This window comes from Sphingobacterium sp. SRCM116780, from assembly GCF_021442025.1.
Classification (GTDB): domain Bacteria; phylum Bacteroidota; class Bacteroidia; order Sphingobacteriales; family Sphingobacteriaceae; genus Sphingobacterium.
The window spans coordinates 1,268,770-1,384,112 of sequence record NZ_CP090446.1 but is presented as its reverse complement, the minus strand read 5'-3'; the positions used below and the strand labels follow the sequence as shown (position 1 = coordinate 1,384,112).

Here is a 115,343-nt window from a genome sequence, read left to right as displayed (position 1 = left end):
ACCGTACATAGATCCCATAAAGAGAGAGCCGTACGGTGCCTATCATCAGGTTGGTAAAAGGAAAATTTAAAACATAGAGCTGAAAAGGGAAATGCTGAACACTCGATAACAAAGTAAGCATATTTAGAAGTTATGATTTTTAAGGTATTGAAGCGATGAGAGTTTGGTATTTATTTACACCACCATTAGGTTCGAAACAGGATCCATTAGATCCTAACCAATATACCCTGTATGTGGTGGGGAGTAAACGTCCAGTCAATACCGATACGACGAGTCAGATTTATGCCATCAATACTTTCGTAGGTGAGTATGGCTTACCGATCCTGGATCAGGAAATATGTAAAGAGATGCATAAGGCCATACAATATAGATGCGATAGTGAACATATTATCCTACGACCAGAATATTTTCGGTTGGAGGGGATCGATAAAATTTGGTATCATCTATAAAAAATAAGGAACATGCCGAAAATCCAGAAAAGAGTAGGCTCTAAAGAAATTAAAGTTTATGCTTTTTGATCTATAAAAGCGTTACAATTATGCCTTGGTATCCATATCTTCCAACAGGAACTCCTCCTTACAGTGTTATAAACACAAATTATTTTGGTCCCCCTCAAGCATATCCACCAGCTTGTGCACCACCCCATGATTTCTTATGTGCTATCCAAGCAACTGATTCTTCAGGTCAACCTGTGATAACATTTGCTTTATTGGAGGAAATGGAATTCGCAATTAATAACCGAATAGAAACTACAAATGTGAAATTGAGACCGTCTGTCGTATAAATATCGATATGTTCAATTTTTTATTTAGCACAAAAAAGTAGTTTACTATAACTACAAAAACGGAGTAGGCCGAAAATCCGTAATCGAGTAGGCAAAGGGCGAAGCTGAAAACCCTATAACAGAGTAAGCACCAATTAAAGTTTACGCTTTTTGATTTATAAAAGCACTAATATTATGCCTTGGTATCCATATAATCCAACAGGAACTCCTCCTTACAGTGTTACAAATCCCGCTTTTTACGGTAATCCTCAAGCAAATCAACCAACTTGTCCATCACCCGATAATTTCTTATGTACCATCCAAGCAAATGATTCTTCAGGCCAACCCGTGATAACATTTGCTTTATTGGAAGAAATAACATTCGCACTTAATAATCGAACAGAAACTACAAATGTGAAATTGAGACCGTCTGTCGTATAAATATCGATATGTTTCAATTTTTTATTTAGCACAAAAAAGTAGTTTACTATAACTACAAAAACGGAGTAGGCCGAAAATCCGTAATCGAGTAGGCAAAGGGCGAAGCTGAAAACCCTATAACAGAGTAAGCACCAATTAAAGTTTACGCTTTTTGATTTATAAAAGCATTAATATTATGCCTTGGTATCCATATAATCCAACAGGAATTCCTCCTTACAGTGTTACAAACCCAGCTTTTTACGGTAATCCTCAAGCAAATCCGCCAACTTGTACATCGCCTCGTGATTTCTTATGTAGCATCCAAGCAACTGATTCTTCAGGTCAACCTGTGATAACATTTGCTTTATTGGAGGAAATGGCATTCGCAATTAATAATCGAACAGAAACTACAAATGTAAAATTGAGATCGTCTGTCGTATAAATATCGGTATGTTTAAATTTTTTCTTTAACACAAAAATAGTTTATTATAACTAAAATCGACGGTCTCATCCGTACTGCCCACGAGCAGCTAAAAAGAAACCTGCAAAGTGAGCTTTGCAGGTTTTCTTATGTTCCATATCTTCTATTGATAAAGAAAAGATTCAATCCGATAATTATCGGTATAAGGATTTGTAGGTACACTGGGATATATCCCCATCATCACTACAGCTACAGATTTAAAACGAAAATTATCTACACTGAAATAATAAGTGTCCACTAATTGTTGATCGGAAGAACGACGAATCTCAAAGACTATATTATATATATCTTTAGTAGCCGGATATGCTTTAAAATTTGTAAAAGTTTGATATTCCAAACCATTCACTTCTTTTGTACTCATTCCTTGGATGTTTATATCCACTTTTGGTCCAGATGGAGACAGGTTGACAAAACGGATGTTGACAATGCTGTCAGTAGTAGGCGTAAGTTTGCCCGCGTCCCGCAAAATATAGTCCGGAAAATCAGTTTCCTCCTTAAAAAGTGTATCTATAGCATTGGGGGTACCGGATAGATAAAGGGAATACATCTTCCCTTTCTTCAAATTAGCTTGATGGTTATACCACAATTTGGTGGTATCAGTAAGAGAAGCTATTTGTAATATAGTGGCCTTGTCTGTCGGCACAATATACAGACGCCCTAAATTCCACTCGCCCAACACTTGATCATCAGGAATATCAATCCAATTTAGTTTTTTCGCAGATACGTTGGCCTTTATTTTACCACCAGAGACTATAGCATTGATTACGTTAACCTTAGCAATACCAGTTTCTACTTGAAAAGTCTCCTCCTCCTGACAGGAATACAAGAACAGAATTAAGAAGATTAATAAACTTAAACTTACTAATTTTGATATAACTTTTATATTCTTCATGTTTATAGTATTAAAATAAGATATTACCTTGGATTCTGTTCAATATCGGTTAATTCGATGACTTCTTTAGTCGGAATCAAAAATGTATAACGTGGATCATTGGGTAGCAAAGGACTATGAGTTATCGTATTCATATCCCGACGTAAGGTCACTGCAAATTGTGGATCTTTATTCAATCGTCTCAAATCAGTCCAACGTAAAGTTCTAAAAACTAACTCCTTTCTCCTTTCGGTTAAAATCTGCACCAAAGCATCATTTGGATTCGCAGCTGTTCGATTAATATACGGTGGCATCATGCGTTTTGCCAATAAAGTGTTTAAATCAGTCATCGCTAACGTTGTATTACCAGCATGAGCATAACATTCCGCTCGAATCAGATACATCTCATCTGTAGCTAGCCCCATAAATAAGACTGGATTTAGAGTCCCATCGTAATTACCTCTGAATCCAATAACTCCGTTAGGATTGCCCATCCAATCGCTTCCTTCACCAAAGAACACGCTTTTTCTTCTATCATCTGTAGAATAGGAATTATACAACAGTGGATGAATTCGTGCTATATTGGGATCCAAAGTCCCAGAAATTGTTACGGATTGAAAAATCACCTCTGCATTAAAACGTGTAAAAGAAGGTCCAGAAGAATTACTCTTTACTGTAGTAGCTGTAGGTATCTCATTTGTCTCATTATAATCAATCAACGTATTTTGCAGTTTCAGGCATTCATCTGCCATTTTCCCAGCTTTAGGATAATCCTCCATAGCTAGATAAGTTCTTGCCAGTGCGGCATAGGCAGCTGCTTTACTTGGTCTGGATTTAATTTTGACCTCAACTGGCAATAAAACTATAGCTTCTATCAAATCCTGTGTAATGCGGTCATAAACTTGTTGTACTGTACCTCTAGCTGATTTTTCATTAGGTTCTGGGGTTAAACGTAAAGGAATTCCGAGATCAGTAGTCGCTGTAGTAGTCACATAAGGTTTACAAAATAATTGAGCCAAATGATAAAAAGCAAAAGCCCGATAAAATAATGCGGATCCTTTTATGATCTTATAGTTAGGATCATCAATAGGGAGTTTTTCTAAAACACTCAACACTAAATTCGCACTATACACTACCGCATAAGGTGCACCCCATTGCACTACATGTTCTCCTTTTGGATCCCATATATAATTAGCTTTACTTTCCTGTATTTTAACATTGTAATCGTAAAGAGCATCATAACTAGCATCCGTAAAATAATAATTATCTGCTGCGGCCTCCCCATGATCAGGATAACTCCCATTCATGCGATCATAATTATCCAATATCACTTGACAGTCTGCCAATGTGCTTGGCGTAGTTATACTCAGATCTGGTTTCTGATCCAAAAAATCCTTTTGACATCCTGTTTGTGTATACAATAACAGAATGACGATTATATACTTACTTATCTGATAATGTTTCATAATCTTCTCTATTTCGTCAAATTAAAAACCTGCATTAAATCCTATTGTAATACTTCTTGGTGTAGAAGGCATACCTATCGTTTCAGGATCGAGGCTAGATTTATTGGCTCGCCAAATAACCCCCAGATCCGTGATCATGCAGTATACCTGCAAACTACGCAGTACGCGTCCTTGTTTTGGGATATGGTAATCCAAACGAATATCCTGCAATCGAATATGATCTCCACTGATTACGCGGGCAGAAGAAGCACTATAAAATGTAGCGCGTTGATAATCAAAGCCATTTGGTCTTATTGAAGGTACAACGTCTATTTTCTGCTCGTCACCTGGCTTTTGCCAACGCCTTGAATACTCAGGCATCGTTGCAGGAAAATAAGAAAACACATTGTCATGACTATATCCCGGTCTATATAATTTATATTTAAATTTATAGAGCATATTAGCAGATAAGGAGAAAGATTTCCATTGAAACGTATTTCGAAAAGCACCATAATAAAGCGGAATAATCGATCCATGATTTTCTAAATCCTTAACTTCTAAATTTAAAATATCATTGTAATTTTTGGTGATATTACCATTTTTATCATAACCTAAAGGATCTCCTGTTTGTGGATCTAGACCTGCAAATCTATAGGTATAGAGACTAAAAGGATCTTTACCTTCACGATAGATATTCTGATATTGGGCTCCTGAAGAAAAAGGAACATAAAAACTAGAATTTTCAGGAAAATCAGGTAATAAGTACTTAGTCACCACATTATGCGTGTAGCTTAAGATTAGATTGGTACTCCATTTGAAGTGTTGATGCTGCAAATTAATCGATTCCAAGGTTACGTCAAATCCATTCGTTTTCATATTAGCGGAGTTCATCATCATACTTGAAAATCCTGAACTTATATCCAAAGGAGTAGGAGCGATCAGATTAATAGAACGTTTTTCATACCACTCTAAGGTTCCTAAAATTCTGTTGTTACGTAAAGTAAAATCCAATCCTAAATTGAGCATTCCAGAGCGCTCAGGTGACAAATTTGGATTTGGTCCATTACCGATAGCTGCATAAGGAAGCCCAGTAATGAAGTGTCCGCTAGTAACATAATTAATAGTAGGGTAAGCCGATATATTATTATTCACATTGCCCATATAGCCATAAGTAGCTCGTAACTTCATCGTTTGCAGGAGACCGGGTTTAAAGAAAGTTTCCTCATGAATATTCCAGGCCCCACCAATAGACCAATTGGGTTTGATCCGATCACTGGCAGTGATTCCATAAATATTGGAGGCATCATTTCGCCCACTGACTGTCAGTATGTATCTTTTATTGTAACTATAGGAGGCATTCAGAAACAAGGAAGTTGATCGATTGATATAAGAAGGTTGCAAGAAATATGGGTTTGGAATAATGTCCTCCCCAGCAACACCATTAAGAAATGGTATAGGTACATTATACGGAACAGCTCCGAATGACATGGGATCGGAATTATAACCTAATAATAGACCAACATAAGGTCCGCCATTCACTTTGGCTTCACTTCGTTCCCCTCCTATTAAAGCATTAATTTCATGAACCTTACTAAATATTTGGCTAAAATTAAGTTGGCCACGTATAATATTGGATTTACGAGGAAGAGTAACTTGACTAACGGCATCACCAATGGGAACCTGAAAAGTGGCTGGAGCAGTTAAATCTGTTTTGCTATAAGTTGCATAGGAATTAATATAGTCTCGCATGATATAGGATTCTCGACTTAAAAGCTCGTTGAAGTTATCCGTATTATTGCTGTACTGATAATTGATACTTGCTCGAAGTGACGGAATAATCCTATAAATTATCCCAAAGTTTGTCATAATCTCATGTGCATTGCTCTCGCTATAATTACTATTGATATCATTAAGCGGAAAATTACGCCAATCTAACAACCTACCATTTCCTGCTGTCTTTCGGTACGAAGGACGCCTAACTAATAGACCATTAGACATCACCAACTCTACCGGATTACCGTTATCATCACTCAATCGCTGATAAGGTATGTCTGGTAAACCATCCACAATTCGTCCATCATTTAGAATATGGGCTGGTGTATGATTTAAACCATTGTTAAAGCGTATATCAGCAGTAAGCTCTAGATTTTCTATCGGTTTAAAAGTCATACTACTCCTTAAATTTTTTCGCTGATAATATGTATTAACCTCATTGGAGATATTATTATCATATCCCCCAGAAAAAAAATAACTGAATTGCCGACCACCACCAGATAAACTTGCTGCATACTGCTGTAACACCGCATCGCGATACAGATATTTGGAAATATCTTTCCGTATATCATTATTTCGATATGCATCGATTTGTGCATCAATAGCCGCTCGGCCAGCTAAATCGTTCAAAGGTAATGCTCTCTGTTTTGCTAATAAAGTAACAACTGGCGATACATCCATTCTATAGGCCGATTCATTATCAACAAACCAATCATAAGTACCTTGCTTAAAATTAAACTTTTCGAGATCAATAAAGTCCGAACTGCTCATTGCAGGAAGTTCAAATAAATTTGGTCGCCTCGTTACAGTTATATTACTATTGACAGAGATTTGCAGAGGTTGCTCCAATTTTCCTTTTTTTGTCGTAATGACAATGACGCCATTGCTGGATCGACTTCCCCAAATGGATGCTGCAGCGGCATCTTTTAATATCGTTACATTTTCTACATCATTTGGATTGATATTATTAATGTCACCTTCATATACGAAATTATCTAAAATTACCAAAGGAAATCTTCCTGGTGTACCAGCATCAAATGGTGTACTCATGGACAAGGTACTAATTCCTCGTATTTGTAGCCTGTCCAATACGCTTACCTTTCTAATACCTTGACCAGTGCTAGTATTTCGAATAGGCATAGGTGGGCCACCTACAGGTCCGAAAATAGTAGAAGCAGTAACCCCTTTCAATCGCGTAATGACATCAGAGCCAACATTACGGTTAAATAACTCTTTGTCCACATATTCAAATGAACCTGTCGCTCTTTCTTTAGGTAAAGAGTAGTATCCAGTACTCAGTACATTGACCTCCTTTAGGGTATTCTCAGACATTCGCATGATAACCTCTATAAAACCTTTAATGCTAGATACTTTAATGGTACGCGTATCATACCCTATATAGGTAATCCGAATAGCAGCATCAGCAGGTACATCAGTCAAAGTAAACATACCTTCTGGGTCTGTAATAATATCAGTAGAACGCCCCTCAACTCGAACAGAAGCACTTTGTAAGGGTTTTCGGTTTTCATCCAACACCTTGCCTTGGATCGTACGCTGTTGTTCATTCTCCCCAGATGCCAACTTAATCACTACCGTCTTATCACTGATTACATACGAAAAGGTTTGGTTATTAAATAAACGATTTAAGACTAGAGACAGTTCCTGGTTCTTGACCTCTATATTTACCTTTCTTTCATCGGCATGCAAATCTGATCCATAAAGAAAATCGTATCCTGTCTGTTGCTTTAATAAGCTGATGATCCGCTCCAAGGGAACATTCTGTTCCGATAAGGTTACTTTTTGTCCATAAGTATTTGCACTTGCATGCAAGTATCCTATAAGGAGTAAAAATGTCGTTATTTTCATAACAAGCATAATATGAGGTGAAAGCCAGCGAGACCACACCCCTTGTTTAAAATAAAAATAATCCATACTTTTGGGTTAGTTGGGTTTAATAGGTAAATTTCATTTGAATGCTTAAGTTAGCCCCGCTATTTGAGCCATGTGTATGCGCGAACATACCATGGCTTTTTTGCCTATAAGCTGTTAGTCTGATCTGAATATAGATAGTTTCTTCATATTTAGTATGTTTTTTAAAGGTTAATATAAATAGGTTCCGTTAGCGCTAACTATCCCTAGCCTAAAAAGAATAAAATTATTCTTTTCCGCCAAAGCGTGACAGATTATATTTCACTATGAGCAACACATAACGACCAATCCGATTAAAGGTTTGTTGTGTAATATTATTATTGCTAATCATTAAGTTGACCGACTGTTGTTGATCTAAAAGATCATAGCCTTGTAGCTGGATACTCAGTTCTTTTTTAGCTGTCAAGAAAAGCTCTACAGAAGCATTGATTAAAATGGGATTCTTGATCGGGATACGATAGCCACCATTCATCCGATAATTGACGCCTGCTCCTACAATCAGCGAGGGAAAAATTGTCCAGCGGGCATCACTATTGATTTCCAAGGTAGAAGTGTAACTACGTAAACTATGATTCAATTTGTAAGTACTATTCGTTATATAGTAGTTCAAATTCAATGTGCCTCGAAATTTTGTTTTATTCAGAACCACACTGAGATTTTGACTCAGGTAAATGGTACTGTTTGCTTCTTTTATCTCATCCAGATAGATTATTGAACGGTTTTTACTCAGCTGTGTGCCCGATCGGAATTGATAAATCTTCGCAAAGGGTAAAGTCATATCGTAGCTTGCACCCAAACTATAGGATCCATCCACATTTAAGTAATGGATTTCTTGTCGCAGTGTCCCAAGGGTATCGGGTAATAGCAACACATTACTTGCTATTTGATTTTGCAGGACAGATCCACTAAAGGAAAGGTTATAGGTTTGTCCCTTAACAGGCTCTATCCGATTAAGGTTTAGACTCAAACCATGATTTTTAGTGGGTTTGAGCTCAGGATTTCCTATCGTCACCTGTTGCAAACTCCTTAGATCCCGCAAAGGAATCAGTTGATTGACCGTAGGAGCAGTGCTACTACCCATGTAATTGAATTGTATACTATTTTTTAACGAAGCCAAATAACGAATACTGGCGATAGGTAGAAAATTGATTATTCGATAAGATATACGCCCCAGCTTACTATCATCTACATGCATAATTGCAGGAAAGAGACTTAGGCCTAGACTATACTGCATTTTGGGTGACTCCACTCTGTAGCTCAAGTCCAGCTGTTGTATACTGAATAGGGTTCCATAATCATTACTTAATGAATCGATCCGTTGTAATATTCCTTCTTTCAGTACCTGGGTTTCCCGTAGCTGCTTTTCACTCCGTAATGAAAAATTGTATCCGATATCCAAGCTCCGCTTTGTCTTTTCTAATGTATAATCGTTCAAAGGTTCAACATATTTAGCACTAAACCCTAAATTCCTTAGATCTTTCTTTTCATGCAGCAAACGCATATTGACCGAATCTTTCAAAAAACCGCCCGTACGCTGATCATAAAAACGTAACTGATCCTGAATATGACTCTCCTCTTTTCCTCTTTGTACGGAACCAGATAAATTGGCACTCAGGCTTCGTCCCTGCTTATACATATTCCGGCTCCAAGAAAGTGCAAGATTTCCCGTGTTATTTTTAGAGTTGCTCTGGATGACATTATCCAGATCCTGTACAATCACACCGCTCTGTTTCGAAATATTTCGGTTTTCTGATGAACCTGTATTCTTCTGCCCGGATACTTGTATATTCCAAAAATCCTTTTTTTTGCGAGACTGTAGGTTAAGCTGTACCTGCTGACCTTGATTGCCATTTGTGCTGCTTTGCTGTATGCGATTATAAAGCGTACCCTTACTGGTTACACTTTCGCTATAACTTTCTGAATCTCCTGTTCGTTTTACGGTACTGTAGCCATAATTGCTATAAAAGTTTACCTGATCGCCCGATCGCCTATAATTCACCCCAGCATTTGTGGTGCGCTGCCTACCCTCTTCAGTGCGCGTATTCGTATGATTGGCATTAGCACTCAATTGATGAACATCCAACCATAGATTTCCCTGAAGTCCTGCACTAAATAGCTTTTGCGTACTGGCAGAGGTCTCTGTACTTCCAAAAGCACCTTTACTTTGTCCATCCTTGATGACCAGATTGAGCATTTTTTGAGGCTTTCCCACTTTGATTCCTGTAAAATTAGCTTGATCACCATAATCATCGATGACCTGAAGCTTAGCGATGATCCCTGCGGGGAGTTGATTCAAAAACTCTTTCAGGTTATTCGTAAAAAAATCCTTGCCATTGACCCGCAACTTAGTCATGGGCTCTCCCATAGCCATCACATTACCAAAGGCATCAATTCGGACACCGGGTAATTGCCGCAACAAATCTTCTAATCGATCATGCTCTCCCACAGCATAAGTTGATGCATTATATTCGACCGTATCTTTTGCGATTCGTATGAGATCTGGTGCCTTGGCTACTACTTCCTGTAAGCGTTGGAACTTTGTTTGTAGGATAATTGAAGGCAATTCATAGACAGCATTTTCTCCTGTATAATTCAAATTTTGTTTGTAGATCTCATAACCCATGCTCCACACGACAAGCGTCATATTCCCCTTGGTAAGTGAACGAAACCTAAAGTTTCCATTTTTATCGGTTCCTGTACTTAAGCTATCCTTTATTGTATAAATTCGAACTCCCACTCCTGGTATACTTACTTGAAGTGAATCCGTCACGCGCCCCCGTAGTTCAAAATCTTGTGCAGTTAACGAAGTAACGAAGTAAAATTGCAGAAAAAAAAAGCAGAAAAACAATAATTTAGTCATTTGATATAATTATGAGATATCCCTACTTCAATTTCTTATCGACAAGCGATCTTTTTTTAAGAGCCGAGAAAAAAGCCGTAAAGTATCAAATGCTTCACGGCTTTATAATATTAAAAGAATTTACTCCTATTGATTACTATTTGGCATCAGAGATAACCATAACCTCAATTTCGCGTTCGGCTTCAATAAGATCCAAACCATGCCTTTGCATTTCCTTACGTAAACCTGCAATAGTACCATCATCGGGTTCCATGCGAAGTCTTCCTGTAAAACCTGTTTCGTCGATGGCAGGAGGGTATTTCTGTGCCATATCCAAACGCATCAATACAATTTCTGGAACCAACATCCCGTCACTCTCTACTGTATCTGTAATCGGCTTATCCGTGCGTACAAAAACCAAACATTTCACTTTTCGCATCTCGTATCGCACATTGAGACCTAATTTATTATTAAGATCTTGTATCGCCATTTTCGCCATTTTCATTTTGTCTACTACGCCATATTTCACCAGTTCATAACATATTAAATTTTTCCGATTCCATTCCGTCAGACTTCCAGATTCCGAACGATATAAATAACGTGATGGATCCTTGATTTCTAACACCTTACGACCGGGATGAGAAGCTAAATAAGAAATTATACCTGGCGATCTGGATTTAGTTCCAGACAACAATACCTGATAAGCCCCATTAATATCTTGATTAAAAAATGTTAAACGACTGATATTAAGAACCGTATCTTGTTTAAAAAATATTCCTCCAAGTCCAATATTCATCGAATTGGACATTCCTGTCAAGACCGAATAACCATAGAAAGGCGAATCCATAACTTCAGTTGATAAGCCATTTAACAGCATAATAGGGTTCATGGGGTCAAAACTATCGTTTTTCAATGGCCAAGCAACAGATTTTCCATCCAATAGCGTCTGTATATTTTCACTAGTGATGTATTCACCACCTGTAATAGCTACAACTTTGCCCTTATAAATCCAGACCACATGTGGATTGGTCTCATAATGAAAATAAGACCGCAGAGCGCGGTCATCCACGACAGAAGCTCGATGCACAGGTGGATTTCGTTCATTTAAAAAACGGTTCGTTTTAAAAAATTTACTGATCATTTCCTCGGGTTGATAAGTAACAGACAACAATTTGATGCGATCTCCAAATACGCGTTGCAACGAGTCCACCTTCGGCATGCTTTCAATACAGGTTGCACAAGTCGTGTCCCAAAAATCAAGGACGAGTAATTTATCCTTATAATCGGAAGTTCGAATCGAGCGTTTATCGTTATTGATAATCTTATCGATCAGGATATCAGGTACCTGATCACCTATATGCAATTCTGCAATACCAGGTACAAGCGGTGGCCGACCATATTTATCCTGAGCTTCCGTACTCGTTATAAAAAATAAAAAAAAGCAAAGTAGTGTTGTTAATCTCATAGTAGACATCATAAAAATATAATATTAGTTTATACTAGTAAGTTCCTCTCTATGTTGCTATCCCTAGCCTTCTGCTAAAAAAATCATAAAAAAACCGCAAGGTATCTACTCCTCACGGTTATTAAAAAAGCGATATACAAACAGTATTTAAACAGGGCTGTTTGATCCCTTGTAAATTCTTTGCTAAGGTTTCATTACAGTCAATTGATCTCCTTGTTGTTGAAAGCGAACCAATCCCGTTTGTTCCAGTTTCTCCAACAGCTTCGATAGTTTTTCGAATCGGGAAACAGAACCTGTAATCCTGACATCTTGCATAGGATCTTGATAGATTACCTTGATGTTATACCAACGAGCGACCTGTCGCATAATGGATACCATACTTTCATTATCAAATAAAAACTTGCCATCTTTCCATAACTGGATTGTCGGATCATCCATGGTCTTAACCTGTATACCTGCAGCATCGATGAGAGACTGTTGTCCAGGTCGTAACACTACTGTTTCTTTTGACAACAGATTGGTTAATTTGATCTTTCCTGATAACAAAGTGGTCTTAATCACTGCATCTTCGGAATAGGCATTGATATTAAAATGTGTCCCCAAGACCTCGACTTGTTGCTGATCAGACTGCACAATAAAAGGATGCTTCTGATCTTCTGCAACTTCAAAATAAGCTTCACCATAGTTCAATTGCACTTCTCTACGAGCTACTGCAGAAAAAGATGTTGGATATTTCAAGGAGGAAGCCGCATTAAGCCAAACACGTGTCCCATCCGGTAAATACACCTGATACTGTCCTCCTAAGGGGGTTTCAATCGTATTGTAAACCGTTTTACCTACTGGAGCTGCATCCGTTCCTGCTGATAAGCGATAAACCAATTGACCATCTGTGGTCTTGGATACTTCTACTCCGCCCTGCTTGGCAAGCTGACCATTTTTCGCGTCCGAAAGTAAAACCCGACTACCATCAGCTAAAATCAACGTGGCTTCGTTCGTTCCTGGGGCTATATCTTGTTTCCCGCTTGTCGTAGGTTTTACTACTACTGCTTGCTCACTGGATTGGTAGCGATATACGCCTATTCCGATGCTCAAAAGCACAAAAACAGCGGCAACTGTTCGTATCCACAGTCCATTATTTCGTCTTCTTTGACGAATGGCATCTTCAATCACTTTTAACATTCGTTTACGCAGCTCCTCATCAGATTGCGCATAATCCGCAGCAATATAAACGGGATAATCCAATCCTTTGCCATACCAGCGATTGAACTCATCTTTCTCCTCTTGAGAAATTGTATGATCCAACCACTTATGAGCAAGCATTTCCATGCGTTTATTTTTCATATCATTCATCGTCAAGATTTTAATAATAGGTTCCAGATTCAGGAGTTATCCCTAACCGATCGGTTGAAAAACTATAAGGTGATAAAAAAAAGTCGTAAACCTGACTTGATCGATTTAATCGCCTTTGTGATATACCATTCAATGGTTTTTTCCGAGAGATCAAGCGCAGCTGCAATTTCCTTATGGCTCCGCCCCTCGTTGCGACTCATCTCGTACACCAGTCGGCATTTTTCGGGTAATGCTTCTACCAAGACCTGCAGACGTTCGCTCACTTCATGAAATTCCAACCATTGCTGTGTGGAATCATCGGCTAATTCTGCCAACACATCTTCGGAAACCTCATCACTAAAATGTTTATGTTTATAACGAGCATTCAGATGTTTTAGCACGCGGTATTTGACTGCAACAGACAAATAAGATCTGACAGAAGCATGAATCTCCAGCTCCTCTCTCCGATTCCAAATGCTGATGAAAATCTGCTGTACAATATCTTCGGCTTCTTCTAAATCGCGAAGTTTATTGGCGGCAGCGGTAAACAGCTTCTTCCAATACCGATTGTAGAGTTCCGTAAATGCTGATCGATTACTGGTCTTCAGCATCTGAATGAGATCTTCATCCAACAGATGGCTCATCTTTGTGTTCATAGCAGATTAATAACTAATTCATTGCTAGCGCAATAGTTTCATAAATATACCTATAATCTATCATGAATAAAACAAATTAATCGCTCCTACTGAACATGTTTGTTATTGTTAACACATACCCCTTAGTAGATCGTCTCGCTTAACAGTTGAACGTTTGAGAAATCAGGATGTCAACAATTTGCTTTCTCCTAGAAACTGATTTACAGACAGGATGACTGGTTACAGAAGCTGAACGTTTTATCGCCTAGCGATCGGAAACGTGTACAGGAATATCTAACCCAGAAATCAAATCTCTTTTGTCAGTTTATCTCTTCGCATTTTTGATTTAATCATAGATAGCTATAAGGAGGTTCCTTTTAGAACCTCTATCCCTGGTATATGTTGAAAAATAAATTAAAAAGGAGGTTTACAGATCGAAATAGAGCATTATAGGTACGTTAATTGTAATTTCATTGCTTCTGCTTTATTTCCAGACAAAGTCTTGGTGCTATATTAGATTTAAGTGACCGCTGAAGGGCGAACACTTAAACCAGAGACCTATATAACAACGAACCATTTAATAAAAACTCAACTGGTCTATTGTTCCGAAGAATCAATAAATGGTCTTTAACATCTTACCGCTATTTGGTTAGTTTTAAATTCATTGGTTCTGCTCCATTACCAGACAGAGTCTTGATTTTTATACTAGATTTATTGACCGCTGAAATAGCGAACACTTAAACCAGAGGCCTATATAACAACGAACCATTTAATAAAAACTCAACTGGTTTAAGTGTTCCGAAGAGTCAATAAATGGTCTTTAACATCTTACCGCTATTTGGTTAGTTTTAAATTCATTGGTTCTGCTCCATTACCAGACAGAGTCTTGGTTTTTTATATTAGATTTATTGACCGCTGAAAAAGCGAACACTTAAACCAGAGGCCTATATAACAACGAACCATTTAATAAAAACTCAACTGGTTTAAGTGTTCCGAAGAGTCAATAAATGGTCTTTAACATCTTACCGCTATTTGGTTAGTTTTAAATTCATTGGTTCTGCTCCATTACCAGACAGAGTCTTGATTTTTATACTAGATTTAAGTGACCGCTGAAAAAGCGAACACTTAAACCAGAGACCTATATAACAACGAACCATTTAATAAAAACTCAACTGGTTTAAGTGTTCCGAAGGGCCACTTAAATCCCTATTTTAAAACCAAGGTCTCCAGACCGAAATACTGCAATATATGTTATCTTACTTTATAATTTTATTGGTTCTGCTTTATTTCCAGACAGCGTCTTGATTTCTATATGGGATTTATTGACCGCTGAAGAGCGAACAATAAACCAGATAGTAAGCACACATTGGATTGTAAGAAAAAAAGGAAAGAAAAACTGGATTAAAAATAAAAAAGCAATCCCTACTGAATTTCACAGAAAAATATTATCTTGCTTACGTTTTTAATTCTTCTGGGGCATTAGCTCATTTGGCTAGAGCGCTTCGCTGGCAGTGAAGAGGTAATCGGTTCGACCCCGATATGCTCCACCTCAAAATTCTTCATGGGTAAAGACTAAGGGATCAAATTGATTGGTTGTGCTCTATTTCCAGACCCCTACTGGTTTATTGTTCCGGAGGGTCAATAAATCCCCCTTTTGAAAACCAAGGTCTCCAAACCAAAATACAGCATTACATGTTATCTTAATTTTAGTTTCATCAGTTCTACTCCATTACCAGACAGAGTCTTACTTTTTATTTTGGATTTAAGTGACCGCTGAAGAGCGAACAATAAACCAGAGTAAGGTTTAAAATAATGGTTTCCAGACCAAAATACAGCATTACAAATACATTATTGGTACAAACCCTCTTCTTTCCTCATAATAATCTACAGCACTGCTATATTTATAATGTTGTGCTTCGCTAACCAAACCTGCTGCAACGGGATTTTCATGTAAATAATTCAACCTTTGCGTTAGCATTTCATTTGTACTTAATTCAATTGGATGGTTATCCTGTTGCCAGAATTGATAAAGCTTATTGTTGCTATTCTTTACTCCAGCACGTTTAAACATCCATATCATCCATTCTTTTCTGCTTTCTTGTGTATTCGTTTCTATGCTTGCAATTATCATTTTACTGGTATATTTTTTTAAATCCCTAATAATATTTACCAGTTCATAACCCTCCTTTGCTGTAGCAATCAGGTGGATATGGTTACTCATAATTACCCATGCATACAAGTTCAGTCCCTTTTCTGCTATACAAAATTTTAAGCTCTCCACTACGATCTCTTTATAACACACTCTACTAAAAACATCGATCCAGTTTACAACTGCAAACGTTATAAAATGCGGTACACGATTATCTCCAAATCTATATCTTGTTGCCATAGTTTAATTTTATTGGTTCTGCTCTATTTCCAGACAGAGTTTTGGTTTTTTTATACTGGATTTAAGTGACCGCTGAAATAGCGAACACTTAAACCAGACTAAGAGATTTTCTATTACTCTACTGGTTTAAGTGTTTCGGAGGGTCAATAAATCCTATTTATATCTTAATGCTTAATTTAATTCGTCCTACTCCATTTCCAGACAGAGTCTTGATTTTTCATATTAGATTTAAGTGACCGCTGAAGGGCGAACACTTAAACCAGCTAGGCACATGTTACCTTACTTTTAATTTTATTGGTTCTGCTCTATATCCAGACAGAGTCTTGGTTTTTATGTTAGATTTATTGACCGCTGAAATAGCGAACACATAAACCAAGTTGAGAGACCTTACTATTACTCCCTCCACTGGTTTAAGTGTTCCGGAGGGTCACTTAAATCCCTATTTTAAAACCAAGGTCTCCAGACCGAAATACTGCAATACATGTTACCTTACTTTTAATTTTATTGGTTCTGCTCTATATCCAGACAGAGTCTTGGTTTTATGTTAGATTTAAGTGACCGCTGAAAAGGCGAACACTTAAACCAGAGTAGGCTGAAGAGCGAACAATAAAACAGATCGGTAGAAAGACTAACCGTTTAATGAAAATCCATAAGAACAGTGCACATCCTGACAGGTATGAATCTGTACAAACCGACTATTCAAAAAAGTGGTCATACATTCTGTATTCGCTCCACATAATGGGCAGTTTGCTGGTTGATCAGCGATAAAATAAAGCGTTGAAGTTTCCATAACAAATATTTTAGTATAAATATACCTTTATTTTTTAATAATACTAATTATTTTAGCTAAATACTTTATACATCATACGCTATATAAGCAAGTTGTGTTATTAAACCCTATATTTTTTCATTAAAAAGAATTCAAGAGTATGGATAAAAAACTCTGATCTTACAGGAATACCCATTTCGATCAACAACTGAAAAGTTTGCTTAAAATAACATATAGGGACTTTTATAAGTAGAAACTGGTCATAAAAAGGGCCGAGTTAGAAAAACTCGGCCAGATATCTACCTATGAAAATATGCCTTTGGGTAAGGCAATATTAAGTTAGTCATATTTTTTGTAAAATATTTTACAAAAACAATATTTTATAAAAAAATTTGCAGAAGTTAGCAACTGCTCATGAATAAAACAGATAAATGCGCATAATAGACAGATTATGAATCACACAAATATAAGAGAAGCCCAGCAAGAGGATATAGATCAACTGGTTAACATTTGGTACGAAGCATCTATTGTAGCCCACGATTTTATCCCTGAAAGTTACTGGAAAGAAAATAAGCAATTGATGAGTGATCATTATCTACCTGCTTCTGAAGTCTATGTTGCGACCGATGGACAAATCCGTGTCGGATTTATTGCTTTAGTGGAAGATGACATCGCCGCAATTTTTGTTTTGCCAGCGTATCAGGGACAAGGAAAAGGAAGTCTGTTGTTAAATCATGCAAAAAAACTACGCGATAGATTACTATTAAAGGTCTATAAAAAGAATCTGTCAAGCGTTGGCTTTTATCAAGCACAAGGATTTACGATTATTGACGAATCTATTGATGAACAAACTGGGGAAAACGAATATGTAATGGAGTGGAAAACTAAAAAATAACCTATCCCAATACGCAAAGTACACGCGATCAGTTTATAAGCTCTGTTTCATTGCCGACGAAAGAAAACAACAGCATATCGTTTGATTCATTCTCGATAATTCGATAAATTCGTTCGGACTTCATAGGCAACAAGATAATAGGCTGTGCGATAAGTAAATCAAATGAAGTAAAAATTTTAAAGCAACCAAGTACAAATGAAAATAAAAAAGATCGTTCTCCCCTTACTCCTTTCGTTTTTAAGCTTACATGCGTTCTCCCAAACGGGTAAGGAAGTAGCACTGCGAAAAACAATTGAAAATATCATTTCCACTAAAAATGCTACTGTCGGAGTTTCCATCAAAGGGATTGAAGATCAAGATACATTAAGCATCAATGGAAAACTAGCCATGCCCTTGATGAGTGTTTTCAAGTTTCATATTGCGTTGACAGTCTTACAACGGGTGGATAAAGGAAAATTGAAGCTCGATCAAAAATTCTTCATCAAAAAGGAGGATTTAGTACCACAAACCTGGAGTCCGATGCGAGATGAATTTCCAGATGGAAATATGTACCTCACCTTAGATCAGCTGTTGCGCTACACCGTTTCACATAGTGATAACAACGGTTGTGATATCCTATTGCGTATCCTTGGGGGAACACATACTGTTCAGAAGTTTATCCGTAAACAAGGCATCCGTGATTTTACCATTCAATTCAATGAACAACAGATGGCCGTTTGGAAGAATTTATACCGCAATACCTCTACCCCTTTGGCAATGACAGATATCTTAGAAAAATTCTATACGGGAAAAGTACTGAAAAAAGAAACTACGGCCTATTTATACCAGATCATGGTAGAAACATCAAGAGGAATTACCTGGATGAAAGCAGGACTTCCTGCAGGTACAGAATTGGCACATCGAACAGGGATTTCCTCCACCAATGATCAAAATCTACGTGTGGCATTGAATGATGTCGGCATTGTGACACTTCCCAATGGGAAACATGTTATTCTATCTGTTTTTCTGAAAGACATCACAGAAACAAGAGAAGACACGGAAAAAATAGTCGCTGACATTACAAGAGCGACTTGGGATTACTATTTGCATAAAACACCATAATATGAAGCTTACGTTTACACTGTTCGCCTGTATCTGCCTATTTGGGTTATCGACAACAACGGCACAAAAGAAAAATGATTATGCTGCTAAAATAGATAGCATCATGATGGCGTCGGATCCAATTCCATTTAATGGTGTTGTTTTGATTCGTAAAAAAGGGAAAACGGTATACGCCAAAGCGAAGGGTTTCAAGAATTTTGAAGCTAAAATTCCACTGAAAATGGATGACCAATTTGAAGTCATGTCCAATTCAAAACAAGTGACAGCAGTTTTGATTTTAAAAGAAGTGGAAAAAGGAAACGTAGATCTGCAATCACCTATCAAAAAATACTTGCCCCATTTAACACAGTCTTGGGCAGACTCTGTAACTGTTCATCAATTGCTCAACCATACTCACGGTATTGTAGATACGGAGCAACCATTGGCTTTTAAGCCTGGCTCCACGTTTAAATATGGGAATCTATCTTACATCTTATTGGGTGAAATCATCGAACGTTGTACCAAGAAAACCTATGCAACTGTCGCAAATGATTTATTTAAGACCTTAAAAATGAACAATACCTTTTGCTATCAACCAGATAATAAACAACGATTGGTGAATGGCTATATGAATACCGAAAATACATTCAAAAAAGTGGAAAAATCATTTTTAAATGCAGCTCTTGTTCCCGCTGCAGGAATCATTTCCACTGCTTTCGATTTATCCATCTGGAATGCCGCGCTCCATAAAGGCAAATTATTACAATCGGAGACTTATAAACAGATGACAACAGCTTCCACGCAATCGCAACATGATGTATTCGGAAAAGAAAACAGGGGTTTTGGGTATAACATCCGCATCATTAAAGAAGCAGGTTTCAACTATTATGGCGTAACTGGACTTGGAGATGGTTTTACCTGTTTAAATGTGTATTTCCCAAACAGCGATGTCAGCTTAATTATTTTAGAAAACCAAATGCCCGAAAACAGTGCCTATTGGAGTTACAAAGAAGCCGCTATTAAAAATATACTTTTAAAAAGCAGCATACTTCAGTAAAATGATCCAGTTTACGTAACATCCCTATTACCAGTCATTCTTGAGTAAGAACAGGCTAAAATTTTGTTTACGAATACGTATATTTACTTGAAATCAAACTATTCTAACATGAACAAAATTTATAGTATCAGTAGCATTATTTCGTTGAGTCTAATCAGCAGCCTGACCTATGCGCAGACGAAATTTAAACCCGAGGACACCGAATTTTACACACCTAAGATCAGAACGGTTACTACTGCGCCAAATCAAGCGCCATCGGATGCCCTTGTACTTTTTGATGGATCAAACCTCGATCAATGGGTAAGTTCGAAAAATGCACAGGAAAAAGCGCCATGGACGGTTAAAAATGGTGTTTTAACAAGCAGTCCAAAAACAGGAGATATCCAAACCAAGGAAAATTTTGAAGACTTTCAGCTCCATATCGAATGGAAAAGTCCAGAAGTAATTAAAGGAGAAGGGCAAGGACGAGGCAACAGCGGTATATTTCTACAAGGACATTATGAAATCCAAGTATTGGACAATAATCAGAATCCAACCTATGTCAATGGACAAGCGGGTTCGGTATATAAGCAACAACCTCCTCTTGTAACGGCTGTAAAACCTGCAGGTGAATGGCATACTTACGATATCCTGTATACAGCACCTCGCTTCAATCAGGATGGTATCTTAATCAAAAAAGGAATTGTCACCCTTTTACATAATGGAGTTGTCGTACAATATAATACACAGATTGAAGGGACGACTGAATACATCGGGCTACCTAAAACCCTTGTTCATGGCCCTGGACCCATCGTATTACAAGATCATGGCGATCTGGTTAACTTCCGCAATATCTGGATCAGACGTCTCTAAATAAAGACAAGAGGATGAAATAAAAAACGGCCAAGCTTATACAAGCTTGGCCGAAAATTATAATGTATAAAATTAAAACTACGATTTCAAATTATATATACAATTTACACTTTATTTTTTCAATTCTTGTCATTTTAAAGAAAAATTTCTTTTCTTTTTTTCTCTTCCCCACGCTTATCCTTCGCAGGTTGTTGTTATGATTTCAACCTGATCTTCAAAACGATCAACAGCTCCATATGAAGCCTCTTTTTTAGGAAAACAAATGCTTGCGATAGTAACCAGCATGAGATTGAATTGTCTAAAAAATTTATGTTCGCGATTGCCCATAACAAAAAGTTCTCCGAACTAAGAAAATTTTTACAATCGCTTATCGGGTTATCCTGCAATAATGATATAAAGAGGTAATCGATATTACCTCTTTATATAACTAAGACAATCTAATACGCTAATTTGTACCTGAGTACGGGTTTTGATCTGCTTCTGAAAGCGCTGTATTATTGGCAATTTCCAACTGAGGAATTTGACAAATAAAACGATAATCATTGGAAGGAAACGTACCCATTGGCGCTGCACTATTAGCCACATAGCCATTCAAGTTGGTCACACCCCAAGTATAATGTCCTTCGGGATAAGTCGCTGTTTCCTGAATACGCACTAACGGTTTTTGGAGACGTAATAAATCGTAAATACCCGTCACTCCTTCACATAATAATTCTTTACGACGCTCGACATAAATAGCCTCCAACAATGGCGTTCCCGATGCAACAGCTGTCAATGCTTTCACACCTCGAGCGGTTTGCAATTTATTTAAATAGCCCAGTCCTTCCCCATTATTCAAATGAGCAGAAGCTTCTGCCATGATCAACAACATTTCAGAACCGCGCATCAAAGAGATTTCAGGTCTTGTATTCCCTTGTTTTGCACCATCGGCATCACCATAATGTTTGTATTTATTGTACGCCCATTTCGTTGACCACTCTTTAGAAGCATTTTTTGTACGCTTCCAGAACTGGTAACGGTCTTCTGTTTTTTCAAACAGTTTCTCATATTGACCATCAGCAAAGAAATCCAGGAAAGAATAGATCGGTCCATCGGTATACCCTTCACCATAGCTTTCATCCTGGTTATACCAGAAGTTAAACTGTGTTCCTCCTCCCAAATTATTGGTATTGGTGAACTGTACGGCCCACATAACTTCTGGGTAGTTATTCGTGATCACATCATCAAAACCAGAACGGTATTGCTCTTTTGTCATCAATTGATTATAACTTGCGTAAGCAGTTTTAGCTTCAGTATAAGCCCCTTGCCAATTGTTCATGACCAAGTACACACGTGCCAGTTGACCCGATACCACATTTTTATCGATCGTCCATTTATTTGGTCGTTGGAAATTCGCCAATAACGTTTTTGATTCTGTTAGATCTTTGACAATTTGTGCGTAGGTTTCCTCCACAGTAGCACGTGGTAAATTTTCACTTTCCTTTGGATTCAACCGTAAGATCACCCCTGGCTTTTGCTTCGCCAACATATACGTTTGTTGATAGTTTTGAATCAGATGAAAATAACAAAGACCACGAATAGCCTTTGCTTGACCCATGATCTCATTTTTCAGAGCCTCATCCCCTTGTGCTGCAGGTAAAGCATCAATGATAATATTGGTTTGATTGATGATTTTATACATCATCGACCAGATCGCAGCATCGGGCAAACCTGTTGTTTGCGTCTTTTGCGGTTCATAGGTATACGCCGTCACTTGATTGCCACCCATATTGGTATGACTTATGATATCAGCCCCTCCAAGATCGACATACATTTGAAGTCCTGGTAATCCGGCATAAACTCGATCTTGACCTTGATCATTGAAATACAATTGTCTATAAGCTGAAGTCAACACTTTATCCAATTGAGCTGCACTTGATAAGACCACATTATCAGAAGTAGCGGTGGAAGAATTTGTTTCCAGGAAATCCTTACAGCCTGTTTGCACGAGAACTGCTGCACCTAGTGCGATATATTGTAAACTTTTAACGATTTTTTTCATTTTCTTAATGCTTAGAATGACACTTGTAAACCAGCCATATAGACTCTTCTTGAACCCTGAATACCATTATCCTTATCTGCAGAACCATTGTAGTTATTACCGGATAATGCTGTTTCCGGATCTGAATAACGATTTTTAGCGGCTCCGAAAGTCAATAAATTATCCCCAGACACATATAGACGTACTTTGGATAAACCAACTTTGGTCAGCATATTTTGCGGTAAGGAATATCCGAAGGACAGATTTCGCAAACGTAGGTAGTCATTATTGAACACATAGAAGTCCGAATTCTTTCTTGTGCTGGCATAGTCGTCATTGGAATATTTCGGCAATAACGCTTGATCACCTGGTTTACGCCAGTGGTCTCCAACAAGATCTTGGATCACGCCAACTCCACCACGCACTGCTGTGCGCTCAACATAAGCATAATCAAACATTTTAGATCCTAAGGAGTAGTAGAACATGAACGAAAGATCCAATCCCTTATAATTGAACGTATTCGTCAAGGAACCATACACTTTAGGCAACGCCGAACCAATATGTTGGTAATCTTTGGATGATACCTCTGCATCATATTTTTCAGTCGTTTTCCAATTATCACCATCTCGTATCCAATACCGCATGTTTCCTGTTTCGGGATCAACACCTGCATTTTTCACCATATAAAATTCATAAAGCGAATAACCTTCTGCCAGTTTATAACCCGCAGAACGGTTGTTATAAGTGAATTCACCCCCTGGTAGATATGTAATCTCATTTTTCAACGTCGATACATTGGCATCTATTTTCCATTTAAAATTTTCACGACGAATCGCATCCGCACCTAAGGAGAATTCAAAACCTGAATTCTTTAAATCCCCTAAATTGGTATTCAAACCTGTAGCACTTCCCACTTGGGCTGATAACGGAAATTCTTTATAATACAATAAATCCGATGCTGTACGGGAATAGTATTCAATAGTACCGTAAATATTCTTTAGGATACTGAAATCGAATGCCGCATTAAACTGTTTGTTCTTTTCCCAAATCAAAGACGGAGTAGGAAATGCTGAAGGTTTTAAACCCGCCGAACCATACAGATCATTCGCTTCATACACTCCTTGATAGGCATAGTAAATATCGCCCCCTGCAATACCTGTTTCACCTCGTCTTGTTAGCTTATCGTTACCTGTCGTTCCGTAACTGGAGCGAAAGGATAAATTATCCAACCAGCTGACATCCTTTAGGAAGTTTTCTTTCGATATCCGCCAAGAAAGCCCAGCAGAAAAGAAATTTCCCCAACGGTTATCAGGATGAAAACGAGAAGAGCCATCCCGACGGAAAGAGCCAGATAAATAATATTTACTATTGTAGTTATAGTCCAATTTTCCAAAATACGACAATAAAGCAAATCGATCTTTGTTTGAAGTTGCAGACCAGTTTGTTGTCGTTGAAGCTAATTCATATTGCCCCAACTGCATGATGCCTTCGCCGTAGCCATAGTCATATAAACTATTGTTCGTGTACGACTCTTGACCTGCCATAGCTGCAAAATTATGCTTTCCAAAGTCTTGGTTCCAGCTTAGAATATTGTTGAAAGTAACCGATTTGGTATTTGAATTGGATCGGGAGGCATTTCCTCCACTTGTCATCACGGTCACACCATAAGGTGCAAGTTGCCCTGCTCCATGTACAGACGATCCGTATGTAAAGGTTTTTGTACTGTTATCATCGATACTTAAGCTTGTCTTGAAGCTCAAATGATAAGGTAGCGTGATCTGCGCGAAAAAGCGAGAGGCCATCATACTGCGTAAAGCGTTGTTGAAATCCTCATCATTCTCGTTATTCCAATAATCTCCGTTGTTTTGCAATACATGCGCACCAAAGAAATTGTTCACATAGGTACCATAATCATACATACGTTTACCCGTTTTCTCGGAGTACACCCAATCTGTATTATCGGCATTCCGCAACCAAGGCGAATACATCGTCGTTGTGAATACCAAAGCACGTGCTGCACCTGAAATGTTTTGTTTAGAACTACTGTAAGACACATTTCCTCCTACCTGTAACCAATTATTGACTTGCGTCGTTACATTCGCACGAAAACCATAGCGCTTAAAGTATTGACTGGCAGCATAACCTTTATCATCCAGATAGGATGAAGAAAGGAAGTAATTGGTCTTACCATCTCCTGCTGTACCCGAAACATCCATGCCATAATCTTGTCTTAGTTTTCGAGAAAAAACGGCTCCATAAGCATCGTAATCTTCTTTATTCCAAACCATTTCCAGATTCGGATTGATATACGGATTGCCCTTACCATCGTGCAATACATAATCTTCATGGATATCTTTGAAAGGCGAAACGTAGGTAGACTGTCCTTGAGAATTAGTCACCGGTTTCAGGATCTTACCCAATACATTATCCGACGCCCAGTCTCCAGCCTTTTCTGACGTCAATCCATATTTATAGAATTGATCATTGTACATCGCCTCCCAGGTATTCAATAATTGTTCTTGTGGAGAAGCCTTGGTTGGATTTTTAACCGCATTGTCCGAAGTACCCCATGCCGATCGGAAGTTCAATTGGGGTTTCGCGGTTTTTCCTTTCTTCGTTGTGACTACAACAACACCATTGGCGGCACGAGAACCGTATAAAGATGAAGCAGCAGCATCTTTTAATACCGTAATCGACTCAATATCCGATGGTGAAATCGAGTTTAACTGCCCATCATAAGGCATCCCATCGACCACATAAAGCGGATTGGATGCACCTGACATCGAACTAATTCCTCGAATTTGGATACGGGTATCCCCTCCTGGATTTCCTTCATTATTGACTACATTGACACCAGGACTCATCCCTTGCAAGGCTTCCGCAAATCCAGAACCTGATATTTTTTCCAATTGATCTGCTTTCACCACGGAAGCTGACCCTGTAAAAGTGGACTTCTTGGCTGTACCATAAGCAACCACAACGACTTCGTCCAGATCATTTGCTGTAGATTCCAGTTGCACGTTTAATGTGCTTTCACCCTTCCAGACAATTTCTTTCGAAGCATAGCCTACGTAGCTAATGACAATCTTCGAACCTGTTGGAATAGCTGTCAATGTAAATCGACCTGAGGCATCCGTAAATGTAGCAACTGAAGTGCCTTTCACTGCAATGGAAGCTCCTGAGATAGGGCCATTGCCATCTTGAACAAGTCCAGATATTTTACCTTGATTACTTTGATATTCTGTCCTGGTTCCTGCAACCGAATCGTTCAGGTCACCAAATCCAAATACCATAGAAAAGGCCAAAACATGGAATAGTTTAGAATTTTTCATTTAATTATTTTTGGTTAGTGGTTGTTAGTGTGCATACTTTTTGAAAAGAACGCAGAAACAAAGAAATAAAATATTTTTAACAATAGCGATTTATTGTGTAAATAATTTAAAATTTAAATCCATTTATTTATTAAAATAACAGCAACGAAACCAAAATATTTAAAATAAAGAAAATAAGCCCTTTATTTTTCGCTATCTTTATCAAAAAAAAGAAACAACATCACCTCTAAACAACCTGATCTTCCTCTCGCAATCGTCATTTAGCAGCTACGTGCGATCCAAAAGCAAGAAAAGCAATTCAGGTTGCGCTCACCCACTCGAATCATATTCCCGAAAGCAATTAAAACTTTAATGGCATTTGATTGTTCACTAAATAGTTTTAGGATAAACATTTGTCTTCTGGTCAACGATTTTTAATCAAAACCAAGACAATGATAAAAATAGTTCCTAAAGACAGCTTACTTCGGATAAACAACGACATTGGTCTGTAGGTAAATGCGTCATTCACCTATGTGTTCAGGATGTCTCGAGCAAGATTATCACAGTCAAATTAGACATGCCCGGCTTCTTTTCTTGGCCAGCAACATGCATTCGTAGTAAATCCGAATCGTTAAAAAACGGTTTTTAGGATACATCTATTTTCTATTGATGAAAAGTATACGTAAAAACAGGTGAATCATCCTTAAAAAAGGCTGAAATCCTTGTTAATGAAATTTAATGCGCATTCAAAAGATTTATTTAATATAAAAAACAACTATGAAAATAGCCTACATCAGTACTTATTTGCCAAAGCAATGCGGAATAGCAACCTTTACAAATGATCTGATTCAATCCATTGATCCACAAGATTCCAGCATTACCCAGCATGTGATTGCCCTCTCCGACCAGCCATATGCTTATTCAGAAGAAGTGGTTTTCGAAATCAATCCGCAACAACAATTGGATTATATCAAAGCAGCTGATTTCATTAATGAAAACAAGTACGATTGCGTTGTTTTGGAACATGAATTTGGCATATTTGGCGGAAACAGTGGCGTTTATATCTTATCGCTCATCAATCAGCTTCATATGCCCTTATTGGTGAACCTGCATACCATACTCGAAAAACCCAATATAGATGAACGTGCCATTTTAATAGAGATAGCAAAACGTGCTTCTATCATCGTCGTGATGAGCAAATACGCGATCAACCTGCTGCAAAAAATCTATCACGTTCATGAAGATAAAATCAGACTGATACCACATGGAGTGCCCGCATTTAATTTTCAGCAAGAATTAGCAAAAGAAAAACTAAAATTAGCCCATAAAAAAATCATTTTAACCTTTGGTTTTATTGCCCGCAATAAAGGAATTGAAACGGTTATTCAAGCGCTACCGAAAGTCGTACAGGAGTATCCGGATACCCTCTATTTGATCGTCGGTAAAACGCATCCTAATGTACTGAAAGAATCGGGAGAAGAATATCGGGAATACCTCATGGGGATGATCAAAGAGAAACACCTTGAAGACCATATTGTATTTGTCAATGAATTTGTCAATAACGAAGATTTAGCGACTTACCTGACGGCTTGTGATATCTATATCACCCCGTATATCAATGAAGCACAGATTACCAGTGGTACCTTATCATTTGCCGTTGGCGCTGGCGCAGCGGTGATTTCTACACCATACTGGCATGCTAAAGATCTGCTTTCAGATGGTAGAGGTATTCTTTTTGACTTTAAAAACCATAAAGAATTAAAGAATATCCTGATCGATCTGTTTGACAATCCTAAGAAACTGGAATATCTAAGAGACAATGCACGTCAGCATGGAGAAAAGACCACCTGGAAGAAAATCGGTGTCACCTATACCCATTTACTGCAGAAACTATCTTCTACCCAGATTATCCGCGATTCAAAATTAAAGACATCCAGACTTCATAATCTACCCAAATTCCGATGGGACCATCTGGATCGCTTGACCAATCAGGTTGGCATTATCCAACATGCGACATTTGCCACCCCCAATTACCGGGAAGGTTATTGTTTGGATGATAATGCACGCGCCCTACTGGTCAGTTTAATGCAATACGATGTATTTAAAGAGAAGGCAACAAAAAAGAGGATATCGACCTATCTGAACTATATCTATTATGCACAACGCGAAGATGGCTTGTTTCATAACTTCATGAATTTTCAAAATGAGTTCTTGGAAGAAACAGGATCGGAAGATTCGTTCGGAAGAGCCATTTGGGCATTAGGCTATCTCTTCAATACCGCTCCGTTTGTTGATTTCTATCAGTTAGGATCAAAAATGTTTTTCAAAGCTTTACCTCATTTTGAACAACTGAAATCCATCCGAGCGATCGCCTATACAATGCTGGGTATAGCAGAATACCTTAAACAGCAACCCAATGACGAGGGAGTGACGGAACTATTGCGTAGACTAGCGCTCAAATTAGTACATGAATATGAAGCCAGTGCCGATGAAGATTGGAAATGGTTTGAACCTGTTTTGGCCTATGACAATGCTATTATTCCACTTGCCATCTTGATGTCGACCAAGTTCTTAAACGATGATAAAATTAAGAACATCGGCTTCACCAGCTTTTATTTCTTGGAGAGCATCATTATGCAAAACGGTTTCTTATCGATCATAGGGAATCAAAAATGGGCGAAGCAGAATCAAAACATCAGTAAATTTGGACAACAACCTATTGATGTGACTTCTACTGTTTTGCTTTTTAGAGAAGTATATGAGATCACCAAAGACGAAGCATACTTTGAAAAAATGATCCGATCGTTTGAATGGTTTTTAGGTGAAAATGATCTGAAACTACCCTTATACGATCCACATACCAAAGGTTGTTGCGATGGATTAGAGACCTATGGTATCAATCGCAATCAGGGAGCAGAAAGTACCTTATGTTATTTTATCTCGTACATAACTATCTATAAGACAATGAAAATTAAATATCAGGCTGAAGAATAGCCTGAATTAGATTTTCCAAATTAATCGTTGCATAGGTGGATGCATAATCAGACATCGCATAGGGCATGATCAATTGATCATTGTGTACGATAGCACCACAAGAATACACGACATTGGGTACGTAGCCTTCCCTTTCTTCATCATTTGGAGTCAGAATAGGCAACGCCAAACGGCCGATCTCGATATGTGGTTTTTCAAGATCCAATAAAGAAGCACCGATCACGTATTCACGCATAGGCCCAACCGCATGTGTGATGATCAGCCAGCCTGCTGCGGTTTCAATTGGGGAGCCGCAGTTACCAATCTGAACAAATTCATAAGGACTCATCGGTTCCTGTACCAAATGCACCGCTTCATTCCAAATATTGATATAGTCCGAATAAGCGATATAATTGTTTTCTCCATCAATACGACATAACATGGCGTATTTTCCGTTGATCTTACGCGGGAAAAGTGCAGCACCTTTATTCGCAATTTCACCATGAATAGGTTTGACGATAAAGTGATAAAAATCCTTCGTCGTCAACAACTTTGGCAAAATACTAAAACCATCGTAAGCGGTATAAGTCGCATAATAGATGCTTTCATTTTTTGCTGTTTTAAACTGGACAAACCGTGCATCTTCTATCCCTCTCTTTTCGGTATCGGAAATAGGGAAAATAACCCGTTCAGAAATAGATGTATCGAGCGAGAAGGTCATCTCATAGTGCGAAGAGGCCAGCCATATGGCCTGCTTGAGAATATTATTATTATCGTCATCATTGGGGACTTCTGCCCTCGTTTCCTCTACATAACGTTTTAATTCTTCATAAGTAAAGCTTTCTGTCAATTTGTGATTCAGCTTTTCCATGGCAAGTGCATTTCCAGGATGCAACTCCACTAATTTAGAAATAAAACTATTTTTATGATAACGATGACTTTTGATATTGATGGGTTTATCCAGCAGCGTACCTACTACATCCAGATGAATATTATTGTCTATATCGATATAACCAGAACGAAAGACAATGGATGACACATGTCCTTCTCCAGTTGCCCTGAAACTAATAATCACCCTCTTCTCACCCTTATAAAGTTCGGTCTGATCTGGGTGTTCAACAATAGAAGGATTGAATAATGCAGCTGCTTCAATGGAATATTCCATTGTAAAATAAGAACCGATCAACAGTTTCGCTGTCATCGAGATTTTATCAGTTGGTGTCTCTATTTGTTCCAATAAATGTCGTATACGATCAAAATTACGTTCAAACACCTTGACAATGCTACGATGTCTTTTTGTATAACTGCGCAGCACTTGACCAAAAACTTCCTTTTGTTTTTCATCCGATAATTGCAGAACCCGACGAATAACTTTTAAGGAACGTTCATCCCCTAACGAAAAAAAGCGAGCGAGTACACGCTTGGTATCGGGTCTAAAATAAATATCTTTTCGAGTAACTTGGACAGGTTTATACATAGAACAGTGAATATAGATATGACAAAACTAACTTCTTTATTAAACGTTCTAATTTTGACGTTGGTATATAATAAACACAAATTTCATGCTAAAAACCCAGATACAGTAAACGAATGGTAGTATCACTATACTTACATATTCCCTTCATTTTCAAGATGGGCAGCTGAACTTCCTAATCCTTTCTTGTCTTCCTTGAAGAAAAATGTAAACAGTAAAAAGCAAACGCCAGCCAATCCAGCAGGTACTGTCCATAAATACCACCAAAAATCAGCTGGATAATGACCTTTCAGGTAATCAGAAATATAACCCGCTACCCAAAAACCAAGAAGCATACCGATGCCATACATCGCGATGGTAACCAAGCCTTGTGCGGAAGATTTATATTTCTCTCCAGCAATAGTATCTGTATAGATCTGTCCGACAACAAACATAAAATCATAACAGATACCATGCAGTAAAATCCCAATGATTAGCAAATAAGAATGAGTATCGCCAAAGGCAAATAACAAATAACGTGCTACCCAGGCTAATATACCGACCATAATCATTTTCTTATAACCAAATCTGATGAAGAAAAAAGGGATAAACAACAGGCAAATAGCTTCCGATAATTGACCCATGGCCATTTTTGCCGTTGGATTGGGTAAACCTACCTGAACCAAATAAGGGTTCGCATTTTGATAATAAAAAGAAATCGGAATACAGATGACAACAACAGTAACAAAGAAAATCAAAAAACTCCTGTTTTTCAATAAACCCAAGGCATCCAACCCTATGGCAGATCCAAAATTAAATTTCTTATCCTTGTTTACCGCCATTGGTGGAGTTTTGGGTAAGAAAAAACTAAATACAGCTAAGATCAAAGAACAAACTGCAGCCATTAAAAACGTATTTTTCAAAGCACCTATCTGTATCGCCCCAGGTGCATCCCAATGAAAAACATAACTGATTACCACACCTGAACATACCCAACCAATAGTACCCCAAACACGAATACTTGGAAACTGCTTCTTTGCATCCGTCATTTGACGAAAAGCAATCGAGTTGGATAAGGCCAAGGAAGACATATAGGCGATGAAGTACACAAAAATATAGGGGTAAAAGTTTGCAGCATCCTCCGCTCTAGACATGAAGAATAACAATATAGCTCCCAAGAGATGTAAAACCGCCAAAACTCGCTCCGCATTGAAATAACGGTCGGCAATAAATCCGATAAAAAAAGGAGCAAGAACTGCTCCCAGAGATTGTGTTGAAAAAATATTAGCGACCTCTAGGCCTGTTGCCTGTAAATTTTTAGCTAAGTAAGTTCCCAAAGTAACAAACCATGCGCCCTTGATAAAATATTCAAGGAACATCATAAAAGATAGTTGTAATCGTAATTGTCCAGTCATAAGATCATCATCCAAATTCATAGGTTTCATTTAATTTCCAACAATATGTACACTGGAAATCGCATAAGAATAAAACACGTTAAGTCAACAGAATAAAGTAATTAGTCAACTCAACCTACAGTAATTATAAAGATTCTTTTAAAAAATTAACCCCATTCAAGTGAGCAATTTTTGTCAACGCTTCTTCAGCATATCCCCTTTTTGCTAAGATGCCAAATACTTTTTGTATATCGGCTATGGTTTCCAAATCATAGGGACATTGCTCTCTACCGAATGCGCCATCCAGGTCACTCCCCACACCCACATGATCCATATTTCCTGCCAATTGACAGATATGGTCAATCTGATTGGCCATGATTTCCATCGAGCAATTCATCGCTTTTGGATCCGAAACTCCGCGTATCCAATTGGGAACCATCATCCAAGCATCTAAGGCGACACCAATAAATCCCTTTTTCGCAATCAACGCTTTGATCATTTCATCACTGAACTGGCGATTGTGATCAACAAATTTCCGACAATTATTATGGCTCGCCCATATGGGACCATCGAATCGATCCATAGCATCCCAAAAGGCATCATCATTGAGATGCGTAACATCCAAGATCATGTGCAGCCGTTCCATCTCTTTGAGCAAAGCAATCCCCTGCTCGTTCAGCTTACCACTAGCATCCGTACCATTCGCATATCTTCCCGGCCCATAATGTGCAGGACCAACAGCACGAAGTCCTTGTTGATAAGCCACTTCCAAATAAGAAATGTCCACAATTGAATCAGCACCTTCCAAGCTCAATAAATAGCCAATCGGTTTATTTTCATTTGCTGTACTATCCATCCAAAGTGAAAGATGTTGTTCTAGATCTGTTTTGGTTTTGATCATCCGCATCTGCCCATCCTGCTCCATCGCTTTGTACCAAGCCAATTGTCCTTGTGTTTGTGCCCAAGCTTGCTCTGGAGAATTCCAACCAGGCAATGCACTTCCCTGCGCTATATAACGTGCGATTTGAGTCGCCACCACCAAGCCGATATTTCCTTTCCGTAATTCCCCAAAGGAAACCGTTGCCTTTCCGCGATCGGGTCTATCCTGCATCCCCATTTCCCGATCATTTAAATCAGTAATCGATAATCGGAGATCACGATTCCACTCCATCGCATTCATGCTTAAGTCCAAATGGGCATCAAAAATAAAGGGCATCATTTCGTTCATCATTAATAATTTATTTTTCGATCTCTTGCCTTTATCTTCCATGATTTCGATACCTTACCATCTTCCACAACAAGCATTTCTTCATACAAAGCTACTGTAGGACAGACATGTTTAGGCACCCCATAAAACGGAGTACCGATCGGATAATCACTTGAGTTCCTAACCTTCACTACCAGATGCTCCTCACTTTGGCTGACCAACTCCATATCCCTATTTCCGAGAAACTGCACTCGCGGCAAAGGTGATTCATTTCCAACAGCTTTATAGCCCAGATCCAAACAGATATGATGTTCATCAACAATCGAAATCACCCGTGTCAATAACAAAGCTGCATATTCAAATTTCTGTTCTTTGAAGGCTTCACCATACGCATAATCCCAAAACACAAATGTACCAGGACTGCATTCCACATCCATTCTCCTAGCATGGAAAGGAAAAGGAGGACTTCCACCGATGATGCTGTGCAACGGAGTTGCGGTTAGCTGTCGTACGGTATCAAAGGCATTAACCAATAACTGATAAGAAGCATCACTTTGTTCTTCCCTACGATTTAAATCAGGATCATGAATATGCCCATCATAACCATGGACACCAATAAGATGCAATTGCGGAAGCGCAATGATTTCCATAGCCAATCCTTCCACGGCATCTGGATGAATACCTGTTCTTCCCATCCCTACATTGACATCGATATAAATAGCTAAAACTATCTGTGCAGCTGCACAGATCGCATTTAAGTCCTGTGCGACTTGCACGTGATCGACAAGACAAGAATAAGTTGTTTTGGGATAACTTTTGATCAGGTTAATCAGACGTTTCATTTTCGGACCTGTTGGTTGATAAGCCAATAGCACGTCCTCAGCAGCGATCATTCCCAGCAGTTCTGCTTCCGCTATTGTCGCACACTTAAATTTACGAATACCGAAGTCCTGCAATAACTGACAGATTTCCGCAGTTTTATTGGTCTTGATATGCGGGCGCAAGCGACTACAATCCCCATCCAATAGAGCAATCGCCTGTTGAATATTGTGTTTCACCCTGTCCGGATATACCAACAAAGCAGGAGAATCTACCGTATCCACATCTTTCAATTCGAACCACTCTTGCATATTTGAAATCAATAAAGTTCAAACAAAGCTTCCACTTCAACAGGAATGTTATCCGGAAGCGAACCAAAACCAACCGCACTACGTGTTCCTACACCATTATCATCTCCCCAAACAGCCGCAAAAAGTTCGCTACAGCCATTGATCACTCCAGGATGAAACTCAAAATCAGGTGTACAATTCACCATCCCCAGCACCTTAATGACACGTTTTACTTTATTTAAACTGCCAAGATTAGTTTTTATTGTTGACAGCATGGTCAATCCAACTTGCCTAGCCGCTAATTTTCCATCTTCCCCATTCATTTCCCGACCAATCCGACCAATAATCAATGAAGCATCATCTTGCACAGGTCCATGGCCAGATAGATATAAATATTTTCCGTCAATTACATAAGGTTTATAAAGACCTTTTGGCGCTGGTGCCGGAGGAAGTGTTAACCCTAATTTTTCAAATTGTTCATCTGCATTGTACATCATATGTTAAAGTATTATATCGTAATGAAATTAATTGATTATCTTATTTAAAACTAATACAGCCAACAGCCCAACAATGGATACAATAGCCTCCATTAAGGACCAAGACCGTAATGTGTCGGAAATGCTCAATCCAAAATATTCTTTGAACAGCCAAAAACCCGCATCATTGACATGTGAAAACATCAAGCTCCCTGCTCCGATCGATAACACCATTAAACTAGGCTGTACAGCACCAGCAGTAATTAAAGGAAGCAAAACACTCGCAGCTGTTAAAGCAGCTACTGTAGCCGAGCCAATACAGCCTCTGATGACGGCTGTGATCACCCAAGCCAGTATCAAAGGATTGATAGGCAGTTGTTGAAGTTTTGTCGCTAAAGCTACACTGACACCACTATCTTCCATAACCTGCTTAAAAATGCCAGAACCAGCGATAATCAGTAATATCATGGCAATATCTTTGACAGCACCCTCAAAGACAGACATAATGGACGATATGCTTCTACCTTGTTTAATTCCTAAACTATAGCCCGCATACACAAGTGCCAACAACATCACAATGGTCGGATTTCCAAAAAACTTGATCCAAGAGAGTACTGTTGTATGACTGGGATTTATCATATAAGGCAATAACGTTCCCAGAATCAACAGAAATACAGGCAATAGAGATGCTAAAAAGCTACTACCAGCACCCGGTTTTCCATAGGGGGAATCAGTACGATCCATTTTCACTGGATTAAATACCTGTGCTTGGCTGGGTTGCATCTGTTTAAGCGTCATGCCAAAAAGAGGTCCTCCAATGATGATGGCGGGAACAGCAATCAGTAAGCCATATATCAAAGTCAGTCCCATGTCAGCATGAAACAAAGCAATTAAAGCGACAGGAGAAGGATGTGGAGGAATAAAACCATGGGTAACCGATAAGGCCGCCAACATTGGTAGCCCAATATATACGGCAGGAAGCTGATAGCGGTAAACAATCGAAAAGATCAAAGGAACCAATAAGACAAACCCAATTCCATAAAAAAGCGGGATACCCACGACAAAACCTGTCAGCATCAATCCCCATTGGATATGCTTTTGTCCCATTACACCGACCAAAATAGATGCTATCTTCTCAGCCGCACCACTTTCTGCGACTAATTTACCCAACATTGCTCCCAACACCAGGATTAACGTTAAACTGCCCATAACAGCGCCTATTCCTTTTTCGACAGAAACAAAAAGCGTACTTAATGGTATTCCGAGTCCCACTCCTGCAAAGATCGAAACAAGTAAAAAAGCCAGAAAAGCGTTTATTTTTGCATATGTAATCAAAAAGATCAACAAAAATAAACTAATAACAATAACGATAAAGATCATTATAACAGGTTTATACCCATTCCATCTCTCAGTATAATTCGGAATTAAGGTTTAAATAAAAATTATTGGTTAAATAAATTGTCCTACTCATTTACAAGTTCGTAAACTTATACGGCATCTCCTAAAAATAATTAATATTATTTTTGTGACATTTACCGTTTTTATTTAAAAAAAACTTTCATTTAATTGTTCTTTGTAGCAACCAGATCTGCATCAGTCGATCAAATTGTGTTTATCCGATGCATACACCCTATTCTGTTCTCTTTTCAAGTTCAATTACAAAATAGATCTTACGCAACTCTAAAAAAGAAAAAAATTACCTAGATTCAATGATTATAAATAACTTAGAAACAGGACATCAGCTCTACAAACAATTATCGCATAGCAATCTACCCAATAGAAGCGCGTTTGTTTAAAACAAGAAATGTAAGCTATGCGTTATACATAAGAGGATAAAACGTTAATAAAACATACTAAATGGAGTCCAATACGATTTAAATTGAATGATACATGGAACTAAACGATAAGAAAAAACAATGGTTAAAACGGGCTGGATTAGGTGCTTTTTTGTTCTTTTTAGTTAAAGGACTCATTTGGTTGGGTGTCTTTATCTTCGCCGCCAAATCCTGTAGTTTTTCATTTTAGAAAAACTTAGGTAAAAAATGACTTATTGATAGTAAGAGAAATATAGCGCATCTTTGGCCTCTAAAAATCTTAGCGATGAGCATAATCGGGATTCTGAATAACACATAAAAGATTCAAAACTGATAATCAGATTTGACTGAAACTCCAAACCAACTAGTTACCTATCCGGATAAAGGAGATATTCCTTTCTCATTTTCTTATATCGACTCAGTCCTGGTGCCCAACTTTTCCGTATCGCTTTTTCACTTAATCCCTGTTCAATCTGCTTTCTAAAATCAGCCACTCCTGCCAAGTTTTCGATCCGTCCAATCTGTGCAGAGAAACTCTGATCAAAAAACTTATCCTTTTCAGGTGACTTTTTATATAAAGTGATCATCCAGGAAAGGTTGATTTTTCGATCCCGTATCAATTTTTTCAAATCGTAATTCCTTAAATCCAATCCATAGCACATTTCATTCATAAACAAAGGTGTCTCACTCATTCCCTTTTTACTGACAGGCATAAAAGAAAAATCAAAGATACCCTTGTAAACAGGACTTCCTATCACGGTAAATGAAAAATCTGTACCCCGTCCATGATTGAGTTTAGTCCCTTCAAACAAACAAGTGCTGGGATACAACAAGATACTTTGTTCAGTATTTAGATTTGGAGACGGATTCACAGACAGTTTATACAGCATGCTGTGGTTATAGTTTTCAATCGGTATGATCTGCAATTTGCAATTTTGCGCATGCTCCATCCAGCCCTGCCCCTTGATCATCTGTGCAAATTCTGCTATCGTCAAACCATGTGCAATAGGAACCGGAAACTGACCAATGCCTGATTTATATTGCATATCCAAAATTGGACCATCAATCAGGTAAGCATTGGGATTGGGGCGATCTAAAATCAATAATTTTTTTCCATGATCTGCACAGGCTTCCATGATATCTCGTAAGGTATTGACATTGGTATAAAAGCGAACTCCCATATCTTGCACATCATAGATAACGATATCCACATCTGCCAGATCAGTAGCCGTTGGTTTCCTTTTATTACCATAGAGCGATATGATAGGAAGCTGCGTTTTCTGATCTACTTCATCCGATACTTCGGTACCATTACTTGCATTACCTCTAAATCCATGCTCGGGACCAAAAATCTTGACAATATGCACCTGTAGAGCCAATAAGCTATCGACAAGATGTGTCTGTTTAATCATCGTGGAAGGATTGGCTAGAATAGCTACTCGTTTTCCTTTCAGAATGGGTAGGTACTTTTCGGTTTGTTCAGCTCCAGTCCGAATCTGGTCATTACTATAGGGTAAGCTTGTTTGAGCTTGTGTAACAGTAAACAAAAAAATAGTTAAGAAAACAACTGAAATATGCTTCATTAGCAGCAATACAATACGATTATATCCGATCATAAGGTAAATTATTGGTAATCTTTAGCACCAACGAAAAAACAATAATCACCTGTTGGAGCCCTATAAAGCTACTGATAATTTTTAAAAAGAAGACAGTTTATAACAGTTTTGCTACATGTTATCATATCCATTGCTCGCATATTTGTCTACTGCTTTTTGCAATCCATCCACCAGATCGGGATGTATATGAAAATATCCAGAGGCTCTACCTTCTACCCGATAGCTATTCACTTTGTCCTTCACCCGCTTACTTCGGATATGGACTAAATTTTTATCCACAGCAGGATTTAAAATCACTTGATTACTTTCAAAATCGAAAACATAGATTTGATCTACACGTAAATATAAAGCTGTATTGATCTTTAAAAAGTGACACTCTGCCAGCATCTCTTCTGCAGCATCCTCTTCAAACAAAAAAGGAATGTCCAAACCCGAACCCAGTATACAATAGTCAAAGCCCTCCCCATAGACATACATCACGATATTCAAGTTTAATTTTCCAATTGGTTGAGTAGTTTGTTCCTTAGAGGAATTGACTAATTTTTCCGCTTGTTTAACAAGGGTATCATTACCCACTTCATTATTTCCCTCGTTTTCTACTGCATCAGCATACAGTTGCTTGTTATATGCATCTAGACAGTTGTCATTTTTAGATAGGAATTGATCACCTATCCAGAGTACAGATTTTCTAAAGTTCCGCTGAAAAGCATTGGAATAAAAAAGAATAGACATGCCCAATAATAAGGTCAATATACCTGGGATATAATGGTAATTTTTAGCGACTACAATAGAATCTTTCAATTTCAGATCCATCAATTCGCTATACAGTAAAGAAATAACGAGCACAGAAATGGCATACATTAAAGGATACAGTGCCAATATTCTCAAAAATCGTCTTCTTTTCTTTATATCATAAGCTATTGTCTCCCGTTTGGGAATAAAAATCAAAAACAAGAAGGTAATGATTACTGGAGCAACAAAGGCAAGAAATAAACCATCTTCCAAAAGTATATAGATCACATCTCCATTTGTGATTTTCAGTTTTTCAAAATTTCTAAATAGAAACCAAGTCAGTGCCAATACAACCGCGTTGCTGGAAATATAATAACAAGTTGCCTTCCATTCGGAATTATGCTTAGATAGATTTTTCATCAGGTAACGTAGATTAGTATGGTAAATATACCGCGTTATTAGTTAATAATCAAATTTTGTAATAGAAATAATAACCTTAATTCTCAGTTTCAGGCATTAATACGCACTATTTGCATATTACCTAAAGTAGTAAACCATTACAATAAGGTATTGGTTCACAAACTGTTGTTTTAATACTTTTCATTTTCAAAACCCTATAATTAGCAGAGAAGCTCAGTCGTAGAATAAATAACAAACTGCATATATTTTCATATTTTACCTGTAAGAATAAAAAATTACTCAATAATTACACTCAAGTATTTGTTTTTTTATAGACAATCTCCATCCGTTTTGAAATTCCCGACAAGAAAAATAGATACAACAGTAGCCTGTTGTTACAATATCTTGCAGATAACGATTGAAAAGGACTTGAATAAGAATTACGCATGGCTGCGTTCCAGTTCCAGAAATGCTTGAGGTAAAAACCGAATGGTATCGGATGGTAATAAACTATAAGCACCGATAGTCTGAACAGCCATATCAGCAGCTCGTCCGTGGATATATACCCCTAGGATCAGGGCTTGATGGCTGAAATATCCTTGCCCCATAAGTGCAGTAATTATACCCGTTAAAACATCACCACTCCCACCAGTTGCCATCCCCACATTACCCGTGCTATTGATAAAAATCTGTCCATCAGCCAACAACATCATACTATTTGCGCCCTTGATCAGTATATGTAGTTGATGATTCTTAGCAAATCTTTTGACTTTTTCTAACTTATCCCAATCATCCTGCCAAATACCAATAATACGACGAAGCTCTTTAGGATGAGGGGTCAATATACTATCTTTAGGAACATAAGCCCACAATTCTGGTGCTTTTGACAAGATGTTCAATGCATCAGCATCCAATACCATCGGTTGATTGCCCCTACGACGTAAAAATTCGGATAACGCTTCGACAGTTCCTACCGCTTCCCCCAATCCGATTCCAATACCAACAGCTTGATAAGGCGTGACATTGGGTATATCGGTTATAGAAGCATGGTGATTATCCGACAGTACCATCGCTTCGGGTACAGCCGTTTGTATGATTGTAATTCCACAAGCAGGTAAATATGCCGTTGCTAAACCGCAACCACTTCGTAATGCTGCTTTCAAAGCCAGTTGTACAGCTCCTATTTTTCCTTTGCTACCACCAACAATGAGTACATGTCCAAAAATACCTTTATGGTCAAATTTTTTTCTTTTTCTATAAAACGACAACAGTAGTTCTTGGTCCACATATGTCAAGTGCGTATCGGCACTTTCCATCGCTATTGAACTCAACTGAATATCCAATACCTGAAACTCATCATAAAAGATTTGATTTTGAGGCATCAATAAACCCAATTTAGGAACCTGGAATGTATAGACTAAATCCGCATGAACAACAAGTCCATGCTCCGATGTAGGTCGGTCAGCCAGTAAACCAGAAGGCATGTCAATGGCATAGACAGGTCGTTTCGATTGGTTAATCTGTTGAATGATTGAAAGCCAACGATCATCTAATTCTTCTTGAAGACCATAACCAAACAAGCAATCCAAAATGATGGAATGGGATGGAAAATCCAAGTGATCTGTTTCAGAAAAATGCTGAATAGGGATATGGGAAATCCGCTGTTGATTCAGCAAATTATCTGCGGAATAACGATCAGCCTGCCATAGGTAGACCTGAACATCCGCCAGACAGGCATCCAATAAACGAGCCAGCACTAATCCATCTCCCCCATTATTTCCTTTACCACACAAAATAGTGAAATGCTGCTGAGTCAAATCGGAATACCGCTGTTTTAGCGCCAGAAAAACAGTATGAGCCGCACGTTCCATTAAGTCTACGCTCGTTATTTGCTGTTCTTCACAGGTCGCACGATCCACATCAGCCATTTGTTTTGCAGAAAGAATTTTCATCATCACCGAGATATATGATAAACTTACTGAATAAAATGAACAAAATAACAATAAAAGCATATGATTATTTCTTCCTGGTTGGTTGCAACTTGGCATCCCTATAACTTCTGAACAGACTATTTTTTCAACAGTATAGCCACTCCCATTTGTTATCTACGTATTTATTTTATTTTTCCCGTATTTATACGTCAAACTAAAGATAAATACCAATTGTTCATTGTGTACTTATAAAAACTAAAAAGTGATCACATGAAATTAAAACATGGGACGGTTACAACAAGACCAGGTCTTCTTGTAGCTTTAATTTTAACAAATGTTAATGTAGGCATTCCAAGCGAACATATCACGACCCCCCCAGATAATCAAGAACAGCCTCCCTCACCTCCAATAAATGGTCTTGATTACGATCAACAACAATCCCAAGTCTCCGTTCAACAAGCAAGCAGAACAACTGCAGCAGATAACGCCCAAACTATTTTTGATCTATATGGATCTGTGTTATATATGGAAGTAGATCCTTTGAGCCATCCGATCCCAGATCCGGACGAGACCATAGAAGAAGATGATGATTATGAAATTAATGACAATGATGAAGAAGAGATAGACGAAGATGACGAAGAAGAATTTGATGATCAGGATAAATACTACCAAGACCTTGCCGATGATTATGAGATCTTACTTCGAAGAAACGGTCATGTGCAACTCCGTTAAAAAAAGAATTTGCTGAACACATCGGAGTATAACCAATCACCTATTGTCATCGGGATTATGTATAAAACCGTATAGTAACAACACAACTCCTGTATATATTCCGAAGCTGCTCATCGTAACCACGTGAATCGTGATGATCAAAATAACGATACACAGACGACCATAATAAACACAGCTTTTATAACATGAAACCAAAATTATGAACACAACGATCAAAAAGATAGGACATCCATTTAAAGATCAAAATGTATTGGTCATCGGAGACTTTATTCTGGATGTTCATCTGAATAGTACGCCTATAGGTCGGATTCCTAAAGGAAATATGCCAGAAGTTGACTTTCCTATACGCCATTTATGCCTGGGTGGTTCTGCACAGTTGGCGAGTTATTTACAACATAATGGCGCGCAGGTTTGCTATATGACCGTATTAGGAGAAGATCAGGCCTCTCAGACTGCGATTCAATTGTTAAAAGAGAAGGGTATCCCTTCGATCTGTATTCATTTTACAGCAGCAAGCCCTACCCTTATCCATACACGCCTTGATCAAGAAGAACAGCAGGCCTATCCAGGAGACATCATTCCTAAGCTTCATATAGACAATAGTGTGATGGATAGCTTCTTAAAAGATATCGAGAAAGCTTACTTCAATTGCGATATCCTCTATATTTCAGATTATGAAAAAGGCACGATCAGTAAACAAGTCCTTCGTTTGCTACGCCAACTTCAAGAAAAATCTAGAAAAACAATAGTGGTCGATGCTACAAACTACGACAAATACAAGCATCTATCTCCAGTATTAATAAAAACCTCAGACCCATTGGGTTTTGAATGGTTAGGAAAAAAACAACTTCAGCCATATGTACCGCTATCATCCTAAAACATACAGCTGCAACACGATACTGTTTTTTATATAAAAAATAACAAGCATATATTAAAAAGAAGAATGTAGGTTTCCATACATTCTTCTTTTGTTTTTCCAAAACCAGAATAGATAAGCTTTTTCATTCCTTATCTTCCTCATCGTAACACATTACAGTTTATTCTTATTGCTGAACATTTGCACTAGTCATGACCTTGTGTCTTGACAATTTTATTGTATACACCAAACAATAAGAACGGCGATACCCATTGCCCAACAAAAAGTGCGGTATGTTTATGACCAGCACATTTTAATACTGCAGAAGCCAACATCGCCGTTATCGCTAAACCGAGATAAACTTGAGAAGGAATCTGAGCTGTTTTTGATTCGATTTCTTTTGTCATTTCCCCTTCTTTTGGGCCCTTGTTTAATAAATTTTCCATAGTACTCTTTTTTAAAAATGAAATTAATGTATGTATTATTCCTATTCAATGAATGGATTTAAGCTCAAAATGTTTACTTCAATTCATATTAGGGTATTTTCCTCCACAACCTACGTGTTTACCCTTCCTATTTTTTATCTTACCTACTTACGCAGCATGATGGCATTGGGTTATTGATAATGGCACTTACATCTATTACTTTCTATCGATTGATGGGCATTTGCTATTAGCAATCATGTACAGTTATAAATACCTAAATTGTAAAATATTTGAACCTCTATTTTTGACAACTGTTCATCTCTAAAAGAACATTTCACTATTAAAACGATCAAAATGGAAAAATCAATTCAACAACAAGCGGACTTAGTAAACGATCTAATTGAAATCAATAACGATCGTATTGAGGGATACAACAAGGCAATAGAATTACTTTCTGATCCAGAAAGTAGTCTCGTACTCGATTATTTCAGACGTTATCGAAATCAATCGGAACAGTTTAAAACCGAGTTAAAGCCTTTCGTTTATGCCGCTGGCGAACCTACGGAAGAAGGTACTATGGCTTCTGGAAAACTGTTTAGAATGTGGATGGACATCAAGAATACCATGATGAACAGTACAACACAAGATATTTTGGTTGATTGTGAAAAAGGAGAAGATGCTTTTAAGAAAGTGTATCAGCAAATTTTAGAAGAAGCTCCCGAATTGGATGGACAAATTGTCGAAATCATCAACAGACAAGCAGCCGAACAGCTCGAGGCACATGATCAAATCAAATTATTAAGAGATCAAATCCATCCTGCCCTTTAATAAGGATGTATTTCCAGAACAATTTCCTGTATCCAAACCCATATGCAGGAAGTTATTCTGGTAATTATGATTAAATGATTATAACAATCAAATATCTCTATCTAATTTACATCCAACTGTTTAAATGCTTCCTCCAAATTAATTAATCCAGGTAAGGCATGAAAGGAAAAATAAGCAATATCTGGCCATTGTTGCTCTTGTACAAGTAGACTATATGCGCGTATACAAGCATGAATATGCCCTTCATACATCCGATTCCATTCATCTTCGTTTTTGATCGTATATTTTTGAAAACTTTTTTCTGCCTCTTTCCATATTTGTTCAAATTGACGTTTATCCAGATCAAGAGCTTTTCCTTTGGTTATTTCCAGTAACATCGGTTGCGTGCTTGTGTAATAGCTTTTCGCACGTTTACAGATTGCCAGCATGTTTTTATTTTTAGAATGTTTCTCCATCATTTGCGTCATGATCAATCCTTCTGTCCGCATAAAGACAATATCTCTCAGTACCGTCTCTTTCTTCTGTTGCTGTTGCTGCCCCAAGGAAAAGCTCTGTAAAGAAACTAAAAGGGTCAGTACGATTATATTGAGCTGCATACTCTTTTGTATTTAATAAGGTCTATACTTAATTTCTAAACAGCCTATAGCTTTTATTGTTCACGATCGACCTCTTAAGCACCTAAATCCAGTATTAATAACTTCAAATCACTCTTATTACCTATTTATCCTCCCGTAAAAATCTGTCATAGGAGCACGGAAAAAGTAGATCCCGATAGACTTACGTGTTAATGCTCAAATGGACAGGTCAATATACCCGTTTTCAAAATTTATGTCCGTGCAGTTCTTACTTCCTAAAGCAAAGATAAACCTTCATTTAACTAAAATAACACCGCTTTTTAGCTAAAATTTAGCATTGCACTTAATACGTATAAGTCATTACATATCAGACTTGAACATCGAAATTGCAAACTATAATTTGCAATTTCACGTTAATAATAACAACATCTAACCATGAAAACTGTAAACGCTATGGAAAATTCCAATGTAAACGTGTTCTTTCAGGAAAAAAGAAAAATACTAAACAACTTTGCGGGGCAATTCACAACAGATCCTGATGAAAAAGAAGATTTGATCCAAGAGACAATGTTACGCGCATTAAAATCAATAGATCGTTTCATCAGACATCCGAAATTAATGACCTGGTTATATGTAATTATGAAAAATACGTATATCAATCAGTATCGCAAGGATAAACGTAAAACTTATATCTACGAAAATTATATGCAATTAGATCCCTTATCCAATGGTGATACAAACCGTGCGGAACATACATTAGTGGCGGATGACATTCAAAAAGCAATGGATACGTTACCAAAAGAAAATGCGGAAATTTTTCGCTTGTACCTGGATGGTTATAAATACCATGAAATTGCCGAACTTTTTTTCCTTCCTGAAGGAACGATCAAGTCTCGCATTCATTTGACACGAAAGATCTTGCAAAAGAAATTAATCATGTACCAACCTAAGTAGATGAGTACGTTAACTCTTTATTTCTTATTTAATGCGAACGAAATACATACAACAATGTTTATTCCTGTATAAACACACAGCTCATGGCCACAGCAAAAGGATATAAACGCATCAAATTCCGTAAGTCATTTATTTACCTGTGCGACGATGGAACCATCTTAGATAACAAAAAGGCTTTAAATCGTATTGTCAAGTTGGTTATTCCTCCCAATTGGAACAATGTTTGGATTTCAGCACAAGCAAAGAGCAATCTACAAGCGTATGGATTTGATATCAAAGGCCGCAAACAGTATATCTATCATGCACAATATACCGCCAAGCAACAAAGTGAAAAATTTGATCATACCCAGTATGCCGGCAAACATTTGCAAAAATTAAGAAAGATCTCCACGAAACACCTGCGTCAGGATCAATGGAATACTGATAAATTATGCGCCTTGGCTTTTAAAATCATGGACAGCACCTTGATCCGTGTCGGTAATAGTCGCTATACCTTGGAAAATAAATCGTATGGTCTGAGTACCTTGGAAAAAAGACATGTCAAACTGAATCAGAATAGCATTACCTTAGCCTTTACAGGCAAAAAGGGAGTATTTCAAAAAAAGACATGGGTAGATAAAAGAATTGCAAGCTATTTAACAGAACTGATGCAGTTTAGAGGAAAACAACTGTTTTGTGTCGGTAAAAAAAATACAGAACAAGTCTTCTGCGGTCGACAGCTCAATGCCTATTTAAAAGAATATAGTGAAGGAACATTAACCTGTAAATCCATTCGCATCTGGGGTGCAAGTCGGGAAGCCTTTGGTTTATTACTACAGGAAACTGCTGCCGCTGATGAAAAGCAACGGATACGACAACTGAATACGATTATCAAGCATGTCGCACAAAAATTGGGAAACACAAAAACCGTTGCTCAAAAGTATTATGTACATCCCCATATACAAGCTACGTTTTTAGCAGGCCAATTGCCACATAGTAGTAAAAAACTTACAACGAAGCAATTGGAGCAACAACTCGTTCAGTTTTTGCAACAAACAACAAAACATAAAAATAAACCAAAAAATGCAAAAACTTTAAAACAGACATCGCCTATTTATTCGTAAATATATTTAGTACTTTCGTTTAATTTAAACGATCAATTATCTTATGTTACGAAATATCTGTGTATTTTTTCTTTCGGTCATCTGTATGGCCGTTCATGGGCAATCCAAAGAAATCTTGCTGAGTGAAGTCAAAAAATCTCAAGAAAATTTACGCATGTTCTTGCAGTTTTCTAACTTGCAGATCAAACTAGAGCCAGCTGCCGTTGTATTTGACCCCAAAGATGATTTCAATTTTGAACAGAAAGATCCCAATGCAGGTACTACATTAGATGCTACGCTACAAGCTTTCTTTTCCACAATACGGATTAATAATACTCTATTACCTCCAAATAACTTTCTATCTCTTGAGAAAGATAAATTCAAACTTACACAACTTCTAGGTGTCGAAAATTCATATTTTCTAGATCATGCCGATAAAGAACCACGTTATACACCCACTCAGATCCATTTCTTAGATCAGACCAGCATCGAGGCCAAAGGGCAGTATACCACTAAAGAAGCACTAATCGCAAAATATGGACGTACAGATGCTGAGGGTTATGCGGATATCGACTCCACCAAGCTCAGTGATGCAGATCGATTTTTATTGCATAACGCAAGCAGTTTTGATCAAGATTTTTTGGTTCATGCTGCTAAACCCATAAAAGCTATTGATATGGAAATCACGTTACCTTTGCGTGAACATCGGCTACACCTGTTAACCCCAGCCCAAAATAAACTTTCTACCCCTTCTGGAACAATCTCATTAATCGCTATGGAAGAAAATAAAGCGCTTCTGGAAGTTCCTGCTGTTTTAGAAAAAGATATCCAGATTCAGGCTTTATATCAAGACGGAAGACGATTAAAACAACGTTCAAGCAATAGCAGAACAAGTATCACTAAGGAGAAACGAGTACAATACAAAACCTTACTTCAAGTATTAGAACAAGCACAAACAACCATCGAAAAGGATAAAATAACAAATCAAGACCAATTGACTGCATATATCCAAAAACAAAGTGGCTTGGAGTTTAATAGACCTGAAGAGCTAGGTAACACACAAATAGAATTGACTTTTTCAGGACCAATTGCACAAATCGAACTAAAGATCTGGGATACTGCTGAAAAGTTATTTACCACTCATCTCACTTATCCAATAGCATATTACAACCAACAAGATCCATATATCGCAGCCGATTTAAAAACAGGTCGAGTAGGATTATTGGATCGTACTGGGAAATGGGTTGTTGAACCAAAATTCAATAATAATTTCAGACCAATCAATGCCTACTTCTATTGGGATCAGATCGATGATGAAGGTCAAACTTATCATTTTAATCCCACGACTAAAACTCTGCACCCCGTAAACTATCAGATTGATGATCCTACGATCTATCAAGAGAAATATGTTAAAATCGAAACCAAAACAAATGGTCCAATTGGTATGGTGGATGCCACAACAGGGAAAATAATGATCCCCATGCAACATGAGCTTCTACATTTCAATGCACCTGGTTTTTGGATTGCTAATCAACAAAATTCCGAAAAAGAAGGAGCATATACGAATCAAGGAGAGATTCTCCTTCCCTTTCGTTTTGATCATGTCAAGTACGAAAATGGATTCTTTTATACCGAATACAATCCGACGGAATATATTTATGATGAACAAAAGAATGTCTTCAATAACAAAGGACAAAATATAACCAATGGTAAATACTCCGAGATCAAAGGTACATTTGCTGATGGTTTGCTCCTTGTAACCAAAGAAATAAGAGAGCCAAAAACGAAAGACATAAAAGGCATTCATTATTTCTTTATCGATAGTACAGGTCATGAAGTGTTATCATTTCCAACAGAAAAATATCATCTAGCAGAACCCTTTTACAAAGGACTAGCGCGCGTAGAGAAAAGAAATAATGACGAATACCTGTATGATGGGGATTATGGTTTTATTGACAACAAAGGCCGTGAAGTTATCCCGACCATGTACGACAATGCTACTGATTTTCATGGAAAATATGCTTATGTAGCCATCAAAAAACAGGATCAATATACATATGCCTTTATCGATCGGAAAAATAACATCGTCATGAAGTTACCTTCAGGCTATCAATATAGTTGGTATGATGAGAAAAAACAGAAATGGTATATCCGATTGGGGGATGAAGAAGTCTATGATTATGATGGCAACCCAATAAAGGCGGAGTAAATAATACCTCCGCCCTTAACCATATAATATTTCCCGTACTTGAACAAGCGATTGCAACAACTTATTGCTATCCAATGATTCAGGTAAGGAACTTTTCGGATATAAGTCCGCGATTTCTGTCTGAAGTACTTCAGCCTGATCACATAACTGTTCGTAAGTCCATTTTCCTGACTTAATTTCAAGCAGTTCTGTGCGATTTGTCCGTTTGATTAACAATTCACCTGTTGCCACTAAATCTTTCGCGACTTCCAGCAAACGGATCGTATGCATCATATTTTTAGCATCATAGCCTCGTCCATGTGCCATTGTTCTTGCATAACGTTGTGCATTACGTTTTTTTTCCCATTCCCGATAAGCCAGGTAATCTTTGCAATAAGAGGAATAAGCTTCGTGATTCACAAACAACAAGGTCACCGCCTCCTCTCCTTTTGGAATGGCGCTCAAGGCTACTTCCTGACTTTCAATCTTAGCCAGTATACCACGGTATATCCCATCTTCGTGACGATCATAATATAATGCATACACATTTTTACTATGGTTCAGCTTTGTCAGTCCACAAAATTGAGGATGCATATGCTGATCCCGTAACCAGGGTACCATCGGATAGCTTGCGCTACCTTGCAGTACATAGGCAAAGTCTAATAAGGTTTTTCGTTCTGCGGAATGAGGATTATTGATTTTTTTATTCAACCCCTTTGCTTTCCTTACCTGCTGTAAAGCATATTGGACAAAGCTTTCCACCAATTCCTTATTCAGCAGTTCATGCAACTCAAAAGAACCCATCAATGGATGTCTTTCCAGCACACAATCCACAGGACTCGCCAACAGCTCCATCGCCGTCGGATTATTCTTGCTGAGCAATTCCACAAACCGCCCCAATTCATAATACACCTCATCATTCGTTTCATTACTAATCTGAGGAATATAGCCCAAACCAAAAAAATCGTGCTTAGGTAAATAAAATACCCCTTTGATATCCGTATCCGATAGCGCGGTATCCAAGCCATACGCTTTGCTTCCTGTCACCGCTTTGAACAAGATCAAGTGTTGGTCGTGTAAATCTTTAATGGTCATCATTTTCGTTTTGAACTAAATTAAAAAAATAGTGATCGAGTGGCTCTACAGGCATTTTTGCAACAGGTATGGTATCAACAGTTACCCTGAGTTTAACAAATGTATCTTTCAGGTATATGCGCCATTCCTTCTCCAATGCATAGTTAAAATCTTCCTTAACCGAACCTTTCAGTGTGATCAATGTTTCCAATGCAAGCTTTCTATCATCTGGCAACAATACCTTCAAGTGCTTGATTTCCATCGGCGCATATGATCGGTATGTTGCGATCCATTCCGCAGATAGTAAACTTCTGATCAAATAAAAAAAAGACTTCAACCCTATAGTAGGCAAATCTAATGCCTCCATTTTTCTATGGAATAAACCCAAATAGTGATGCATATGTGCCCGTATATTTGGAGCATACTCCAATAGGGGTATAAAATCATCTTTGAAAAAAGTATAATCTCCGTAACAGATCGGTGATTGCAACCATTCATATAATGTACAGTTACTTTTATACAACAGTTTTAACACCTTCCGAATATCCCAGCCATAGATATCTAGATCATCTACAATCGGATATCTGATATCCTCCGCTTCTGAAAATATTGTTAGATAATCCGCCATTTGTCTGCAATAGATAAAGCGAATATCGTAATCACTATCTTGAGATGGAAATCCCCAAGCACGACTGCCTGATTCACATGCATAGAGAATTTTTATATTTTCTTTGGTCTCGATTTCTTTGATTAACGTACATAAATAAGTGTTGTTCATTTTTTTTCTATTTCCACCAAGGGACATTCCCTGATGGTTCCTGACAAAGATGAGATGCCCTCACTGCAGCCTAAATACGCAATTCAAAACAAACACATATCACCCTGTATTTCAACACAATAAAATAAATAATAAAAAATAAGCACTGGTATCAAAAGTGACACTACGCAGGTTCTTTGCGCAGGAAAGAAAGCTTAGAGAGAGATAATAAGAAGTCTACAGGTTATCAGGTATAAAAAAGAAAGCCCATAAAGAGAATCTTTCACTAAACATACAATCCTTCAAAACATTATACGATGTCAATTGTTATGTCAATAAATATATAAAATGAGTGAAAAATAAAACACGCTCATCCATTACAAGATAGATTTAGTATACAGTTATGGGCAATCAAAATTTAGATTCGGATCAAATACCAGCAGGCTATTTAGAAAAAGTATGCCTTTCGGCAGTGGAAATTGCCCGTAGAGAAGGATTTATTGAAGGTGAACGCCATCTACGGGAAGCTTTATCCCTTTTCCCACAATACATTGATGAAGCTCTAGATCGGCTAAGGAAAGCCTGTCTATAAACGTGTTTAAGTCTAAAAAACATACTCCTCCTCCTAATCAGGTTGTGGTGAGAATCCTCATACCCAATAATTTACAGCACATCAGTAGACAAATATCTACTTCTATTTAAAATATAACTTTTCACCAGTTAAATATAACTTTAAACGTAATTATTTATAAATTATTAAGAAATAAATATTATCTTTGCCATTATATTTAACTTAATTCTAATGAAAAAAGTATTTTTAACACTACTTACATGTGTAAGTATGCACTTTGCCTTTGCGCAAGAAACTCATCCTGCCATTCAAAAAGGAAAATGGATGGTCGAAACCAATTTATCTCCTATTTCAGGATTATCGACTTCAGGATTCAGCCTTTTAACGAATGATGGTAATACATCATGGTCTATTGGTGGTGAAACAGGTTATTTTTTCCAAGATAAACTAGCTGTTAAGGTTGGGTTAGGCTATATAAGTCAAAAGATTGGCGATATATCTTTAGGTGACTATACAGTAGAAGGATCAACTCAAAATATGTTTACTTATAAGGCAGGATTAAAATATTATATTTCTAATGTGCTTCCAGTTCAAGTAGATTTAGGTGGATTGAGCCAAGATGGTGAAAACGCTTTACTATTAGGTGGCCAAGTGGGTTATGCGATTTTTGTTAAAGATAATATCGCTATTGAACCAGCAGTACGTTATGACCATGGATTAAACGATAATGCTACTGGTGTCAAAGCCTTTAGTGCACGCGTAGGTTTCTCCCTGCATTTTTAAGAATCTAATCAAAAAGGGTTCCTTCGAGGAACCTTTTTTGATACACAATCGACAAGCACAAACGTCGTACCTTATTATCTCCAAAACAATTCTATATTTCTTCAAAATTCAAATCTATATTTGTCTTATGAAAATCTTGATTATAGAAGACGAAGAGGAACTTGCCAAAAGTATCGCGGTATATCTTTCTGGGGAACAATACTTATGCGAATTTGCCAACACGTATCAGGAAGCTTTTGCCAAGATACAAGACTATCAATACGATTGCATCTTATTGGATATCGGTTTACCTGATGGTAATGGATTAAGTCTTTTGGAAGAACTGAAACGCTCAAATAAACAAGATGGCGTCATCATCATCTCCGCTAAAAATGCATTGGATGATAAAATAAAAGGTTTGCAGATTGGAGCAGATGATTACCTCACCAAACCCTTTCATTTATCTGAATTGGCTGCACGTATCTATTCCCTTATCCGTAGAAAACAATTCAGCAATTCCAATATCGTCCGTCAACATGAAATCCAGATCGACCTTTTGGCCAAAACGGTAGCTGTACATGATCAGCCTGTTATCCTAACGAAAAAGGAGTTTGATCTGCTGATGTACTTCATCGGCAATAAAAATAGAGTTATCTCCAAAAGTACTTTAGCCGAACACCTTTCGGGTGATGTTGCAGATATGCTGGATAATCACGATTTTGTCTATGCGCACATCAAAAATTTGAAAAAGAAATTGCAAGATACCGGATGCGAAACCTATATCAAAAGCGTATACGGTACGGGTTACAAATGGGAAATAAATGAACAGGATACCATATGAAACCCTTACTTAACAAGACAACTCGCCCCTTTCTCCTATATGTCCTAATCATACTGGGAATCAGCGTACCTGTTTACTTTGTCATCATTGATGGTATCTGGAAAAACGAGTTGGATGAACACAATAAAATTGTCGCAAAAAAAACTGCGCACGAACTTAACAAACTGAACCTTTCTCCAGATAAGTTACAAGCCAGTATTGCACTTTGGAATATAATCCAACCCGGAACAAATATACGACCAGTTGCTACCGGAGATGCGTTAACAAATCGCGTGTACACCCAAAACCATTCCAAATCGTATGATAAGCCATTGAACATTGATCGTTTTCGATGCCTTTCTACGGTAATCTACTTGAACAAACAACCCTATCGATTTATTATAGAAACTAATATTGAAGAGTCTCAGGAAACAATGGCTGCAATAGCTGGCATCACCCTATTTTTCTTTCTGTTGTTGGTCGTGGGTCTCCTATTATTGACACGAAAGCTCTCCAATACAGTGTGGAAACCTTTTCAGAATACAGTCGAAAAACTGAAGACATTTAACCTCAATAACCAGACTCCGATTACCTTTGAAAAAACCGACATCATCGAATTTCATGATTTGAATCAATCGTTGAACAAATTAATCACTCAAAACATATCTGTCTATAAAACCCAGAAAGAATTTACCGAAAATGCTTCGCATGAACTGCAAACACCCTTGGCTATTCTTAAAAACAAGCTGGATATCTTATTGCAAAATAAGGACCTGACAACCGATCAATACCAGATTGTGGAAGATATGCACAAGGCATTGACCCGAAGTACACGTCTCAACAAAAACCTATTATTACTGGCTAAGATAGAAAACAGCCAATTTGACCAGTCAGAGTCGATTCAATTTGATCAGATCTTACAACAGAGCATTGACATTCTCCAGGAACATATGGAACAAAAAAATATCCAGCTGCATACGGATATTCAACCTCAGATTGTCGTATTAGGTAACAGTAGCCTAACAGATATCTTAATCAATAATTTACTATTGAATGCCATACGCCACACCCCTGCCAATGGTCAGATTTCGATTGCACTTGATCGTTCTTCTTTTACCGTATCCAACACAGGAGAAAAAGAATTAGATTCAGAAATGCTCTTCAAACGATTTTCAAAACTAGCCAAGAATAACAACGGTAGCGGTTTAGGGTTGGCAATCATTACACAGATCTGCTATTATCAACGTTGGAAGGTACAATATGCATTTCAAAATAAAAATCATTTCTTTTCGATTCACTTCTAAAATTCAAAATATTTTCTAAATTGCTTTACAGCTTTGCATTATCATATGTAGGAACAAAACAATGAAAATAATCATCCCTATTCAGGATAGCGTTCATGTATGCTATTTCTTCTTTTATACTGTATTTTCCAGGGCATCCACTCGGGTGGTTAGTAGCTGTTATTCTATCCAATTTTCATCTAATACCCTCTATCATGCTAAAAATTAAGTTATCCCTATGCCTTCTCTGCTTCCTTAGTTTCGCCCATGCACAGGTAACCCTCCAGCAAGACAGCAGCAGTCACCATCAGCAACAGGATAGTTTAATCGTTACCCAGAACAGTTTATATAAGCTAAATTACAAGAACTTCATTGTACCAGCTGTATTTATCGGTTATGGTGTCGCCAGTCTCAGTATTGATGGGCTCAAAAAACTAAATACTTCTACACGCGATGAAATTAACGAGCATCAACCTGATCATATTCGCTTAGACAACTATACCCAGTATGTTCCTGCTGTACTGGTTTATGGCCTGAATGCCTTTGGCGTAAAAAGTAAACATAATTTTAGAGACAGAACCCTCATTTATGCCACCTCACAATTGCTATCAGCAGCGATGGTCGTTCCATTAAAGCATCTTGTCCACGAAGAAAGACCCGATGGCACCAACAGTCTATCCTTTCCATCTGGACATACAGCAACCGCATTTTCTTCAGCACAGTTTATGTACCGGGAGTATCGGGATAGTAATTTTTGGTTAAGTATATCAGGTTATCCTTTTGCGGTGTTTACGGGCGTTTATAGAACCTTAAACGATAAACATTGGGTGGGCGATGTTGTAGCAGGAGCTGGATTTGGGATCCTATCGACAGAACTGGCTTATTGGTTGCACCCAAAGATCAACAGCTTATTTTTTCCTAGCAACAAACCATCCTCCAGTATGATCATGCCTTTTTACCAAGATAAAAAAGTAGGATTAAGTTTTGTGAAACAGCTTTAAGGACTTTCTGATGAGTATTGCCCCTGATGGTTATTTTAGGTTAAAAGATATTATTTTCTAAAAAGATCTCCATATTTCTTTGTGTACATAACAGCATACTCTTAAACACAGACCTTCGCACTGCCGTAAGTTAGTTATACAAAAAAGTTTTTATCGTAGTAGGGAAGCAATGGATCAAAGATCATGACTTGTTTCCACTTCTTTAATCAATTGCTCAATAATATCCACTGTTGACGCCTCACTAAAAGCATGAAGGGACTGCCCCACCCAAAGATTAACGAAGTCCGTATTTTGATGTTGTTTTGCCACTTTTCGTAATTCAGCTGTCAGTTTATTTTGATACGGATAAGGCAATATATGTGTACTATTATCCAGATTTTCGGTGAAGATATTTCGGATTCCTCTGGCATACCTACCCGAGAAACTTTTGGTTAAGATAATATCATGTTCTTGGACATTTTGCAATCGCCTTTTTTCAAACGCTTGTAGCTCGCTTTCCGTTGAGCACAACAGTAAGCTCCCCACTTGGAATCCCTGTGCACCCAGTGCTTTTGCAGCCAGTAAAGTTTTTGCATTATAAATACCACCTGCATAGATCAACGGTACACTGACGCTATCATAAATATGCGCAAGCAAAGAAATACCCCCTATTCGCGGAATATCATCCTGTACAAAGCTTCCTCGATGTCCACCTGCTTCAAATCCCTGAACACAGATGCTGTCCATCCCCAATATTTCCAATTGTTTAGCTTCTGCAACAGAAGTGGCAGTTCCGATTAATAATGTACCATTTTCTTTCAGTTTTTGGACGCTTTGTACATCTGGCATCCCAAAAGTAAAACTTACGATCGGACAGTGTTCTGAGATCAAAACATCCACTTGGTCATGGTAGTCTGTAAGCTTAATTTCTTCTAGATCAGGTAACTCAACGTGCAACTGATGTTGTCTGGCCAATACTTCAATAAAGCGCTTTGTTTTGCTGTAATGCAATTTTAGTTCTTCTGAGACAGTTGGTATGTCGTGAACGAAGATATTGGTTGCAAAAGGTTGATAGGTTAAACTTTTGGTTTTTCTGATCAATTCTCGGCAACTAGCAGCAGGAAGATCCCCTAGCGCCAAAGAGCCCAATATATGTGCCTCAGCTGATGCAGCAACCATTTCAGGTGTCGATACGCCAAGCATGGGTGCTTGTACGATTGGATAGTTCACACGTAGCACTCTGCTTAGCTCGTTAGCCCATTGTTTGTTTTTCATAGTGCATTAACTTATCTGATTCCTGTCTTTTATGATAATATTTTCCTCCTTATCGATCACAAGCAACATCTTCCTTCTTATTTTTTACTTGCATAATAATCCTGTAATTCCTTTAGATTAAGCATTCATATAAACGCTCGAAATAAACAAAAGTAATCATGTAGTTGCTCCCAATAGCATCCGAAAGGGTTTAAACAATTTATTCATATGATCAAGATACAAAAAATCAAACTGTCAATAGGAAAAATGAAAAGACGAAACCATGGTTTGTAAATAAATAATCTTAAATTTGAATTAAATGGATGAAAAAAATCTTTACATAGTTGCAGGATGTAATGGCGCAGGAAAGACTACCGCATCATTTACTATTTTACCAGAAATTTTAAATTGTAAAGAATTTGTAAATGCAGATGAAATTGCTCGTGGACTTTCTCCATTTCAACCAGACAATGTTGCTGTTGAAGCAGGTAGAATAATGCTAAATCGCATCAATGAGCTTTTCGAAAATAGAGAAAATTTCGCTCTTGAAACCACTTTGGCAACTAGAACGTATAAAAATAAAATTTTAAAATCTAAAGAAAGGGGATATTACACAACTTTACTTTTTTTCTGGTTAAAAAATCCTGAACTCGCGAAGGAAAGAGTGAGAATTAGAGTACGAGAAGGAGGTCATAATATCAAAGAAAACATAATTGATAGACGTTATCTAAAAGGTATTTGTAATCTATTTGATATTTATATGGATATTGTTGATCAAGTTTTAATTTTTGATAATTCAGAAGGAGAACCTATTCTATTTGCGGAAAAATATTACAAAGAAGATTTAATAATTTACGACTCTTCAAGATTTAACGAATTAAAAAAATATTATGACAAAAGAATCTAAAATAGAACAAAAGGTAAAGATTGTAAAAGGTCTCAAACTGGCCTATGAAAAAATGGTTGAGTTCAAACGAAAAAATAATAGTGTTATTGTCATCATGAAAGATAATAAAATTGTGAAGATAAAACCTTGATTCATATAGGCATGTGCTATACTGTTTGCACAACTAAAACTACACAAACTACTATTTTACAATCTATTTACTTCTTTTTAAAGTCCAAATATTTATTAGCTTCCCTGGTCAAGAAATCCATCCTCCAGTATGATCATGCCTTTTTACCAAGATAAAAAAGTAGGTCTAACCTATGTGAAGCAGCTTTAGGGATTTAGCGCAACCCCAACTTGTATCCCGTACTGCATTTGTTGTTGGAAATGTTCCATAAACAATTTCGTATGAATCTCTTGAAGATAGTCGTTTTGGATAGAAAAAGACTTCTTGATTCCTAGTTCATAATCTACACGATTCGCAAATATCGACGCTTTTCCCTCTAGGTTTAAAAACGTCCATCCACTAAAGATTCCAAGGAATCGAGGTGCTATAGATGTCTTATTTTGAGTTGTCAAATAATCTATACCTGCGCCAAAATTCATCTTCTTATAATGTAGTCCATAAAGAATCTGTAGGTTTTGAAACTGTTCGATTTCCTCTTGTAGAACAATCTTGCGTTTTCGATAACTCAGACTCATAAAATCAAAGCTTTGCTTCGTAAAAATAAGTTTTGAAGGGATTACTTCAACCAAAAAATCATATTCTCCATAGTCTTTGGTGAATCGGTGATGCATATTAAAAGTAAGATACCGCTTTCTATTACATAATGGAAAGCCTTTGGATATCGAATAACCAATCGGATTACTTGTCGTTGCAGAATAATCTATAGACCAAGGATTACTTATGAAACACATCATCCAACCTGATCCAAACGAGTAACATCCCTTTTGGAGCAATGACTTGCGAAAAGTACTGAAATTCGTATCGAAATGTAAGAAATTTTCCAATTTATGGATGAAATCCATGAGCTGTCGAGCTTCAGGGAGTTGACTTAATTGGGGCATCCAATACGAAGCAACTTTTAGCTTGCTAGCGTTGCGAAATTCCAGCTGGTAAGCAATGCCATCAAATCCTTGCGGCCAACCTTTTATATCTTCTTCAGAAGGAAGTGTATCCAATCTATCATGTTGCAAAAGAGAATCGATAAATACTAAATCACTTTCGGAAAGATTGATTTGATTAAACAGGAAATGCTCATCCTGATTTTTATACTGATGGCGGAGTATATAATTGGTTAGACTCCCTGTTTTTTCCCCATTTCTTTCTACGATTTGAAGCACCTGGTTTGAGTTCCAATACCGAAATATAGTAGTATTTTGATCATTATTTTGCTCCTCAAGTCCAAGCTGACGAATCAAAGAAGCTGTAAACCTGTTATAACTAGCAATATCACCCATCACCAATTTTTCCTGTGCAACGCTTTCATACCGTATAAACATGCATAGAACAATACACACTAAAATTTTTAATGACATAGGTGATTTTCAAAAGGTAAATTAATAATCGAAAGACAAGGTAAGTACTTTTTAATACACTTCAAAATGAGGCAATTAACACTAGAAAAACATCAATTAACGAACAAGATGCTTACAGGAATCTTGACCCTGCATAAACCGTTCTAATGATGATGAAATTTTTATATTTCACATTTCCCTCCTTATCGTCCCTTCATCAAAAGTTTGTTTTTTGTAAAAAAATATTTGCTGGCGAGAGGAAGCCGATTATTGCTTGTATTTTGTATCATCAAAAAAAAAAATGCATACAGAACATAAAAAATTAGCCTTGATAACTGGCGGCAGTCGCGGTTTAGGTAAAAACATGGCAATCAGCCTAGCGAAACAGGGCGTTGACGTTATCTTTACTTACCATAGTAACCAAACGGAGGCTGAAGCAACCCAAAAAGAAATTGAAGCCTTAGGACAAAAAGCCTATGCTTACCAATTGGATACCAGCAACACAAAATCATTTGACGAATTTTTCACTCGCTTGACAACGGATTTACAAGCAAAAACAGGACAAGCTAAATTTGATTATTTGATCAACAATGCAGGAACTGCTTTGTATGCACCCTTTGAACAAACCACCGAAGAACAATTTGATCAAGCGGTCAACATCCATTATAAAGGTGTCTTTTTCTTGACTCAAAAAGCATTAGCTCATCTGAATGACAACGGTAGGATCATCAATATTTCAAGTGGGTTGGCACGGTTTTCCTTCCCTGGATCAGCAGCCTATGCTTCTGTTAAAGGTGCCATCGAAGTGCTGACACGCTATTTAGCTAAGGAATTGGGATCTCGTGGCATTACCGCCAATATCGTTGCTCCTGGAGCCATAGCAACAGACTTTGGAGGAGGTCATGTACGTGATGACGAACAAGTCAATAAAAATATCGCGAGTGCAACTGCCCTTGGGCGAGTAGGACAACCCGATGATATTGGTGGTGTAGTCGCCTTCCTATGTTCCGATGATGCCCGTTGGGTAAACGGTCAACGCATTGAAGTATCTGGTGGTATGATGCTCTAGTAAAAATAAATATATTATTTTGATTTTCAATATATTATACGTATATTTGATTTTAGAATCAGGCTTTGTCCGCGTTCATTCGATCTAGTTAGGTTTATCCTTCTTAATCAATCATCGCTCATTTCAGATGCCAATTTTTGTTATTCATAAAAAGTATGCAATACTCTTTGAGCTTAAATTCTTTTAAACTTTAAAAATACAAACATCCTTTTCTTGCTAGCAGATCGATTAACTTGTGTGCCTCAATCACCATATTTATGGCAAGGAGAACATCGGTTTAGAATTAAATAATTTTAAATAAAACAATAATATAATGCAAGAAGGAACAGTAAAATTCTTTAACGTTACCAAAGGTTTCGGTTTTATCACACCAGCAGATGGTGGTCAAGATGTATTCGTACATTCATCAGGTCTAGTTAATGACATCCGTGAAAATGATAGCGTGACATTTGACTTAGAAAACGGTCAAAAAGGTGTTAACGCGACTAATGTACGTGTAGCAAGATAATTAACATTGGAGAATTTATTACGTTCTCCATTTGATATCATGTAGTAAATAGCAATGCTGCTTATTTACTACATTTTTTTATTAAAGGACATGCTCATTGTATGTGCATGCAGCAAATCACCATAGTCATCATCTTTTCAATATGATTCTATAGCAAAGATAGCACCCATAGCAATTATATTGCTGACAACTATTCCTTTCTTGTAAATTACCTGTAACGTAGTGCTAAATAAGTTTACATTTTGCACCTATTTATCTAATTTACATGCAATTGCAGTTAAATCACAAATGATAACACGCTAACTCATACTTATTATCATGTCATTTTTAGACCATGTCCTCCAACCACCTTCCTATGGCTGGCAAGATACTGCGGGCAAACTTATCAAACCCACCAAAAAAGAGATAATCCGTGAATTTATTAACAGACTCAATGTCTTTAAAGATCGACGCAATTGGCTTCCCTTCGTCAGCTGGTTGAAGGTCATTTGTCTCATCCCCTTTTTCTTTATTTTCTTAATCTATTTCCTGAGTTGGTGGACACTTTTGGCAACCTTTGTATATAGTATGATTATTATGGGAACGCATGGTACCATATGGCATCACCGTTACTGTACACATCGTGCGTACAAATTTAAAAATGCCTTTTGGAGATTCTTTACACAACATCTAACTATCAGTGTCATTCCAGAAGAAATATATGTCATATCGCACCATGTGCATCATGCCAAATCCGATCAACCAGGAGACCCTTATAATGCGCAGGCAGGATTTTTATATTGTTTTCTCGCGGATGTCAACCACCAGCCCATAGCAAAAAATCTAAATGAATCCGATTATAATAGGGTAAAATCGCTCATGCTACATACGGGAGTACCAGCGAACTCATACATGCAATACAGAACATGGGGTTCTTATGTGAACCCTACCTATACTTTTGTATCCTGGTTGTTAAATTGGTCTTTTTGGTATTTAGCATTCTACCTGATGGGTGGCCATGCGCTTGCCTGTAGTCTCTTTGGTGCAGCAGGATTTTGGGCGATAGGTGTACGCACATTTAACTATGAGGGTCATGCGAAAGGAAAAGATAAGCAGCGCGAAGGAACAGATTACAGTATAGAAGATAAGTCCATTAATCAAGTGTGGCCAGGAATCGTAGCAGGAGAATGGCATAACAATCACCATCTATTTCCAAAAAGTGCCCGAAGTGGCTTCAAACCACACCAGATAGACCTTGCATGGTATTACATTAAGTTGATGAATACACTAGGGGCTGTTAAAAGCTATAGAGATGATAAGAACATGTTCTACGAGCGCTATCATAATCCTTATCTCCAATCAAAAGAGCAGAAACAAGAAGTGGAGGATGTAATAACTCCCTAAAAAACAGCACATTTTATTAACAAATAATGGATGTACAAAAAGAAATAGATTTATTGCGAAACAAACTTCCGCACATACAACCATTTTAAGATGTATTTGCGAAGTTTATTTCAATTGTTCAAATGTAAAAATATTGGGTATTGCAGAACGAACCATTTACAATTCGCTAGGGTTCGTTTACCATTCGTAAAAGGATAAAAACACTTACCATTCCCACTTTTCCGAACGCTTAAATATGCTATCATTTACTTACCAGCAGCTTGTTCTGCCGCTTTGAGGGCCTGTTCTGCGGCATTATTTTGCTCGTTTTTTGAAGGATTGGTAGCGTTGGTTTTTCTGCCTTCTGGTACATTGTATTCTACTTTTTCACCTTCTTTTGATATTACCCATTCCTGATTTTTATCCCGATATTCTTTTTCGTTAATCATCACAAAAGTAGCGGCATCTGCTCCTTCCAGCACTGCATAATCGGCTCTTTCTGTAGCATTTTTTTCTTCGGTTTTTAAACCTTGTGTAATGTAATAAACCCTTTTTTTATCCTTTACTACCCTGTAACTTAACACTTCAAAAGTAGTGGCATCGATTTCCGGGCAAACTTTTATTTCACCAAAATCTTCAAAGTAAATTCTTGCTTTATCTTGTAGCCAATAACTACTTACTGATTCCAGCGTAGTCATATCCATACCGTCCATGGTTACTTTTTTCAATGGCGATTCTGCAAAAACATCTAGGGCATACAGGTTTGATTTATCGGCAAACAAAGTAGTTTGATAACCCAAAGAATGGAAGCTGGCTTTATCGTAACTGCCTTCCAGTGGCACTATTTTATGTTTTGAATAAAATGAAGTTTTTTCAAAATACAAACCGTTTTTATCTGCATAAAATCCACGACTGAGGTCTTTAAATGTTTTGCGATCCATAAAATTTACAGGTTCGCCTTTGTAATAAACACGTGTACAATCTACGGCTATTGTATAATCTATCGTTTTAAATTCTTTGGCATTCATGTGTGTTAGCTCTTTGTTGCCAAAATAAACCTTGCCATCCTTTATATCGTAAAATGCTTTGGGATTGATAAAGAAAGGTAATATCATACCGCCCATCAGCAGCACAAACGCCAATATTGCTATCAATATCCATTTTCTTATTTTCGCTTTTTGCGAAGCATTAATTTGTTCTACTGCGTTCATTTCATATATTTTTTGTTGATGTAATCTATTTTTTTACCACCCAATTTTGCGTATTCTTCGTTGCAAGGTAATAACGGTATATGCGTTTCAAAAAAGGAAATCACATCTGCCAAGGGTATTTTGGTAAAGACATTGTTGAAAGCAAAAATTTTTTTCCCATTGGCATCAAACAACTTTATAAAATACTGGTCGTTGTTCTCAAATACTTTAAGCATCACCAATTGGGCAATGGGCATACTCCTATAATGTGCTTTGTTTTTGGTAATGTATAGCTGTCCTTTATCGATTTTAAATTCATAATCTACCCCATATTTTTTACTAAAAAATACAATTACACTTAAGCAAATGATTAGCAATACAATACCAAATGTTTTTGTAAGGATGCCACTGCTTGTAATCCAATCCAGGTCTATATATCGGATTATTACAAAAGTCAATATGCCCAGTAATGGCAGGACGGTTAGTAATAATTTTTTTCGGTCTGCTATTCTAAATATCATTCGCCATAGGTTTGCGGTTCAGAAACGTCGGTTATTTTTCTATCTTCCAACCATTGTTTCAGTTCTGATTTTAAAAAATAAGTTTCTTCTTTGTAATAATTATCGCTATCATCCACATAGTAAGCATTGCGATTTGTGCTGCGTTTATTTTCATGCACAAATACGGTATCGCCCACGATCCGGCTTACCAACATACTGGTATTGACATCTTTTGCTTTGCTGTAATAAATGGCACAGTTGGGTTTCAAATTTTCAAAATTTGTTGCTATTATATTTTTGTTTTCGCTACTGCCCATAAATATAAGCGTGCCTACAGAAGTTGCAAAAATCAACAACAAAGCCAGTCCTGTAAAATGATACCAACGCATTTTAGCTTGCCTTGCAAAATCTAGTGCTTCCTGTGTGTAGGGTGCAAATGCAGTGGGATTATAATGACTTCCGCATTTGGCACATCCTATGCTGGCTGTTTTTTTGTCAGAAAAAAAAGGTATAAAGATGATATGATTCACCGTGCAAAAAACTTCCAATTGCATATCGTGCATCGAGCCACAATGTGGACAGGTCAAGGCTTGTTGCAGCCTTTTCGTTCGTATTAATTTAGTATAATAGCCGTGTACCATTCAGGTCTAATTTATATTGGTTAGTAGCATTAAAAAGGTGTTAAATGGTTCGGATTTTTCTCCTTTCAAATATAAAAACATTCGTCCCCAAAATGTGAAACCGTTTACAATTCGATAAGTTTCGTTTACGATTCGTAAGGAATCCCAACGAGATGGTAAGACTATAGGCTAAAACAATCTATACGTTTTAAAACCTGATGCCTGTATGCTTCATTTTTTCAAACACGAATTGTAAATGATTTTATATGCAATGCACATCTATTTAAAAAACAGGGCAGTCATGAATGGAAAAAAGATGAGGAGTATTATAAGCAATAACAAGCTTTTTTATCCATGTGCTCCATCGTTAAATTAAGTACAGAGGATTGCGCATGTACATAAATACTCGAAAACAACAAAAGTAAGCATGCAGTCGTACGTAATAGTATCTGAGAGGGTTTTAGCAATTTCTTTATAGGATCAGGATACGAAAAATCAAATATACTTCTGGGTATCCAGATTTACTTCATAAACAATAGAATGATGTTATATCCGTTCGTTTAAAAAAATAGTATTTACCGTAAAACCATAACTAGAACGAAAGGGATTATTTTGTAAATTTAAAAAGATACAAATACAATTGCAGAAGATGACAGCGCTAAAAGAAACATTCATCGGACTTTTGACCAACTATACAGACAATGACAAGCTGAAGCATGAACTGTGGACTGAAATTGAAAAAAACTATGCAGACAAGAAAAGACATTATCACACCTTACAACATCTGGACAATTTATTAACACAATTGACGGAAGTAAAAGGAGAAATACAAAACTGGGATATTATTTTATTTACCCTTTATTACCACGACATCATATACAATGCGCTAAAATCGGACAATGAAGAAAAAAGTGCTGAACTTGCTGAAAAACGAATGAAGGAAATTTCTGTTTCTTCTAACATTATTGAACATTGCAAAAAGCAAATTTTAGCCACCAAATCACACCTGAAATCAACGGACAGTGACACCAATTATTTTACAGATGCCGATCTTGCCGTGTTGGGTCAGCCTTGGGAAGCGTATACCCTGTACTATAAGAACGTAAGAAAAGAATATGCCATTTATCCTGACCTTGTTTATCATACAGGGCGCAAAAAAGTATTGCATCATTTTTTGGAAATGGATAGTATATTCAAAACAGATTTTTTTTATAATAGGTTTGAAAAGCAGGCAAAGCAGAATGTACAAAAAGAAATAGATGTGCTCTGAATAATTACAGTTAATAGCTGCTTATCATAAAGTTGGCAGTAACCGTAAGAACAACATCGCATTAATAAAGTAAAAAACATTATGACAAAAGAAGAACTAATAGAAACATTTTATAACAATCATCAAGAAATGATTGCCTATGTAAATTCATTGACGGACGAGCATTTTATCGCTAGCAATCATGGAAAGTGGACAGCCGGACAGCAATTTCATCATGTGTACTTAGTCATATCGGCATTTCCTAAAATCCTTTCATCTAAGGAATTTATTTTACAGAAATTTGGAAAAATAGACCGCCCAACTTGGAGCTATGACACGGTCATTGAAAATTATTTTAAAACAAGTCGTCAATCTGCACAACAGTTTTTACCTGAACAGATTAGCGCTGAACAAAAGGTAATAATTACAAACGATATACAGAAAGTTTTACAGACTATTCAACAATTGTTAGGTCAATACACAGACGAAGAACTTGACACACTTGTTATACCCAGTCCTTTGCTTGGTCCTATGACCATAAGAGAGATGTTTTACCTGATGAGTTATCACGCAACGCATCATCTTAGACAGACACAGGAAAATTTAGAACAACGAACAAAATGACACAAGAAGAGCACAAAAAAAATATTTGGAGAGTACCCAGTTATTTACCTTACGTACAACCTCAATTGACAGATGAAATTTTAGCAAATGCGGAAAAGCAGATTGGCTACAAACTTCCAAAAGAATTGGTCGATATACTAAAAATTCAGAACGGTGGATATGTTCGTTATAAACTTTCCGAAACCCCTCATGAACAAATAATGGGAATTGGCCCTTACTTCCCCTCTTTAACAGATTTTGATTGAGAAGAACTAAAAGAATATGTCAGTTTTGAACTTGACGGACTCGTGCCAATAGATGGAGACGGACATTGGTATATCTGTTTGGATTATAGAAAAGATAAACAACAACCAAAAGTGTCTTGGATTGATGTAGAATGTGATAACCAAGAAGATATTGCAGATTCATTTGCAGCATTTTTAGCACTTCTAGAACTGGATGTAGAAAATGAACTAGTCATTGAAACAGAAAGCTCAATTGAAGATGTATCAAAACAAATTGAAGCTGTACTACAAATTAAGTTTGATGAACCAGACTATTTTAACAGTGGCTATGCAAACTATAGAAGTAAATACAAAGATAGTTGGATATGGCTCACTCCAAACAAAGTTCCTCAAGGATTTGTAAGAGAAAATGACAAAAGGTACAACATACTAAAAGAGCAAATGGATATATTTTCTGTCAGATATATTGAAATCCCACAGACTCATTTATTTCTAGAACTTTCGGAAGAAGAACTCAATAATGAAGTCATTCAAAAACTCTCCGATAACAATATATTGATAAAACCAATATCAGCATATATACAAAAGAACTCTACAGGCTAAGACAATCTATACGTTTTAAAATCTGATGCCTGTATCGTTTCTTTTTTCAAACACGAATCGTAAACCAACCCTGCGAATTGTAAATGGTTTTATATGCAATGTGAAAGGATTTTTATTTTAGAAATAGAATACGGTATTATAAAATGGAATACAATAGCATCAAACAAAAATTCACTGGGTAAAGAGTATGAAAATAAAAGCAGCATTTCTATTTCTTATCCTAACGTCTTTCAGCATTGTCTTTGGGCAGACCAAGATATTCAAAGTCAGCAATCAAACATTCATCATTAAAAATAAAAAAGTAAACAATGAATGGGAAAGCAAAGATGATGCAAGGGAACTTTACATCAAAGCAAATGGAAAAGAAAAATTGGTCCTCACCTACTATGCTTACAAAGATGAAGGAGGCGACTGCAATAATCTCTTTTGGGATGAAGAAAGATTGAAAGTCCAAGGTAATAAAATTATAATCACAACACAGCATTTTCAAAAAAGAATGGATCCAATTACAGAATGGGAGAAAAAGACGTTCACTGTAAGCAAAAATGGTGAAGTGGAACTGACAGCACATTTATTTAAAAAACTGGGTAGTCATGAATGGAAAGAAGATGAGGAATGGTATAAGCAATAACAAGCCATTTGTCCACGTTACATTTCCCAACTGGATATAAAGCTCAAAACACCGACAGACATTGTATAAAACAGACAACAAAATGAACATCGCGACCTATTATCTTTTAGTTTTTCTCCTATTGACAAGTACGATCTGTTGCTCTCAAGGGAAAATTGTGGAGAACCCTAAAAACAATTACCATTCAAATACGATAAGAGATTCCGTATTTGATCATGTCATTGAAATAAGCGATGATCATGTCGATCGTTATGGGGAAAATTTTCTTTTTAACAGATCTATTCCTAAGACTGATGAAATTCCTGTCATATTTATTCAAACCCAAGTACCACTCCAGCTATTACCGACTATTTATCCAGAATTTCCTAAAATAATAGTCATCGTACCTAATTGGGCGTATTATAGTGAAATTTCTAACCAAAAACTGTCAAAAGGTATTGCATGTGCTGAACCTATGGCAAGTGCTATCATTTATGAATTCAATAGAGAGCAGGGAACACTATTAAAAGATAGCATAGTGATCATGGGAGGTTTTCCAAAAATGAACTATGCACAACCCTACAAAATGAAGGACAATCAAAAAGAGATTTATTATGCTGAAAGTTATGGCTCCGTTTGCTGTCCAAGAGATCAACAATTGGATAACAAACCTACTCGTGAAGAATTTATAACCGATTTTGAAAAAGAAAATAATGTCAAAATTATAGATAGCTATAAAGAGCTAAGAGGAAAGGAAGGAGAAGTAGCCTATTTCTATACATTAAAAGGATTATCAAATAAATTGAAATTAAAATTTATATTGGACAGAAATTTTTACCGAATCATAAATAGGAAGAATAAAGACATCATAACTAGACCACGAATTTATACACCGACTATTATTGACCGCAATGAGCGTATGGAAAAAATCTCTTGACTTCTCTCCATCATTAAAGTCAAGAGATGTAAAAGAATAGTCAATCGTTATGGCAACACCTTGTCATTAATCCTGCCCAAGCCTATTTAAACCTTCAATAAGTTGCATTTCTTTGAAATATCGGTTTTATTTGCAAGAACCATTTATTTCAACAACTTTATGATTCGAGCATTAACCACTTTAACGGATGCCATCACACAGTATAGTCATTGCAAACAATTCCGACAGGATAGCGAAGACTGTGAATTTCCTATTTTGCTTGCTATCGACAAGATCGAACGCAAATCAGACCAATTATATTTCAGTCATGATCGGCTGGAAATGGCCGAACAATCCTTTCGTACATTCTATAGCAAACTACGCTTACTTTTCAATCAGCTCTATCACCTCAAAGAGCAGCAGGCAGATGCTACGATCTTGAAGATTCATCAGCTATTCCGTGTACAGGAAGAAATCTATCGGCATAATATGGATGCCAATGAATCCTTGACCTTATATGAGTATGATCTGCTGAAAGACTATTGTGCCAATCAATTCCCCAGTTTACTGGAAACCTTACGCCACAAGCAGATCGATGACGATTTTCTGCATGAGATCCCCTATGCTGTGGAAAGCTTACTGGATACTTCAACCCATCCAAATATCAAGTATTATCAGCGTCAATTTATCCTGAAACTTTTTTCCAGTTTAGAAAAACTAGCGAAAGATACCCGAGACAAAGATTGGAACCAGCGTTTTGTGGAATTGATGATCAATCATAATTTCAATTACATGGGCTTTTTCAATCGCTGTTGTGAATACCTGGATAAGCAACTGGGCGAAAAGAAAACAACCATCGAACAGGAAATGTTGCTGCATGCCATTGATTTCCGGTTGAAGCAGACACCCTCCGATCCCCACCTAGCTTTTGATAATACCCGAGATCGACTTGCCGATTATCTGCTGGCGTATACAGCAAAAAAACGAATCGAACTCCAGCAGGAAAAAGAATTGGGAAGTAGTTTTGACCTGGTCTTAGCCAGTATCCGCACCACTTGCAATGCCGATGAGCTGAAGATTTTCTTTCACTATTTCTTTCGAAGTGGTTTATTTGTTGAGAAAACAAAGCGTGAGGCATCCGAGAACTTTTCAAAACATATCCTCAGTAAGACAGGCATCCATATTCGCCCCAGTCAACTGGAAAAATTTGATAAAAAAGGATTAGAAAACAGTGCTTATCGCATCCGTCGGATCTTACAGATGATTTTAGAATCGCTCAATAACGATTTCAAATACTAGCACATAACTGCCACCATGAAAATAATCCTTGTTCTCTACCTCAAAACAAGGATTATTTAAAAAACAGGGAGATTCCTCCTTTTTCTACCTTCCTGAACAAGAAGAATAACCACCAAGAGTAAGATGCAAGCCATAGAAAAACTATATTTTCTCAAGCATTTACTCCCCTTTCAATTTAAGCTAAATCTCTCCTTTTCATTTTTAAAAACTTATTTAAACCACTTTCAAAGTGGTTGTTTACCCAATATTTCTCCCCTCCAAACGGTTGGATTGTCTGCTAACTTTAGATTATAACCTATTGCAGAGATGAACACAAAAAAGATACTACAGATGATGATCGTGATCGCATTGATGCTGTTATGGATCCCAATCAGTTTGGACAAGTTCAACAACTTCGAACTGTTCAAAAGTGCCCTATTGCAGCAACCATTTCCAGATGAGCTAGGAAAAGTATTGGCCTATTTACTTCCCACATTGGAGTTGGGAACAGGTCTGCTGCTGCTCTATCCTAAAACACGGATTTGGGGATTGGGCTTGTCAGCAGTACTCATGGTCGCCTTTACGACTTATGTTGGTTTGGCTTTATTGCAGGTCTGGAAAAACCTTCCATGTGGCTGTGGACTGGTATTCCAACATATCGGTTGGACTGCACACTTTTGGTTGAACCTATTCTTTTTAACCATCAGCAGTGTAAGCTACTTACTGGAAAAACAGATACGAAATACATGAAAATTAATCGCAAACCAGCGCCATAAGCTGTAACGAAAAATAGCTGATCAGAACACAACAGAACCTAGATGCGAGGTCCATCTGGAGAAAGGGCACGTCTGCCAAAAGACATGTTATAATCCCTGTCTATTACCGATGGCTCCATATAGCAAATCGGCAACAGATAGGATGGGAAAACAATTAGAATATTTACTATTAAAATTTAACGTTATGGAAAAGTTCCAAAAGTTTCAAAAACACGGCTTAGCCGTATTTGCTGTAGCTATTGCAGTAGTGACATTGATGTCAATGAGAGATAAAGATCATTTGGTATCAAATTGGTATCCCGTTAGTGGTAGCAACATTACATCATCCACGCCATTACCTTCTCCACCCAGTAATGATCCTAATGCTCCATGTAGTACATCAAAATCTGAAGATATGTGCGCGATTGAAATTGAATTAGACTCGTCTCAACCGTTCCCATCAACAGTATCAGATGCTCAGACCAATCACACAGTATTGGATGAAGCTTATCGAGAAGAATAGCTTAAATAAGAGAGAGGGAATTATCCCTCTCTTTTTATCTTGGATTTTGATCTATCTTCGACATATTGACCACGTAGTCAGGAATTGGCATCACATATTTAGCATCATGAGGAGTCAGCTTATAAGTTACTCCTTCAATAATACGCTGCAATGTAATAGGATGTTCTCCAGATTTGTTTAATCTTTTCAAATCTTCCCAACGCGAAGCGCGCATAACCAATTCTCGTCTTTTCTCTTTCCAAATCAAATTCAGTAATATATTCTTATCTACTGTCGTCTCATGTTGATAATGATTTTGTGCAAATCTGTTCACGCGCAATTTATTGTATAGTTCAAGAGCTAGATTCAATTTATTTATCCTTACCGCTGATTCCATTGCGATCAGGTAAATTTCATTCATAGAAATGCCTGTAAATAATAACGAACTTCCGACATAACTTCCCTTAAACGTCACTTGTCCCGTCGTATTATTTTTAAAATAGACCGTTCGACGAAGATCATGATTATCATACAGAGATAAAAGGTCGGTATCCACACATAACCGAGTCTGTGCAAACGAAGCAACAGTTGGCAACCAGGCATTAAAAACTATTTCTGTATTCCCTACCCCATACGAAGGAAATGGAAATGATTTATTCCGATCCAATGTATTGAAGTCAATTAACTTATAATTCCCTTCCATGGTTAACTGCGCATATTTAAAAGCAGTTTCATAGTCCTGCAGATAGAGATATATTTTTGCCAATAACCCAAAAGCACTATACTTGGTTGGTCGTTCGATATGGTAAGTACTATTATCAAACAGTTGAACAGCATTTTTTAGGTCATCGATAATAAAAGTGAACGTTTCCGAGGATGTACTTCTTGTTACAGGAATATTAATATCTGATGCCTTACGTAGCGGTATTCCTTTTCCTGCTCCATCTATACTTCCTGTATAATCGCCAAACAACATCATGAGGTTATAGTGGTTCCAAGCCCTATGAAATAACGCTCTTGCTTTTACATTTTTCCAGAGCTGCTCTTCATCTTTAGATGGCGCTATTTTAGCCAAACCTTCTAATGCCGTGTTGGCGTAAAATATACGTTCATAGCCATTGTCCCAATCGCGTGATTGTTCGCCTTCAAACACATCCGCTTTCCATATATAGGCATTACGTTGAGTAGAAGAGCTCAAAAACTTCCATGTGTCCGATAATAAATAATAATCATCAATGGACATAATAGCCAACTCTTGCGATGTTTTTTCATTCAAGATGCTGACTCTATCCATCAATGCTTGATAATCAGTTATGGAGGAAAGAACAACCAAATTCTTCGCAGGTTTTACATCTAGAAAATCTGCTGCACATCCACAGCAGAAAAAACTGATGGTTGTAAAAATTATAAATATCTTTTTCATACTATTTCGATTAAAATTGTGTCCGTAATCCTACCGTAAATTGCTTAGGAGGCATATAATAGTTCAAATGGTACTCGGGATCAATACCCAATTTATTCTTACGCCAGATCATACCCAGATTTTCAGCTACTGCAATTATTTCTATTTTAATGGATTTTTTAGCCAAGGGTAATCTATAGTTCAGGTTGATACTTTGCAGTCGGATATGATCCCCATCTTCAATTAAGATTTCCGAATTCGAATAGTAATTTTCCCGATTGCTGTCCAACACGGTAGGGACAGAAGGCACATTCGTGGTCAACTCATCTCCTTTCTTTTGCCAACGGTTATGATAATCAGTATGCATATTCCATTTCTCCATTAATTCCTGATAATTAACCGAACTGCGTCTAAATTGATAGGCACCTTTCCACGTGAACAAAAAGCTCAGCGAAATATTGTTATATACCCATTCATTTCGAAAGGAGCCATTCCATAGCGGAAAACTATTACCCACTTGTAACAGTTTTTCGTAATCAAAACTAGAAACATGGGAACCATAGGTCGTGCCGAGTTGTGTACCATCTGAGACCAATGGACTCCCCGTTTCAGCATCTAGACCATACCAAGGAAATGCGTATAAGATATCCCTAGATTTCCCAGAAGTTGCTGGTACGATATATTGAAAATAGTCTAAAATCGTAGTAGGTTTTATATCATAATCGATGACCTTATTCCAATTTTTACTTATTTTTAGATCAGCGTTCAGGAACAAAGTACCTAGCTTCACCTGTCGCCAATAGAGGTTTATATCGATTCCCCGACTTTGAAACTGTCCATAATTGATCATCTCCTTTACTCCGCCCACAGCAGGATTAATCCCTGTCGTAGGATCTGCATTTTTATAACCCAAAAGGTCATAACAATCTTTCTCAAAAATATCGATGCTTCCACCCAACGTATTCCTGTGTACTGCCCAGTCAAGTCCTAGATTCCAGGTACGCACACGTTCCCATTTCAGCTGTGGATTTCCGGCAGTTTTCAAAAGTGCCTCTTGCAGTCTTGTCATACTTCCTATGGTAAAGGCTGCCGTTGGAAAAGCGGATGCATTCTTATTGATATTACCATTTTCACCTACAGTAGCACGCAGTTTCAATTCAGTAAAGGGCAGTGATTGCGCAAAGCTTTCTCGATGGATCAACCAAGAAGTGCCAATAGACCACAACGGTACACCTTTTTGATTGGTCTTTACACCAAACAAATTGGAAGCATCCCAACGTAAACTACCTGTAAGCAAATACCGTTGTTTCCAATTCAAAGAACCCAAGCCGTAATACGATATAAACCGATCTGTCAATTCAAAAACTTGACTACCTGAGACCGGAATACGTGCACTTCCTTCTGGACGAACAGGGAAATAGGTTGTATAATCCAGTGCCGTAAGCCCGATGAAGGTATCGTCATTAAAATTGTAAAGGATTTGGTTCGGCTCTATAGTTGCTTTGTTTTCACTCAGTTCAGCACCGATCAGTGTTGTCAAAACCAAATCATTGACAAGTGTTTTATGATAATCCATCTGGAACCGTCCCGTGTGTTTTACAGTCTGATCTGTTTGTGCATGGCGTATGTTACCATCTGGAACAATAAATGCTCCATTTAACTGCATGTATCTATTGATCAGATTTCGAGCGTAATAACTATTTTTATCATAGTAATTTTGCTTTGCTCCATTGCTCAGATTATAATTATATTGGAGTGAAAGTGTCAGACCGTCTATAGGTTTATATTTCAAACTTGATAAAAATCGAAGCGCATTGTTTGTATTCGTCTGATCTCTTAGTTCCAACTCCTGCAATGGGTTAAACAGCCAATCACGTCCAGTGGTTTGCATAAAATCATGGATATAAAAAGGACTAAAAGCAATAGGCATCGTCTGGTATGAACCATCTGTATTGATCAATGAGGCATACGGATAGATCATCAATTTATCAGCGGGCACTATCCCTGATTGATCATACATCGAAACCGCATTTGTGCGCTCCTTACGGATGATATAATCGGTTGTAATCTGTGCTGAAAGCTTTGGTGTAAACTGAAAGGAATGATCTGCCCGAAACGAATAACGGACATCTTCATTTCCTTTTAACGCAAAACGGGAATGGTCATACCCAAATGACAAGAAATAACCATGCGATTTACCCCCACCACTTAGCGAAAGATTCGCTATTTTAGCTATCGAATTTTGATATAGATATTGCGATGCATCTTTTCTGATATCCGTGGATGCCAGTAGTCTAGTTTGTCTGTCTAAGATTTCATCATCAATCAAACCTTTCTGATGCTGAAACAAAAGATAGACATAAGGAGAAAGTAGCGTCGTATTATTTTCTTTAAAATAGCTTTTTTGGAATAGTTCTTTTTCCAGTTCCATAAAGTCAGGAGAAGAAATGAACCTGTTCCCGTTAAATACATCAGGTTTACCCCCTATACGATTGCTATAGGAAAACTGTATGGATCGTGCCGTCTCATTCTTAGCCGTTTTCAGTTGGATCACAATAACACCATTACCCGATTTTGCCCCCCAAATGGCTGCAGATGCTGCGTCTTTTAAAAATACCAAAGACTCGACATCGTTTGGATTGATATCTGCAATATCACCATCAAATGGAAAGTTATTGACAATGATCAAAGGTTGTGCATTACTCATAATAGTACTCACTCCTCTTAACCGAAGATTCAGCTGTTCATTCGAGGATTCCTTCGTTATAGCTGTTCTTCGATCAAAGGACAACGCACCAGTCAAGCCTTCTAATCGGCTCAATAGATTACTTGAAAGAGATTGATTCAATTGTTTTCTATCTACTAATTCATACGAACCCGTCGCTCTTTCTTTTGGAATTGAGTAATAACCTGTGTTGTAAACCTGAACTTCTTCCAATGCATTTTCTCTAGGATCTAGCTGTATCGCTAAAAACTTTTTATACGAATCAAAATGAACTTCTTTAATATGATATTGGAGATGTTGCAGCACAAGAGTTCCCGTGTCTCGCTGACTTTTGAATTCAAAATTTCCGTTATCATCTGTTTGTACGATCAGTGTATTATTTTTCAATTTAATGGAGGCGTTCATGACAGCAGTACCATCCAAAGAAGACCGAACCTGTCCTCGAAAGACAGTCTTTTCTTGGCTGTAGGATACCGAAAAAGTAGACAATTGCAGGAGAACTGCAAAGAAAATAATCCAAGTATTTTCTTTACTTAAAAAATAATATAAATATATCATAATCAATATCATTAATTACTATTATTTGAACTATTACTATAAACAGAAGGATACCTTGTTTCTACAGGCAATTCATCTATTTTACCCGAACGCAAGAGGTTGATAAATGCATAGGAACTTTGGCTAGCTTTTGTCACGCCAAAGAGACGCCCGTCTTTTATCCAAACATTGGGTCCAACCAAGGCTTGTCCTAAAAAATACTGTGCAAAAAAATAGCCTGCAGGACCTATCACTTGTGTATTTTTCCATTTCCTATCCTTGGCATATTTCAAAGCCCAAAAATCAAAGTCAATATTAACGGGAAGTACCGCGATATCCGCTTTGACAGCGTCGTGAATTTCTTCCCAATGATCAACTGATTTTAAACAAGGACTACACCATCGTGCCCAAAAGTCAAGAACAATAAATTTTTTAAAGGACAGTTCTCGGAGTGTTAACATTTCTCTACCCAGAGAGTCATTGACGACCCAAATAGGTATGTTGAGGATTGAATCAGGTATTTGATTGCCTACAGAAATGCTTTTGATCTTTCCTTCTTTTATCTTGTACCATTTGACTGGGAATTGCTTAAAATCGATTGTTGGATGCTCTATTTTAACCTTATCGGTCAAAGCTTGATCAAACTTAAAATCAATGTAATTGTCCAATTGAAAAGTTAACCCATTCACCCCGCTGTCCTTGCGGGGCTCCTGAGCTGACAAACGAATGATAGGACATACAGCAAGGCAGGTAAAAAGCAGGATGCTATAGTTCAACGTCTTAAAAAAACGGATGATTGGATGCAAAGCAATAGTTCTCAAAGTACCACCATCCTTCATACCTCTCACCCTCTCAATGAAGACATTTTTAAAGCCTCTACACAGACGATCGTACTCAAAGTAGGCAGATAGCCGTCTCAAAAAGTTTGACCACTTAGATAAGCGCTTTGCAGACCCTCCATTTTTTAGCAAGAGTTTAAGTATCTCCTCTCTGTTCAATGGAGTAATTCTTGGGCACTCATACGGTAGCAATTGAGTAGTTTTATCCTCTTTTCTAGGTGTTACTCTAGTATTCCTGTGGTAGCTGAAGCATACACTTTTGCAGTTACTCAAATTGCGAATTTTTCCGAAAAATTGCTGAAAAACGATAAACAGAATAGATACCATATTCGGACTCTCTTCGCACTTTCTTCTAACCAACTTCGGAGTTTCTTTACAACTGGACCGCTGTTTTATCGCTGTTGCACCGCTGTTTTCCCGAGCCAACTGTGGTAAAAGGGTGGTGCAAGAGCTGTGTAAAAGCGTTGGGCGCTCGAAGTTAGTCCGAGGAAGGTTAGAAGTTGGTGTAAAGCAAGTCCAAGAAAAGTACCTTGAAAGACGCTCTGCCCTAGTAATTCTACCGATTCCGTGAAATTTGTTACGCTCCGCTTCGATAATTGTTAAGCTCGTCTTCGACGCTGCTTCGTCTTTTGTTCCAGACTGGACCGGGCGTACTTCAACTTCACGTTGATACATCTTCGACTGATCTTCAGGAACGCGTCGAACAGCCACAAGGCAGTCTCGAAGTATTTCAACAGATTTTTCTTGTTTTTTAGCATCTGGATTGCTTTTAGTTTTCGCTTGGCAGAAAAGTTCCTGAAAAAAGGCATGTACTCTCCCACCCTTAATAAAATTGTTCATTTTTTAAGGTTTTAAAGAAGCGACCGAAGGAGCAATAATCATCCTTACAGATATCCTAACAAGGTATCCTAAAGGGGTCTACAGCAAGCCTTAGATCACTCGGTCAATAAAATAAATTCATTCAATCAGATGCCGTTTTAGTGTTAGGGTCACAGGTTATCTATATGGTTTTCGTCACGGACATCAGCGATAAATACTAAAAACCGACTTGTCTTATCGCGATGCAATAAGCTTAATTTTACAACTGTTTTTTGATAGTATCATTATATTTGCTAGTTTTATGTGTCAAGATAGCATTAGCAGTCGGGTATAACACGGATATACGAGAGTATAACTGGAGTATAGCTCAGGTATAAAGGGGGTATATCAAAAAACGGGGGAATTGTAAAAATTAATACAAGCCGGCAAAACCGCATCAACGTTTAGTCATAAATAGAGTATGTAGCTAGATTAATACTGATCTATAACCGTCCTTTTAATTTGGTTTTAGTGTTTTTATCATCATCAGCTTGGTGCGCGGATGTGGTTGCTTGTTAAGTTTAAATGGATAAAATCAACACTTCGATCATTGATCAAATTTGTTGATGTATTTCTGATTGTTTGTATTGTCTTCATAATTTTTAATTGGTTTTATGAAAACGATGACAACTTAACTGTGAGGAAGGCTTCTTAGATAGAATCAAAGGAGCGGACTTCAAAGCTTCGCACATGGTACCGTCAAGAACCGCGTTAACCGAAGGTTAACTGCCACGAAGACTGAAATGAAGTCCGCTCCACTGAATTATGTTGCAATAATACAAAAATTCAATGAAAAGCGAACTCCGAATCATCTTACGAGGCGAATTTGACGGTTTCTGTTCGTAAGTGACATCGTTTAGATCTGGAGATATTCTCCTACTCTATTTGTCGCTAAATAATAAACAAATATAATAAATCAATTTAATACTACCAAATATTTGGTAGAATAATTTTATATACACATGGAAATTTTTGAATCGAAGTCTATTTATAGGATTGAATACGAATTGATTAAAAAAGTAAAAGAACTCCGCTTAGAAAACGGTTGGTCGCAAACGGTACTAAGTGATAAAATGGGCTTTGCTGAAACTTTTGTAGGTAAATGCGAATCCATAGAGCAACCTGAAAAATACAATTTGAGACACCTTGTTATACTCAGCGCTGTTTTTAATGTAAAAGGTCTCAATGATTTCTTTCCGAATGGTTTACCTGAAGATGAATTGATTAAAATTCGCTATAAAAAAGTTCCTAAATTAAAAGCAGATGGTACTGCTTCTAAATTATCTGACTCCGAAATCGTAGAAATCGTCGTGGCAGAGGAAGAAACTAAGAGCAAAAGTAATAAAGGGAAGAGTTAGGGAAGGTTGATAAGACAGCATCACTATTATTGGATATATATCAATTTAGAAAAAAAGAATTCTAGCTAATTAAGATAATAACTCTCATACCCTGCTAATGAGGGTTTTTAGCTTTAAATTTTTAGTAATTACAAGACTGTTAAGAATAAGTATCATAATAAACCGTTTTTTTTTGAAATTGGAGACATATCCGATATTTGTCAGACTGCTAAGACAGAAGAACATCACTATCCCAGGTATGAAGTGATTGATCCTTTATAAAATTGAATTATTCCAAGACATTGATAATAGTCCAATATAAAAAAGATTATCAGAAACTTTAGTTAACACGACCTAATCAACATTCCATTGTTCCCTTCAAAGATTGCTAAAGTATAATAGCATAATTTTTATAAAAAAATATTATTTAGCTATTCAAATAACCTTTTATGGTTTTCCGTAAAACATAACTTTGTTAGAAAACTATCTTTGAAAAATAATTTTTAAAATCAAAAAAATCAATTATTTTTCAGTAAATTGTTAATCATTAAAGGCCAATATTAACCGCAAAAAATAAAATTTGAAATATTACTACTTTAAGGTGGTAAATAATAAAAATACAATAAGTACCATTTAATGTTTTACATGAAAAGGATATTATATATAAATGGATTCTAATTTTTTTATTTGTTGTAGGCTAATTATACTTTCATAAAAAATAAATTTCAACAATAAATATATGAGATTATATTTAAAACTTTCAGGATCAAAAGATCCAATCCCTTTCAACTATCAACATTTATTAACGAGTTCAATTAATAATTGGTTAGGAAAAGATAATACCGAACACGGAAAGACAAGTATTTATTCTTTCTCGTGGCTTCAGAACACAACCACTTCAAAATCAGGAATCCATACTAAAAATGGATCATATTTTTTTATAAGCTCCTATAGTACGGAATTAATAAAAAAAATGCTTAGTGGCATTTTAAAATCACCAACTCTTTTTTATGGAATCTCTATTATTGATGTTCAAATCGTTGAAACACCTCAATTCAATTCATCTGAAAGATTCTTGTTAAGTAGCCCTATTCTACTTAGAAAAAAAGAAAATGGCACATCAAAGCATGTGACATACGAAGATTGGGACTTTGATCAATTACTAACTGAAAATATTAAAAATAAATTAAAACATGCTGATTTAAGTTCTGAAGGTATCAGAGTTTTCTTTGACAAAAATTATACTTCTCCAAAAACGAAACTAATTAATTATAAGGGAGTAAATAACAAAACTACCCTTGCACCTATAATTATCGAAGGATCACCTGAACAAATAGCTTTCACTTGGTTGGTAGGATTAGGTGAATCTACAGGAATTGGCTTTGGAGCATTAAAATAATATTAAAATGGAAAAATATTTTGTTGTAAAATATACAGGTCAATTTGGTTTTATCAAACCTTGGACTGCAGTAAGAGATAGTGAAACATTTTCACAACAATTCCTAACGCCAAGTATTGTAGAAGGAATTGAAAAAAAAATATTTCCAGAATTATTGAACGAAGTTGGTATAAAAAAAATTATGAGACATAGGTTATCCTATTCTCAAATAAGTCAACAACAAGAAGTTATTCAAACAAGAGGTTGGAATTCCACCAAAAGAGGAAAGCAAATACTTTTTGAAAGACCAAAAGCTATTTTAGTAAGGGGTATTTTATTAGAACCAGTTCTACACTTGGTATTCTCTTCATTAATAGACGCTGAAATTGCTTCAAAGCAGCACATCTGTCTTTGCAGAAATGAAGATATATTGATGCCAACAAGAGTCACTCAGCTTTCACAGCATGAATTCGATGAGGATGATGGTTCTTTCAATGGTTATGAACTTATTTTTGAAAAAAATGAAAGTGCATTTCAAGTTGGATTCCATCGTTTAACAAAAGAACCTATGTATGGATGGCTTAAAATAGTAGGTACACCTGTAAATTCAATATAGATGCAATTAGAACTATACGCTAAATCTGCTCCCGAATGGACGCTTTTATCAACACATCTAAAGCAGGTAAGTATGGCAGCTACAACATTTGCTAAATATCTTGGAATGGATAAAAGTATTGCATTAAATGGTGCCATATTGCATGATATAGGTAAAGCACATCCTTTCTTTCAAGAAAGATTAAAAGGAACAGCAAATAAACGTGATATCTTCAGACACGAAATTGTATCATTATTCTTTTTGTCAGTTTTTCCAAAAGAACAGTGGGATGCTATAATTGAAATGGTCGTTGGACATCACAAGTCAGTAATGAATGATAGAAATGAAATGGGTTTATTGGATTTGGAAGAAGCCTATGAATATCAGGAATTCCATTTAGGAAAATGGGAAGAATGGAGTGCACATGCATTTAAAATTATTAATGAACTAGGTATAAGTTGTCAAAAAATTTCAAAAGAAGAAGCTTTAAATAACTTACAATATTGTATAGATTACTGTGATACTGAATCTAAAAGAAAAGGTTATTCTAACTGGCGAGGTTTATTAATGGGTGCGGATCATTTTGCTTCTTCTTTAATAAATGAAACAGAACATCAGTTAAATCGTATATTCAAAAAACCAAATTTAAATTTTTATAATCGACAACATCCTTTATATCCATTATCATATAAAAATGCTCATTCAAATAAAAAACACACTATAGTTATAGCTTGTACAGGAGCTGGTAAGACCGATTATCTATTTAGGCGTTGTAGAGGAAGAGTTTTTTATACCCTTCCGTTTCAGGCTTCTATTAACGCCATGTATAAACGTGTAGGTAGAGATTTAGAGGAAGAAAATCCAAATATTGATATACGTGTTTTACATTCTACTTCTATAATCGTTAAACGAAAAGAAGAAGAAGAAGAAGTTGCGCTTCAAAGTTTAATCGGTTCAGCAATTAAAATACTTACTCCGCATCAACTAGCAACAATTGCTTTAGGAATGAAAGGTTATGAAGCAATGATTCTAGATTTAAAAGGTTGCGACATTATTCTCGATGAAATACACACTTATTCAGGTGTATCTCAAGCTTTAGTACTGAAACTTATTGAAGTGTTAAAAGCAATTAATTGCCATATACATATTGGCACAGCTACTATGCCAACCATCTTATATAATAAAGTTAAAGAACTTCTAGGTGAAGATGTACTAGAAGTAAAATTGGAAAATGAAGAATTAGACAAGTTTAATAGACACATTGTTCATAAGTTGGAATCGTTTGAAATAGCAAAAAATATCATCTCTGAAGGTGTTAACAATGCACAAAAAATTTTGGTGGTAATGAATACCATAAAAGATTCCCAGGAGGTATTCAAATATATTAATGATAATTATCCTCATATACCTTCAATGTTATTACATAGCAAATTCAAAAGAGGAGACCGAAATATAAAAGAAAGGCAACTACTAGGATTAGATGACAATGGAGCTCCAATTAATGAATTTAATACGAGTAAAGAAGCATGTATTGTAGTTTCTACACAAATTGTAGAAGTGAGTCTGGATATAAGCTTTGATATAATGATTACAGCTACTGCCCCATTGGATGCAATGATTCAGCGGTTTGGAAGAGTTAACCGAAAAAGAAATATAGAAACTATTGGTAAGCTAAAAAACGTATATGTTATAGCCCCATCTGAAACAAGCAAAGAAGCCAAACCTTATGACTTAACAATATTACAAAAATCATTTGATGTATTGGATGATGGAAAAGTTTTAGAAGAAAGAAAATTACAGCCTAAAATAGACCAAGTATTTACTGAAATTAATTTTCTCCAAATTGAAGAACATAGTGTCTTTAAATCAAATGGAAACTTTATGATAAATAAACTCACACACAGAAGTAAAGCTATTCTGTTTGAATTATTGGACATCGATAGTGTAAGTTGTATCATAGAGTCTGATGTAGAATTGTATGAAAATGAAAATTTTGAGGTAAGATTAAATTTGGAAATTCCAGTTGCATATTGGTCTGTTGCGAACATGAATCAGTCAAAAAAAGGGAACAAACCTTTCATTATTCCAGATGTAGCTTATGACTTTGATCTAGGTCTAAATATAAGTAAAATCAAACAAGAAAATTTTAATGTTCTAAACCAATTCTTATGATTACAACATTGATAGGAAAAACATTTTTAAATGCATATAACGAAAAATACAATCGAAATTATTCTGCCAAAGAATTTTTTGAAAACGAATATTTTGAGTTGTTTTTCAATCATCAGAAATATATGCAATGGATAACAAATTCACCTTTTGTCCAAATGAAGGCGGGTCAAAAACCAGAAAAGTTATCTGCAGAAGATCGCGAGGAGAAATTACAGAATCTATTTTCCAAGGTGAAATCGGAAATTCCAGATGCCAGTTTTGCAATAGGTTATCCTGCATCCGAAAGTAAAGAGTTTGCAAGTACTTCTGGTTTAGTATCAGATATTAAAATTACAATCGAGAAAGAAGATATTTATTATTCTTGGATAGGTTCGGGTTTAGGAATCGGTGTAGCGGGTGGATATAGTTTGCTCATAAATGATGCTAAAGTTTTATTAACTACCTATGACGGATGGAAATTTTATAGAAAATATCTGAGTGAACCAACATTAAACAAGTTGAGGGGTAATCAAGTAAATTCCTGGAATGGACAATGGCTTACTTATAAGTTAGGTAAAAAATTTGATGAAAGCTTTAGCTTCTCTACATTAGAAATGGAAGGCATATTTAAGATTGATAATTCACTTATTGAAGTAAATACAGTTAGTTGGTCAAATTTATTTTTCAGCCTCTCGAATCTTTATCCTGAAAAAGTTTTGAATTCTTATATCTATAGTTTCGGACAAACGAATAAAACTGTTGGTTTTATCCCTATTTACTTAAAAGCTGGAAAAAGATTAATTGATGTTTTTAAGAAACTTTTTTATACTGACTTGCCATTTAACAATAAAAATTTTCAAACATTATTTGGTATGCATATCAAAAGAGCATGTGAATTAGGAAATATAGGATTACATGCACTTCAACCAGATAATATTAAAAAATATATCAGGGACGATAGAAACATCTCTTTCAAAAATGAAGAAGACAATTTAATTTATCAATCATATAAAACTTGGTTAATAGCTATGTTATCAAAAAACAAAGAAGAAATCACAGATTATACCATAGATCTAGCAAAGCTAATTCAGAGGTATAGAGCTGGTGCTACTGGCACTAATAGAATGAACCTTATAAAAAACGACCTGCTTGGCTCTAAATCTAAAAAAGGATTTATTGATGCATTAACAGAAATGGTTAACGGAGTAGATAGTATAGATTTAGAAACTTTAAAACATTTAAAGGATGAAGTGCACTTAATGACAAATGAGGAGTTTGGTTATTTTAATACATTATTAAAGTTCGATTACGCATTCGTGGAAAAACAATCCTAAAAAATTAAAACAATGAGCAATACAATTTACATTAGAACATTAAAGAGAGCAGAACATACTGTGTTTTGTGTTTCCGAGGGACAAAAATATTATTATGATCCACAGTTCAATAGACGTATCCCCTTTTCAAGTGGTCAGCAGGTCAAAAGATCAATACTTGACAGTTTATCAGACCTGCTAAATTTATCTCCAAGTCCTACCACATTTTTATTTGACGTAACAAAAAATGTTTTAAAAGAGGGTGAAGTATATGGTACTTGTGACCCTACATATCCAGATCAATTATTTGGAGGTTGGATGAAAGCTGCTAAAGGAGGAAAAGATAGAACGTTGAAAAGGAGAAGTCCACTATCTATTTCCGCAATGAGGGGATTACACCCGCTATTAGCAGGTATTGAGAATGATAATGCTTCATTTGACAGAAGTGATCGTCCTAATAATGTTGTAATAGTAAGAGATGAAAAAGGCAATCAATTATCAGAAGAAGAAATTGTAGCCTTTCTTGAAGGAAAAGACAGAAGTTTAAGTAGAAAATGGATTCCAAATCAAAGTACAGCATCAGGCTTATTTGTTTCTGATATTGCTGTAGACTTAAGAAGATTATTTTGTGTAAGCTTGAATTCTTTTGAGCCAGAAATGTCGGAGGAAACTATTGAAAAATTAAAATTAGAAGGTTGGATTGAATCTAAAAATGTATTTGGTAATTGCTTATTAGCACCCAAAGAACTGAGAAAAGAATGGGCTAAAGCTTTAGCAAAAGCTATTATTAATTGGAAAATTACATCCAATCAGTCAAGAACATTTAGCTTAATGGATACCTTAGCAATCTCAATTAGTGATAATGCAAATTTAATAGCTGGAAGTATCAGGGCAAAATTATCAGAAGAAGATTCTGCTAAGGCACAACCAATAATTGATGAATCACTAAATCATGTGGAAACCTATATCACATTACAAGCTGGTGGTTATATTCAAACTAAAGGAGAAACAGTTGATGCACTTGAACGTGCAGAGCAAACATTAATAGATAGATTTATCAATTTTGAATATGATAATCAAATCTAAGATCTAAAATTAAAAATTTCAAGCTCTCCAATTGCCTTATAAGCATAAATTGGAGAGTTTTTTTTAGAGAATTAATAACCAAAAATAATTGCTACAGAAGAATTACATTAAGCATTACTACTTAAACGATTTATTTTAATAGTATTTGAAAATATAAATTCAAAAAAAATATCGATAGAGTAAATAAAGTACCACTTAGTGAAAGGACTTTATTACAAGAAAAGTTGAATAACCATGAACATCATAGCGACACACATTAATTACTACCAGATTTGTAAACGTAAACTTTGGTTTTTCACAAACGGAATTAATATGGAACATACCAGTGATATTGTTTATGATGGGAAATTGTTGCATGAAAATAGTTATCCACAACGAAATAATAAACATAGTGAGATTACACTATCAGCTTCTTTTGAAAGAATTGAACTTTATGGCAAGATTGATTTTTATGATGCTCTAAAAAAAACTGTTCACGAAACAAAACGAAGTGATAAGGTTGAAGTAGCCCATGAATGGCAGGTCAAATTCTATTTATGGTTACTAAAATTAAACGGAGTGGAAGATGCAACGGCTATACTGGAGTATCCGTTATTAAGACAAAGAGATGTATTACGTTTAACAGAGAAGGATATTGAAGAGTTAAAAAGCTCTATTAAAGGAATTGCTGAATTAAGAAATTCAGAATTATGTCCATCTGTTATCAAAGCTAAAATATGTAAAAGCTGCTCCTATTATGAACTATGTTATATTAATGAAGAATGAAGAAAACATATTATCTCTTCAATCCTGGACGGATGAGTCGCAAGGATAATACACTTAAATTTACACCTGTTGATGAGAATGGAAAAGAAGGACAAGTCAAGTATATTCCTGTTGAAGGAGTTTCAGATTTATTTTGTTTTGGTAGCCTAGATGCAAATAGCGCTTTATACAATTTTTTAGGGAAAGCAGGTATTGCTGTTCATTTTTTTGATTATTATGAACATTATACAGGTTCTTTTCATCCAAAAGAATATCTATTGGCAGGTAAAATGCAGATCGAACAAACGAGAAGCTATATCGATAAACGAAAAAGAATGGCTATAGCTCAAAAATTTATAACTGGAGCAGCATTCAATATGGGAAAGAATTTACGTTATTATATCAATCGAGATAAAGAAGACCTCTCTCCTACTTTGGAGGTGATGGAAAGCTATGCTTCCTTAATTAGTAATTCTCATGCAATCGATGAATTGATGGGAATAGAAGGCAATATTAGACAGACTTATTATTCAGCGTTCGATACCATTATTTCAACAGATTTTCAAATGGAGAATCGTAGTAAACGACCTCCTCAAAATGAAATTAATGCATTAATTTCATTTGGCAATATGCTATGTTATACCCTATGTCTAAGTCAAATATATCATACACAATTGAATCCTACGATCAGTTTTTTACATGAACCTGGTTATAGGAGATTTTCACTTGCGCTGGATATCGCTGAAATTTTTAAACCAATATTAGTTGATCGTACCATTTTTAGACTCCTAAATAAAAAAGAAATACAAGCAAAAGATTTTGACCATCAGGTCAATAGTTGTTTACTCAAAGAATCTGGTCGAAAAACATTCGTACGTGTCTGGGAAGAACGAATCAATGAAACTTTTAAACATCCTGTATTAAAAAGAAACGTGAGTTATAAACATCTTATAAAATTAGAGTGCTATAAGTTAACCAAACACATTTTAGGGTTGGAAGAGTATAAACCTTTTAAAGCTAGATGGTAATATGTACGTAATACTGGTTTATGATATTGGGGAAAAACGTGTTGGGAAAATGTTGAAATTATGTCGTAGATACTTAAATTGGATTCAGAATTCTGTATTCGAAGGTGAAATAACAGAAGTAAAACTGAAAGAACTATTAGTGATGGCAAAAAAAATCATGATATTAGATGAGGATAGTATTTTGGTATTTAAAAGTCGTGATGAAAAATGGTTACAGAAAGAGGTCCTTGGGAAAGAAAAAAATGAATTAAACACCTTCTTATAATTCTAACTAAAGTCGTCGATGAAGATGACAACGGATGATCTTTGACATCTTTTATTTTATTTATTGCAGAAAAGTGTATTCTCTATAATAAAAAATGGGTTGTCGATACTCTAGAGAAATCTTATCAATAGAGATCGACTAATTTGAAAATTAAATCACCCAATTACAATCTGTGTTTAAATATAATTAATGCTATATTTGTATGTCGAATTATTCGGCTTTTAATCGTACCATACTGGAATTGAAACTGCGGAATGATCACCCCTAGATGTCCGTTGACGATTCTTTTAATCGTACCATACTGGAATTGAAACAGAAAATATTCTCCTTTTATATCTCCTTTTTGCACTTTTAATCGTACCATACTGGAATTGAAACACGCGATAGAATCTTCGAAACCAGCCGAACGAACCGCTTTTAATCGTACCATACTGGAATTGAAACACATCTAATGATTTCAACATGTTCTTCAAGATGCACTTTTAATCGTACCATACTGGAATTGAAACATAAACGTTTGAAAAAACATCTTCATCAATGTTCACTTTTAATCGTACCATACTGGAATTGAAACTGAAGAAAAAGAAGATGCCAAATTACAGGCGCTACACTTTTAATCGTACCATACTGGAATTGAAACGTACTTAATAATCAAACCTAGTGGTGTGAAATTCAACTTTTAATCGTACCATACTGGAATTGAAACGGGGCTTAATTAATAGAATAATTAACTAATCGGGGCGCTTTTAATCGTACCATACTGGAATTGAAACAATATAAAAAAGAATTATTAAATAAAAAAAATTATTTCTTTTAATCGTACCATACTGGAATTGAAACGTCTGATAATGTACTTGATAAACCGAACTCAAAGTGCTTTTAATCGTACCATACTGGAATTGAAACGACGGTTTTTCTAAAGAGGATATGAAAGGTTTTGATGCTTTTAATCGTACCATACTGGAATTGAAACATGTCGTCATTACTACAGGAACAATGCGTGGACAAGCTTTTAATCGTACCATACTGGAATTGAAACACTTTGGAAGCTGCGCGAGTTCTCAGGCAAGCCTCGCACTTTTAATCGTACCATACTGGAATTGAAACTAATAAAGCCTTTGCCTACTGTTTTCGTCAAGTTCACTTTTAATCGTACCATACTGGAATTGAAACATTGAATTGATTGATAAATATTTTGGAGATAATTTACTTTTAATCGTACCATACTGGAATTGAAACAGATTTATTATCATCTCTATATCCCTCAATAATATACTTTTAATCGTACCATACTGGAATTGAAACTTGATGAGTATAGAGGGCGAAAAACTGACTCTTTTACTTTTAATCGTACCATACTGGAATTGAAACAGGAATTAAACAAATTGAACGCATTGGAGTTAAATCCTTTTAATCGTACCATACTGGAATTGAAACTACATGCTAACAATCTTTTAATCGTATGTGGATTTACCTTTTAATCGTACCATACTGGAATTGAAACAAGTGCAAATTATTAAGCTCATCGAATGTGGCATGTCCTTTTAATCGTACCATACTGGAATTGAAACGCTACTGTGGTAAATAATATTCCTTTTAATTTTCATCCTTTTAATCGTACCATACTGGAATTGAAACAAAGTATCTCTAGCACAATGGAAGCTCAAATTCTTGTCTTTTAATCGTACCATACTGGAATTGAAACGTCATACACGAAAAAAGGAAACGTCTTAGAATATCACTTTTAATCGTACCATACTGGAATTGAAACTTTGAACCTCTAGCACTTCCGCGGACACCTTAGGTACTTTTAATCGTACCATACTGGAATTGAAACTTCGAATATGGACGTGTAAACGAATGGAGGTGCGTTTCTTTTAATCGTACCATACTGGAATTGAAACAAATACTCTCCGTAATCGCCTAATATTCCTTTTTCGACTTTTAATCGTACCATACTGGAATTGAAACTGTGTAAATTTTCTACAGACTAAGCAATATTACTTGCTTTTAATCGTACCATACTGGAATTGAAACAAGTCTACTAACTTTAATATATTATTTTTAAATTCAACTTTTAATCGTACCATACTGGAATTGAAACTATTCTTGAATATGTTTTTATAAAAAGATTAAAAAAACTTTTAATCGTACCATACTGGAATTGAAACTCGACATTCATTACGTTAAAGCTTCCATGCTCTGACACTTTTAATCGTACCATACTGGAATTGAAACACCGGATCGTCAGGAAGTTCATTCTTGTAAACTGCCGCTTTTAATCGTACCATACTGGAATTGAAACTCATCTGACACATCTATATCTGCATTGGATTCATCCCTTTTAATCGTACCATACTGGAATTGAAACACGATGAGATTTACCCTCATCGTACTGGAACCGCTACTTTTAATCGTACCATACTGGAATTGAAACTTTCATGCTTATTTTAGGCAAAGCAGTTTCAATCTTACTTTTAATCGTACCATACTGGAATTGAAACAAATCAGTTTGATGCGTTGGTATCTTTTACTTATAACCTTTTAATCGTACCATACTGGAATTGAAACTATAGTGGTGATGAAATCAAAATTCAAAGAAGGTATCTTTTAATCGTACCATACTGGAATTGAAACTTTATGGTATTTGTTCACGTAGATAGGATGTGTTGGTCTTTTAATCGTACCATACTGGAATTGAAACACACTACGTGAGTTTTAGAATAGAATTTTTAACAACTTTTAATCGTACCATACTGGAATTGAAACGTGAGATAACATAGATAAGCTCATCACTTGCAGGTCTTTTAATCGTACCATACTGGAATTGAAACAGAATATTTTTTTCGCAATATTGACAAATATCTTCTTCTTTTAATCGTACCATACTGGAATTGAAACTAATAAAATTGTTCTATTTTTTCTTTTGTTTTATTGCTTTTAATCGTACCATACTGGAATTGAAACTTATTAGCATAAGACCCTCCGCTCAATTCATTTAAACTTTTAATCGTACCATACTGGAATTGAAACTCGTGATCTCTTTATAAGTCACGCCGTCAACGTTACTTTTAATCGTACCATACTGGAATTGAAACTTATTTGGCTGTTATGTTGACTTTAGGACTTTTTTTCTTTTAATCGTACCATACTGGAATTGAAACAACAGTAACGCTAGTTACATTAATAATATCAATGATGCTTTTAATCGTACCATACTGGAATTGAAACAATAGTAAACATCCGTATGCACGTATACACATCAAACTTTTAATCGTACCATACTGGAATTGAAACTTAAATAATAACTCTTGAGTCATTAGTTTTCTTCTGCTTTTAATCGTACCATACTGGAATTGAAACTAATTATATTTTAAATCTTTTACACACTTATCTTACCTTTTAATCGTACCATACTGGAATTGAAACTAATTATATTTTAAATCTTTTACACACTTATCTTACCTTTTAATCGTACCATACTGGAATTGAAACTCTTGTTCATACCTATAGACACGACCTTTACCTTGCTTTTAATCGTACCATACTGGAATTGAAACAAAGTATGTACTATGATCTTGATGGTGTTACCATGCTTTTAATCGTACCATACTGGAATTGAAACTAAGACACATGGCTCAAATTGTGGACAATGTCACCACTTTTAATCGTACCATACTGGAATTGAAACTGTGTTTTCAGCTTGAATATTACTGAAGTAGTATCACTTTTAATCGTACCATACTGGAATTGAAACTAAGACACATGGCTCAAATTGTGGACAATGTCACCACTTTTAATCGTACCATACTGGAATTGAAACTGTGTTTTCAGCTTGAATATTACTGAAGTAGTATCACTTTTAATCGTACCATACTGGAATTGAAACTCATACGACAGGTGCAGCGGACGTACGCGGCTATCCCGCTTTTAATCGTACCATACTGGAATTGAAACAAGCTTGACAGTGTGACATATGTAAATCAAAAGAAAGCTTTTAATCGTACCATACTGGAATTGAAACAATGAAGGCGAAAATGCGTTCGAAATTAAACGAAAAACTTTTAATCGTACCATACTGGAATTGAAACAAAACACCGGCTACATAATAAGTAAACAACATCGTCACTTTTAATCGTACCATACTGGAATTGAAACTCGCTTCTTTAACTCCCATATCTCGAAACGGCTTTACCTTTTAATCGTACCATACTGGAATTGAAACTTAGAGGATAGATATTTTATTGCTTCTAGACGTGGACTTTTAATCGTACCATACTGGAATTGAAACTATTGATTCATTATTAAAGGTTGTTCAAAATAGTGAACTTTTAATCGTACCATACTGGAATTGAAACTGCTGATAGGATGTCATCAAGGGCTTTTGGTCAAAAGCTTTTAATCGTACCATACTGGAATTGAAACAATACTGTTATTCGTACTATTAATCTGGATTCAAATACTTTTAATCGTACCATACTGGAATTGAAACTATATGATTTTGATTCACCATAGTCATTATGGAGCTTTTAATCGTACCATACTGGAATTGAAACTGAACAACCCCTGCAGGAGTATTAACACCATAATTACTTTTAATCGTACCATACTGGAATTGAAACATGTTAGCTGGTTTGGAAGCCTTATGTGGATATAAACTTTTAATCGTACCATACTGGAATTGAAACATTTCAATAGCTACTTCAGCATGTCGTTCTTTCATACTTTTAATCGTACCATACTGGAATTGAAACAGATACCCCACTCCTATCCATGCGTTGCGAACAGAGCTTTTAATCGTACCATACTGGAATTGAAACTTAAAACCATTACGTTTATAAACTGGAAGTACTTTTCTTTTAATCGTACCATACTGGAATTGAAACTTGGTTGAAATATTCTGATTTCCTTTTGGGATCACCTTTTAATCGTACCATACTGGAATTGAAACTTGGTTGAAATATTCTGATTTCCTTTTGGGATCACCTTTTAATCGTACCATACTGGAATTGAAACTGCTTGAGCTTGTTTTAGCTGACCTAATTTTTCATTACTTTTAATCGTACCATACTGGAATTGAAACATTACAGACGATGAAATGTACGCGTCCTCTGTTAAGCTTTTAATCGTACCATACTGGAATTGAAAATAAGATATTTTCCTACTAAGAATGATTGATTTTAATATAGTCTTTAAAAAAACATCTTTAGGATATGTTCTTAAATTATTTTTACTTTAAAGAAAATTACATAAATTGCGCGTTCTGTAATGTGAAAAGTAAATACAGAATATCGATAACGCTTAAAAACAAATTAAAATACTGTATGCCATTTACATTTTCTCATCCAGCACTAGTATTACCATTAAAATATGTGTCTAAAAAATGGTTTTCAACTACTGGTCTTGTAATTGGCAGCCTCACTCCTGACTTTGAATATTTTTTAAGAATGAGGATCAAAAGTGATTACAGTCATACTATAAGTGAAGTTTTCTGGTTCGATCTACCATTGGGGTTGTTACTTGCTTTTATCTTTCATAATAGCGTTCGCAATACCTTATTTGATCAGTTGCCAACCTTTTTCAAATCACGGTTTATCGGGTTTAAATCGTTCAACTGGAATGGTTATTTTAAAGAGCATTGGTTTATAGTGATAACGTCAATACTAATCGGTGCGTTTTCACATATCTTATGGGACAGTTTTACACATGATGATGGATTTTTCGTGAAAAGATTTTCAGTGCTCTCCGACTCCATTGTCATGTTAAACCATACAATACCTCTATTAAAAATATTGCAACATGCGAGTACATTATTAGGTGGGATAGTGATTGCTTACACCGTATACAAACTTCCAAAGAAAGCAGCTAGCAACACTGGTATTAGCAGTACCTATTGGATAATTTTTGTCTTACTGATGTTGGTCATTATTTCGATAAGACTATACAATGGACTTGAGCTAAAGCAATATGGTCATGTCATCGTAACGGCTATTGCTTCAGGGATGATAGCCTTACTGTTAACATCAGTATTGACAAAGAAAAAGATGGCTGACGTTAACAGCTGATAAATGGATATTTACGAATATGTTTTTTCTTATGAGCATTACCTTTTATTCATCGTAATTTTAACAATATGAAACTTGAAGAACTAACACTCGAAGTTTTAGCAGAAAGAACATTAAGCCAATCTGACAGTAAGATATTTGTTGACTGGGCTGTTCAGGTTTTAAAATTAGGGTATGAAAGCGAAAATCTATTTGTTTTAGCAGGTTTAGACTTTGATTCAACGGAAGAAAGAGAAGAGTATTTTTGGAAATGTGCTCATGATTTAAATCTTAATATTGAGAAAACCGAAGAAGAGTTATTAGATCAGTATGCCCTGATAATTGCGAATAAAGCCATTAGAAAGGAAATTAGTATGGAATATGCTTTTTGCGAAATGTTTAAAGTTACAATGGAAAGTGGTTATAACTATAGATATATCGCATTTTATGAAATTAACGAAGATTTAGATCGTTTGACATATGATGATGTTGTTTTATTCAACCCTGGATTGACACTTGAAAACGCTAATGATTTCATCTTGGAGGAATTCAAGATTTTCGTACAGATGGAGGACTTAAAAATTTCAAAAGAAGATCGGGATAAATGTTTTTGTGAAACCTGCAAAAATTTAAATATACCGATAACAAAAAATAAATATCAACTCAAAAAACCTTTCAAATATGTGGTTTGGGCTTGTGGGATATGTGGCTCTGAAAAACTGAACTATACAAATAATCACGAAGTAAAAAGAATGATAATAACGGATTTCAATAGTAATAAGCGCTAAGTAAGATCAACCTAAATTCCGCTAGATCTTGATTCCAATTTTTGATATGCACCATTACATCATAGAATGTATCAACCACTCTTGTTTACTCGCATAATCAGCAGATGCTAGTGGTTCTAATACATGTGTAGATTCCAACCCCTTGATAAAACTGAACACAGCATATACACGTTCTTTCAATGCAGATTTGAGTTAAACAAAAGTTAGTTAAAAAAGACTCTATTTCATATAGAAACATTATTTTTATATGAAATTAAACCAATTATGTCTTCTAATATACCGATAGTTCGACAAGTGTCATGGATATCAATTTTGATCCATATGCTGGTATTTTTATTCTTAATTATGATAGGTTATGTGCTGAAATTTGGTTTCAATTCCATTCATTATAGCGTGATCATTTACTTGCTTCTACTTATTGTTTTAAAGACCGCTGTGCCTTTGAGCCATAAAAAAGGAATGTCTCTGATTAAAAAAGGTGAATTCAGAAAAGCAATTGAAAAATTTGAGAATAGTGTAACTTTTTTTACAAAAAATGCTTGGGTCGATAAATTCAGGTATATCACTATATTAAGTTCATCCAAAATGTGCTATAGGGAGATGGCGCTTTGCAATATTGCTTTTTGTTACACACAAACAAACGAACCCACCAAAGCAAGATATTATTACGAAATGGTATTAAGGGAATACCCAAATAATGGGCTAGCGATAGCGGCATTAAATGCCATCAAGACATTTTCCAAGGAATAGTAATAAAATACTATACGACTTACCGTACTTCATATAGGGGTTCTCCTGTCCCTAGCTAGGGACTAAGTAGGGATAAAGCGTACATAGTGCATGGTAAAAGCGTACATAGTGTGTTAAAAGCATACCTTTAACGCTCTTAGTACGCACTTACCACGCTCTTACCATCTCCGAATATCGTGCTTTCTTGAATAACGCTCTTGATACGCTTATACCCCGCAGTATCCCTGCTTAGGGGCAGGATGAATAGCTGATGATTGTTATGAGAAGGAAGTGGTCTTAAAATACAAATTGTCAAACCAAAAAAGAGCGAGAATTAAATTTAATGCAGTAAGGAACAATGCGGTAAAAAGTATAAAGAGATTCTTCATTATTAAATCAAATAGAATTGTTACTAGTAGGCTTATAATAATTTTCTCTTCAAGATTACAATTTTAAATTTTTATAATTGCCTTGAATTTTCTTTAAGTAAACATCTGATTTTGGAGGCAGAATACTATCACCAAATATCTCATGAATACTAGATTTAGCTCCCTCATATCCTAATTCATGGGCTTTTAATAGATAAAATATAGCTTGATTCTTAGTTATGCTATCACTACTAATCATATTAACACCATTAACTGTTGCTCCTGTTGTTAGAATAAAGTATAGATGTTCGTAAGCTTCTGGACATTGATATTTGTTTGCCATTAACAATGAATAATAATAAAGCTCATAATTCTTTAGTCTAAGGAGATAGTTATTTGATATATTATTATATGCTCCGAAATCTCCGTCATTGATAGCTTTACGCCATAATGAATCAACTTCTTCTTTTGGCAGTTCCTGATCTTTCCATGGTAAATCAACTAACTTGGTATTTTCACTTTTACTGGTGTTATGGCAACTTAAAACCATTAACGATCCAAAAACAAATAATATCAATCGCATTCTATTTTATCTTTTAATAAATAATCAATACAACATAAGATGCTGTAAAATAATTCTAGATTAGTCCTAAATCTATAAAAATAAAATAAAAACAGGATCCATACCATCAAAATCAATGCTTCTGCAATTGTTATTGTAATAGCACCTAAATTATTTGAAATAGCTTCGTCAGCTTATCATTCTGCTAGAACTACTAAAATTACTCTCACATTGTTATATTTACAAAATGATCTCTATAAACTAAAAAATTTACCAGATACTAAAGTGAGGTTAAAATGATAAAATTAATAAAAGGCGATATTACTAAGATTGAAGTGGATGCTATTGTAAATGCAGCTAATACTTCCCTCCTTGGTGGAGGTGGCGTTGATGGAGCAATACATAGAGCTGGTGGCAAAGCAATACTTGAAGATTGTCAAATAATCAGAAACAAACAGGGCGGTTGTCATGTAGGAGAAGCTGTTATAACTACTGCAGGTAATCTTCCTGCTAAATTTGTCATTCATACCATTGGCCCTGTATGGAATGATGGTAAAAACAATGAAGAAAATTTACTAGCATCAGCATATTTGAACAGCCTTAAACTAGCCATAAACAATGGTGTAAGCTCTATTTCATTTCCGAATATCAGTACGGGTATTTATAAATTTCCTAAAGAAAAGGCAGCACAAATTGCTGTTCATACGGTGTCTAATTTTCTGGTAAAAACTGATAAAATTAAGCAGGTAATTTTTGTATGTTTTGATGAAGAAAATTATAAAATTTATGCAGAACTTTTAAAGCAATAAAGTGCAAAAACTCTAACACATATCTTCAAGTTATTTCAAATCTGTCAAGAATAACTCAATGGTAAGTTTACGAACTTCCATCCAAATCTTGTCGTTTAAAAAATCTTTAACATTCCATTTATTCTGCTCTATATTGTCTATCACTGTCCTAATCTTCATTATCATCCCAAAGCCTTCTTCAGAAACCATACCTAGCTTAAACAATTCTTCTACATAGTCTTGATTTAAAAATGTATAATAATCTCCCTCAAGTTCCTCCAAATTACTTTGAACGGTGTCTGAATAAGGAACGTTTATTTCTTTTACTGGAGCGATTACCATATTCAGCGTTGAAATAAGTAATTCATATTTTTCATTTGTATTCAAATTATTCTGCATAACTTATTCTTAATTTGTCATTTTCAATTACAAACCTTGACAATTTCTAACCTCCTCTTTATCAAACCACCTAAAAGTACCAGCTTTGTCCGATATCACTTCAATTGCATTGTCGATATTGTAAATTAAAAAATGTTCCAATTCATTTTTATTAATAATTTCATAACTACCTTCAATGATTGAGCTTAAATAACTCGAAGAATTTGTTCGAGCAAAACCTCTAAATGTCGGGTTTTCATTAACCATTTTCATTAATGCTAAATCAAGAATGACTTTATATGAAACGAAATATTCAAACTTTATTTCTAAAATTTGTGTGTTATCAATTAAGTTTTTTAGCAAAATCACCAATTGACTATAAACTCCCTCTATTTTATAAAAAGAAAGATCATTAGGTAATTGCTCATTAATATTCCATTTTTCAAATTTATCACCCATAATCTTAATATAAATCCATCTTACACCGCATGTTTAAAAATAAAAATACACACCGGTCTTTCGTATCAATGCTTCTCTAAATAATTCTCTAATTTCATTAAGTAATGATTTTTGTTTATTAGCCTTATCAAAAGAATCTATGGAGCTAAGAACTTTTCGAATATGATCATCTCCAACAATAACTTCATCTTCATAATCATCAATATTTACGTTCACAAGATCATTCAAAAAACTAAAAAAACCTAACTTTTCAAGACCATTATAATCATCTTCAGTTAAAACAATTTCTATTAACTCTTCTGAACTAGCCAAATCCTGATCAAGCTTATTTGCAATTTCAACAGTTTTTGGTGTTAGTATGTATCTTTTTTTCCATATCATTAATTATCGATGCGGATAGTAAAAACCATCTTTTTAATCAAATAGACGATTATTTAAAAACATCAGTATTTTTAATCTGAAAAATGGGAAATTTAACTCCTTCTATTTCTAACAGAAAAAGCTTATTACGTTCAACTAAATTTAGCAAAGCTGCATGAATGTCGTCTAAACTATACTTTACTTCTTTCCATTTATTATGGCTGTTAATAAATTCATAGATTTCCCAGTTAGTAAATTTTACTGGGAAACCGTTTTCAGGTAAATAATCAAATTCACAGATAACACCCTCCTTTTCAAGACGGCATCCCGCTCCATGATACCAAAACTTATGTCCACCAATCTCCCCTTTCCTTTCTTTCCTAAGAATAGCTTCGTCTTTACCTTGACTTTTTATTAAGCATTTATAATCCTCAATAAATTCAATATAAGCGCGAATAACCTCTTCTAAAAATTTAATCATTTAAATAATCCTTTATCTGCACAAGAACAACAAACCAATGACGGATTAAGACAATAACCTAATTATCTCAATGATCATGCATACAAACAACATGACACCTCATACAAAACCCCTGAATGTCATCGAGTGATCCCAAATACTATCATCCTCCCGTTTTCTTTTAATTAAATAAAAAATATAGCTCAAAGCTGCTATAGCAACGAATATATACAGATACAACATGATTTATGCGATTCCCTATTTATTTATTACAATCCGTTTTTATAAGTGGCATTTTTGATGTAAAATCAATGTTATTAACGTTTTTAAAGGTTGTACCCGTTGGGTCAAATACGCCATATCCTTCGATAAGTGTATCTCCTTCAACTTTAAAAGCAACTTGTCTAACAGATGTTGTTCCTTCGGATTGAAAAGTATAATCTGCGATCAAAATACTGTCTTTCAATTGCCCAGTAATACTTCCTGAATTCTTGTCTTTTTCTGCTAATGAATAGGTTAGATTTCCTTTGATCTCTTTTTCATTTGAGGTAATTTCTAAGGATACAGTGTCTTTGTTATCATTAAAAACATAGCATCCCAAACCGAGTGGAGTTGTTGTTTCTACGGCAACTTCTTTCTGTGTAGCGGAATTTGAACTATCTGTTTTTGATCCCTTGTTTTTACAGCTGAACATGGTCAATGCAACAAATGATAATACGATTAATTTTTTCATATTTTCTATTTCTAAGTCTTAATCTGTTTTTTAAATTTAATTATTATTCCTGACAGATGGAATAAAATAAACTTACTGCTTTCGATTAGAGATACGTTGCTATCATGCTGTTAAATTAGCTGGATTTGCTATATGACCTAACCCCTATCTTAGGAACCTTGCTCCTATTATCCATATAATTGCGGGGTAGAAAATGACAGGGGAACCCAATCAAATCCTTCATCTTTTTGGACGATATAGCCTAATCCTGGCCAAGGTAAATGACAGGACATCGTTAACTCTTTGCTCTTTGCTTGTTCTTGTAATATCCGCTGTCTCGTAGCTACACCTTCTTCAAAATTGGTATCCCATTCTGTCCCCCATTCTGGATGCAAAAGTAGCAAACTGGTATGTGCTGTATCGACAATATGTGTCATTTCTTGATCTTCTGAGAAAATAGTCAATGTGGGATGACCTGGGGTATGGCCAGCTGCTAATGCTGTCTTTAGACAACCAAACAATGTTTCTCCGATGGTAAATAGCTGTATTTTATCTTGAATAGCTGCAATAACTTTGCGCGCTAATGCAATACTTTCGGTATGGGAGCCTGTATCCTTACTTTTGGAAAAATCAGGATCCGCAGACATCCAAAAATCATATTCCAATTGAGATAAATGATAGTTGGCTTGTTGAAATACTTGTTGACCTGCAGCATCAAGGATACCGCCGATATGATCGACATGGAGATGGGTAATGAATATATCGGTTACTTCTTCTGGTCTGATTCCTGTTGCCATGAGATTTTCTAAAAATTTTCCTGCTTGATCCCCAAGTGCTGCTCCACTTCCTGTATCTATGATAATAATCTTTTTGCCTTTGCGAATCACTAAAATATTAATGGCAGCATCCACGCTATCAGATAGCATGAAACTATCCTCCATAGCTGCTTTTACCCTTTCTTTAGCAATCCCTGGCGCAATGATGGGTTGTGCTGGGCTGATCAAGACATGACCATCTGTAACCACTAATAATTCCAGTTTTCCTAAACGAAATTTAAGATAACCTCCTGTTGAATTTTCGATGGTATTATTTTTTGAATCATGTCCATATGACGTAAATGCAGGTAGTGATGCTATAGCTCCTGTGGCACCGACTTTTAACAATTCTCTTCTTTTCATGCTATTTTTTTCTGTAAAGGTATTTTAGTAATACCTTTGTATCAAGTATGCACTTTTTTGTACCCTACGCACTAAAAAGTTACCGTGCTGTTTATCAGACTAATAAAATGAACGAATGAAAAATAAAAATACTGACATCCCTATTTGTTCTGTTGATTATGCCTTTAGGAGAATCGGTGGAAAATATAAAGGCCGCATTTTGTGGTACCTACACAATCGCAATATCATGCGTTATGGCGAACTCCGAAAATCTCTTCCTGACATCACACCCAAAATGCTTACACAAACGTTAAGAGAGTTGGAAAGTGATCATTTGGTTGACAGAAAAGTGTATCAAGAGGTTCCTCCTAAAGTTGAGTATTCTTTAACGGATGTTGGCCAGGAATTAATTCCGTTCATTAATTATTTAAGGGAATGGGGAGATAAACAAATACAAAAAGAAAATGGAACAATAAAGCTAAAATGTTAATGTATGAATTGTCCGTAGAATGAACGAGGCATATACTAAAACAGTACTAACAGGTTTTTACTAACTATGAATCCAAGTAATCATTTGTTTGGACAGGACAATAGCGAGTACACGGTGGTTTACAGTTTATATTTGACAAGATGATAATGCTTAAAAAATAATAGGATCGAAAGGATCAGTATAGCTGCCATCAGAACCCATAAGATATGATACAAAATCAAAAGTATACAGATGAAAAAATAGAGTGTCAAGATCTTTACGAGCAATAATGCTTGATTACCGATAGACAAAATGAGACTATTCAAAAACAAGATGTTGGCCAATAAAAAAACAAGGAATAACAGCGCATACTGAATATTGGTTAAATAGCAGACAAAGGACAATTCTAAAATACATAAAATCAAGAAATACCATACGCGATGTCCATACCGTTGGATCATTCGATAGGGAAAGTTTAAGGTGAAGGTCATATACACTGCTTCATAGATAAACTCTTTATAGAGCAGTACCGTGTGTAGCAAAGCGATACACATAGCCAGTAGGTAAACAGTTCGTATATCCCATCCGCGAACATCAAATGGGTATAGAAATAAATAGATAAGCACTAAGCCGAATCCTTTGGTTAATCCGATGAGTAACTTATTATATTGGAGATGATAGGCTAGCTTTATTCCAAGCAAACTGTTCCACCATCCTTTATATCTGAAAGAAAGAAAAAGTCGTCGATCCCGATGTTTGAAACAATACAATCGCGCTGTGTAATAGGCAGAGATAGGTAATGGCAAGAGGATAATACCCAGAATGAAATACATAAAAGGTGCTTCACCCAAAAGGAAACCGATTACGATGACAAAAAGCCCATAGGTAATAAGGGGTGAAAACAGCAGACTATATACGATGAGCCAAATGCGAAATTCTTCTTTTATACCCAATCCTTTCAAACTAAGCTGTAGAAAATTAGTGGAATCTTCGTAAAGCTGCTGTCGGACAAAGCGCATGCATGAGTAAGCGTATAGAAGACTAATGAGGAAAAATAAGGCTAATGAAATGGGTTCTTGGACAACCTGAATCGGTATTAAAAATGACCAGTATTCTTGACTGTGTTCAAAAAAATCACCTGCGGTCTGAATGAATAGGAAATAACTGACCAATAGTCCAAAGAGTATGAAAAAGGTGTTCGCATATTTCTTAAAATAAGCTGTAACGAATAGAGGAATCAGAACTCGGTTCATAATGATATTAATTCTTTGTGCTGGATTTTCAGCGGTATGGCCTCAAATGGTATGTCATCTTGATGGGATGAAAAAAGAATCGATGTAACCGCATGTCTTTTATAGTTGATCCACTGTTCGAGTATTTTGCTGGAGGAGGGATCGAGGGTGATAAAAGGTTCGTCGAGAACAATGAATTGGGATGATCCTACGAATGCCAATACCAATGATAATTTTTTCAACATACCACTTGAATATTGCGCAATGGGTAGTTGTAAATAATCTTCCATAGCAAAGCTTGTGATCAGATCTTGGTAACTAGTGGGATTTCCTTTTTTACATTTCACATAAAATTCAACGATTTCCTTTCCCGATAGGAATGTTGGAAAAGCAGGTTCTGTAGCGGCGTAGTTTACTAAAGACAGGTATTTTGAAGATTGCTTTTTTAAGGAGTATCCGGAAAAGCAGATATCGCCATCAAAAGGCAATAAACCTGTTATACATTTTAATAAAGAGCTTTTACCAGATCCGTTCTCCCCTTGTAGCCAGTATACCCCTTTTTCCAGTGTAAATTGTGGTATAGCTAAAACCAAATGGTCTCCATATTGCTTTTTGAAATTCTGAAATTGCAACATATCTTGATGAATTGTTGAAAGTGTTTATACAAACTTATCGATATGTTAGTTCGTAAATAAGTCTAAATGTTACAGCTCATTAAAAATTTGATTCAGCTGTGAGCGCTAATTTTTACGTCAAAGAATTACTTAGGGTTTCGTACTGGAGCTAAGGAGAAAAGTATAAAAAACGAAGGGTCTATTGTAAAAGCCATTTCTTAATCTGTACCCCTCAAAAACAGATCGTTGTAACTGATCTTTTTGAATTCTACTGCTACCTTTGCTAACATAGATGATAAGAAAAATGTCATTTAATGAATGATTTTTTTATTTCAACCATAATTCTATTATCTTATCGAAAGAATATCGCATAAATAGTCGCAGTACAATTGAAATATCATGGAGAAAAAGACAAGTGAAAATATTGAAATAATAGACTTTTCAGAGGAGCATAAAGAGGCCATAAAAGTGCTGAACTATTAATGGTTAGAAAAATACTTCCGTATCGAAGAGGAGGATAAACGTACTCTTTCGAATCCGAAAGAAGAAATCATTGATAAGGGTGGTTTTATTTTTTATGCAAAATTAGGCAATGACATCGTGGGGACAGCATCTCTTTTAAAGAAAAGCAACCAGGTATTTGAACTTGGAAAAATGGCCGTAAGCAATAAAGCACAAGGATATGGTATTGGTACATTGCTCCTTGAGCATGCTATTGAAGTCACGAAATCTAAACATATTGAGAAATTAATTCTTTATTCAAATAAGCAATTAGAATCGGCTATACGACTTGACCGAAAATATGGATTTGAAGAAACAGAGCTTGAGGATGGGCGCTATGAGCGAGCAGATATTAAGATGGAAAAGTATCTTTCATAAAGTGCTAAAAGATCCACATGACATTGCAATAGTAATCGATTGCTCTTGATATCTTCTGATATTCGTTCCCTCCCTCTCGGTTAAACAATGGAATAAATAACAAGAACAGCTTCCCTTGAACACAAACTAATACCGTATATTTATTATATAAAAATAATTCATATGAAAATAGCCTTCTTTTCAACCAAGCCTTACGATAAAGAGTTTTTCGAGAAAGAAAATGAAAAATATGGTTTTGAACTCAATTTTTATGAAACGCACCTCGGGCCTCATATTGTCAATGCAATTGAAAATGAAGATGCCGTCTGTGTTTTTGTGAATGACCGATTGAACAGAGAAGTCATAGAGGTACTTGCTCAAAAAGGGGTAAAATTGATTGCACTGAGATGTGCCGGATTTAATAATGTGGATATAGATGCAGCAAAAGAATTAGGAATCCAAATTTGTCGCGTTCCCGCTTATTCACCTGAAGCGGTTGCGGAACATACCATGGCTATGCTGTTGACCTTGAATCGCAAAACGCATAAAGCTTACAACCGTGTTCGTGAACAAAACTTTGCATTGAATGGTCTATTGGGATTTAATCTATACCAAAAGAAAATTGGTGTCATCGGAACAGGGAAAATAGGGAAAGCTTTTGTGAAAATCGCTTTAGGCTTCGGCGCAGAAGTCATCGCTTATGATCTGTATCCAGACCAAACACTGCTAGATCTTCATGTGAAATATGTGGATCTAGATACGCTCTTTGCTGAGTCGGATATCATTTCTCTGCATTGCCCCCTTACTCCTGAAAACCATTACTTGATCAATAAGGAGTCTCTGGACAAAATGAAAAATGGGGTAACAATTATCAATACAAGTAGAGGTAATCTGATCCACACAAATGATGCGATCAAAGCATTGAAAGAAAGAAAAATAGGGCTATTGGGAATCGATGTTTATGAACAGGAAGAAAAACTATTCTTCAAGGACTTGTCCACGACAATCATTGAAGATGATACCATTCAGTTATTGATGAGTTTTCCAAATGTTTTGTTGACGGCTCATCAGGCCTTTTTTACAAGAGAAGCTTTGGAGCAAATCTCTCAAAGAACCCTGAAAAGTATTGCTGATTTATTGAAAGATGGAACGACGGATAAAGAAGTGCTGTTATAAAGCAATTTACTTTATTAAAAAATCAGTTAAATTTTACTTACAGCTGCTATTATTAATCATAAAATTAATTTATCTTTAATGTATATTTGTTTCTTATGAGGATCTATATCATAGAATAAACTCTTATAAATAATGTGTAATCAGTTTTGATAGGAAGTAAGATAGCATGAAACATCAAAGAAAAATAAATAAAAATAGTTTATAAAATAATTCAATCCATGAGAAATAAAGCACTACAGGAAATGAGCAATGAAGAATTGCTAAGTACTAAAAAAAAGACTGCCGTAATCGCTGGACTTTTAGCAGTAACGCTTCTTGTTCAATTTGTGATGTTTGCGATGAAAAAGGAATACAACTTATTGGCTATCCCCTTCGCCTTATCAACGATTGTAATCCTCAACTACAAAAAAATCAATGAGATGAAAAGGGAATTAAAATCCAGAGGTCTTTAAAAAGATTGTTATATAGAATCAATAAAATTAATTTTAACGTGTCATAGGATCAGGTTCGCTATGAAAGAACGGAGATCAGTAGCGGATAAGATCGAAATATTAAAAATAATTCAACCTATGAAAAATAAGACGCTACAGGAAATGAGCGGTGAGGAATTGCTGAATACAAAAAAAACTATTTCTGTGATTACTGGATGTTTAGCTGTTATGCTCCTTATCTTATTAGCAATGGGAATATATGTATCCATTAAAAAAGGATTTAGTGCTTTAGTAGCGATCCCCTTTGCTCTATCTTCTATTGTGATCATGAATTACAAAAAAATCAACGAGATCAAAAAAGAGTTAAAGTCTAGAGCTGTTTAAAAATGGTCAATCAATAGGATTAACTTTTTATAAGGATAATCTCTTTCATCTAGTGTATGGTGATTAATTTTAAATCACCATACACTAGTATGCATTAAGATTTACGCTGTCTCACTATCCGAATCTACATCATCTTTTGGCTCCCAAAGCTCAATGATGTTTCCTTCGGGATCGAGTATATGAACAAATTTGCCATAATCATATTCTGCAATCTCATCAACAATAGTTACGTTTTCCTTTTTTAGTTCATCAACCAATGCAACAATATTTTCCACCCGATAATTTATCATAAAGGGTTGGGTGGATGGATGGAAATAGGTGGAATCTTTAGAAAATGTGCTCCAGGTGGTGGATCCCTTTTTCGATGGATCATCAACTTCTCTCCATTCAAAAGTTGTTCCGTAATCACTAGTGGGCAGCCCTAGATTCTTCGCATACCATTCATTCATTGCTTTCGGATTGTCACTTTTAAAAAATACACCGCCAAGGCCTGTTACTTTTTTCATATTTAACGTGTTATAAGGTTTTAAAATGGAAAAATTCTTTCATTATCTTCATAATAAATATATTAAAAATAGATGAACAGCAATTAAATAATTTTTTAAATTAGGATATCTGTTAATGAGATGAATTTTTAACTAAAATAAAGATGGATCATCAGGTAATAAGCCTTGACTTGGCAACAAGATTTCGCGAAGTCGTACTAAACGGTACTTGGATAGCGAATACTAATTTTAAAGATCAATTAGTGGGTAGTAATGTTGCGATTGCCACAAAAAAATTGGGAACTGCAAATACGATTGCTGCCTTAACACAACATATTCATTATTATATCAAGGGTGTAAAACAGGTCTTGAAAGGTGGTGCTTTAGATATTAACGATTCCAAAAGTTTTGACTTCTTTCCTAATATTGATCAATTACAATGGGATAATATACTGACTTCTTTTTGGAACGATGCCGAAGAATTCGCGTTCCTGATTGAACAGATCAATGCAGATCAATTACAGGCTCCATTTGTGACAGAACAGTATGGCAGTTACCAACGAAACCTAGAGGCTATGATTGAACATTGTTATTATCATCTAGGCCAAATTGTATTGATCAAGAAATTGCTGTCAGAAGAAATATAAATCATCCGTATTTAAAAATTTAAATACGGAAGGATCCGTTGAAATATTATCCTTTAAGTCCGATATATGTTCAAAACTAACTAGGCTAGTTCTGTTAATAATTCGTCGCAATCTAAGAGTCGGATTTGTCCTTCTGTGGGTGTCATGTTCTCCCACATCCAGTTATGGTGTACGATAACCTGTTTAGCACTTAAATGCGGTCGATCAGCTGTGGTATGTGCATCTTTTACTACGGTGACGGCATAATCATGATTAAGTGCTGTACGTACTGTGGTATCTACACAGTAATCTGTCGCACATCCCGTAATGATTAATTCTTTTACACGTAGTTTTTCGAGTACAGATTGGAGCTCAGTTCGATAAAAAGAATCATTTGCGGTTTTATTTAACAACTGATCTTGAGGGGCAACATGAAGTTCTTCCAATATTTCCCATTCCCAAGAACCTGGATAGAACTTATCTTCTTTTGTGCCATCATGTTGAACAAATATGACCTGTCCTCCATCTGACCGAATGGCAGAAGCTAATGTGTTGATCTTATTAATAACAGCTTTTTCATCATAACGTGGTGTATCAGCAGTGAAGCTGCCTTTTTGCATATCGATGACAAGAAGTATCCGCATAATTTATATCTATTTTGTACATGTAAATATTGTTTAACAGCAATTAAAACAAGTTTTCTAATCTGTATCAATAAAATTCTTTTTTTCTGACTACTGTTTTTACTACAAACCACGTAAGATCTTTTCCATCTTTCTACCTTTTGCGAGTTCGTCTACAATCTTATCTAAATATCTCACTTGTTGTGTTAACGGGTTTCCAATTTCTTCCACACGATAACCACAGATGACACCAGTAATAAGATGGGCGTTAGGGTTTAAGGTTGCTTGTTGAAAGAAGGTTGCAAAAGTGGTTTTCTTATCTATCTGATCTTGCAGCTTTTGTTCATCAAAACCTGTAAGCCATTCGATCACTTGATGCAATTCTTCTTTGGTTCGGCCTTTCTTCTCCACTTTTGTGATGTAGTGCGGATATACCGAAGCAAAGGTCATTTTTGCAATACGTTCATCGTGTGGGCTGCTGTTATTCATTACGTTCGTTTTTTGATTGGGGTATGTTAATTTTCTTATTCATCAATTGAATCAACTAACTTGTGACGAGTCAGTAGGTAAATTGTTAAAGTAAGCTCACAATCGGGAGTTGCATTTATAATTGCTATCATGACAAGATGTTGTTACGATTGAAATAACGATTTGTTAGTCCTCTATGACAGGTTCTACCAGTTTGATTAATTTTTCAAGTGACTCCTGCCAGCCTAAATAGCAAAATTCCACGGGGATTACATCTGGAATTCCTTCCTGCGTAATCGTAATTTCTGTACCACACGATACTTCTTTCAGCCAGACACTTGTCATCATTTCTCCTGGTAAATTAGGATCGTCAAATTTGTCTGAATATTTAATGAATTCGTCTGTTTTTATTTCCAAATAATTACCGCCAAACGAATGGCTTTTCTGTGTAGTAAAATTGTGAAACGACATCTTGAAACTTCCCCCCAATCTGAAATCCAATTGATGGACGGTACATAAAAAGCCATAGGGAGGTAACCAGTATGTCATGGCTTCGGGACTAGAGAATGCTCTAAAAACCTTATTTACAGGCGCTTTTATCACTCTGAATAAATTAACTTGATTAGTTTCCATAATTTCTACATTTATTTATCGGTCAATTTTAACGTTGAAAAAAGCATCAAAATTCCTGCCAACAGGCTGATGATGGCTGCAAATGGAAAGAAGTATAAAAACTCAATAACTCCGAAAGCTAAGTAGGTCACTCCCATTGGATACAATATCTGCTTAACAAGTTTAGCACTTCTGAACGTATGGTTGGATAATGTCCATAAGACTAAAATACTCATGCCAAACAAGCCAAACATGATTAAGCTGTATCCATTGAAATAATCAGCCATGCTTTTTGTTGCACCCATAAATTCGGCACTGTGGCTTTTCATTTCTTTTACCACCCCAAATAGCGGACCACTTGCTTTATCCCAACTTAGATGTCCTCCAGTATGTCCCAGTAAGTGAACAAGGATTAAAATGGCTGAAATTCTAATTAATCGTTTTGCTGTCATCAGTTGATTTGTTTTTAGTACGAATAAAAATCATGGTAATGGCTGTCGTCAAGGTTCCCATTACCAATGCGGCAATTGTGCTTTGGATAGCATAGTTCTTATAATTGAAATTGGCTTCTGCTTCTGCAGTAGTTTTGTAATAACCAATTTCTACTGAACGTTTAATGACATTAGGGAAATATTCGGGTGTGATGACATAAGAAATGATCCATTGTGTCAACGGGCTTAATAAAGCTACAATTAAGGAAACCATTACTCCAGATATTAGTCCTTGCTTATAGCTCATTTGTCCGTTATAGTAATTTTTCTTTTTATCTTTAAGTGCCAATACCATAACCCAAACAGCGGGTATCATATACAAATTGGTCAGGTATAAATGATAGTCAATATACTTTCCGTGTAGACCGCATAGCTTTTCCAGCACCATCCAAAGTAAAGACATGATGGTGAATAAGATAGCCCACTTGATTTCGATCGCTATTTTCTTCATTTTAGTTGATTTAACTACACTCCGAATTGTGTCAAGTGATGATCGAGGTGCTTGTAAAACAAATTATTCCATTCTTGTGCCGTCATGGAACCGAATGAATGATTCTCCTTACCTTCAAAATACGTCGTTCCTAAGTTTTGGGCTTTAATGACATTTTCGATCAGCTCAGCTTTTTCTTTCTCAAAGTCTTGGTCACCGACAATGATAAAATCGGGAGCAGTCCTACCATTTCTCGGATATGGCTTTTCTCCTACTACTAGTTTTTTAACAAATTTTTTTAAGAAGAATTTTTTTAAGGTGCCTGGTTTTTTGAACTGTGCGGGTTCAAAGGTATATTTATAAGCAATATTGCAATGTGTCAGCATCTGGTCGACACTCATTTTACCCCAATGTTGTTTGTCCGTTGGTTTTAATTTGTTAATGCGGTCGACAATTTCATTAGCTACTTCGGTTTCAAAAATATTTTTGATCATCTTTATCGTACTTTATATTTCAACTGAACATACACAGTTTTAAATGTTGTTTTAATCTAATTCCTTTTTACGGAAAGCGATCATTTTTTTGATTAAATCCAATGGAAATGGTTTGTTATTTGGAAACTGTATAGCAGATTTGCTTATTTTCAAATCTTCCAAATCTGTTTCAAAATTTTTCAGAAAAGCTTCGCTCCATGGTGAGGAAAGTGAAATGTGGTTTGGAAAAGCAGCGTAGTAAATCAAAAACTTTTTACCGATTTTAAATGCTGGGATCTGATAACTAATGACCTCTTCCGATTCAGGTACTATTTTTTTAATTAGGTTACGTACTTGCTCCATCCGTTCCTGAGTTTCTTCAGGAAATACATCATGGTATTGGTCTATTGTCCTATAGTCAGTTTTCGCCATAGTATGTTGAATTTAATCTATGTTAAAAATAATAAAAAAACAATAGACTACCTAGTAGTGACCACCTTTTAATATCAGCTGGATAATGGACGCTTTTTAAACGGATATTGGACGCTTGCATCCGAAGCTCAAACGGCCAATATCCGAACAAGTGACGTCTAATAGCAAGAGTTGGTTAAAAATTGGACACCTTTTTGTCTATATTTAAATTAAGACAATAGACACACTTTACTCATCTCATCACAATTATGGTGTTATGCTTATTTTTCCTATGATTAGGAAGAATATACAACATGATGTCAATAATAAAAAATTAACGGTGTTGATTTTCCAGTTTAAGGAGCCAATTTTTACGCCAAACACCACCTCCATAACCGGTTAAGTTTCCGTTTGTACCAATGACTCTGTGACAAGGAATAAGGATGGCTATTTTGTTCATGCCATTTGCATTTGCAACAGCTCGTACGGCTTCTTGTTGACCAATATTTATCGCCTGTTGCTTGTAGGACTTTGTTTCTCCGTAAGGTATTTGGACTAGCGCTTTCCAGACCTTATTTTGAAAATCAGAACCTGGGGTAAATAAAGGAACAGAAAAATCTTTTCTCTTTCCTTCAAAATATTCTGCCAGTTGTTCCTCCAATAGATCAAAATGTGGATTATCTCCCTGAACAATTGTCGCATTTAAAGTCTTTGTTAGCTGTTTAAATTCCGTTTCCAGCATCTTGCGATCAGTAAATTCAAGAAGACAAATGCCTTGTTCCGTTGCGCAAGCATACATGGTTCCTAAAGGTGTTTCAATGCGTTTTAAATCAATGAGTCCCTGTTCCTTGCTTTTCTTTGGAGAAACCCCAAAAATATGTTTAAAAGAGTCTCCAAAACCACTTAATGATTCAAAGCCTGAGTTGAAAGCAACATCTGTTACCGACGCACCATTTTGTATTTTTTTGAAAGCAGAATTAATTTTGAACATCCGTTGATAAGCATGGAACGTGATGCCGTGGTTTTTCATAAACCAACGTCTGATTTGATGTGGCTCTATCCCGCGTTGCAGTAAATCAAAATCTTTAAATTTTAATGTGGGATCTTGTGAAAGCTCGTTTAAAATTTGTTTGATATATTCTGGAGTTTCATTTAGCATTTCAAGTGGACGGCAAACTTTACAAGCTCGATATCCTTTCAAAATACATTCTTTTGTAGATTTGAAAAACTCAATGTTTTCAGGTTTTGGTTTTCTTGCTGTGCAGGAAGGTCGACAGAATATACCAGTAGTTTTTACCGCCGTAAAAAATATACCTTCATAGTGAAGATCTTTATCAAGCAGTGCCTTATACATTTGTTCGAAACTTAATTCCATAGTTGTTACGTTTATTATTTGAAACAAATTTATAGGGTTAAAATTCTACCAGCAACCGAAAAATTGACAAGTATTTTTTAGGTGGGTTGTTTTGGAATATATAGTTGATAGATTTCTAAGAAGTAAAATTATAATTATTGCTGTTTTTTAACATATATATTGTAGACATGCAGTGTATTATATTTTCCTCCCTCCTTATGGAAAATAAAGCAAGAAATCATAACTTGGTACAAGTTATTCTTAATTTCACAACATACGCACAATATGAAATTTTTATATTCGATTACATTCCTGAGTATCCTCTTGCTGAGTTCTTGTAACCAAAACAAAGTAAATCAGAAAACAGAAAAGATAGAGAATAATAAAATTTCTTTTCAACCAAAAATCGATACAGCAACAAAAGAGATTCCTTTATTTAAAGCTATTGAGACAAGAACTTTACCTTTTACAGATTCCACTAACTTTGATAATTTTTTAGGGAAAGACTCAATGCCAGATGAAGTCATATCCCAACTGCATTTAGGAGATATTGAACCTCAAAAGGAAGCCTATTTCCTGCGGTACAAGTTTCCACTTTCAACTAATTTTGAATCCATTGTGGTTACCATACAAAGTGAAATGGAAATGTCAACCTATGTAATCAACTACAGTTCTGATTTTAAAATCATTGATAAATTAAAAATCGCTTATGATGAAATTGCGGAATCCGCTTTCTGCACAGTTAGTCATATCACAACAAAAGATATTGTATGCGATGAATACAATTATATGGAAGAAGTACCAAAAAAGGAAACCTTTCATTATGCTATTGATAAAACTGGAAAGTTCATCGCTAAGTAAAACTCTTCGTGATACCTATTCATATTAAAAATATATCGTTGAATCACAGCATGCTCGTGATTGTTTACCTGTTGAAGATGTAACAAACGCTATAATCGATATACTAATTATTGATATAGCGTAACTTTTTAACATGATAATACTCAGTTTTTTATTAAATTTTATCTCCTGGAATGTCGATAGTGATATTTTTGTTCTACCCATAATCAACCATCCCATACGCTGGTATGGCTTATTTTGGTTACTTGGCATACTTCTTTGTTATCGATTTTTAGATTCTATATTAAAAAAGGAAAGTAAACCAATCGAATTTTTGGATCAATTGACCATTTATATTGTAGTAGGTACCATGTTGGGGGCGCGATTAGGTCATGTCCTTTTTTATGATCCTTCTTATTACCTGAATAATCCTTTAAAAATATTTGCAGTTTGGGAAGGTGGATTAGCGAGTCATGGTGGAGGGATTGGTATTTTGGTGGCGATCTATCTATTTGCAAGAAAAAATAAACTTCCTTTTTTATGGGTAGCTGATCGCATTGCTTTGGTTGTACCAATTGCAGGAGCAAGTATCCGACTCGGTAATCTGATGAATTCGGAGATGATCGGAAAACAAACGGATATGCCGTGGGCTTTTGTATTTACTCGTGTTGATCAGATACCAAGACATCCTGCCCAGCTTTATGAAGCTATATTCTGTATATTCTTATTTGTGCTATTGTATTATTGCTGGAAGAAACCTGTCTTTCGAAATCAAATTGGAAATTGCTTTGCTTTATTGCTGATTTTATTGTTTTCTTTTAGATTTATGGACGAGTTTCTAAAAATTAATCAAGAACATTTTGAGGATGGGATGTTGATTAATATGGGACAAATTTTAAGTATTCCTTTCATATTGATAGGATTAATTTTGTTCGTTATAAACTATTGGAAATCAAAAACTATGGGTAAGTAGGTGCAATTAAAAAGTTTTGGAATAATGAAGAGAAATAGTATTTGGGGTTAACTGTTTAAATGAAAATTAATGTTTTACTTTAGTACTTTCAAAGTTAAGAGAGACTAAGGTTATTAATGTAATTAAAAAGAGAGTATGAACAATCAGGATTTAGATACTATTATAGAAAGATCACTAAAGTTAAGGGAACTTTATCACGAATTGGAATTACAGTATCATGGGAGTAAATGGACCATTGAAGAAGATGCATTAGCTTATCTTACAGATGCAGGATTAGTAGGAAGAAATGTGATGTCACAACAGCAAAGATGGCCTAAAGCTGATACAGAACAAGAGTTGCAGCATAAACTTGGTGAAAATATCTGGTGGCTTATAGTATTGGCTAATAGGATGAATATTGATATCAAAGAGGCCTTGAATAGTTTCTTATCAAACACAGAAACACTATTAAGGAAATAAAAAGTCGCTAAAATAATGTAGTATCTTTTCATTGCACTGAGATCTGCAAGAAATATAAAAAAATAATTTGTCATCCATCCTCCTACTTTGTCCAAACGATGAACATAAGGATAAAGCTATTCTGTTATATGGCTGTTAAAATTGATTGAAACTTGACGCTTTTAAAAAATAAACACCTAATTGTAAATGTATTTGAAAAAATTCAGGAAAGTATTGTTTCTTTAATAAAATATATATGCAGGAATTAACTAAAAATACAACGAATTAAGGTTCTAAATCTTCTTATCCTATGAATACAAAAACAGAATGATACATAGAGAATAATCCATTGTTTTGAATAATTACTGAAAGATAAAGCTATAAAGAAGAATAAATGACAACCATCTATATCCTACTGTTTTCAATCTTATTGATTTCGTGCCATGAAAGCAACAACGCAAAAGTAATATCGGACAACAACGCAATAAAAGAAGTGGATACAACATCCGTTATAGAGGAAACTCCAATGTCTATTGATTATGACAAGGTCAAGGTTTTAAAAACTGTATTTGTAACCGATGTAAATGGTACAGATATAAAACAAAGTTCTGCTGCAAATACTAAAATATTGGGACACTATTCCTATGGTGAACAATTGAAAGTTATCGAAGATGCGAATGAATGGTTAGGGATAATGGCTCGCATTTCAAGAGAATATATGAAAGGTGACACAAAAATTCAAAGTACTGCTTGGGAAAAGATATATGTTCTTAAGGAGGCAACAGGATCTGTATATGATGTGAAACTATGGCCTAAGCAATTAAATATCATCAGTTCTATACATGAGCCTGATGTGAATACAAAATTTTATGAAGAAGATATCTTATTGAAAAAATACCTAACTGTAGAATTGGTAACCGAAGCTGAGTACAAAAAACAAAAATCAACAGCTGTTAATTTTTTAATTAGCGACACATTAAACATCAGAAAAACAGACGGTATAACGACATTACCGTGCACGGATAAGCCCGTAATCTTTACAGATAAACCCGATGCGGAAGAGTCAATGTGTGTGTTTGTTTATATGGGACAAATTCCTGAGCTGAATAAATACCTAATAGGTGGCAGCTACTGGGAAGAGGGTGATGTAACCCTTGTCGATAAAACGACAGGAGAGCAATTACAAATAGATGACCTTCCTTATCTTTCATCGGACAAACAACATTTGATCAGTGTTGCTGCCAATCCTTATGAAACTACTGCCGATCTTGAATTGTACCACATAGAAAATAAAAATATCAAAAATATAGTGGCAATAAGTTTTAAAAACTGGATGCCTTTGACACAGGAAAATGACCGAGATAAACCCGATAATATGTTTTGGGGTACTGATAATTGTTTCTACCTGAAAGCACTGCACGCCAAAGCCTTCTGGTTAGAAAACGGGCATCTCAACAACCAAGGTCAATATCTAAGAATTAAGTTGTTATAAAAAATAGCCAGCCATGATGTCCCTTTTGCCTAAAAAACATAAAGCGATCTGCTAAAATATGAGTATCATTGTTCTTTTAAAAGATCATATGATTGAACAGTATTTTGATAGCTTCGGTATATTTAGCAAAGAAGAAATTGAAAGTTTTACCTCGCTTTTTCAATATAGAAAACTAAATAAAACTGATTTTTTTGTGAAAGAAAATCAAAAATGTACGGAGATAGCTTTTATTCAGTCGGGTATCATTCGATCGTATTATATGACTGCTGATGGTCAAGATATGACCTATTGTTTTCGATTTCCAAATGATCTAATTGCGGCCTATTCTTCCTTTCTAACCGGAAATCTAAGCATAGAATCCATGCAAGCCATTACTGTTGTGGAATTGTTGGTGATCAAAAAAAGCACAGTCGAC

At 35.9% G+C, this 115,343-nt stretch carries 107 protein-coding genes, 1 tRNA gene, 1 pseudogene and 1 CRISPR repeat array (1 of these 110 running past the window's edge); of the genes and pseudogenes, 58 read left to right on the top strand and 51 right to left on the bottom strand.

Going from position 1 to position 115,343, the window contains the following annotated elements; all coding sequences use genetic code 11:
* The first annotated feature begins 155 nt into the window (after positions 1–155).
* The 4 genes from LZQ00_RS06155 (at position 156) to LZQ00_RS06140 (ending at position 1,625) form a co-directional block, all read left to right on the top strand.
* Complete coding sequence (locus tag LZQ00_RS06155) at positions 156–449, top strand: hypothetical protein (RefSeq protein WP_234513252.1); 294 nt, start codon at positions 156–158, stop codon at positions 447–449.
* A gap of 89 nt (positions 450–538) precedes the next feature.
* On the top strand, positions 539–784 hold the full coding sequence (locus tag LZQ00_RS06150) for a hypothetical protein (RefSeq protein ID WP_234513251.1): 246 nt from the start codon (positions 539–541) through the stop codon (positions 782–784).
* A gap of 174 nt (positions 785–958) precedes the next feature.
* Positions 959–1,204, top strand: coding sequence for a hypothetical protein (locus tag LZQ00_RS06145; RefSeq protein WP_234513249.1), 246 nt, complete (start codon positions 959–961; stop codon positions 1,202–1,204).
* 175 nt (positions 1,205–1,379) lie between these two features.
* On the top strand, positions 1,380–1,625 hold the full coding sequence (locus LZQ00_RS06140; protein WP_234513247.1) for a hypothetical protein: 246 nt from the start codon (positions 1,380–1,382) through the stop codon (positions 1,623–1,625).
* 142 nt (positions 1,626–1,767) lie between these two features.
* Here LZQ00_RS06140 and LZQ00_RS06135 read toward each other — a convergent pair whose 3' ends face one another.
* The 7 genes from LZQ00_RS06135 to LZQ00_RS06105 all read right to left on the bottom strand — a co-directional run bounded on the left by LZQ00_RS06135 (position 1,768) and on the right by LZQ00_RS06105 (position 13,971).
* Positions 1,768–2,556, bottom strand: a complete 789-nt coding sequence (locus LZQ00_RS06135; protein ID WP_234513245.1) for a DUF4397 domain-containing protein — start codon at positions 2,554–2,556, stop codon at positions 1,768–1,770.
* A gap of 23 nt (positions 2,557–2,579) precedes the next feature.
* Complete coding sequence (locus LZQ00_RS06130) at positions 2,580–4,001, bottom strand: RagB/SusD family nutrient uptake outer membrane protein (protein ID WP_234513243.1); 1,422 nt, start codon at positions 3,999–4,001, stop codon at positions 2,580–2,582.
* A 21-nt stretch (positions 4,002–4,022) separates the two neighbouring features.
* Complete coding sequence (locus LZQ00_RS06125; protein ID WP_234513233.1) at positions 4,023–7,619, bottom strand: SusC/RagA family TonB-linked outer membrane protein; 3,597 nt, start codon at positions 7,617–7,619, stop codon at positions 4,023–4,025.
* A 289-nt stretch (positions 7,620–7,908) separates the two neighbouring features.
* On the bottom strand, positions 7,909–10,542 hold the full coding sequence (locus LZQ00_RS06120; protein ID WP_234513223.1) for a TonB-dependent receptor: 2,634 nt from the start codon (positions 10,540–10,542) through the stop codon (positions 7,909–7,911).
* Between the two features lie 136 nt (positions 10,543–10,678).
* Positions 10,679–11,986: a TlpA family protein disulfide reductase gene (locus tag LZQ00_RS06115; RefSeq protein WP_234513221.1), complete on the bottom strand. Its 1,308-nt coding sequence runs from the start codon at positions 11,984–11,986 to the stop codon at positions 10,679–10,681.
* 183 nt (positions 11,987–12,169) lie between these two features.
* Positions 12,170–13,336, bottom strand: coding sequence for a FecR family protein (locus LZQ00_RS06110; protein WP_234513210.1), 1,167 nt, complete (start codon positions 13,334–13,336; stop codon positions 12,170–12,172).
* Between the two features lie 62 nt (positions 13,337–13,398).
* Positions 13,399–13,971, bottom strand: a complete 573-nt coding sequence (locus tag LZQ00_RS06105) for an RNA polymerase sigma-70 factor (RefSeq protein WP_234513201.1) — start codon at positions 13,969–13,971, stop codon at positions 13,399–13,401.
* Positions 13,972–15,423: 1,452 nt separating this feature from the next.
* On the opposite strand from LZQ00_RS06105, the gene LZQ00_RS06100 reads away from it, so the two are divergent.
* A tRNA-Ala gene (locus tag LZQ00_RS06100) sits at positions 15,424–15,497 on the top strand.
* A gap of 290 nt (positions 15,498–15,787) precedes the next feature.
* Here the strand turns inward: LZQ00_RS06100 and LZQ00_RS06095 are convergent.
* Both LZQ00_RS06095 and LZQ00_RS06090 read right to left on the bottom strand, forming a co-directional pair.
* Positions 15,788–16,339, bottom strand: coding sequence for an REP-associated tyrosine transposase (locus tag LZQ00_RS06095; protein ID WP_234513199.1), 552 nt, complete (start codon positions 16,337–16,339; stop codon positions 15,788–15,790).
* A gap of 628 nt (positions 16,340–16,967) precedes the next feature.
* Positions 16,968–17,129 carry a hypothetical protein gene (locus LZQ00_RS06090; RefSeq protein WP_234513197.1) on the bottom strand — a complete coding sequence of 54 codons (162 nt, stop codon included), beginning with the start codon at positions 17,127–17,129 and terminating at the stop codon, positions 16,968–16,970.
* Positions 17,130–17,559: 430 nt separating this feature from the next.
* Between LZQ00_RS06090 and LZQ00_RS06085 the strand changes: the two genes are divergently transcribed.
* From LZQ00_RS06085 to LZQ00_RS06070, 4 genes are all read left to right on the top strand, one after another.
* Positions 17,560–18,003 (top strand): N-acetyltransferase, encoded by a 444-nt coding sequence (locus LZQ00_RS06085; protein ID WP_234513195.1) that lies wholly within the window; start codon positions 17,560–17,562, stop codon positions 18,001–18,003.
* Between the two features lie 195 nt (positions 18,004–18,198).
* A complete protein-coding gene (gene bla, locus LZQ00_RS06080; RefSeq protein WP_234513187.1) occupies positions 18,199–19,104 on the top strand; it encodes a class A beta-lactamase, subclass A2 in 906 nt (301 codons plus the stop codon).
* Between the two features lies 1 nt (position 19,105).
* A complete protein-coding gene (locus tag LZQ00_RS06075; RefSeq protein WP_234513185.1) occupies positions 19,106–20,140 on the top strand; it encodes a serine hydrolase domain-containing protein in 1,035 nt (344 codons plus the stop codon).
* Positions 20,141–20,248: 108 nt separating this feature from the next.
* The gene (locus LZQ00_RS06070) at positions 20,249–20,992 is read left to right on the top strand and encodes a DUF1080 domain-containing protein (RefSeq protein WP_234513184.1); all 744 of its coding nucleotides are present in this window, start codon (positions 20,249–20,251) and stop codon (positions 20,990–20,992) included.
* Positions 20,993–21,166: 174 nt separating this feature from the next.
* On the opposite strand, the gene LZQ00_RS06065 is transcribed toward LZQ00_RS06070, so the two are convergent.
* The 3 genes from LZQ00_RS06065 to LZQ00_RS06055 form a co-directional block, all read right to left on the bottom strand.
* Positions 21,167–21,319: a hypothetical protein gene (locus tag LZQ00_RS06065; RefSeq protein WP_234513182.1), complete on the bottom strand. Its 153-nt coding sequence runs from the start codon at positions 21,317–21,319 to the stop codon at positions 21,167–21,169.
* Between the two features lie 118 nt (positions 21,320–21,437).
* On the bottom strand, positions 21,438–23,033 hold the full coding sequence (locus tag LZQ00_RS06060) for a RagB/SusD family nutrient uptake outer membrane protein (protein ID WP_234513180.1): 1,596 nt from the start codon (positions 23,031–23,033) through the stop codon (positions 21,438–21,440).
* An 11-nt stretch (positions 23,034–23,044) separates the two neighbouring features.
* On the bottom strand, positions 23,045–26,344 hold the full coding sequence (locus LZQ00_RS06055) for a SusC/RagA family TonB-linked outer membrane protein (protein WP_234513169.1): 3,300 nt from the start codon (positions 26,342–26,344) through the stop codon (positions 23,045–23,047).
* Positions 26,345–27,100: 756 nt separating this feature from the next.
* On the opposite strand from LZQ00_RS06055, the gene LZQ00_RS06050 reads away from it, so the two are divergent.
* On the top strand, positions 27,101–29,317 hold the full coding sequence (locus LZQ00_RS06050) for a glycosyltransferase family 4 protein (RefSeq protein WP_234513148.1): 2,217 nt from the start codon (positions 27,101–27,103) through the stop codon (positions 29,315–29,317).
* On the opposite strand, the gene LZQ00_RS06045 is transcribed toward LZQ00_RS06050, so the two are convergent.
* The 9 genes from LZQ00_RS06045 to LZQ00_RS06005 form a co-directional block, all read right to left on the bottom strand.
* Complete coding sequence (locus tag LZQ00_RS06045; protein ID WP_234513146.1) at positions 29,295–30,773, bottom strand: glycoside hydrolase family 130 protein; 1,479 nt, start codon at positions 30,771–30,773, stop codon at positions 29,295–29,297. The genes LZQ00_RS06050 and LZQ00_RS06045 overlap by 23 nt on opposite strands.
* Positions 30,774–30,904: 131 nt before the next feature.
* Entirely contained in the window at positions 30,905–32,164 is a 1,260-nt protein-coding gene (locus LZQ00_RS06040) for an MFS transporter (RefSeq protein ID WP_234514792.1), read from the bottom strand.
* 124 nt (positions 32,165–32,288) lie between these two features.
* Positions 32,289–33,374, bottom strand: coding sequence for a dipeptidase (locus tag LZQ00_RS06035; protein WP_234513144.1), 1,086 nt, complete (start codon positions 33,372–33,374; stop codon positions 32,289–32,291).
* Entirely contained in the window at positions 33,374–34,480 is a 1,107-nt protein-coding gene (locus LZQ00_RS06030; RefSeq protein ID WP_234513142.1) for a D-TA family PLP-dependent enzyme, read from the bottom strand. Before LZQ00_RS06030 ends, LZQ00_RS06035 begins: the two co-directional genes overlap by 1 nt.
* 8 nt (positions 34,481–34,488) lie before the next feature.
* Positions 34,489–34,956, bottom strand: coding sequence for a RidA family protein (locus tag LZQ00_RS06025; RefSeq protein WP_234513133.1), 468 nt, complete (start codon positions 34,954–34,956; stop codon positions 34,489–34,491).
* Between the two features lie 27 nt (positions 34,957–34,983).
* Positions 34,984–36,315: a gluconate:H+ symporter gene (locus tag LZQ00_RS06020; protein WP_234513125.1), complete on the bottom strand. Its 1,332-nt coding sequence runs from the start codon at positions 36,313–36,315 to the stop codon at positions 34,984–34,986.
* A gap of 802 nt (positions 36,316–37,117) precedes the next feature.
* The gene (locus LZQ00_RS06015; protein WP_234513123.1) at positions 37,118–38,332 is read right to left on the bottom strand and encodes an exo-beta-N-acetylmuramidase NamZ domain-containing protein; all 1,215 of its coding nucleotides are present in this window, start codon (positions 38,330–38,332) and stop codon (positions 37,118–37,120) included.
* Between the two features lie 144 nt (positions 38,333–38,476).
* A complete protein-coding gene (locus tag LZQ00_RS06010) occupies positions 38,477–39,517 on the bottom strand; it encodes a hypothetical protein (RefSeq protein ID WP_234513121.1) in 1,041 nt (346 codons plus the stop codon).
* 419 nt (positions 39,518–39,936) lie between these two features.
* Positions 39,937–41,451, bottom strand: a complete 1,515-nt coding sequence (locus LZQ00_RS06005) for an NAD(P)H-hydrate dehydratase (RefSeq protein ID WP_234513120.1) — start codon at positions 41,449–41,451, stop codon at positions 39,937–39,939.
* A gap of 246 nt (positions 41,452–41,697) precedes the next feature.
* On the opposite strand from LZQ00_RS06005, the gene LZQ00_RS06000 reads away from it, so the two are divergent.
* Positions 41,698–42,159: a hypothetical protein gene (locus LZQ00_RS06000; protein WP_234513118.1), complete on the top strand. Its 462-nt coding sequence runs from the start codon at positions 41,698–41,700 to the stop codon at positions 42,157–42,159.
* Between the two features lie 199 nt (positions 42,160–42,358).
* Positions 42,359–43,036 carry a PfkB family carbohydrate kinase gene (locus tag LZQ00_RS05995; protein ID WP_234513117.1) on the top strand — a complete coding sequence of 226 codons (678 nt, stop codon included), beginning with the start codon at positions 42,359–42,361 and terminating at the stop codon, positions 43,034–43,036.
* Positions 43,037–43,221: 185 nt separating this feature from the next.
* Here LZQ00_RS05995 and LZQ00_RS05990 read toward each other — a convergent pair whose 3' ends face one another.
* Positions 43,222–43,461: a hypothetical protein gene (locus tag LZQ00_RS05990; RefSeq protein ID WP_234513116.1), complete on the bottom strand. Its 240-nt coding sequence runs from the start codon at positions 43,459–43,461 to the stop codon at positions 43,222–43,224.
* 333 nt (positions 43,462–43,794) lie between these two features.
* Between LZQ00_RS05990 and LZQ00_RS05985 the strand changes: the two genes are divergently transcribed.
* Positions 43,795–44,268: a PA2169 family four-helix-bundle protein gene (locus LZQ00_RS05985; protein ID WP_234513115.1), complete on the top strand. Its 474-nt coding sequence runs from the start codon at positions 43,795–43,797 to the stop codon at positions 44,266–44,268.
* A 101-nt stretch (positions 44,269–44,369) separates the two neighbouring features.
* On the opposite strand, the gene LZQ00_RS05980 is transcribed toward LZQ00_RS05985, so the two are convergent.
* Positions 44,370–44,864: a hypothetical protein gene (locus LZQ00_RS05980; RefSeq protein ID WP_234513113.1), complete on the bottom strand. Its 495-nt coding sequence runs from the start codon at positions 44,862–44,864 to the stop codon at positions 44,370–44,372.
* A gap of 414 nt (positions 44,865–45,278) precedes the next feature.
* Between LZQ00_RS05980 and LZQ00_RS05975 the strand changes: the two genes are divergently transcribed.
* The 3 genes from LZQ00_RS05975 to LZQ00_RS05965 all read left to right on the top strand — a co-directional run bounded on the left by LZQ00_RS05975 (position 45,279) and on the right by LZQ00_RS05965 (position 49,088).
* Positions 45,279–45,797, top strand: coding sequence for an RNA polymerase sigma factor (locus LZQ00_RS05975; protein ID WP_234513104.1), 519 nt, complete (start codon positions 45,279–45,281; stop codon positions 45,795–45,797).
* A gap of 83 nt (positions 45,798–45,880) precedes the next feature.
* Complete coding sequence (locus LZQ00_RS05970) at positions 45,881–46,900, top strand: DNA topoisomerase IB (RefSeq protein WP_234513102.1); 1,020 nt, start codon at positions 45,881–45,883, stop codon at positions 46,898–46,900.
* Positions 46,901–46,943: 43 nt separating this feature from the next.
* Positions 46,944–49,088 (top strand): WG repeat-containing protein, encoded by a 2,145-nt coding sequence (locus tag LZQ00_RS05965; RefSeq protein WP_234513100.1) that lies wholly within the window; start codon positions 46,944–46,946, stop codon positions 49,086–49,088.
* A gap of 15 nt (positions 49,089–49,103) precedes the next feature.
* Here LZQ00_RS05965 and LZQ00_RS05960 read toward each other — a convergent pair whose 3' ends face one another.
* The gene (locus LZQ00_RS05960) at positions 49,104–50,165 is read right to left on the bottom strand and encodes a DNA polymerase beta superfamily protein (protein ID WP_234513098.1); all 1,062 of its coding nucleotides are present in this window, start codon (positions 50,163–50,165) and stop codon (positions 49,104–49,106) included.
* On the bottom strand, positions 50,152–50,919 hold the full coding sequence (locus tag LZQ00_RS05955; RefSeq protein ID WP_234513096.1) for a DNA polymerase beta superfamily protein: 768 nt from the start codon (positions 50,917–50,919) through the stop codon (positions 50,152–50,154). Before LZQ00_RS05955 ends, LZQ00_RS05960 begins: the two co-directional genes overlap by 14 nt.
* A gap of 382 nt (positions 50,920–51,301) precedes the next feature.
* Here LZQ00_RS05955 and LZQ00_RS05950 point away from each other — a divergent pair, with 382 nt between their 5' ends.
* The 5 genes from LZQ00_RS05950 (at position 51,302) to LZQ00_RS05930 (ending at position 55,335) form a co-directional block, all read left to right on the top strand.
* A complete protein-coding gene (locus LZQ00_RS05950) occupies positions 51,302–51,490 on the top strand; it encodes a hypothetical protein (protein ID WP_234513087.1) in 189 nt (62 codons plus the stop codon).
* A gap of 210 nt (positions 51,491–51,700) precedes the next feature.
* Positions 51,701–52,252 carry a porin family protein gene (locus LZQ00_RS05945; protein ID WP_262910926.1) on the top strand — a complete coding sequence of 184 codons (552 nt, stop codon included), beginning with the start codon at positions 51,701–51,703 and terminating at the stop codon, positions 52,250–52,252.
* Between the two features lie 127 nt (positions 52,253–52,379).
* Positions 52,380–53,072, top strand: coding sequence for a response regulator transcription factor (locus LZQ00_RS05940; protein ID WP_234513075.1), 693 nt, complete (start codon positions 52,380–52,382; stop codon positions 53,070–53,072).
* A complete protein-coding gene (locus LZQ00_RS05935) occupies positions 53,069–54,355 on the top strand; it encodes a sensor histidine kinase (protein ID WP_234513073.1) in 1,287 nt (428 codons plus the stop codon). Before LZQ00_RS05940 ends, LZQ00_RS05935 begins: the two co-directional genes overlap by 4 nt.
* A 194-nt stretch (positions 54,356–54,549) precedes the next feature.
* Positions 54,550–55,335, top strand: a complete 786-nt coding sequence (locus LZQ00_RS05930; protein WP_234513071.1) for a phosphatase PAP2 family protein — start codon at positions 54,550–54,552, stop codon at positions 55,333–55,335.
* Between the two features lie 174 nt (positions 55,336–55,509).
* Here the strand turns inward: LZQ00_RS05930 and LZQ00_RS05925 are convergent, their stop codons facing one another.
* On the bottom strand, positions 55,510–56,589 hold the full coding sequence (locus LZQ00_RS05925; protein WP_234513069.1) for an NAD(P)H-dependent flavin oxidoreductase: 1,080 nt from the start codon (positions 56,587–56,589) through the stop codon (positions 55,510–55,512).
* A gap of 298 nt (positions 56,590–56,887) precedes the next feature.
* Between LZQ00_RS05925 and LZQ00_RS05920 the strand changes: the two genes are divergently transcribed.
* Entirely contained in the window at positions 56,888–57,475 is a 588-nt protein-coding gene (locus LZQ00_RS05920) for a zeta toxin family protein (protein WP_234513067.1), read from the top strand.
* A complete protein-coding gene (locus tag LZQ00_RS05915; RefSeq protein ID WP_234513066.1) occupies positions 57,459–57,605 on the top strand; it encodes a hypothetical protein in 147 nt (48 codons plus the stop codon). The genes LZQ00_RS05920 and LZQ00_RS05915 overlap by 17 nt, the downstream gene beginning before the upstream one ends.
* A 185-nt stretch (positions 57,606–57,790) precedes the next feature.
* On the opposite strand, the gene LZQ00_RS05910 is transcribed toward LZQ00_RS05915, so the two are convergent.
* A complete protein-coding gene (locus LZQ00_RS05910) occupies positions 57,791–58,996 on the bottom strand; it encodes a hypothetical protein (RefSeq protein WP_234513064.1) in 1,206 nt (401 codons plus the stop codon).
* 280 nt (positions 58,997–59,276) lie between these two features.
* Here LZQ00_RS05910 and LZQ00_RS05905 point away from each other — a divergent pair, with 280 nt between their 5' ends.
* The 3 genes from LZQ00_RS05905 (at position 59,277) to LZQ00_RS05895 (ending at position 61,935) form a co-directional block, all read left to right on the top strand.
* Positions 59,277–60,044 carry an SDR family NAD(P)-dependent oxidoreductase gene (locus LZQ00_RS05905; RefSeq protein WP_234513062.1) on the top strand — a complete coding sequence of 256 codons (768 nt, stop codon included), beginning with the start codon at positions 59,277–59,279 and terminating at the stop codon, positions 60,042–60,044.
* Between the two features lie 313 nt (positions 60,045–60,357).
* Positions 60,358–60,552 (top strand): cold-shock protein, encoded by a 195-nt coding sequence (locus tag LZQ00_RS05900; RefSeq protein WP_234513061.1) that lies wholly within the window; start codon positions 60,358–60,360, stop codon positions 60,550–60,552.
* Positions 60,553–60,870: 318 nt separating this feature from the next.
* Positions 60,871–61,935: a fatty acid desaturase gene (locus tag LZQ00_RS05895; protein WP_234513059.1), complete on the top strand. Its 1,065-nt coding sequence runs from the start codon at positions 60,871–60,873 to the stop codon at positions 61,933–61,935.
* Positions 61,936–62,180: 245 nt separating this feature from the next.
* On the opposite strand, the gene LZQ00_RS05890 is transcribed toward LZQ00_RS05895, so the two are convergent.
* From LZQ00_RS05890 to LZQ00_RS05880, 3 genes are read right to left on the bottom strand one after another with little or no spacing between them, the layout of a single operon-like run.
* Positions 62,181–63,125 (bottom strand): DKNYY domain-containing protein, encoded by a 945-nt coding sequence (locus LZQ00_RS05890; RefSeq protein WP_234513057.1) that lies wholly within the window; start codon positions 63,123–63,125, stop codon positions 62,181–62,183.
* Positions 63,122–63,625: a hypothetical protein gene (locus tag LZQ00_RS05885; protein ID WP_234513055.1), complete on the bottom strand. Its 504-nt coding sequence runs from the start codon at positions 63,623–63,625 to the stop codon at positions 63,122–63,124. The genes LZQ00_RS05890 and LZQ00_RS05885 overlap by 4 nt, the downstream gene beginning before the upstream one ends.
* Entirely contained in the window at positions 63,622–64,245 is a 624-nt protein-coding gene (locus tag LZQ00_RS05880; RefSeq protein WP_234513047.1) for a zinc ribbon domain-containing protein, read from the bottom strand. Before LZQ00_RS05880 ends, LZQ00_RS05885 begins: the two co-directional genes overlap by 4 nt.
* A 628-nt stretch (positions 64,246–64,873) precedes the next feature.
* On the opposite strand from LZQ00_RS05880, the gene LZQ00_RS05875 reads away from it, so the two are divergent.
* The 8 genes and pseudogenes from LZQ00_RS05875 to LZQ00_RS05835 all read left to right on the top strand — a co-directional run bounded on the left by LZQ00_RS05875 (position 64,874) and on the right by LZQ00_RS05835 (position 71,006).
* On the top strand, positions 64,874–65,494 hold the full coding sequence (locus tag LZQ00_RS05875) for a hypothetical protein (protein WP_234513045.1): 621 nt from the start codon (positions 64,874–64,876) through the stop codon (positions 65,492–65,494).
* Between the two features lie 81 nt (positions 65,495–65,575).
* The gene (locus tag LZQ00_RS05870; RefSeq protein ID WP_234513043.1) at positions 65,576–66,097 is read left to right on the top strand and encodes a DinB family protein; all 522 of its coding nucleotides are present in this window, start codon (positions 65,576–65,578) and stop codon (positions 66,095–66,097) included.
* Positions 66,094–66,924 (top strand): annotated as a pseudogene (locus LZQ00_RS18500) (SMI1/KNR4 family protein). Before LZQ00_RS05870 ends, LZQ00_RS18500 begins: the two are co-directional and overlap by 4 nt.
* Positions 66,925–67,111: 187 nt before the next feature.
* Positions 67,112–67,555 (top strand): hypothetical protein, encoded by a 444-nt coding sequence (locus LZQ00_RS05855; protein ID WP_234513031.1) that lies wholly within the window; start codon positions 67,112–67,114, stop codon positions 67,553–67,555.
* Positions 67,556–67,637: 82 nt separating this feature from the next.
* Positions 67,638–68,471, top strand: coding sequence for a hypothetical protein (locus LZQ00_RS05850; protein WP_234513030.1), 834 nt, complete (start codon positions 67,638–67,640; stop codon positions 68,469–68,471).
* Between the two features lie 159 nt (positions 68,472–68,630).
* The gene (locus LZQ00_RS05845; RefSeq protein WP_234513028.1) at positions 68,631–69,749 is read left to right on the top strand and encodes a hypothetical protein; all 1,119 of its coding nucleotides are present in this window, start codon (positions 68,631–68,633) and stop codon (positions 69,747–69,749) included.
* 306 nt (positions 69,750–70,055) lie between these two features.
* On the top strand, positions 70,056–70,478 hold the full coding sequence (locus tag LZQ00_RS05840; RefSeq protein ID WP_234513019.1) for a MauE/DoxX family redox-associated membrane protein: 423 nt from the start codon (positions 70,056–70,058) through the stop codon (positions 70,476–70,478).
* 210 nt (positions 70,479–70,688) lie between these two features.
* Positions 70,689–71,006 carry a hypothetical protein gene (locus LZQ00_RS05835; protein ID WP_234513017.1) on the top strand — a complete coding sequence of 106 codons (318 nt, stop codon included), beginning with the start codon at positions 70,689–70,691 and terminating at the stop codon, positions 71,004–71,006.
* A 34-nt stretch (positions 71,007–71,040) separates the two neighbouring features.
* Here LZQ00_RS05835 and LZQ00_RS05830 read toward each other — a convergent pair whose 3' ends face one another.
* Genes LZQ00_RS05830 through LZQ00_RS05820 form a run of 3 tightly spaced genes read right to left on the bottom strand, consistent with a single transcriptional unit; the run spans position 71,041 to position 77,328 of the window.
* Positions 71,041–72,408 (bottom strand): RagB/SusD family nutrient uptake outer membrane protein, encoded by a 1,368-nt coding sequence (locus LZQ00_RS05830; protein ID WP_234513015.1) that lies wholly within the window; start codon positions 72,406–72,408, stop codon positions 71,041–71,043.
* Positions 72,409–72,418: 10 nt separating this feature from the next.
* The gene (locus LZQ00_RS05825; RefSeq protein WP_234513005.1) at positions 72,419–75,670 is read right to left on the bottom strand and encodes a SusC/RagA family TonB-linked outer membrane protein; all 3,252 of its coding nucleotides are present in this window, start codon (positions 75,668–75,670) and stop codon (positions 72,419–72,421) included.
* An 11-nt stretch (positions 75,671–75,681) separates the two neighbouring features.
* Positions 75,682–77,328: a TlpA family protein disulfide reductase gene (locus LZQ00_RS05820; protein WP_234513003.1), complete on the bottom strand. Its 1,647-nt coding sequence runs from the start codon at positions 77,326–77,328 to the stop codon at positions 75,682–75,684.
* Positions 77,329–78,308: 980 nt separating this feature from the next.
* Between LZQ00_RS05820 and LZQ00_RS05815 the strand changes: the two genes are divergently transcribed.
* The 12 genes from LZQ00_RS05815 to LZQ00_RS05760 all read left to right on the top strand — a co-directional run bounded on the left by LZQ00_RS05815 (position 78,309) and on the right by LZQ00_RS05760 (position 94,825).
* Positions 78,309–78,704, top strand: a complete 396-nt coding sequence (locus LZQ00_RS05815; protein WP_234512985.1) for a helix-turn-helix domain-containing protein — start codon at positions 78,309–78,311, stop codon at positions 78,702–78,704.
* A gap of 718 nt (positions 78,705–79,422) precedes the next feature.
* Positions 79,423–80,082 carry a CRISPR-associated endoribonuclease Cas6 gene (gene cas6 / locus LZQ00_RS05810; RefSeq protein WP_234512983.1) on the top strand — a complete coding sequence of 220 codons (660 nt, stop codon included), beginning with the start codon at positions 79,423–79,425 and terminating at the stop codon, positions 80,080–80,082.
* 7 nt (positions 80,083–80,089) lie between these two features.
* The gene (locus LZQ00_RS05805; RefSeq protein ID WP_234512981.1) at positions 80,090–80,677 is read left to right on the top strand and encodes a hypothetical protein; all 588 of its coding nucleotides are present in this window, start codon (positions 80,090–80,092) and stop codon (positions 80,675–80,677) included.
* Entirely contained in the window at positions 80,678–82,828 is a 2,151-nt protein-coding gene (gene cas3, locus LZQ00_RS05800; RefSeq protein WP_234512979.1) for a CRISPR-associated helicase Cas3', read from the top strand.
* Positions 82,825–84,141, top strand: a complete 1,317-nt coding sequence (locus LZQ00_RS05795; RefSeq protein ID WP_234512977.1) for a hypothetical protein — start codon at positions 82,825–82,827, stop codon at positions 84,139–84,141. Before cas3 ends, LZQ00_RS05795 begins: the two co-directional genes overlap by 4 nt.
* A 12-nt stretch (positions 84,142–84,153) precedes the next feature.
* Complete coding sequence (locus tag LZQ00_RS05790) at positions 84,154–85,206, top strand: hypothetical protein (protein ID WP_234512957.1); 1,053 nt, start codon at positions 84,154–84,156, stop codon at positions 85,204–85,206.
* A 234-nt stretch (positions 85,207–85,440) separates the two neighbouring features.
* Complete coding sequence (gene cas4 / locus LZQ00_RS05785; protein ID WP_234512955.1) at positions 85,441–85,971, top strand: CRISPR-associated protein Cas4; 531 nt, start codon at positions 85,441–85,443, stop codon at positions 85,969–85,971.
* Positions 85,968–86,978, top strand: coding sequence for a type I-B CRISPR-associated endonuclease Cas1b (gene cas1b, locus LZQ00_RS05780; RefSeq protein ID WP_234512953.1), 1,011 nt, complete (start codon positions 85,968–85,970; stop codon positions 86,976–86,978). Before cas4 ends, cas1b begins: the two co-directional genes overlap by 4 nt.
* Position 86,979: 1 nt before the next feature.
* Positions 86,980–87,243, top strand: coding sequence for a CRISPR-associated endonuclease Cas2 (gene cas2 / locus LZQ00_RS05775; RefSeq protein ID WP_234512951.1), 264 nt, complete (start codon positions 86,980–86,982; stop codon positions 87,241–87,243).
* Positions 87,244–87,461: 218 nt separating this feature from the next.
* Positions 87,462–92,392: a CRISPR direct-repeat array (repeat unit 30 nt; unit sequence CTTTTAATCGTACCATACTGGAATTGAAAC).
* Positions 92,393–92,567: 175 nt separating this feature from the next.
* Positions 92,568–93,308 (top strand): DUF4184 family protein, encoded by a 741-nt coding sequence (locus LZQ00_RS05770; RefSeq protein ID WP_234512949.1) that lies wholly within the window; start codon positions 92,568–92,570, stop codon positions 93,306–93,308.
* A 68-nt stretch (positions 93,309–93,376) separates the two neighbouring features.
* Positions 93,377–94,075 carry a hypothetical protein gene (locus tag LZQ00_RS05765; protein ID WP_234512947.1) on the top strand — a complete coding sequence of 233 codons (699 nt, stop codon included), beginning with the start codon at positions 93,377–93,379 and terminating at the stop codon, positions 94,073–94,075.
* A gap of 321 nt (positions 94,076–94,396) precedes the next feature.
* Positions 94,397–94,825, top strand: coding sequence for a tetratricopeptide repeat protein (locus LZQ00_RS05760; RefSeq protein ID WP_234512946.1), 429 nt, complete (start codon positions 94,397–94,399; stop codon positions 94,823–94,825).
* A 423-nt stretch (positions 94,826–95,248) separates the two neighbouring features.
* Here LZQ00_RS05760 and LZQ00_RS05755 read toward each other — a convergent pair whose 3' ends face one another.
* Positions 95,249–95,755, bottom strand: a complete 507-nt coding sequence (locus LZQ00_RS05755) for a hypothetical protein (RefSeq protein WP_234512936.1) — start codon at positions 95,753–95,755, stop codon at positions 95,249–95,251.
* Positions 95,756–96,030: 275 nt separating this feature from the next.
* Here LZQ00_RS05755 and LZQ00_RS05750 point away from each other — a divergent pair, with 275 nt between their 5' ends.
* Positions 96,031–96,543, top strand: coding sequence for an O-acetyl-ADP-ribose deacetylase (locus LZQ00_RS05750; RefSeq protein ID WP_234512935.1), 513 nt, complete (start codon positions 96,031–96,033; stop codon positions 96,541–96,543).
* A 30-nt stretch (positions 96,544–96,573) separates the two neighbouring features.
* Here the strand turns inward: LZQ00_RS05750 and LZQ00_RS05745 are convergent, their stop codons facing one another.
* The 6 genes from LZQ00_RS05745 to LZQ00_RS05720 form a co-directional block, all read right to left on the bottom strand.
* Positions 96,574–96,921, bottom strand: a complete 348-nt coding sequence (locus tag LZQ00_RS05745) for a hypothetical protein (protein ID WP_234512925.1) — start codon at positions 96,919–96,921, stop codon at positions 96,574–96,576.
* A gap of 27 nt (positions 96,922–96,948) precedes the next feature.
* Positions 96,949–97,359, bottom strand: coding sequence for a hypothetical protein (locus LZQ00_RS05740; protein WP_234512924.1), 411 nt, complete (start codon positions 97,357–97,359; stop codon positions 96,949–96,951).
* Between the two features lie 33 nt (positions 97,360–97,392).
* Positions 97,393–97,740, bottom strand: coding sequence for a hypothetical protein (locus tag LZQ00_RS05735; RefSeq protein WP_234512922.1), 348 nt, complete (start codon positions 97,738–97,740; stop codon positions 97,393–97,395).
* Between the two features lie 49 nt (positions 97,741–97,789).
* A complete protein-coding gene (locus tag LZQ00_RS05730; protein WP_234512920.1) occupies positions 97,790–98,200 on the bottom strand; it encodes a DUF6896 domain-containing protein in 411 nt (136 codons plus the stop codon).
* Positions 98,201–98,441: 241 nt separating this feature from the next.
* Positions 98,442–98,912, bottom strand: coding sequence for a hypothetical protein (locus tag LZQ00_RS05725; protein WP_234512918.1), 471 nt, complete (start codon positions 98,910–98,912; stop codon positions 98,442–98,444).
* A gap of 167 nt (positions 98,913–99,079) precedes the next feature.
* On the bottom strand, positions 99,080–100,069 hold the full coding sequence (locus tag LZQ00_RS05720) for an MBL fold metallo-hydrolase (RefSeq protein WP_234512916.1): 990 nt from the start codon (positions 100,067–100,069) through the stop codon (positions 99,080–99,082).
* Between the two features lie 115 nt (positions 100,070–100,184).
* Between LZQ00_RS05720 and LZQ00_RS05715 the strand changes: the two genes are divergently transcribed.
* The gene (locus LZQ00_RS05715) at positions 100,185–100,538 is read left to right on the top strand and encodes a winged helix-turn-helix transcriptional regulator (RefSeq protein ID WP_234512907.1); all 354 of its coding nucleotides are present in this window, start codon (positions 100,185–100,187) and stop codon (positions 100,536–100,538) included.
* 119 nt (positions 100,539–100,657) lie between these two features.
* Here the strand turns inward: LZQ00_RS05715 and LZQ00_RS05710 are convergent, their stop codons facing one another.
* Both LZQ00_RS05710 and LZQ00_RS05705 read right to left on the bottom strand, forming a co-directional pair.
* Complete coding sequence (locus tag LZQ00_RS05710; protein ID WP_234512895.1) at positions 100,658–101,770, bottom strand: hypothetical protein; 1,113 nt, start codon at positions 101,768–101,770, stop codon at positions 100,658–100,660.
* Positions 101,767–102,384: an ABC transporter ATP-binding protein gene (locus LZQ00_RS05705; protein WP_234512887.1), complete on the bottom strand. Its 618-nt coding sequence runs from the start codon at positions 102,382–102,384 to the stop codon at positions 101,767–101,769. Before LZQ00_RS05705 ends, LZQ00_RS05710 begins: the two co-directional genes overlap by 4 nt.
* 483 nt (positions 102,385–102,867) lie before the next feature.
* Between LZQ00_RS05705 and LZQ00_RS05700 the strand changes: the two genes are divergently transcribed.
* From LZQ00_RS05700 to LZQ00_RS05685, 4 genes are all read left to right on the top strand, one after another.
* A complete protein-coding gene (locus LZQ00_RS05700; protein ID WP_262910931.1) occupies positions 102,868–103,242 on the top strand; it encodes a GNAT family N-acetyltransferase in 375 nt (124 codons plus the stop codon).
* A 162-nt stretch (positions 103,243–103,404) separates the two neighbouring features.
* Positions 103,405–104,397 (top strand): 2-hydroxyacid dehydrogenase, encoded by a 993-nt coding sequence (locus LZQ00_RS05695; protein ID WP_234512885.1) that lies wholly within the window; start codon positions 103,405–103,407, stop codon positions 104,395–104,397.
* Positions 104,398–104,615: 218 nt separating this feature from the next.
* Positions 104,616–104,849, top strand: a complete 234-nt coding sequence (locus tag LZQ00_RS05690; RefSeq protein WP_234512875.1) for a redox-active disulfide protein 2 — start codon at positions 104,616–104,618, stop codon at positions 104,847–104,849.
* 117 nt (positions 104,850–104,966) lie between these two features.
* Entirely contained in the window at positions 104,967–105,212 is a 246-nt protein-coding gene (locus LZQ00_RS05685) for a redox-active disulfide protein 2 (RefSeq protein ID WP_234512866.1), read from the top strand.
* Positions 105,213–105,313: 101 nt separating this feature from the next.
* Here LZQ00_RS05685 and LZQ00_RS05680 read toward each other — a convergent pair whose 3' ends face one another.
* The gene (locus LZQ00_RS05680) at positions 105,314–105,718 is read right to left on the bottom strand and encodes a VOC family protein (RefSeq protein WP_234512864.1); all 405 of its coding nucleotides are present in this window, start codon (positions 105,716–105,718) and stop codon (positions 105,314–105,316) included.
* Between the two features lie 143 nt (positions 105,719–105,861).
* On the opposite strand from LZQ00_RS05680, the gene LZQ00_RS05675 reads away from it, so the two are divergent.
* The gene (locus LZQ00_RS05675; RefSeq protein WP_234512855.1) at positions 105,862–106,344 is read left to right on the top strand and encodes a DUF1572 domain-containing protein; all 483 of its coding nucleotides are present in this window, start codon (positions 105,862–105,864) and stop codon (positions 106,342–106,344) included.
* 80 nt (positions 106,345–106,424) lie between these two features.
* Here LZQ00_RS05675 and LZQ00_RS05670 read toward each other — a convergent pair whose 3' ends face one another.
* The 8 genes from LZQ00_RS05670 to LZQ00_RS05635 form a co-directional block, all read right to left on the bottom strand.
* Entirely contained in the window at positions 106,425–106,967 is a 543-nt protein-coding gene (locus LZQ00_RS05670; RefSeq protein WP_262910925.1) for a cysteine hydrolase family protein, read from the bottom strand.
* A gap of 102 nt (positions 106,968–107,069) precedes the next feature.
* Entirely contained in the window at positions 107,070–107,435 is a 366-nt protein-coding gene (locus tag LZQ00_RS05665) for a DUF2200 domain-containing protein (RefSeq protein ID WP_234512851.1), read from the bottom strand.
* A gap of 165 nt (positions 107,436–107,600) precedes the next feature.
* Positions 107,601–108,047 carry an SRPBCC family protein gene (locus LZQ00_RS05660; protein ID WP_234512849.1) on the bottom strand — a complete coding sequence of 149 codons (447 nt, stop codon included), beginning with the start codon at positions 108,045–108,047 and terminating at the stop codon, positions 107,601–107,603.
* 11 nt (positions 108,048–108,058) lie between these two features.
* Complete coding sequence (locus LZQ00_RS05655; protein WP_234512847.1) at positions 108,059–108,478, bottom strand: LIC_13387 family protein; 420 nt, start codon at positions 108,476–108,478, stop codon at positions 108,059–108,061.
* Positions 108,456–108,968: a DUF4199 domain-containing protein gene (locus tag LZQ00_RS05650; protein WP_234512845.1), complete on the bottom strand. Its 513-nt coding sequence runs from the start codon at positions 108,966–108,968 to the stop codon at positions 108,456–108,458. Before LZQ00_RS05650 ends, LZQ00_RS05655 begins: the two co-directional genes overlap by 23 nt.
* Positions 108,969–108,982: 14 nt before the next feature.
* Positions 108,983–109,441: a DUF1569 domain-containing protein gene (locus tag LZQ00_RS05645; protein ID WP_234512844.1), complete on the bottom strand. Its 459-nt coding sequence runs from the start codon at positions 109,439–109,441 to the stop codon at positions 108,983–108,985.
* Positions 109,442–109,492: 51 nt separating this feature from the next.
* Positions 109,493–109,852, bottom strand: coding sequence for an iron chaperone (locus LZQ00_RS05640; RefSeq protein ID WP_234512842.1), 360 nt, complete (start codon positions 109,850–109,852; stop codon positions 109,493–109,495).
* Positions 109,853–110,165: 313 nt separating this feature from the next.
* Positions 110,166–111,206 (bottom strand): bifunctional transcriptional activator/DNA repair enzyme AdaA, encoded by a 1,041-nt coding sequence (locus tag LZQ00_RS05635; RefSeq protein WP_234512840.1) that lies wholly within the window; start codon positions 111,204–111,206, stop codon positions 110,166–110,168.
* Positions 111,207–111,470: 264 nt separating this feature from the next.
* Here LZQ00_RS05635 and LZQ00_RS05630 point away from each other — a divergent pair, with 264 nt between their 5' ends.
* The 5 genes from LZQ00_RS05630 to LZQ00_RS05610 all read left to right on the top strand — a co-directional run.
* On the top strand, positions 111,471–112,046 hold the full coding sequence (locus tag LZQ00_RS05630; protein ID WP_234512829.1) for a hypothetical protein: 576 nt from the start codon (positions 111,471–111,473) through the stop codon (positions 112,044–112,046).
* Between the two features lie 133 nt (positions 112,047–112,179).
* On the top strand, positions 112,180–112,998 hold the full coding sequence (gene lgt / locus LZQ00_RS05625; protein ID WP_234512827.1) for a prolipoprotein diacylglyceryl transferase: 819 nt from the start codon (positions 112,180–112,182) through the stop codon (positions 112,996–112,998).
* A 135-nt stretch (positions 112,999–113,133) separates the two neighbouring features.
* Entirely contained in the window at positions 113,134–113,457 is a 324-nt protein-coding gene (locus LZQ00_RS05620; protein WP_234512825.1) for a MazG-like protein, read from the top strand.
* A 373-nt stretch (positions 113,458–113,830) separates the two neighbouring features.
* On the top strand, positions 113,831–114,928 hold the full coding sequence (locus LZQ00_RS05615; protein WP_234512824.1) for an SH3 domain-containing protein: 1,098 nt from the start codon (positions 113,831–113,833) through the stop codon (positions 114,926–114,928).
* Between the two features lie 58 nt (positions 114,929–114,986).
* A protein-coding gene (locus LZQ00_RS05610; protein WP_234512822.1) for a Crp/Fnr family transcriptional regulator crosses the window boundary here: on the top strand, positions 114,987–115,343 show its 5' portion. 240 nt of this gene lie beyond the right edge of the window; only the first 357 of its 597 coding nucleotides appear in the window; the start codon lies at positions 114,987–114,989; its stop codon lies off the right edge, out of view.

Bases quoted from the DNA above. Each gene is read 5' to 3' on its own strand.
- LZQ00_RS06155 (WP_234513252.1), top strand. From the start codon at position 156: ATGAGAGTTTGGTATTTATTTACACCACCATTAGGTTCGAAACAGGAT.
- LZQ00_RS06150 (WP_234513251.1), top strand. From the start codon at position 539: ATGCCTTGGTATCCATATCTTCCAACAGGAACTCCTCCTTACAGTGTT.
- LZQ00_RS06145 (WP_234513249.1), top strand. From the start codon at position 959: ATGCCTTGGTATCCATATAATCCAACAGGAACTCCTCCTTACAGTGTT.
- LZQ00_RS06140 (WP_234513247.1), top strand. From the start codon at position 1,380: ATGCCTTGGTATCCATATAATCCAACAGGAATTCCTCCTTACAGTGTT.
- LZQ00_RS06135 (WP_234513245.1), bottom strand. From the start codon at position 2,556: ATGAAGAATATAAAAGTTATATCAAAATTAGTAAGTTTAAGTTTATTA.
- LZQ00_RS06130 (WP_234513243.1), bottom strand. From the start codon at position 4,001: ATGAAACATTATCAGATAAGTAAGTATATAATCGTCATTCTGTTATTG.
- LZQ00_RS06125 (WP_234513233.1), bottom strand. From the start codon at position 7,619: ATGAAAATAACGACATTTTTACTCCTTATAGGATACTTGCATGCAAGT.
- LZQ00_RS06120 (WP_234513223.1), bottom strand. From the start codon at position 10,542: ATGACTAAATTATTGTTTTTCTGCTTTTTTTTTCTGCAATTTTACTTC.
- LZQ00_RS06115 (WP_234513221.1), bottom strand. From the start codon at position 11,986: ATGAGATTAACAACACTACTTTGCTTTTTTTTATTTTTTATAACGAGT.
- LZQ00_RS06110 (WP_234513210.1), bottom strand. From the start codon at position 13,336: ATGAATGATATGAAAAATAAACGCATGGAAATGCTTGCTCATAAGTGG.
- LZQ00_RS06105 (WP_234513201.1), bottom strand. From the start codon at position 13,971: ATGAACACAAAGATGAGCCATCTGTTGGATGAAGATCTCATTCAGATG.
- LZQ00_RS06095 (WP_234513199.1), bottom strand. From the start codon at position 16,339: ATGGCAACAAGATATAGATTTGGAGATAATCGTGTACCGCATTTTATA.
- LZQ00_RS06090 (WP_234513197.1), bottom strand. From the start codon at position 17,129: ATGGAAACTTCAACGCTTTATTTTATCGCTGATCAACCAGCAAACTGC.
- LZQ00_RS06085 (WP_234513195.1), top strand. From the start codon at position 17,560: ATGAATCACACAAATATAAGAGAAGCCCAGCAAGAGGATATAGATCAA.
- bla (WP_234513187.1), top strand. From the start codon at position 18,199: ATGAAAATAAAAAAGATCGTTCTCCCCTTACTCCTTTCGTTTTTAAGC.
- LZQ00_RS06075 (WP_234513185.1), top strand. From the start codon at position 19,106: ATGAAGCTTACGTTTACACTGTTCGCCTGTATCTGCCTATTTGGGTTA.
- LZQ00_RS06070 (WP_234513184.1), top strand. From the start codon at position 20,249: ATGAACAAAATTTATAGTATCAGTAGCATTATTTCGTTGAGTCTAATC.
- LZQ00_RS06065 (WP_234513182.1), bottom strand. From the start codon at position 21,319: ATGGGCAATCGCGAACATAAATTTTTTAGACAATTCAATCTCATGCTG.
- LZQ00_RS06060 (WP_234513180.1), bottom strand. From the start codon at position 23,033: ATGAAAAAAATCGTTAAAAGTTTACAATATATCGCACTAGGTGCAGCA.
- LZQ00_RS06055 (WP_234513169.1), bottom strand. From the start codon at position 26,344: ATGAAAAATTCTAAACTATTCCATGTTTTGGCCTTTTCTATGGTATTT.
- LZQ00_RS06050 (WP_234513148.1), top strand. From the start codon at position 27,101: ATGAAAATAGCCTACATCAGTACTTATTTGCCAAAGCAATGCGGAATA.
- LZQ00_RS06045 (WP_234513146.1), bottom strand. From the start codon at position 30,773: ATGTATAAACCTGTCCAAGTTACTCGAAAAGATATTTATTTTAGACCC.
- LZQ00_RS06040 (WP_234514792.1), bottom strand. From the start codon at position 32,164: ATGACTGGACAATTACGATTACAACTATCTTTTATGATGTTCCTTGAA.
- LZQ00_RS06035 (WP_234513144.1), bottom strand. From the start codon at position 33,374: ATGATGAACGAAATGATGCCCTTTATTTTTGATGCCCATTTGGACTTA.
- LZQ00_RS06030 (WP_234513142.1), bottom strand. From the start codon at position 34,480: ATGCAAGAGTGGTTCGAATTGAAAGATGTGGATACGGTAGATTCTCCT.
- LZQ00_RS06025 (WP_234513133.1), bottom strand. From the start codon at position 34,956: ATGATGTACAATGCAGATGAACAATTTGAAAAATTAGGGTTAACACTT.
- LZQ00_RS06020 (WP_234513125.1), bottom strand. From the start codon at position 36,315: ATGATCTTTATCGTTATTGTTATTAGTTTATTTTTGTTGATCTTTTTG.
- LZQ00_RS06015 (WP_234513123.1), bottom strand. From the start codon at position 38,332: ATGAAGCATATTTCAGTTGTTTTCTTAACTATTTTTTTGTTTACTGTT.
- LZQ00_RS06010 (WP_234513121.1), bottom strand. From the start codon at position 39,517: ATGAAAAATCTATCTAAGCATAATTCCGAATGGAAGGCAACTTGTTAT.
- LZQ00_RS06005 (WP_234513120.1), bottom strand. From the start codon at position 41,451: ATGATGAAAATTCTTTCTGCAAAACAAATGGCTGATGTGGATCGTGCG.
- LZQ00_RS06000 (WP_234513118.1), top strand. From the start codon at position 41,698: ATGAAATTAAAACATGGGACGGTTACAACAAGACCAGGTCTTCTTGTA.
- LZQ00_RS05995 (WP_234513117.1), top strand. From the start codon at position 42,359: ATGAACACAACGATCAAAAAGATAGGACATCCATTTAAAGATCAAAAT.
- LZQ00_RS05990 (WP_234513116.1), bottom strand. From the start codon at position 43,461: ATGGAAAATTTATTAAACAAGGGCCCAAAAGAAGGGGAAATGACAAAA.
- LZQ00_RS05985 (WP_234513115.1), top strand. From the start codon at position 43,795: ATGGAAAAATCAATTCAACAACAAGCGGACTTAGTAAACGATCTAATT.
- LZQ00_RS05980 (WP_234513113.1), bottom strand. From the start codon at position 44,864: ATGCAGCTCAATATAATCGTACTGACCCTTTTAGTTTCTTTACAGAGC.
- LZQ00_RS05975 (WP_234513104.1), top strand. From the start codon at position 45,279: ATGAAAACTGTAAACGCTATGGAAAATTCCAATGTAAACGTGTTCTTT.
- LZQ00_RS05970 (WP_234513102.1), top strand. From the start codon at position 45,881: ATGGCCACAGCAAAAGGATATAAACGCATCAAATTCCGTAAGTCATTT.
- LZQ00_RS05965 (WP_234513100.1), top strand. From the start codon at position 46,944: ATGTTACGAAATATCTGTGTATTTTTTCTTTCGGTCATCTGTATGGCC.
- LZQ00_RS05960 (WP_234513098.1), bottom strand. From the start codon at position 50,165: ATGATGACCATTAAAGATTTACACGACCAACACTTGATCTTGTTCAAA.
- LZQ00_RS05955 (WP_234513096.1), bottom strand. From the start codon at position 50,919: ATGAACAACACTTATTTATGTACGTTAATCAAAGAAATCGAGACCAAA.
- LZQ00_RS05950 (WP_234513087.1), top strand. From the start codon at position 51,302: ATGGGCAATCAAAATTTAGATTCGGATCAAATACCAGCAGGCTATTTA.
- LZQ00_RS05945 (WP_262910926.1), top strand. From the start codon at position 51,701: ATGAAAAAAGTATTTTTAACACTACTTACATGTGTAAGTATGCACTTT.
- LZQ00_RS05940 (WP_234513075.1), top strand. From the start codon at position 52,380: ATGAAAATCTTGATTATAGAAGACGAAGAGGAACTTGCCAAAAGTATC.
- LZQ00_RS05935 (WP_234513073.1), top strand. From the start codon at position 53,069: ATGAAACCCTTACTTAACAAGACAACTCGCCCCTTTCTCCTATATGTC.
- LZQ00_RS05930 (WP_234513071.1), top strand. From the start codon at position 54,550: ATGCTAAAAATTAAGTTATCCCTATGCCTTCTCTGCTTCCTTAGTTTC.
- LZQ00_RS05925 (WP_234513069.1), bottom strand. From the start codon at position 56,589: ATGAAAAACAAACAATGGGCTAACGAGCTAAGCAGAGTGCTACGTGTG.
- LZQ00_RS05920 (WP_234513067.1), top strand. From the start codon at position 56,888: ATGGATGAAAAAAATCTTTACATAGTTGCAGGATGTAATGGCGCAGGA.
- LZQ00_RS05915 (WP_234513066.1), top strand. From the start codon at position 57,459: ATGACAAAAGAATCTAAAATAGAACAAAAGGTAAAGATTGTAAAAGGT.
- LZQ00_RS05910 (WP_234513064.1), bottom strand. From the start codon at position 58,996: ATGTCATTAAAAATTTTAGTGTGTATTGTTCTATGCATGTTTATACGG.
- LZQ00_RS05905 (WP_234513062.1), top strand. From the start codon at position 59,277: ATGCATACAGAACATAAAAAATTAGCCTTGATAACTGGCGGCAGTCGC.
- LZQ00_RS05900 (WP_234513061.1), top strand. From the start codon at position 60,358: ATGCAAGAAGGAACAGTAAAATTCTTTAACGTTACCAAAGGTTTCGGT.
- LZQ00_RS05895 (WP_234513059.1), top strand. From the start codon at position 60,871: ATGTCATTTTTAGACCATGTCCTCCAACCACCTTCCTATGGCTGGCAA.
- LZQ00_RS05890 (WP_234513057.1), bottom strand. From the start codon at position 63,125: ATGAACGCAGTAGAACAAATTAATGCTTCGCAAAAAGCGAAAATAAGA.
- LZQ00_RS05885 (WP_234513055.1), bottom strand. From the start codon at position 63,625: ATGATATTTAGAATAGCAGACCGAAAAAAATTATTACTAACCGTCCTG.
- LZQ00_RS05880 (WP_234513047.1), bottom strand. From the start codon at position 64,245: ATGGTACACGGCTATTATACTAAATTAATACGAACGAAAAGGCTGCAA.
- LZQ00_RS05875 (WP_234513045.1), top strand. From the start codon at position 64,874: ATGACAGCGCTAAAAGAAACATTCATCGGACTTTTGACCAACTATACA.
- LZQ00_RS05870 (WP_234513043.1), top strand. From the start codon at position 65,576: ATGACAAAAGAAGAACTAATAGAAACATTTTATAACAATCATCAAGAA.
- LZQ00_RS05855 (WP_234513031.1), top strand. From the start codon at position 67,112: ATGAAAATAAAAGCAGCATTTCTATTTCTTATCCTAACGTCTTTCAGC.
- LZQ00_RS05850 (WP_234513030.1), top strand. From the start codon at position 67,638: ATGAACATCGCGACCTATTATCTTTTAGTTTTTCTCCTATTGACAAGT.
- LZQ00_RS05845 (WP_234513028.1), top strand. From the start codon at position 68,631: ATGATTCGAGCATTAACCACTTTAACGGATGCCATCACACAGTATAGT.
- LZQ00_RS05840 (WP_234513019.1), top strand. From the start codon at position 70,056: ATGAACACAAAAAAGATACTACAGATGATGATCGTGATCGCATTGATG.
- LZQ00_RS05835 (WP_234513017.1), top strand. From the start codon at position 70,689: ATGGAAAAGTTCCAAAAGTTTCAAAAACACGGCTTAGCCGTATTTGCT.
- LZQ00_RS05830 (WP_234513015.1), bottom strand. From the start codon at position 72,408: ATGAAAAAGATATTTATAATTTTTACAACCATCAGTTTTTTCTGCTGT.
- LZQ00_RS05825 (WP_234513005.1), bottom strand. From the start codon at position 75,670: ATGATATATTTATATTATTTTTTAAGTAAAGAAAATACTTGGATTATT.
- LZQ00_RS05820 (WP_234513003.1), bottom strand. From the start codon at position 77,328: ATGAACAATTTTATTAAGGGTGGGAGAGTACATGCCTTTTTTCAGGAA.
- LZQ00_RS05815 (WP_234512985.1), top strand. From the start codon at position 78,309: ATGGAAATTTTTGAATCGAAGTCTATTTATAGGATTGAATACGAATTG.
- cas6 (WP_234512983.1), top strand. From the start codon at position 79,423: ATGAGATTATATTTAAAACTTTCAGGATCAAAAGATCCAATCCCTTTC.
- LZQ00_RS05805 (WP_234512981.1), top strand. From the start codon at position 80,090: ATGGAAAAATATTTTGTTGTAAAATATACAGGTCAATTTGGTTTTATC.
- cas3 (WP_234512979.1), top strand. From the start codon at position 80,678: ATGCAATTAGAACTATACGCTAAATCTGCTCCCGAATGGACGCTTTTA.
- LZQ00_RS05795 (WP_234512977.1), top strand. From the start codon at position 82,825: ATGATTACAACATTGATAGGAAAAACATTTTTAAATGCATATAACGAA.
- LZQ00_RS05790 (WP_234512957.1), top strand. From the start codon at position 84,154: ATGAGCAATACAATTTACATTAGAACATTAAAGAGAGCAGAACATACT.
- cas4 (WP_234512955.1), top strand. From the start codon at position 85,441: ATGAACATCATAGCGACACACATTAATTACTACCAGATTTGTAAACGT.
- cas1b (WP_234512953.1), top strand. From the start codon at position 85,968: ATGAAGAAAACATATTATCTCTTCAATCCTGGACGGATGAGTCGCAAG.
- cas2 (WP_234512951.1), top strand. From the start codon at position 86,980: ATGTACGTAATACTGGTTTATGATATTGGGGAAAAACGTGTTGGGAAA.
- LZQ00_RS05770 (WP_234512949.1), top strand. From the start codon at position 92,568: ATGCCATTTACATTTTCTCATCCAGCACTAGTATTACCATTAAAATAT.
- LZQ00_RS05765 (WP_234512947.1), top strand. From the start codon at position 93,377: ATGAAACTTGAAGAACTAACACTCGAAGTTTTAGCAGAAAGAACATTA.
- LZQ00_RS05760 (WP_234512946.1), top strand. From the start codon at position 94,397: ATGCTGGTATTTTTATTCTTAATTATGATAGGTTATGTGCTGAAATTT.
- LZQ00_RS05755 (WP_234512936.1), bottom strand. From the start codon at position 95,755: ATGCGATTGATATTATTTGTTTTTGGATCGTTAATGGTTTTAAGTTGC.
- LZQ00_RS05750 (WP_234512935.1), top strand. From the start codon at position 96,031: ATGATAAAATTAATAAAAGGCGATATTACTAAGATTGAAGTGGATGCT.
- LZQ00_RS05745 (WP_234512925.1), bottom strand. From the start codon at position 96,921: ATGCAGAATAATTTGAATACAAATGAAAAATATGAATTACTTATTTCA.
- LZQ00_RS05740 (WP_234512924.1), bottom strand. From the start codon at position 97,359: ATGGGTGATAAATTTGAAAAATGGAATATTAATGAGCAATTACCTAAT.
- LZQ00_RS05735 (WP_234512922.1), bottom strand. From the start codon at position 97,740: ATGATATGGAAAAAAAGATACATACTAACACCAAAAACTGTTGAAATT.
- LZQ00_RS05730 (WP_234512920.1), bottom strand. From the start codon at position 98,200: ATGATTAAATTTTTAGAAGAGGTTATTCGCGCTTATATTGAATTTATT.
- LZQ00_RS05725 (WP_234512918.1), bottom strand. From the start codon at position 98,912: ATGAAAAAATTAATCGTATTATCATTTGTTGCATTGACCATGTTCAGC.
- LZQ00_RS05720 (WP_234512916.1), bottom strand. From the start codon at position 100,069: ATGAAAAGAAGAGAATTGTTAAAAGTCGGTGCCACAGGAGCTATAGCA.
- LZQ00_RS05715 (WP_234512907.1), top strand. From the start codon at position 100,185: ATGAAAAATAAAAATACTGACATCCCTATTTGTTCTGTTGATTATGCC.
- LZQ00_RS05710 (WP_234512895.1), bottom strand. From the start codon at position 101,770: ATGAACCGAGTTCTGATTCCTCTATTCGTTACAGCTTATTTTAAGAAA.
- LZQ00_RS05705 (WP_234512887.1), bottom strand. From the start codon at position 102,384: ATGTTGCAATTTCAGAATTTCAAAAAGCAATATGGAGACCATTTGGTT.
- LZQ00_RS05695 (WP_234512885.1), top strand. From the start codon at position 103,405: ATGAAAATAGCCTTCTTTTCAACCAAGCCTTACGATAAAGAGTTTTTC.
- LZQ00_RS05690 (WP_234512875.1), top strand. From the start codon at position 104,616: ATGAGAAATAAAGCACTACAGGAAATGAGCAATGAAGAATTGCTAAGT.
- LZQ00_RS05685 (WP_234512866.1), top strand. From the start codon at position 104,967: ATGAAAAATAAGACGCTACAGGAAATGAGCGGTGAGGAATTGCTGAAT.
- LZQ00_RS05680 (WP_234512864.1), bottom strand. From the start codon at position 105,718: ATGAAAAAAGTAACAGGCCTTGGCGGTGTATTTTTTAAAAGTGACAAT.
- LZQ00_RS05675 (WP_234512855.1), top strand. From the start codon at position 105,862: ATGGATCATCAGGTAATAAGCCTTGACTTGGCAACAAGATTTCGCGAA.
- LZQ00_RS05670 (WP_262910925.1), bottom strand. From the start codon at position 106,967: ATGCGGATACTTCTTGTCATCGATATGCAAAAAGGCAGCTTCACTGCT.
- LZQ00_RS05665 (WP_234512851.1), bottom strand. From the start codon at position 107,435: ATGAATAACAGCAGCCCACACGATGAACGTATTGCAAAAATGACCTTT.
- LZQ00_RS05660 (WP_234512849.1), bottom strand. From the start codon at position 108,047: ATGGAAACTAATCAAGTTAATTTATTCAGAGTGATAAAAGCGCCTGTA.
- LZQ00_RS05655 (WP_234512847.1), bottom strand. From the start codon at position 108,478: ATGACAGCAAAACGATTAATTAGAATTTCAGCCATTTTAATCCTTGTT.
- LZQ00_RS05650 (WP_234512845.1), bottom strand. From the start codon at position 108,968: ATGAAGAAAATAGCGATCGAAATCAAGTGGGCTATCTTATTCACCATC.
- LZQ00_RS05645 (WP_234512844.1), bottom strand. From the start codon at position 109,441: ATGATCAAAAATATTTTTGAAACCGAAGTAGCTAATGAAATTGTCGAC.
- LZQ00_RS05640 (WP_234512842.1), bottom strand. From the start codon at position 109,852: ATGGCGAAAACTGACTATAGGACAATAGACCAATACCATGATGTATTT.
- LZQ00_RS05635 (WP_234512840.1), bottom strand. From the start codon at position 111,206: ATGGAATTAAGTTTCGAACAAATGTATAAGGCACTGCTTGATAAAGAT.
- LZQ00_RS05630 (WP_234512829.1), top strand. From the start codon at position 111,471: ATGAAATTTTTATATTCGATTACATTCCTGAGTATCCTCTTGCTGAGT.
- lgt (WP_234512827.1), top strand. From the start codon at position 112,180: ATGATAATACTCAGTTTTTTATTAAATTTTATCTCCTGGAATGTCGAT.
- LZQ00_RS05620 (WP_234512825.1), top strand. From the start codon at position 113,134: ATGAACAATCAGGATTTAGATACTATTATAGAAAGATCACTAAAGTTA.
- LZQ00_RS05615 (WP_234512824.1), top strand. From the start codon at position 113,831: ATGACAACCATCTATATCCTACTGTTTTCAATCTTATTGATTTCGTGC.